Source organism: Nocardiopsis alborubida, assembly GCF_012396365.1.
In the GTDB taxonomy this organism is placed as follows: Bacteria; Actinomycetota; Actinomycetes; order Streptosporangiales; family Streptosporangiaceae; genus Nocardiopsis; species Nocardiopsis alborubida.
The window spans coordinates 1-115,343 of the sequence record NZ_JAAXPG010000023.1 but is presented as its reverse complement, the minus strand read 5'-3'; the positions used below and the strand labels follow the sequence as shown (position 1 = coordinate 115,343).

Here is a 115,343-nt window from a genome sequence, read left to right as displayed (position 1 = left end):
GGCCGAAACCCCGGCCCCGGCCCCGCCAGGCGGATCAGCCGACGATGAAGGTGAAGGGCACGGTGGCGGAGGAAGCCCCGCCGGAGGTGACCCGGAACGAGAGGGTGTAGGTGCCGGGGGCGGTGAACTGCCACTTCACGTGCTCGTGCACCGGTCCGCCGTAGGTGGCGGAGGGGGCCGAGGGGGTGAAGAGGGCGGTACCCGCCTGGGAGGCGCTGAACCCTCCGGCGCCGCTGCCGCTGTAGGAGGCCGACACCAGGGTGTAGGTCACCGAGCCCGGCAGCGTGGAGTCGCTGGCGAATCCGGCGAAGGGCAGCCCGTACGTGGTGGCGTCGCTGTAGGACTCGGGCAGGACGTAGCCGCCCAGGGCGGGGGTGTGGGGGACCCTGATGGCGGTCAGGGCGGGGGAGAGGAGCCCGGAGGGGATCTCCGGGTCCCCCCAGGGCACGGCGTCGTTCCTGACCTCCAGGACGATGGACCCTCCGGAGAGGCGCGCGTGGACGACGTCGACGTGCCCCTCGTCGATCTCGTACACGGCGGCGGCCGCCGGGGCGGCCATGGCGACGGTCAGGCCGATCGCGCCGGCCAGCGCGAGCAGGAGCGCCCGTACCCGGTGCGGCACCGATGCCCGAGGCCGGGGGGAGGCGGCGGCGGAGACGCGTGTACGCGTTGCGGTGGACATGGGGTGTCCCTTCTGGGGTGAACAGGCGGGCGCCGACCCGCTCCCGGGACCGGGCGAGAGGCCAGTGGGGGCTGGGCCGTGCGCCCACCTGTTCGGTTGGGGGTGTGGTGACCGTGCGCCAAGACAGCAGGGTGTGATCTGTCCGTTGTGTCGTGGATTCGCACGGTCATCTGTGATGCTATTTGAAAATGATAATCGTTTTCTAGAGAGGTTTGAGTGACCTGGGTCACTGGGCGAGGGGTCGCGGGATCGCGGGGACGCACGCCGAGGGCGGGGGACGGCCTTTCGGTCCCGGGACCCCGCGCGCGACGTTGTGCCGGGAGGTCCCGCCCGGAGCGGTGCCCAGCCGCGTCCTCGCGCGCGGACGCAGCGGGAGCACCGCGGAACCGCGGATGGATGAAGACGAAGGCGATGACGGCCATGATGACGGTGCCGGTGATGACGGGCAGGGGCGGTCAGACACCGTGGAGGGTGGTGCCCGCGCTGGGGCGGCGACGAAGGTCAGGCGTGTTCGTGGTGCCGGTGCTGGCCGTGCACGTCCCACTCGGGGAAGGGATCGTCGAACGACTCCCAGGGGGAGGAGAGTTCCTCGTCGGTGAGCAGGCAGGAGCGCAGGGCCGCCTCCAGGGGGCCGTGCCGCAGGGAGGTGCCGATGAACACCAGTTCCTGCCTCGGCTCCACCGGTTCGCTGTCCACCAGGTCCTCGGGGGAGTAGCCCAGGGCGGCCCCGTCGGCGGGGTCCCACACACCCGCGGGCTCGAACCGGGCCACCGGCCCGGCCTGGGACCACAGGCCCGTCGTGCGGGCACGGGTCGCCAGCCAGAAGAAGCCCTTGGCGCGCAGGACGGTGCCGTGGCGGTCCCCTCCGAACCCGGAGGAGAGCAGCTCCCACAGGCGACCGGGGTGGAAGGGGCGGTCGGCCCGGAAGACCAGGCTGGAGATCCCGTACTCCTCGGTCTCGGGCACGTGGTCGCCGTTGATCTCCGCAACCCAGCCCGGGGCGCGGGAGGCGCGTTCGGGGTCGAAACGGTTGGCCCCGACGAGTTCGCGCGGGTCCACCCGGCCGTGCGCGACGCGCAGGACGCGGGCGAGCGGGTTGAGGCGCCGCACCGCGGCCTCCACCCGTTCGGCATCCTCCTCCGTGACCAGGTCGGTCTTGGTGATGAGCAGGAGGTCGGCGAACTCCACCTGGTCCACGAGCAGGTCGCTGATGGTGCGCTCGTCGTCCTCGTAGGCGTCCAGCCCGCGCTCGGCGAGGTCGTCGCCCCGGTGGAGCTCGGCGAGGAAGTTCGCGGCGTCGACCATCGACACCATGGTGTCCAGCCGAGCCCCCTCCAGGAGGGGGCGCCCGTCGGGGCCGGGGACGGAGAAGGTGGCGGCCACCGGCATCGGCTCGGAGATGCCGCTGGACTCGATCAGCAGGTGGTCGAACCGGTCCTGCTCGGCGAGCCGGGCCACCTCCTCCAGCAGGTCGTCGCGCAGGGTGCAGCAGATGCAGCCGTTGGTCATCTCCACCAGGCGCTCGTCGGTCCGGGACAGGTGCCCCTCGCCCCGGACCAGGTCGGCGTCGATGTTGATCTCGCTCATATCGTTCACGATGACCGCGACCCGCAGGCCGTCCAGGTTGCCCAGGAGGCGGTTGAGCAGGGTGGTCTTGCCCGCGCCGAGGAAGCCGGACAGCACGGTCACGGGCAGTTCGGTGAGTGCGCTCACGGCCTCATCCCTCCGGGAGGAGCTTGTACAGCCCTGCCTCGGCGGGGCCGTGGGGCAGGACCCGCAGGCCGTGGGGGGAGGTCTCCGCGCGCAGCGCCTCCTCGGTGAGGGTCCACCAGGCGTAGCGGACCTCGTCGCGGGCCAGGACCCGGTCCCCCTCGTGTACCTCGTAGGTCATGTGCCACTCCACCTGCTCGGGGCCGCTGGGCTCGGCGGCGGCCCAGCCGACGTAGGAGCGGCCGCCGACGCGGACCTCGCTCATCCGTGCCCGCTCCACCCGTTCGGGTTCCAGCGGGGCGGCGAGGTTGAGCAGGACGAAGGCCCCCGGAACCAGCCGCGGGGCCAGGTCCTCCCACAGGCGGTCGCGCTCGTGGGGGCTGAAGTGGCCGACGAGGTTGGCCATCACCATGCCGCCGATCCGGTCGGGCAGGTTCGCCGAGAGCAGGTCGTCGCCGTCCACGGTCACCCTCTCGCGCAGGCCGGGGTCGTCGGCGACCCGGGCGAGCAGCACCGTCCGCAGCAGGAGGGAGGGCTCCACGGCCAGGACGCGGGCTCCGGGCAGGGCCGCGGCGATGAGGCGGGTCCCGTGGCCACCGCCCGCGCCGGCGTCCACGACGGGGCCGGAGTCCCCGGGCAGGGAGGCCAGCGCCTCGGACAGGATCGCCCGGTGGTGCTTCCACCATCCGGCGATCATCAGGTCCAGGTACTGCCCGGAACGGGCGTAGGGGTCGTCGTACTCGGTCAAGGGCCTTCCTTCCTGGGGTTCGACGTGTCGAGGAGTCGAGTGAAAACGAAAATCGTTTTCGAACCCTAGCAGGTGCCGCCGCTGCTGCCCTCCCAGAGAGGGGCGAAGAGGTTCTCGCACAGCGGGCCGTCCCGTTCCCAGGCGAGGACCTCGTCGTCGGTGAGCAGGCAGGAGTCCAGCAGGGGGAGCAGGCGCGGCGTGTCCACGCCCAGCCCGGTGAAGGCGACGTGCTGGCAGCGGTCGCCCGTGCGCGGGTGCCAGCCGAACGTGTCGGTCGGTCCGCGCAACTCGGCGGCCAGGCGGCGTGTCCCCGCCGGCAGGGCCGCCAGCCAGGGGCCGCTGGGCTCGAAGGAGAGCGAGAGGCCCACCGCCTCCCAGGACAGCATCGCGTCAGGCATGCTCGCCAACCACAGGCGTCCCCTGCTGCGCAGTCCGGCGCCGGCCGTCTCGTCCAGTGCCTCGAAGAACCGTTCGGGGTGCAGTGGACGGAACCGCTTCCACACCACGGTTTCCGCCAGGTCGCCCTCGGTGCTCGGAGGAAGGGGAGGGAACGCGGGCGACAGGCGGGCGGCGGCGTCAACGCCGTCGAAACACCTGCCGAAGAGCGGCGCCAGTTCGCGTGGGGAGGGCTCGGCCAGCAGCCGGGCCGAGGGATTCAGGTGCGCCAGGAGGGACAGGCACAGCCGTCCCTGGGGGTCGGCGCGCCCGGCCCCGACCAGGGCGAGGTGGTCGGCGTAGTCAACCTGGCGCAGGAGAGTCTCGGCCGTCGTGCGCGGATCGTTCTGGTCAGAGCTCAGGTCGCGCGAGTGCGCGGTCTCGCCGCTCACCAGGTCCGGTACGCACTGCTGGGCGTCCACGACGGTGACCACTCCGGCCAGGGCTGTGCCGCTCCCGCCGCGGCCTGAGGACATGAGCGCTTCGGCGGCGATCGCCGGGTCGGTGCCCCCCGGCACCTCCACGATCCGGAGCGGATCCTCTCCGTGGTGTGTGGCCTGTGCGGGGTCGAACCGTGAAGCCGTGGCGCCGGGGGCGGCCTCCGACAGGGTGTGGACGACGCGGCGCCGGGCCTCGTCGTGTATTCCGGTCACGATCACCGTGCGGGTGGACCGGTCATCGGTCACGACTGTCCTCGCTCTCCAGTGCGCGGCAAGGCGGGGGCGGCGACCCGCGGGCTCTCCGGGGGCGAATCAGGGAGTGCCCGGTGCGCACCGTTTCTTGGGTGCCCCGTCTTGCGAAAATGAAAACGGTTATCATAATCTCTTACGGAGTCATCCGTGTCCACCTCGTGCACTCCTGACCCCCGACCCCCGATCGAGGCCCTCGTCCCCCCACTTCTGCGCGCTCCACCGAAAAGACCGCGCAGCGCTTCTCGTGGCAGGGCCGCACTCCGAGGAGTACAAGTTGAGAACCCGCCTCAGACCCTGGCTCGCCCCGGGGGCGATCGCCGCGGCCCTCGCCCTCGCGGGCCTGGGCGTGGTCCCGGCCGTCGCTGACGGCGGGGAACGGGTCGTCCTGGACCGTGGTCACGTCGACGTGGCCGCGACCGTCACCGACGGGACCTTCTCCATCCGGGTCAAGGACGACACCGTCTCCCCGTCCGAGTTCCGGGAACTCGATGACGTGGTGTTCCACGTCACCTCCCAAGCCGCCGTCGACATCCCCGACACCCCCGCCTACGACTTCACCGGGGCCCCGGGCGAACGCGCCTACGTCCTGCCGCAGCAGCAGGCCGCGAACCTGTTGTGGCCCGGGTGGAGCACCGAGCACCTTCCCGCCGGTTACCTCGCGCCCGACGAGTACATGACCTTCGAGCTGACGGGCGTGGCGGGGCCGGAGGGCTCCGACTTCTCCCTGTTCCAGACCGGCGCCTTCGGGAGTCCCCAGCCGTTGCTGAGCACGGTCACGGGAGCGGGTTCCCTGGAGGTTCGGCCGCAGTACGCCCACGCCCACGGAAGCTGGGTGTTCACCGACCCCGGCTACTACTTCCTCGACGTGCGCTACGCGCTGGAGAGCACGGACGGTCCGGTCGAGGCAGGGGAGACGCTCGTCGTCGCCGTGGACTCCGACCCGACCACGATCCCCGGCGAGGGCCCCGAACCGACCCCGGGTCCGGACCCGACCGGGGAGCCCGAGCCGACCCCCGGACCCACCGGGGAGCCCGAGCCGACCCCCGACCCCACCGGGGGACCGGACCCGACCCCCGATCCGTCCGGGGACCCGGAGCCCACACCCGGTCCCACAGGGGAGCCCGAACCGTCCGAGCCTCCGGTCGACCCCGTGGTGCTGTCCGAAGGGCACGTCGACCTCCGCCCGGTCATCGAGGGCGATCTGACGGTCTACGCCGGATACGACGACCCCTCCGCCGGTGAGAAGGTCTACTACGACGCCGACGAGGTCGTCCTCCACGCCAGACCGGGGTCGAGGGGAAGCGTCCCCGAGGGCGACGCCTTCTCCTTCCTCGGAGAGCCGGGCGACGACCTGTGGATGCTTCCCCAGGTCCAGCGGGCCGACCTGCTGTGGCCGGGATGGAGCACCGAGGACATCGGCGCAGACCAGCTGGACGACACCGCCGGCGTGGACTGGACCCTCACCGGCTATGACGGACCGGGCACCTTCTCCCTCTTCCAGAACGACGCTTTCGGCAGCCCCCAGGTGATCTTCCACACCGGCGACGGGGTCCCCGACACGCTGACCGGGATCCCCGCGGGCGTCCACGCCCACGGCAACTGGGCGTTCACCGCCGAGGGCCACTACTGGCTCGACCTCTCCTTCTCCGCCACCACGTCGGAGGGCCGCGAGCTGGAGGGGGAGACGACCCTGGTCATCGCCGTCGGCGACGTCGACCCGAGTGAGGTCCCCGACCGTGACGGCACCGGCACCCCGGACCCGACCGCGGACCCCACCGACCCCTCCGGACCCGAGCCCCGGCCCACGGACGGGAGCGGAGGCGTTCCCCCGGCGGGCGGCGGGTCCACCAAGCCCGACCTCCTGGCCAAGACCGGTGCGTTCCTGGCACCCCTCGTCATCGGGGGCGTACTGGCCACCCTCGTCGGCGGCAGCCTGCTCATGGTGCGCCGACGTACCGCGACTCCCATCGAGGAGAACTGATCCATGCACCCCCTCGCTCTTGTGCGCGCGGGAGCCACGGCGCTGACCCTGACTCTCGTCGCGGCCTTCCCCGGCACCGTCGCGGCGGACACGGCATCCCCTGAGGCGCCCGCGTCCCTCGCGCCCCCCGACGTGCCAGAACCCCCCGGCCTCCTCCTCGCCCTGGACCAGGACGAACTGGTGCTGGAACTGTCCGGTCACGGGCCCGAGCGCGAACCGGGAACGGCGCTCGTCGCGGTGAGCCCGGAGACCCTGGGCGCCGGCACCGTGTGGCTCTCCGGCCTGTCCCCCCACGAGACCGATCCGGAGCAGGCGGTCTCCGCCGCCTCCGGTGTGGACACCACCGGGGTCCGGGGTTCGCTCGACGACTCCGTCCGCATCACCCTCACCGAGGTCGAAGGCCCCGGCGAGGTGGGGCTGTACACCGAGGGGTTGGCGCCGCTCCTGCTCGGTGACGGTACCGAACCGGTCTCGGCGGCCCTGCCCGAAGGGCGGGTGACGGAGGCCGCATGGGGCTTCGGCGAGCCCGGGGAGTACACCGTCACCTTCGAGGCCGCGGCCACCCTGTCCGACGGCCGCGAGGTCACCACCGAGCGGACCCACCGACTGGTCGCGGGTGCGATGGCGCCCGTCCCCGAAGCCGCGCCGCCCCGGGCCCCGCTCCCGAGGCTCCCGGAGCAGCCCGAGGCCCCCGGTTCCCCCGAGCCCGCACGGGAGGCCGACGAGGCCTCCCCGTCCGACGAGGCGTCGGACGCGCTGGTGCGCCCCATGGCCGCGGACGACGAACCGGCGGTCGGGGGAGAGACCGTCACGCTGAACGACGGCCACGTCGACGTGGCGGGCCGGATCATCGACGGGGACCTGGAACTGTCGGTCAAGGACGGCACCCGGTCGGGCACGACCACGTGGCGAACGCTCGACAGCGCGGTCCTGGAGGTGACCGCGGACGCCCGGCAGGAATGGCCTTCCGGCTCCTCCTACGACTTCCTCACCGAGGCCGGAGCCGACGTGTGGATGATCCCCCAGGTGCAGAGGCAGGGGGTGGTCTGGGCCGGGTGGAACACCGAGGAGATCACGTCCGGGCAGGTCGACGGCCAGGTCACCTGGACCCTGCACGGAGTTCGCGGACCGGGCGGGTTCGCCCTGTTCTCCACCTCCTCGTTCGGCAGCCCCGACGTCCTGTTCGACGACTCGGAGGGGGCCGACTCCTTCGAGGTCCCCCTGGGGACGCACGCGCACGGGAACTGGGCCTTCGCCGCGACCGGAAGCTATGAGCTCGACTTCGAGATGAGCGCGACCCTGACCGGGGGCGAACGCGTCAGCGACACCGGAACCCTGAGGGTGACGGTCGTCTCCGGCGGCGGTTCCGGCGGAGGCGGTGGTCCCGGAGACGACGGCGGTAACGGCGGTAACGGCGGAGACGGCGGTGGCTCCGGTGGCAGCGGTGGCTCCGGTGGTGGATCCGGGTCCGGAGACGGGTCCGGCGCCGGAGGCGGCGGCGGTTCCGGCGGCCCCGAGGGACGGCTCCCCAGGACCGGCGACGACCTGGTTCCGTTCGTCCTCGTGGCCGCGCTCCTCACCCTTCTCGGCGGGACCGCGGTCCTGGCGACCCGGACACGGCGGCGTCCCGACGCCCCGACGGCGTGACAGGGAGCCCGACGACGATGAGAGAGCACATGCGCGCCACCAGGGCGGCCGCGGCAGCCCTGGCACTGACCACAGCACTGGCCGGCTGTTCGGATGCGGCCTCCGGCACCGACGGAGGGCTGACCGTGGTCACCACCACGGAGATCCTCGCCGACCTGGCCTCCCAGATCGGCGGGGACCTGGTCGACGCCTCGTCCCTGGTCCCGCCCGGCGGGGACCCCCACTCCTACGAGCCGACTCCGGCCGACGCGGTACGCGTCACCGAGGCGGACGTGGCCTTCACCAACCACCTGCTCCTGGAGGAGCAGGCCCTGATCAAGGCCATCGACAACAACATCCCCGGGGACGCCCTCAACGTCTCCCTGGCCGAGGTGTCCGAGACCTACGGCGCCAACGTGATCCCCCTGGTGGAGGACCTGGGGCTGGACGTCATCTGGTTGGGACTGCGCGTCCGCGGGGACGGGGAGGACCTGGGCGCGACCCGGACCTCGACCGTGCACCTGAGGGCCACCGGCCTGGACGGGCCCGGAGACCTGCGGCTCTACCTCACCGAGGCCCTGGGCACCCCGGTGGTGTACTTCGACTCCGCCGACGGGTTCGACGAGACCGATTCGGCGCCCCTGCCCCCCGCGGCCCACACCCACCTCAACTGGGCGTTCGACGAACCGGGCGAGTACACGCTGGACCTGGAGGCCTTCCTGGAGGTCGAGGACGGGCAGGCCCTCACCCCGGTCGCGGAGGGCTCCTTCCGGCTCGCGGTGGGGATGGAACCGCGCGACGTCGAGGGGGGTGACGACCTGCGTGTCCTGGACAGGGGGCACACGGACCTCACCGTGGACCTGGACACCGGGCAGATGTACGCCTACGTCGACGAGGAGGTGGGCGCCGACCAGGAGGTCGTCCCCGCGGACGAGGTCGTCGTCGACGTGCCCAACAAGGCGGTGGAGGCCGTCCCCGACGACCCGGCCTTCTCCTTCCTGGGGGCGCCCGGGGAAGAGGTCTACCAACTGCCCCAGGCGGTGCTCGGCCAGCACGTCCACGGGGAGATCGACCCCCACCTGTGGCAGGACGTCTCCAACACCGCCGCCTACGTCCAGCTGATCCGCGACACCCTCGTGGAGGCCGACCCCGACAACGGGGAGACCTACCACGCCAACGCCGACGCCTACCTGGCGGAGCTGGCCGAACTCGACGCCTACGTCACGCGGACCATCGAGGAGATCCCCGAGGACCGGCGCCAGCTCATCACCACGCATGACGCGTTCGGCTACCTGGCCGAGGCCTACGGGATGACGGTCGCCGGTTTCGTCGTCCCCAATCCCGCGCAGGAGCCCAGCCCCCAACAGGTGGCCGCGCTCACCCGGACGATCGGCAACCTCGACGTCCCCGCGGTGTTCATGGAACCCAACCTCGCCCGCCGGGCCTCGGTGCTCACCCAGGTGGCCGAGGACGAGGGGGTGCGGGTGTGCAAGCTCTACGGGGACGCCTTCGACGAGGAGACGCGGAGCTACACCGGCATGATGCGCCACAACGCCGACGAACTGCTCAGGTGCCTGGGTTGAACCCGGTGAGAGACGGAAGAGGAAAGATGCGCACAGGCCCATGGGCTCGATCCGCCACGGCCTTCGCCGGCGTGGCGCTGCTGGTGTCGCCCCCGGCCGCGGCCGCCGCCCAGGACACGGACGGGGGCGGCACGGTCCACTCCGGCGAGTCGCAGGCACAGGGGCGGGCGGTCATCGCTGACGGCCACGTCGATCTCGGCCCGCGCTTCGTGGACGGGGAGTGGACGCTCCAGGTCCGCGACGACACCGTCTCCCCGGCGGTGTGGCGGGACCTGCCCGACGTGGTCCTCCAGGTCACCGACACCGCCACCGTGGACGTCCCCGACGACGAACGCTTCTCCTTCCTGGGCGCCCCGGGCGACCAGGTGTGGATGCTGCCCCAGGTCCAACAGGACGGCGTGCTGTGGCCCGGATGGAACACCCAGGACCCGGAGGTCGCCTCCTCGGTCGACCGCGAGGTCACCTGGACCCTGCACGGTGTGGAGGGGCCGGGGGACTTCACCCTGTTCCTCAACACCGACTTCGGGGATCCGCGGATCGTCTTCGACGGCGGCGGGGAACTGCCGCAGGAGACCGGCGTGGACCTGGGTACCCACGCTCACGGGAACTGGTCCTTCACCGCCCCGGGCACCTACCTGCTGGACGTCGGGATGAGCGCCACCACGCTCGACGGGGAACAGGTGGCGGACCGCGGGTTCCTGGCCGTCCACGCGGGCGAGGAGAACCCCGAGGCCGCGTTCGACCTGCTGGCGCAGCGGGCGCCGGCCCAGGCCCCGGACGGCGTCGCCGAGGGCGGCACCGGCGGCCTGCCCGGGTGGGTGTGGGCCGCGGGCGGCGCGGGAGCGGTCGTGCTCCTCGTGTCGGCCGTCCTGCTGGGACTGCTCCTGGGCCGTCGTGCCCGGAACGGGAGGGAGTCATGACCGCCGGTGTGCTCGACGTGGAGGACGTGGCCGTCGACCTGGCCGGTCGCAGGGTGCTGACCGGGGTGACCATGAGCGTCGCCGCCGGGGAGACCGTCGGCCTGATCGGCCCCAACGGCGCGGGCAAGACGACCCTGCTCCGGGTCGTCCTGGGACTGGTGCCCCCGGCGGGAGGACGGGTACGGATCTCCGGGGCTCCGGCGGCCGGTAGCAGGGGGACCATCGGCTACGTCCCCCAGCGCCACGAGTTCGCCTGGGACTTCCCGGTCTCGGTGGCGGGTGCGGTCATGACCGGGCGGACGCACCGCATCGGGTGGCTGCGCCCTCCCCGGCGCGACGACCGCGCGGCCGTGGCCGAGGCCCTGGAGCGGGTGGACATGACGGACCTGCGCGACCGCCCGGTGGGGGAGCTCTCCGGCGGACAGCGCCAGCGCGTCCTGGTCGCCCGCGCGCTGGCCCTGCGACCGCGGCTGCTGCTCCTGGACGAGCCGTACACGGGCTTGGACGTGCCCACCCAGGAACTCCTCGACGGACTGTTCACCCGGTTGGCCGCGGAAGGGACCGCACTGCTCATGACCACGCACGACCTGTCCGCGGCCGCCCGTTCCTGCGGGCGGCTGGTGCTGCTGAACAGGTCCGTGGTGGCCCAGGGAAGCGCCGAGGAACTGCGCGATCCGGCTGTCTGGCTCAGGGCCTTCGGGGTCACCGGCTCCGACCGGCTCCTGCACGTGCTGGGGGTGGAGAATTGATCGAGTTCCTCACGTCCCCCTGGGAGTACTCCTTCTGGCTGCGGGCCTTCCTGGTGGCCCTGATGTCCGGTGCCGTCTGCGGGGTGATCGGCTCCCACGTGGTGCTGCGCGGTATGTCCTTCATCGGCGACGCCGTGGCCCACGCGGTCTTCCCCGGTGTCGCCGTGTCCTTCGTCCTGGGGGCGAACCTTGTCCTGGGAGGCGCCGTCGCGGGTGTGGTGACCGCGGTCCTGGTGGCGGTGTTCTCCCAGAACCGGAGGCTGAAGGAGGACAGCGTCATCGGGGTGTTCTTCGCCGGCGCCTTCGGCCTCGGCATCGTCATCCTGAGCACCGCCCCCGGCTACGGGGGATCGCTGGAGTCCTTCCTGTTCGGGTCCATACTCGGGATCGCCGACGCCGACGTGCGCAACATCGCGGTCATCGGGGCCGGCCTGCTGCTGGTCGCCCTGCTGGTCCACAAGGAGCTGGTGACGGTCGGCCTGGACCGGGAGAGCGCCAGGGCCATGGGCCTGCCCGTCTTCGCCCTCGATCTGCTCCTCTACGTGATGGTGACCCTGGCGATCGTCGTGTCCCTCCAGGCGGTGGGCAACATCCTGGTGCTGGCGCTGCTGATCACCCCCGCGGCGACGGCGCGGCTGCTCACCGACCGGTTGGGGACGATGATGCTGCTGGCACCGGCCCTGGGCGGTCTCGGCTCCCTCGCCGGTCTGTACGCGTCCTACGCCCTCAACCTGGCCGCGGGCGGCATGATCGTCCTGGTCCTGACCGGGATGTTCCTGCTGACCTGGTTCACGGCGCCCAGGCACGGCCTGGTGAGCCGACTGGTGCGACGCAGAAGGCGGGCCGACGCGCCCGCTCCCGGAACGCACGTCGATTCCGCAGAGCCAGGGGAAGGGGCCAGGGCGCCGTCACAGCCCTGAAGGGCGGGGCGACAGACGCGAACGACACGGGAGAGGGGGCGCCGCCGAGGCCACCGGGCCCGACGCCACCGGACCGGTCGGCGCGTCCGCGGCCCACCCCGCCCTGACCTCAGTCAGCGGCATCGGCAGCAGGAGGCCGAAGCGCGAGGGCAGGAGCGGGATCCGCGTGGGTACGTGGTGGCCGGTGTGCGGGGCGGCCCACCGGACCCCTGCCGCCCGTCACGCCTCTTTCCGCAGGCCTCGGGGCACCTCAGGACGGTGTCCGGGGAACGCCCCGACCCGTGGCCGGAGCGGTGTCCAGGCCACGGGTCGGGGTCGAACGAGACGCTAGAACGCGTCCGGGTAGAGCTTCTGGGCGATCGTCTCCACGGCGTCGATGTTCCCCAGCGAGCCGGGGTAGAGGTCACTCGCGGGAACGGCGATGAGGACGTCGTCCTCCACAGCCGGGACGTCGGGGAACGTGCTGCGGAGGTACTCGCGGGTCTGCTCTTCGTGCTGGGGTCCGCTCACGCCGAACACCATGGCCTCGGGTGCGCGGCTGATGATCTCCTCGGGGTTGATCTGGGCGGCGAAGAAGTCGGCGAACTCGGGTGCCTCGGGGTCGAAGACGTTGTCGCCGCCGGCGGCCTTGATGATGTCCGCCTCGATGCCCGCGCCGATGGCCGACAGCGAGTTGCCCTCGACGTAGACCTGCGCGACGGTGGATCGCGGAGAGTCGCTGATCGCGGCCTCCACGGCGGCCAGCCGCTCCTCGGTGTCCTGTGCGAGCTCCTCGGCCGCGTCGGGGACGCGCAGGATGGCGCCGAGGTCGGCGATGTCCGTCAGCACGTCGGTGACCTCCGCGGTGTTGCGGCGGTCGGCGCAGCCACCGGTCGCGACGTAGGCCTGCGCGCCGTTCTCGTCGAGCTGCTCGATGCTGGCGAAGCCCTGTTCGGCTGTGAACTCGTACTCGGTGGGGGAGACCACGAAGTCGGGGGCGACAGCGAGGAGGTCCTCGCGGGTCGGCGGCGCGTCCGCGCTGACCACCGGGATGTCGGCGGCCTGGTCGGCGATGTCGTCCGGCAGCGCCGAGACCTCTGTCTGGGCCTGGCCGACGAGGGAGTCCCGCACACCGAGGCGGACGAGCAGTTCGGTCTGCGAGGGCATCAATCCGACGACGCTGCCGGGAACGGTGTCGAAGGACAGCTCCCGTCCGCAGTTCGTGATCGTCACGGTCGGTCCGGAGGCCTCGGTGGCCGCCGGGTCGCTGGTGACGCCGGTACCGCAGGCGGTCAGCACCAGTGGTACCACGGCGAGTGCGGCGCACGCGGTCGAGAGGGTGAGGGAACGGCGCCGGAACCCGGCCCGGGTGGTGTTGCCTGTCATGGGGTGGTGATTTCTTCCTGGGTGGGGGCGGATGGATCCGTGTCGCCGTGGTCGTCCGGCTTCAGCGGGCTGCGGGCGTCGAAGAGGAGGTGCCGCCGTCCGGAACGCGGATGGGCGACGGCCGTGGACTCGACGCCGAAGACCGAGCGGACCAGGTCGGTGTGAAGCACCTCGTCCGGGGCGCCGAGGGAGAGCAGGCGCCCCTCGGCCAGGACGCCGATGGCGTCGCAGGAGCGCGCGGCCAGGTTCAGGTCGTGCAGGGCGACCATCACGGTGCGCTCGGTGGCCCTGACCAGATCGAGGAGTTCGAGCTGATGGGCGATGTCGAGGTGGTTCGTGGGCTCGTCGAGGACGAGTACGGGTGTGTCCTGGGCGAGCGCGCGGGCGAAGAGCACGCGTTGGCGCTCGCCACCGGAGAGGGCCGCGAACGAGCGGGCCTCCAGGTGCGCGGCGCCGACGCGGGTGAGGGCCTCCTGCGCGAGGGCGATGTCGTGGTCGGAATCGCGTCCGTACCCGCGTCCGTGCGGGATGCGCCCGAGCAGGACCATGTCGAGGACGGGGATCTCGAACTCCTCACTGTGCTCCTGTGCCATCACCGCCACCTGGCGGGCCAGCTCCTTGCGGTTCAGCGCGGCGATGTCGGCGCCGTCGAAGAGCACGCGTCCGGCCGAGGGGGGAGCGAGCCCCGACACGGCGCGCAGCAGTGTGGACTTGCCGCTCCCGTTGGGTCCGAGCAGCCCGAGCACGGTGCCCGAGGGCACCGAGACGCTCACGTCGGTGACGACGGGCCGCCCGCCGCGGTGGGCGGCGAGGTTCTCGATGTCCACTCTCATCGGCCCATCCCCACGCTTTCGGCGCGGTCGCGCCGCAGCAGCCACAGGAAGAACGGCGCTCCGACCATCGCGGTGAGCACACCCAGGGGGATCTCCGAGGGATCGGCCAGGGTCCGGGCCAGGAAGTCGCAGGTGGCGAGGAACACCGCCCCGCCGAGCAGGGCGACGGGGAGCAGCCTGCGGTGGTCGGAACCGACGATGATGCGCGCGATGTGGGGGATGACCAGTCCGACGAAGCCGATGCCTCCGGAGACCGCGACGACCGATCCGGTCAGCAGGGCCGCGGCGATGAGGGTGGCGCTGCGCAGCCGGTTGACGTTGACGCCCAGGGACGCGGCCGCGTCGTCGCCGACGAGGAGGGCGTTGAGTGCCCGCGCGCGGAACGCGGCGTAGAGCGTCACGATGAGCAGCGCCGCCGCTGGCAGGGCGAGGTGGCCCATCGTGGCGGCGGAGACCGAACCCAGCAGGAAGAACATGATGCCGAAGACGTTCTGGGCGTCGGTGGTGATGGTCAGGTAGCTGGTCACGGCGCTGAAGAGGGAGCCGAGGGCCACGCCCGCGAGGATGAGGCGCTGGGGTGCGATGCGCCCGTTCTTGCGGGCCAGGGTGTAGACGGCCGCGGTGGCCAGGAGCGCGCCGAGGAAGGCCGAGCTCCCGATGCCGAGGGAGCTGGTGCCGACGCCCAGGACGATGAACGACACCGCGCCGACCCCGGCACCGGCGGAGACGCCGAGGATGTAGGGCTCGGCCAGGGAGTTGTGGACCACGGCCTGCATCAGCGCGCCGGCCAGGGCGAGCGCGGCACCGGCGGTCGCGGCCAGGAGCGCGCGGGGCAGCCGGAACTGCCAGACGACGTTGTCCTGCACCGTCGTCAGCGACCCGTCGGACATCCACGGCATCCCGGGCACCAGATGGCCGATGACGATGCGCAGGGCGTCCGCCGGGGGCACGTTGATCGTGCCGACGCTCGTCGACACCAGCATCACCGCCAGCAGCGCGAGAGCCAGGACCGGAACGAGTGTCCGGGCGGCGAGCACGCCGCGTCGCCGGGTGTTCGCCGCGGGGGCGGGCGGGGCCGGAGCGCCGCCGGGGGGCGTCCCTCCGGGGCGCGCGTTGGCCAGAAGGCGTTGGAGGGAAGCCGACACGCGTCTTCCGTTGGTTGCTTGTGGCATCTGTCGCGGGGGCTCTCTCAGGTCGTCGGTGGAGCGGTCTGTGCTGATCCGGCGGCGGTGTCGACCAGCCCCAGCGCGGCGTTCCCGTCCGCGCGTCCGGCGCGTCGGACGCGCGGACGGTGCGCCCGTGCGGAGAGGGAGCCGGGATGTGCCCCTCGGGATCGATCACCGACGAGCCGGTGTCCGCCCGGTGGATCCCGTGGCATCGGCGGTGTACGTGCGGCCCGCACGACAGTCGGCCACGAGGAGGTTCTGGGGGCCCATGGGTCAAAGCTATATATAAACGATAATCGTTTTCAAGTAAAGTGCGCCTCGTTCGTCCCCCGCGAACACGAATCGGCGCACGTGACCGATGCGTCATGACTTGAGAAGGAATGACCTATGGACTGCCGGATCGTCGCCGAGATCGAGGAGTCAGCCGCATGATGATCGTCCCCCTGCTGTGGCGGGAGGCGGCCCGGTTTCCCGCGCTCCTGGCACGGAGCGCGGCCCTTCTGGTCCTCGTCTTCCTCACCTACGCCGGGCAGGCCGCGGCGATCGCCTGGTCGATGTCGGCGGTGTTGCACGGGCAGGCCCGGGAGGTGCTCGTCGCGCTGTCGCTGCTCCTCGGGATCGCGCTGGCGCGCCTGGTGCTCTCCCTGGCCCAGGCGTCGGCCTCCGCACGTCTGGGCGGCCGGGTCAGGCAGGCGGTCCGCCGCCGCGCGATGCGGGCCGTGCTCGTGCCCGAGCGGCTGCACGACACGGCGGCCCGGGACGGTTCGATGCGCGCCAGCCTCGGCGACGGCGTCGACGGTGTCGACTCCTACGTCTCCAAGTACGTGCCCGCCGTCGTGCAACTGTTCCTCACCTGCCCGATCCTCGTGGCCGCCCTGTTCTGGCTCTCACCGTGGGCGGGACTGTGCGTGGCCGCCGGGGTCGTGCTCGCCCTGGCGGGTCCCATGGCGTGGAAACGGATGATGGCCCGGCGCGGACTCGACCACTGGGACAGCTACGAGGCGCTCAGCGCCGACCTGCTCGAGTCCCTGCGCGGCATGGCCACCCTGCGCACGCTCGGCGATGTGTCCGGTACCCGCGAGCGCCTCGACCGCCGCTCCGAGGCGCTGCGCAGGGCCACGGAGCGGGTGATGCGCGGCTCCCTGGGGGAGACGGCCGTCACCGACGCGGCCGTCCAGGGGGGAGCGGTCGCCGCCGCCGCCGTCGCCGTCGTCCACGCGGTCACCGGGCAGACCCCCGCCGTCGAGGTCTACCTGATCCTCCTGCTCTCCTCCGAGGCGTTCCGCCCCGTCCGGGACCTCTCGCGGCACTGGCACGCCGGGTTCCTCGGCCTCACCGCGATCCCCGGCCTCAAGAGGATCGGGGCCTTCACCGAACAGCGCGGCGCCGCCTCCGCCCGCACCGCGTCCCCCGCCCACGCCGTGTCCGACCCCGGGGACGGCCAGACGGTCGAGGACCGACCGGCGGACGCGCTGCGTGTGACCGGCCTGAGCTTTCGCTACCCTGACGCCCCCGTCGACGTCGTCCACGACCTCGACCTGACGGCCAGGAGGGGCTCCCTCACCGCGATCGTCGGAGCCTCCGGGGCGGGGAAGTCCACCCTCTTCGACCTCCTCCTCGGTTTCCTCGTTCCGCGTGCGGGAAGCATCGACCTCGACGGTCGGCCGCTCCGCGCCTCCGACATCGCCGTGGTCTCCCAGCGGCCGGTGCTCTTCGCCGGGACCATCCGCGACAACCTCGCGGTCACCGGCGCCACCGCGGAAGCCGACCTCGTGGCGGCCTGCCGCGACGCCGGAATCCTCGACGAGATCCAGCGCTTCCCGCGCGGACTCGACACCGAGGTCACCGAAGCCGGTACCAGCCTGTCGGGCGGACAGCGTCAACGCCTCGCCCTGGCCCGCGCACTGCTGGCACGGCGCCCGGTCCTCCTGGTGGACGAGCCGACGAGCGCGTTGGACGCCGACCGTTCAGCGGACGTCATCCAGACCCTGCACCGTGTCGCCCGCGACCGCGTCGTCATCATGATCAGCCACCGCTCCGAGACCCTCACCGAGGTCCGCGACGTGCTCAGCCTCGACTCCGGACACCTGTACAGGAGCGCCTCGTGAACACCTCCTCCGCGTTCCGGGCCTTCCGCGAACTGTTGCCCGTCCTGCGGCCCGAACGGCGAGGGATGCTCTGGATCTACCTGCTCGGCACCGCGAGCGCGCTCGGCCTGGCCGGTCTGAGCGTCCTCACGGCGTGGGCGGTCGGCCACGCCGTCGTGGAGCGGACACCGCCCGGACCCGTGTGGTGGACCCTGGTCCTCGGGCTCGTGCTGCTGCGCGTGGTCCTGACCTGGCGGGAGATGGACGTCTCCCACGCCCTGGCCTACCGCGTGCTGGCCCGGCTGAGGATGGCGCTGTTCGACGCCTACGCGCGCAGCGTTCCCGGCCGTCGCCGCGAGCACTCCGGACGCGCGGCGGCCGTCGCGATGGACGACATCGAAAAGCTCGAGTTCTTCTACGCCCACACGGTCGCCCAGCTCGGCGCCTCGCTCACCCTGTTCGCCGCCTCCTTCGCCACCGCGTTCGTCCTGCTGCCCGAAGCCGCACTCGTCATGCTCCTCGGCGCCGCCGTCGTGGCGAGCAGCGCACTGTACTGGGCACGTGCGGCTCGGCGGTTGGGCGAGCGGGAACAGCGTGAGCGCTCGGACCTGTCCGAGCGCATCGTGGACGCGCTGGGCGCCCTGCGCGAAGTACTCGCCTACGGACTCGCCTCCCGGATCGTCGCCGAGACCAGTGCCGCCACCGCGCGCGCCGCCGCGATCGCGCGACGGCGCGAACTGCTCTCGCACCTGGTCACCGCCATCCGGGAACTCATCCTCACCGCCGTGATCATCGGTGTCATCGCCACCAGCGCCACCGCCGCGGGCGTGCTCCCAGAAGGCGCCCCGGTACGGCTGGCCCCCGCGGAGCTGCCCGCGCTGGTCGCCCTGGCCCTGGCCGGGATCGCCGCGGTCGTCGACGCCACCGACACCCTCACCCGGCTCCATCCGCTCGTCTCCGCCGCCGGGCGCGTCGCCGCCGGAATCAACCGCTCCCCGGTCGTCGCCGTCCCCGAAGCGCCACGACAGCTGCCCGCCGGGCCGCTCGGCCTCCGGTTCCGGGGCGTGTCCTTCTCCTACGAGGGCCGGCAGCCGACGCTCACGTCCTGGTCCACCGAACTCGCCCCCGGCGAGCACGTCGGGCTGGTCGGCCCCTCCGGCTCGGGCAAGAGCACCGTCATAGCCCTCGCCGCACGCCTCTGGGACCCTTCGGCGGGCACCGTCGAACTCGTCACGGCGGACGGCACGGGCGTACCCGTCGCCGGTCTCGACGACGCGGCGCTGCGGGAGGCCGTCTCCCTGGTCGACCAGGACGCGATGCTCTTCCACGGCACCGTCCGCGACAACCTGCTGCGCGGTGGCGGGCCGCGGTCCGACGGCGACCTGGCGGCCCTGCTCGAACGCGTCGGAGCCGCCGCCTGGATCGGTCTCGACGACGAACTCGGTGAGGCGGGTGTGCGGCTGTCCGGCGGGCAGAGGGCACGCCTCTGCCTTGCCCGCGCCCTCGCCCGCCGACCGCGTGTCCTCCTCGTGGACGAGGTCACCGCCAGCCTCGACCCGGCGACCGAACGGGTGATCTCCGACGTCATCGCCGGGTTCGACGGCACCGTCTTCATGGCGTCCCACCGGACCGAGACCCTCGCCCGCCTCGAACGCGTCGTCGACGTGGCCGAGGTCTCGCCCACCGTGCGGAGAACGGGTGGCTGAGCCGGTCGGACATCCCCGGGCCGCCCCGGGTCACGGACGACGTGAACGTGGTCCGCCGCCGTCACGCCTGACGGCCCACACCGCCCCGGCGGCGCGATCGGTGTGTCCCGCGTCTCCCGGAGCCGTGTTCCCGGTCTCCGGGGCCGCAGTGGAGTACTGCCTGGTGACAGGGGCGCTGTAGTCTACGGCCGTGACATTGAAAATCATTATCAAAACCGTGGGAGTCGTATCGACTCTCGCCCTGGCCGGGTGCGCGACGGCACCCGGCCCCGAGACCGGCTCCGCGGCGGCAGCGGGCGAGGGCGCGACCTCCTACCCCCTCAGCGTCGAGAACTGCGACGTCGAGGTGACCGTCGAGCAGGCTCCCGAGCGCGCGGTCTCGCTGAACCAGTCGGCCACCGAGATCATGATCCGGCTCGGTCTCGCCGATCGCATGGCCGGTACCTCGTACGAGACCGATCCCGTCCCCGGCGACATCGCCGACGCCTACGAGAGCATCCCCCTGCTCACGGACGGCCTGCTCAAGCACGAGACACTGCTCGAAGCGCAGCCCGACTTCGTCTACTCGTCCTTCGCCTCGTTCCTCACCGCCGAGAACGCCGGCGAGCGCGCCGAGCTGCACGAGCTCGGCGTCCCGACCTACCTGAGCGAGTTCGACTGCACCTACCACGAGGCCGTCGAGGGCGGTGCGACCTTCGAGATGCTCTTCGACGAGATCGAGACGATCGCCGGGGTCTTCGACGTGCCCGACGCCGGCGAGGAGCTCGTCGCCGAACAGCGGGCCGTGGTCGACGAGGGGCTCAGGATCGCCGAGCAGATCGAGGGCACGCCGAGCCTGGTCTGGTTCTACTCGACCGCGTCGTCCTCCTCCACCCCGTCGGTCGCGGGACCCGGCGGGCTCCCGCAGACCGTGACCGAGATGCTCGGCGCCGAGAACGCCTTCAGCGACGCCTCGACCAAGTGGCCGGAGGTCAGCTGGGACGAGGTCGCCGCGCGCGACCCCGACGTGCTCGTGCTCGCCGACCTGAGCCGCGGTTACCCCGGCGACACGGCCGAGGAGAAGATCGAGTTCCTCAAGAACGACCCGTTGACCTCGACCATGGACGCCGTCGTCAACGACCGCTTCATCGTCGTGCCCGGGCAGCACATGGACCCGTCGGTCCACAGCGTGCAGGCCGTCCCGACCGTCGCACAGGGCCTCATCGACATGGAGACGAAGTAATGACGACCACGAACGCCCTCGAACGGCTCATCCGTGACTGGGACGCCCAGCAGGCGGCGTACATCACCCACCGCGAGCAGAGGTTCGAGATCATGCTCGACGTCATCACGCGGATGTGCGCCTCCTCGGACGAGTTCGGGGCCGACGGAACCGGCATGACCGTTCTCGACCTGGCGTGCGGCCCCGGCAGCCTCTCCCAGCGCGTCCTCGACCGGTTCCCGGGCGCCCGGGTGATCGGGGTCGACTACGACCCGGTGCTGCTCGCGATCGCGGGATCCTGGCTCGGCCGACGCCACGGTTCACGCTTCACGGCTGTCGACGTCGACCTGGCAACGCCCGGTTGGAGGGCTCAGCTGCCCGACGGGCCGGTGCACGTCGCCGTCTCCTCGACCGCGCTGCACTGGCTGGAGCCGGCACAGCTCGTCGCCGTCTACGGCGTCCTGGGCGCCCTGCTCCCCGCCGGCGGTGTCTTCATGAACGCCGACCACCTGCGCTACGACCCGCGCTCGCAGCCGTTCCTCACCGAGGCGGCGGCCGCTGACGACGAACGCACCCAGCGTGACGCGCACGCGCAGGGTGTGCGGACCTGGGACGAGTGGTGGGCGGACGCCGTCGCGCACGAGGAGTTCGGACAGCACCACGCCGAGCGCGAGCACCGCTTCGCCGACCGCCCGCCCACACCGCACGCACCGCTTGGGTTGCACCTGCAAGCGCTCGGCACCGCCGGCTTCGCCGAAACCGGTGTCATCTGGCGGTACTACGACGATGTCGTGGTGTTCGCGCGAAGATGACAAGGCTCACTGACTCTCCGCAGGCCGACCCGCGTGACACGGACGCGCTCTCCGGTGCCGATTCCCTGGCGGCGCGGGCGACGCCAGGCGATGCCGAGGCCCCTCCGGCACGCGTACCGGGCAGGCTGCGCTCGTCCCTCATCGTCGGCGCCTTCGTCGTCGCGCTGTGCGCGTCGATCGTCGTCGCGACCTTCGTGGGTACAGCCAACATCGGGGCGCTCGACGTGCTCGGGATCATCCTGCGCAACATCGGGCTGGGCGCCCTCGCCCCCGTTCCGTCGGCGCCGCCGCTCATCGACGCCCTCGTCTGGGAGTCGCGTCTGCCGCGTGTGCTCCTCGCCGCCGTGGTCGGGCTCGGACTCTCGGTCTCGGGTGCGGTGCTGCAGTCGATCACCCGTAACCCGCTCGCCGAGCCGTACCTGCTCGGGGTCTCCTCCGGTGCGTCCACCGGGGCGGTCTCGATCATGATCCTCGGGCTCGGCTCGGGCGCGGTGACCCTCTCCATGGGCGCCTTCGCCGGCGCGCTGGTCGCCTTCGCGATCGTGCTGCTCCTCATCGGGGGCGGACGCGTCTCCAACCCCGCTCGCGTGGTGCTCACCGGTGTGCTCGTGTCGCAGTTCTTCTCAGCGATCACCTCGCTCGTGCTGATGCTCGACGGCGATGCGGACGCCACCCGGGGCTTCACCTACTGGCTGCTCGGCTCGCTCGGAGGCGCACGCTGGGAGCCGCTGCTCGTGGCATCCGCCGTCATCGTGCTCGGAGCCGTCGGCTGCCTGTTCCTCGCGTCGGCTCTGGACGCGTTCACCTTCGGCTGGGACACCGCCTCCTCGCTCGGGGTCAACGTGACCCTGGCACGGGTGACGCTCATGGTCCTCACCGCCTTCATCACGGCGGCGGCCGTCGCGGCGTCCGGAGCGATCGGGTTCATCGGGCTGCTCGTGCCGCACATCGTGCGTCTGCTGGCCGGGTCCACGCACCGCCTGCTGCTTCCCCTCGCCGGGCTCGGGGGCGCGATCTTCCTGGTGTGGGTCGACACCTTCGCCCGCTCGGCGTTCTCGCCACACGAGATTCCGGTGGGCGTGATCACGGCGCTGCTCGGTGCGCCGGTGTTCGCGATCGTTCTGAGCAAGGCGGCTCGACAATGACGGCACTGACGGCGAACGACATCACGTGGTCGGTCGACAGGACACGCATCCTCGACGGGGTCTCGATCGAGGCGCGCTCCAACGAGGTGCTCGCCGTGCTCGGGCCGAACGGGGCGGGCAAGTCCTCACTGCTGCGCATCCTGGCGGGGCTTCGGCGGCCGGATGCCGGGACGGTGCTCCTGGGCGGGGAACCGGTTCGCTCGTTGCCCCGGCGCGCGGTCGCCCGGCGGGTGGCGATCGTCGAACAGTCGCCCGAGGTGCACACCGACATCACCGTCGACGAGGCCGTGGCGCTCGGCAGAACGCCGTACCGCAGCACCTTCGCCGGACTGGACGGCGAGGACCGTGCCGCGATCGAACAGGCGCTCGCCCTCACCGGGATGCGCGCGTACCGGTCGCGGTCGTGGCGGACGCTCTCCGGCGGTGAACAGCAGCGTGCCCAGCTCGCCCGCGCGCTCGCGCAGCGGCCGGAGGTGATCGTGCTGGACGAGCCGACCAACCACCTCGACATCCGCTACCAGCTCGACGTCCTCACCCTGCTGCTCTCGCTCGACATGACGGTGGTGACCGCCCTCCACGACCTCAACCTGGCCGCACGCTACTGCGACCGGGTCGCGGTCCTGCACGCCGGCCGGGTCGAGGCGTCGGGGCCGCCCGCCGCCGTGCTGACACCCGAGCTCATCCGTTCCGTCTACGCGGTCGAAGCCGTCGTCGACACCTCTCCGCACACGGGTGCGCCGGTCGTGACCTACCTGGGCGGTGTACCGGGAGGCTCTTCGCCGACGTCTGCCCCCGGGTCGCCCCGTCAGCACCGGACGGAGTGAACCGTTCCGCGCGGCCTCTCGCGGCCGTGCGGAACGGTTCCTGCGCGGTCGTGTTCGCGGTGGAGCAGGACGGGAAGGGCGCTGACGACGCCGAGGCGCCAGTGGTGATCCGGTGCGTTCGCCGAGGCAGGGCCTGCTCCGGCAGGGGCGGTGTCATGGCTGGTTGCCATGAACCCTCCGGACGCCGGGCGGGCCCCACGGCGGCCGGGGCCCGGTCGGGAGCCGGAACGTCGGTGCGCGCGCGTATCGTCCTTGCGGACGCGCGGGCGGCGACGCCCGCCTCCCCTCCGACCGATCTCCACCCCCTCACCGCTGGGAACCCCGTGACAGAACACACGACCCCTCTCGCCTTCTCCACCGAGCGCCGACGCGTCGGCGCGCAGGAGTGGACCGACACCCCGCAGCTCAACGTCCTCCTCGAACCGGGGGAGCCGGTCAGTCCAGCCCGGATCGGCTGGCGCGACCGCGAGGGCGGCGAAGCCGCGGCTGTGTTCGACCCCGGCATGGACGGGTTCACCGGCACGCGCGTCACCTCCGACGGGGTCCAGTACGAGTGGCGGGGGACCCGCGTGGACGAACCCCCCGAACGTCCCGTCCACCGGTTCCGGATCCAGGGCGGCGACCGGGAGCTGCGTCTACTCGTCGAGGACGGAGGGCCTCCGCTCACGCGGCTCGACTGGGCCGACCGCGAGGGCGGAGGGGGAACGGTTCTGCTGCGCGCCGTCGAACTGGAGTCGTTCGTGGGCCCCAGCGATGAGGGCCTCACCCGCATGGTGCGCTCGGTGCGCGCGGGTGACGAGTACGTCGAGGCGGGCGAGGTGGCCCTCAACCTGCTCGACGCCACCTCCGGGAAGTGGCTGTCACGGTGCCGCACCGACCGGCTGGACTTCACCATGTCCGAGCCCGTCACCGTCCGGCGCTACATGCTCGACTCCGCCAACGACTTCCCCGACCGCGACCCCGCGGACTGGTCCCTGCTGGGGTCCTCGGACGGGCAGGAGTGGACCCTCCTCGACGCCCGGTCCGGCGAGTCCTTCCCCGGCCGTCACCTGGCGCGCGACTTCACCGTCAGCGGCCCAGGCGCGGACACGCCCTGGCGGTGTCTGCGGCTGGAGGTCACCCGCAACGCGGGTGCGGGGGAGATCCAGCTCAACCGGGTGCGGTTCTTCGCCGAGGACCGCGCCTACGAGGCCTTCCACGGGTTGCGCCACACGGCGCGGAGCGGACCGGAACCGTTCCTGGGCCTGGCGGTCGCTCCGGAGGACGAGGACGCGCCCGCGCTCCCGGCGACCGTCGAGGAGTGGCGGACCTACCTCACCGAGTACAGCGCCGACATGCTGCGTGTCGCCGAGGCCGAGGGTGAGGAGGTCGACGAGGAGGAGCGGACCTCGTCCTGGTTCGGCGACGAGGGCGCCCCGGAGGAGCGGATCGCGGCCCTGGAGGAGCGCCTGGGCCGTCGGCTGCCGCCGAGCTACCGCTCCTTCCTCGCCGCGTCCGACGGTTGGGGGAGGATGGGGGCGTTCGTCTACGAGATGAGCTCCACCGCCGAACTCGAATGGGACAGTCTGGCGAACATGCTCGGTCTGGGTGAGGGGAGCATGGAGATGGAGGACGAGGAGCTCGTCGGTCCGCTGCTGCTGGTCTCCTCCGACACCGACGCCCAGTACTGGATCCTGGACGCGGGCGACGTCTCCCCCGACGGGGAGTGGGCGGCCTACATCTGGGCGAGCTGGTACCCCGGTCTGGGCGATCGGCACCGCTCCTTCGCCTCGCTCGTCCACGCCGAGCGCGTCTCCTTCGAGGAGCTCAGCGGTGGCGACGGGCACCCCGTGCGCTCCGACGACGCGGAGGAGCTGCTGGAGCTGGGGCGCCGTGAGGCGCTGGCCGGAAACGTGGACCTCGCGCTCACGGCCTTCGACCGGGCCGAGACCCGGGGGTCGGCCGCGGCCGCCTACCTCAAGGTGGTCCTGTCCGCCTTCCTGGAGCCGCGGTGGGTCCACCACGAGCTGCGCAGAGTCCTGTCGTCCCGGGTGGTGGACGAGATCGGCGTGGAGCAGATCCGGACCGAGGCGGTCCCGCTCGCGCTGTACGGCCTCTCCCTCGACTCCCCAGGGCATGTGAACCCCGCGCTGGTGGCTCTGCGTGAGATGGTGCCGGGACTGCCCGAGGAGGACGAAACGGGGGAGCCTGTCGGGAAAGCGTGGCTGGACGAGCACCGGGTGCCCGAGCCCCCGGAGTTCGAGGAGGCCCTGGAGACCGCGCGGGGGCTGGCGGCGCGGGGCGCCCGGGACGAGGCCTGGGCCGTGATCGAGGAGGCGCTGCCCGGGTGGTACCCCACCACGCCGAACCGCATCGCTCCCGTGGTGCTGCTCACCGACCCCGCCCTGCGCGGCGTGGTCACCCGGGCCCGTGCCAGGGAGGCGGCGTTCACCGCCCGGGGAGTTCGCGCCTCCGCCTGAGGTGGGTGCGCCCCGCGCACAGAGGGACCTGACGTGGCTCCCAGTTCCTGCCCGGTCGTCCTGGCCGCCTTCATGCCGCACCTGAGGCGTTGAACGCCGGCCGCGACGGCCGGGTGTCGGGGAACCAGGCCGTACGGCTCCCCGGCGCGGGAGACCACCGCGCCGGGGACCGGGAGGGTGCTGTACCCGCCAGCGTCCATCAGGTCGTCCGTGTCCTCCACGGCCCCGGCTTCGTCCAGGAGGATCCGCGCCCCAGCACACCGCCCGCGGCCGCCCGCGCGGCCCGCTCGGCTGCCCCCGGGCGGGTGAGGACCCGCTCCGGTGCGAGCGGACTGACCGCTGGCGGTCCCGTGGTGTCTCCCCGGCCCCGGCGCGCGGCGAGGCCTCCAGCGCCCCCGACACACGGCCCCCTCTGGCCTGCGTGAGGCCGGGGCTGGTAGAGTGACAGCTGCTGCGATGTGCCGAGATGTACGAGGAGGTGTCGTGATGTCCCGAACGGTGACCACGATCCCCTCAACACGTCATCGCTCATCCGCCCTCGCGGAGGACGCGTTCTTCCGCGCCCCGCACGCCCACGGCCGCGTAGGCCGTCTGCCCTTCACCGAGCGGCACAAGCTGCCCGTGCGCAATCCCCGCCCCCTGGGCACCAACGGCTACTCCACCTCGTGGGGTACCAACGCCCATGGTGAACTCAGCTCCTGCCCGCCCGGACGCAGCTGACCCTTCCGCCTCGGTCGAGGCGTCTTTCCTTCTCCGCTTGACGGTCGCCCCGTGTCCGCGCGCCGTCGGATTCCGGCCTGCCCAAGGCACCGGTATCTGACATCAGCGCCCGCGGGCCGTCCCGGGTTCCGTCCTGCGTGAGGCACCTTCCGCGTGCCCTTTTCCATCTTCTTTCGCTGAACGCCGACCGTGCCGCGCCCCTGTGCGCCACGGCCGTTCCCGGCGTGTGTCCGCATGCCCGGGAACCGGCGCGCAACCGTGAAAGGACAGCGGCGTGCTGCTGCTCCTCCTTGCCCTGCTCACCGTCACCACCCTGCTCGTCCCGCTGCTGGAACGCCCGCTGGGCCGCGCCGCTGGGTGGCCCATCGCCCTGGTACTGGCCCTGGCGGCCCTGTGGGTCGGGGCCCAGGGGCCCTCCCTGTGGAACCACGACCAGACCCTGGAGGCGTCCCTGCCCTGGATGCCCGCCCTCGGCGTGGGGTTGAACCTGCGCATGGACGGCCTGGCCTGGCTGTTCTGCGTACTCGTGCTCGGCGTGGGCGCGCTGGTCATGGCCTACTCCACCCGCTACTTCCCACCCGGGCGCAGGACCGGCTTCTACGTCCTGATGAGCGCCTTCGCCCTGTCCATGACCGGTCTGGTCCTGGCCGACGACGTGGTCCTGCTCTTCGTCTTCTGGGAACTGACCACGATCTGCTCCTTCTACCTGATCGGCCTGTCCGGACCGGGCGCCTCACGACCAGCGGTGCGCACGTTCCTGCTCACCGCCATGGGCGGACTGGCACTGCTGACCGCGGTGGTGCTGCTGTGGGTGCGCACCGGGACCACCCGCCTCAGCGTGATCCTGGGCGACCTGTCCTGGACCCAGGACACCGCCTTCACCAGCACCGTGGCGGTGCTGGTCGTCATCGCGGTGTTCACCAAGTCGGCCCAGTTCCCCTTCCACTACTGGCTGCCCGACGCCATGGCCGCGAGCACCCCGGTGAGCGCCTACCTGCACGCGGCGGCGATGGTCAAGGCCGGCGTCTACCTGGCGATGCGCTTCTCCCCGGCCTTCACCGACACGCCGCTGTGGGGCACCACCCTGATCGCCGTCGGTCTGACCACCGCCGTGCTCGGCGCCGTGCTGGCCCTGCAACGGCACGACCTGAAGGAACTCACCGCCTACTCCACGGTCAGCCAGCTCGGCTTCCTCATCGCCGTCATCGGTGTGGGAACCCCGCAGGCGCTCGTCGCCGCCGCCGTGCACACCGTGGCCCACGCCCTGTTCAAGTCGGCGCTGTTCATGTCGGTGGGCGTGATCGACCACCAAACGGGAACGCGGGACCTGCGTGAACTGGGTGGTCTGCGCCGGACGATGCCCGTCACCGCGGCGGTGAGCGCGCTCGCCGCGCTGTCCATGGCCGGGGTCCCCCCTCTGCTGGGATTCGTCAGCAAGGAGAACCTCTTCGAGGCGCTGACGCAGGCGCCGGGGCCCGCATGGAGCGGTCCGGTCGCCGGGGCCGTCGCGGTCGTCGCGGCGTCGTTGACCTTCGCCTACGCCTTCCGCTTCGTGTACATGACCTTCGGCGGGAGCAGCAGGCGCCGTCCCGACCGGGAAGCGCCCCGGGAGGCGGGCGCGCTCCTGTTGTCCGCCCCCGTGATCACCGCGGTCGCGGGCCTGGCCCTGGGTCTGGGGGCCACGGCGCTGAACCCGGCCGTCTCCTGGGCGGCCGGCGACGCGGCCCTCGCCCCCGCGGACTCCCACCTGGCGTTGTGGCACGGACTCAACCCCGCCCTGGGGATGTCGGCCGCCGCCCTGCTCCTCGGCGCACTCCTGACCTGGGCCTCCGGCTGCGGGGAGAAGCTCGCCGGGCGCCGGCTCCTCCCCGTCCAGGGCACAGGCGTCTTCGAACGCACACACGCTGCGGTCATCGCCCTGGGCACACGCGTGGGCGACCTGACCCGCACCGACGCGCCCACCCGCCACCTGGCCATGCCGTTCGTCGTGCTCATCGCGCTCGCCGCCGTGGTCTGCGCTCTCGGGCTGGACTACGGGCTGCCGCCCGCACCCGCCTCACGCGCGCTGGACTGGCTCCTGGTGGCGCTGGTGGCGGTCGCGGTGCTCACCTCGGTGGTGACCCGCTCGCGGATGGCCGCCCTGGCCCTGGTCGGGGTCGCCGGGTTCACCACCGCGCTGTGGTTCGTCTTCCTCGGCGCCATCGACGTGGCGCTGACCCAGTTGCTGGTGGAGACCCTGACGGTGGTCGTGGCGGTTCTGGTGCTGCGCCGGCTTCCCCGCGAGTTCCACCGGGTCCGCCGTTCACGCACCGTCCTCACCGCGGCGATCGCCCTGGCCGCGGGTGCCGCGGCGGGCCTGGGCGCCTACCTGCTCACCGGACGCAGGGAACCCTCAGGGGTCAGCGACTACCTGCTCTCCCACGCGCCCGAGGACACCGGCGGCACCAACGTGGTCAACACGATCCTGGTCGACTACCGGGCCCTGGACACACTGGGCGAGCTCACCGTCCTGGGAGTGGCCGGCCTGATCATCATCGCCGTCCTGCGATCGTCCGGTCTCATCGCGAACGGCGAGGTCTCCTCCCACGTGGCCAGGACCAATCCGCTCTGGGACGCCGACGACAACACCGTGATCATGCGCACCGTGGCGCGCTGGCTGATCCCGCTGCTGGTGCTGTGGTCGCTCTACCTCCTGGTGCGGGGCCACAACGCCCCGGGCGGGGGCTTCATCGCCGGACTGGTCGGCGGTTCGGCCTTCGCCCTGGCCTACCTGACCGCGCCCAGCGCCTCGGCGGCCCGCATCCGCCTGGCCTACCCGGCCTTCATCGCCGCGGGCGTCCTCACCGCCGCGGTCACCGGGCTGCTCGGCTACGCCGACGGGTCCTTCCTGCGGCCCCTGCACGCCGAGATCCCCCTGCCCTGGGGCGGTTACTACCACTTCACCAGCGCGCTCGTCTTCGACGTGGGCGTCTACCTGACCGTGGTCGGCGTGCTGCTGACCGCGCTCAACCAGCTGGGGCTGCCCCGGACCGGCCGCAAGAGCCCCCCGGAGCCCGACGCGCACCACACACCCGACCCCGTCCAGCACGGTCCGGCCACCGGAGGTACCCGATGACCCTGGCCATCACGATCGGCGTCCTGGTCGCCGGAGCCGTCTACCTGATCCTGCAACGCGGCATGGTCCGCGTCGTCCTGGGCTTCGTCCTGCTCAGCCACGGGGTCAACCTCCTGCTGATGTCGGCGGGCGGCGCCTTCCGCCGAGGCGAACCCCTGTTGGGGCGCGACACCGGAGCCGCCATGGCCGACCCCCTGCCCCAGGCGTTCGTGCTCACGGCGATCGTCATCGCCTTCTCCATCACCATCTACATGCTCGCCCTCGCCGCGACCGGTGAGAGCGACGACACCGAGGACGCCTCATGATCCCCGTTCTCCTGCCCGTGCTGGTCGCGGTTCCCCTCCTGGGCGCCGCGCTGCTGGTCCTTCCCCTCGCGCGTCCGGCGGCCCGCACCCTGTTCCTGGGGACCAGCGCCTTCGCGCTCGCCGCTGGTGTCGCGCTGCTCTGGTGCACCCGGGCGGGACAGGTGCACGCCCACCAGGTGGGCCTGTGGCCCGCCGGGGTGGCCATCCCCTTGGCCGCCGACACCTTCAGCGCGCTGATGATCACCACCACCGCCCTGTTGGTGCTGGTGTGCTCGGCCTTCGCCGTGGCCACCGGCGAGGCCGACCGGCGCTTCTTCCCGTCCTTGGTGCTGGTGCTGTCCGCCGGGGTGTACGGGGCGCTGCTCACGGGAGACCTGTTCAACCTCTTCGTGTTCGTCGAGGTGATGCTGCTGCCCTCCTACGGGCTGATGGCCATCGCCGGAACCCTGCGGGGCCTGCGGGGCGGACGGACCTACGTCGCGGTCAACCTGCTGACCTCGACCGTGTTCCTGGCCGGTGTCGCCCTGGTCTACGGCGCCGCCGGAACCGTGCAGCTCGGTGAACTCGCGGGCGCCGCACAGGAGTCACCCGTGGTCGCGGTCGCCATGGGCGTGGTGCTGCTGGCGATGTCGGTCAAGGCCGCCGTCGTGCCGGTGCACGGCTGGCTGGCACGCACCTACACCGCGCCCTCCCCGGCGGTCACCGCCCTGTTCTCCGGCCTGCACACCAAGGTCGCCATCTACGCGATCTACCGCCTCTACGCGGTGGTCTTCGGCGGCGAGTCCTCGCTGCTGTGGGTGGGCCTGGTGCTGTTCGGCGCGACCATGCTGATCGGGGTCCTGGGCGCGGTGGGGGAGGACACCACCCGCTCGGTCCTGGTCTTCCACATGGTCAGCCAGATCGGTTACATCCTCCTCGGCGTGGCCCTGTTCACCGAACTGGGACTGATGGCGGGGATCTTCTACCTCGTCCACCACATGGTGGTGAAGGCGTCCCTGTTCCTGTCCACCGGCGCGATCGAGCACGTCCACGGCACCGGCAGACTCGACCGGCTGGGCGGCCTGGCCCGCAGGGAACCGCTGCTGGCGCTGGCCTTCCTGGGCGCGGCCCTGTCGCTGGCCGGACTGCCGCCCTTCTCCGGGTTCGTCGCCAAGCTCACCCTGGTCGCCGCCGCCTTCGACGACGGCCAGTGGGTGGTCGCCGCGATCGCCGTCACCGTCAGCCTCATCACGCTGATGTCGATGCTCAAGATCTGGGGCTCGGTGTTCTGGAGCCCCGAACCGGGATCCGGCAGTGAACCCGAGGTCGGACGGCCCACGGGCGGGGGCGTGACGGCCACCGCGGCCCCGGCCACCACGAGGATCCGCGCGGGCCTGGTGCTGCCCGCGGTGGCGTTGACCGGCGTCACTCTGTGCGTCGGCCTGGGCGCCCAGGTCCTGCTCGACCTGAGCGCCCAGGCCGCAGCCCATCTGCTGGACACCTCCACCTACGTCGAGGCGGTGACGAACCGATGACCTCCTTCCTGAGCAGGACCCTGCGGATCGCGTGGTTCCCGTTCTTCTACGGCTCCCGGGTGGTGACCTCCACGCTCCGGGTCGCCTGGGACATCCTCACCCCGGGCAGCGCGTCCGTGCCCGCCCTGATCGAGGTCCCGTTGCGCTGTCGCACCGACCTGGAGATCACGGCCGTCGCCAACATGGTCTCCCTGACCCCCGGAACGGTGACCGTGGCCACCCGCACCGACCCGCCCGCCCTGTGGGTGCACGGCATGTACACCGCTGACGAGCAGGCCTTCCTCGACGACATCCGCCAGATGGAGGACTACCTGCTGAGCCTGACACGCACGGGGCGGGCGAAGGCCACGCCCCGCGGGGAGGAGACCTGATGAACCCCGTCGACATCGCACTGCTGCTGCTCGGGGCGTCCATGGCCCTGGCTGCCTACCGCATCCTCGCGGGACCCTCCAGGGGGGACAGGGCGGCCGGAGCCGACGTGGTCCTCTTCGGCTTCGTCGGCCTCGTGGTCGTCCTCGGCCTTCGCGTTGACTCCGACCTGGTGGTCGACATCGTCCTCGTGTGCGCCCTCGTGGGCTTCCTCTCCGCCCTGTCCCTGGCCCGACTGATCTCCGGAGGCAAACGATGACCCCGTTGGAGACGCTTGCCGTGGCCTGTGTGATCGCCGGAGCGTCCGTGTTCGCGACGGGAGCCCTCGGCCTCGTGCGTCTGCGCGACTTCTACGCCCGCCTGCACGGGGTGTCGGTCTCGGCCGGGCTGGGGACGGCCCTGCTCCTGCTCGGTCTGCTGCTGTGGTTCCCCTCGGTGGAGAACGCGCTCAAGATCGGCCTGGCGCTGCTCGTGCAACTGGCCACCGCGGCGGTCGGCGGCAACGCCCTGGCCCGGGCGGGATACCTGGCGGGAACACCCCTTTCCCCCGCCACCCGGCACGACGCCCTCGCTGAGGCAGACACGGACCGCTCGGAGGAAGGCTGATCATGCTTCGTGCCGGTGGCCTGGCACCACGGCCACCGGCACGAAGAGGTGGCGACTATGGATGACTTGTTCGTCGGTGGATCGCGGACCGCGTTCCAGCTCCTGGCCCTGCTGGCCACCGTGCTCAGCGCCCTCCTGCTCGCCCGGGTGCTGCGCACGCGCACACGGTTCCGGAGGATACGCAGCGCACGGACACCTCCGTTGCGGGACCTGCCCCGCTCCGGTACCTCGGTCCTGGTCGACGGGAACGCCGTACCGGGGACCTCGGGGCCGCTGGTCGCCCCCTACTCCAGGACCAGGTGCGTGTGGTACCGGACCGAGGTGTGGGACCACCGCCCGGGCGAGGGCGCCCATTACGAACGCCTGCGCGCGACCCTGGTCCACGTGGAGCAGAGCGAGGCGCCCTTCCTGCTTGAGGACAGGACGGGGAGGGCGTGGTGCTACCCCCGTGGAGCCGTCACGGACAAGATCGCCCTCACCCATGACTCCTTCGTGGTCGACCCCCTGGCGGAGGGCGCCTTCGGCAGGGCGGAGGCGAGGCGGGAACTCGAACCCGAGCACGCGCATTCGAGCACCGGCCGCTCCTACCGGGAGTGGGCCGTCACGCCCGGGACCCGTCTGCTGGTCAACGGGACCGTGTACGAGTGGAACGAGGACACCCTCATCGCGAGTTCCTCCGACGGGTACCTGCTGCTCTCGACCCGCACCGCCCCGCAGTTGTACGACGCCCACTGGACGAGGCAGGTCCTCGCCGGCGTCGTCTTCCTCGGATCGCTCGCGGTCACCCTGTGGCTCCTCTGACGGCTCGCGCCAGATCCCCGGAGGTGGCAGTGGTCAGCCCCTGAGCACTCTCCGTTCAGTCGGCGTCGAACGCCTCGCCGACGGTCCGCGTGTCCTCGTACAGGTGCATGCGGACGATCCGTTCGTCCTCGACCCTCAGGTGGACGGCCGCCGGTGTGGTGAACTCCTTCCCGGTGGCCACGACGGTGTGCGTCCAGGACGCCAGCAGTACGACGTCACCACCGTCGACGATGACGCGCTCCAGCACGACCTTGCTCTCGCCGGGCGCGAAGTGCGGCCACATCGCGGTGAAGTACGGCGCGACCTCCTCCCGGCGGGTACGGCGCCCGGTCCAGGGGAACGCGTCACTGCCGGGGACGTACCAGTCGATCTCCTCGGCGAACAGTTCCTGGATACCGTCGGGGTCCTGCCTGCCGAGGCGTTCCACGAACCTCTCGGCCGCGGTTCGCGAGGTCTGGGTGTCTGTTGCCATCGTCCCTGTCCTTGTCTTCTCGTTCGTATGATGTAACCGTTTTGGTTACATCGGTGGGCGCGGGATGCGACCCCCCTCGGGCAGGGGAAGCCGCCGGCCCCGGGTCAGGCGGTTGTCAGGACGTCCCGCAGCACGTCCTCCAGCGTGGTCCCGGCCAGTTCCCTGCGCAGGGCGGCCTCCACGTCGTCGTACACGGCGCTCAGCGCCGGCCCGATACCGCGGCCCACGACGCACCCGGGGTCCGGTGTCGCGCGGTGCAGGGCGAAGACCGGTCCCGGTTCGACCGCCTGGTGGACGTCGAGCAGGGTGATCGCCGCCAGGTCCCGCGAGAGCATCCAGCCCGCCCCCGCCCCCCGCCGTGAAACGACCAGGCCGGCCCTGCGCAGCTCGGCCAGCAGGCGGCGGATCACCACCGGGTTGGTGTTGGCGCTCGTCGCGATCTGCTCGGAGGTGGCGACCTCGTGGCCGCGCCGCTGGTACAGCCCGATCCATGTCAGGGCGTGCGCCGCGATGGTCAGTCTGCTGTTGGCACTCACGTCGGACTCCGCCTCCCTCGCCCCCCGGTTCTGATCGTAACCATATTAGTTACGACTGCATGCGGCAAGTCCTGCGGGGCTGGACGGAGCGACCCCGTCGGCCCGCCTGGCGGCCCACCGGCATCTGGCCCTGGCCCAGGACCTGCACCGGTGGGAGGGCGGGGCGACGGTCACCGTGGCGGGGCCGCGGACGAGCGTGCGGACCCCTTCCGCCGCCGTGTTCGCGTTCGTACAGGTGCACCAGCCCCACCGCGACCACGTGCTTGCAGCAGTTGCCCCCCTGGGCCCAGGGGCAGTCGCAGTGCCAGGAGAAGGCTCCCGCGGCGGTGAGCCGCACCCGGTAACGCTGCTGTCCGCGGACGGTGGCGCGCACGCTCCTTCCGTCCGCGCGCAGCCCCGACACCCGCCCGAGGTAGTCCATGCCGCGGTCGAAGGACTTGCGGCCGGCCAGTTTCAACAGCAGACCGCGGGAGAGCTCGGACATGGGGCCAGTCAAGCAGAGCAGCACGAGAATCGCAGGGGCGAAGCGGAGACTCCGGCCTGATCACGTTCAGCGGGGGTCAGGCGGGCGTTGGCGCGGGTCGTGTGGGGCGTCGAGGGCCTTCTGGCGGTCGGAGCAGATGTCGCAGTCCGCACCGGTACCCGAAGGCCCTCTCCGCATGTGTCAGGCGGGGCGGGTGTTGCCGACCTCCATGGTCAGTGCAACTCGTCCCCGGTGAGGGGACCGGTCCGCAGCTGGTCACGGTGCGGTCCGGCGTCCGGGACCCGGGCCGCTGCTCCTCCCGGCTCCTCCGGACGGAGGGGGTCCTCGGAGCGGGGGCGTCCGGCGCACAGGGCGTCCCGGGGCGGGGCGCCGTCCACCAGGTAGGCGTCCACCGCAGCCGTCACGCAGTCCATCCCCTCGCGCCCGTAGAAGGTGTGGTCCCCCTCGTCGGCGACGGTGACGAGGGCGTTGTCCAGCCTGTCGGCCATGAGCTCGGCCCCCTCGTAGACGGTGTTGGCGTCGTGCTCGGCCCCGATGACCAGACCGCGCGGGTAGCCGTCGCGTTCCAGTTCCACCAGCGGGGCGGGCGTGTGCGAGGCGAAGGTGCAGGGCTGGGGTACGTGCCAGATCGCCCCGACGCCGTACGGGCTGCGCTCACGGACCTCCCGGACACCGGCGTGGTAGTCCGACAGGCGCGTGGGCCATTCGGCCTCGCAGAGCACCGCCATCATCAGGGAGACGTTGTCGTACTCGATCCCGGGGTCGGGCCACTCAGGCCACTCAGGTTCCTCGGGCAGTTCGACAACGGGGTAGGGCAGGTCGTTGACGATGTACCAGAGACTGGTGGTCCGGTTGCTCCACTGGTCCTGGAAGCGCGCCGCGTAGCCGATGTCCTCGTCGAAGTAGTCCGCCGTGTAGATCCACGGCTCCGGCTCGCCCGGCCACTGGTCGTAGCGGGGGTGCTCCACCAGCCGTGCGCGGGTCCGCTCGAAGACGGCCAGCACCTCCTCGGGGGTGGTCCCCAGGCCGTAGACGTCGTCGTGTTCGGCCACCCAGGCGGTGTAGCGCTCAACGTTGGCCCGGTATCCCTCGCTCTGCAGGGTGAAGACCCCGCGCCCCATGCCCTCGGGCGTGACGGCGGAGTCCAGGACGCTGCGGTCCAGGCGTTCGGGGAACAGGCTGCCGTACACGGCGCCGAGGTAGGTGCCGTAGGAGCGGCCGAGGTAGGAGATCTCGTCCTCGCCCAGGGCGGCGCGGATCACGTCCATGTCACGGGCGGTGTTCGCGGTGGTCATGTGCGGGATCAGGTCGCCGTGGGCGCTCTCGCAGGTCCGCTGGGCGGCGATCACCGCACGGGTGTGGGCGGAGAGCGCCTCGTCGGTGGGCCGGGGGACCGCGACCGGGTAGTTCGTGCCGCAGTCCAGGTAGGGGGTGGAGGCACCGCTGCCGCGCGGGTCCATCCCGATCACGTCGTAGACCTCGGCGACGCGTTGGGCTCCCAGGGAGGAGAAGCCGTGGTCGGGGCGGTCGCCGACGGCCATCTGGCGGCCCGTGCCGCCGGGGCCGCCGGGGTTGGTGAGCAGGATGCCGCGGCGCCGCTCGGGGTCCGAGGCGCGGTTGCGGCTGACGGCGATGGAGGCGCGCTCGCCACCGGGGGCGGCGTAGTCCAGGGGGACGTCGATCCAGGCGCACTCCACGTCGCGCAGGAGGTGCTCCTCGCAGGGGGCCCAGACGACCTCCTGCTCGTGGAACGCCCGGAGGGGGTCGTCTGCGGCGGCCGGGGCGGTCACCGCCAGGGATGCCGCCAGGGCGAGCACCAGGGTGCCCGCGGTGGTGAGGGCGGGTGCTGTGCGCACGGGGGGTCGTTCCTTTGCTTCTCCGGCCGGGGCCGCGGGGGCGACGCCGGGGCGTGCATCGGCCCGGCCACCGTACGCACCGCGCCGTGGCCGACGACACGGGCAAAGGTCATGAACCACCCGCGCTGGCCGGAAGCGGTCACCTGCCCGATCCCGCGCGGCGCCCGCGCCCCGCGCCCCTTCCCGAACGGGCGCACCGCCCGCACGCCCGGTACCCTTCCCGTGGCCCGCACGAGGGCTCCGGCCCCGGCCCGGACGCCCCACCGCACTGACCCGGGCGTGCTCCGAACGGACGCCCGCACACCCGAGAGTGAGACCGGTTGTACGCAGGTACCTTCTCCGTCGTCGCCCACGACGTCGCCACCGGAACGTGCGGTGTCGCGGTCAGCAGCCGGTTCCCGGCGATCGGTGCGCTGTCGGTGTTCGCCCACGCGGACGCGGGGGCGGTCGCCACGCAGGCGCTGATCAACCCGCTGCTGGGCGTGGACGCCCTGGAACTGCTGCGGTCCCACTCCGCCGAGGACGCGCTGCGCCGGGTCCTGGACGCGGACCCCGACGCGGACTCGCGGCAGGTCGCGGTGGTCGACCGCGAGGGACGCGCCGCCGCGCACACCGGCCCGCAGGCGCACCCGTGGTGCGGCCACAGAGTGGGGAACGGCTACGCGGTGGCGGGCAACATCCTGACCGGCGCCGACACGCTCGACGCGATGGCCGAGCGGTTCGAGGCCGGTGCCGGGGAGCGGATGGACCAGCGGCTGTTGGGCGCCCTGGAGGCGGGGCAGGCGGCCGGTGGCGACCGGCGGGGCAGGCAGAGCGCCGCGCTGTACGTGCACACCGGCCACCCCTACCCCTACCTGGACCTGAGGGTGGACGAGCACCCCGACCCGGTGGCCGAGCTGCGCCGGGTCCACGGGGTCGCCGAGCGGGAGCTGCTGCCGTTCGTGGAGGCCATGCCCACGCGCGCGCATCCCGCGGGCCGCTTCGAGCGGTTGCTGGACACCGGCGACCACTGAGGCCGCCGCCTGTGGGCCCGGCGGCGGGGCTCCCGGTCGCGGACGCGTGCCGTCGGATGCGCCGCGCGACCCGACCGTGCGGGACACGGCCGTCTCCGGCTCAGCCGTCCGCGGAGCCCCGGGCGAACCGCTGTGCGAGAGCCTGGGCCGCCCCGTAGTCCGGAACGCCCTCGGGGAGGGGAAGGCCCGACGCCACCGCCTCGGCCGCGGCGAGGGCTCCGTGCAGGGCGGCGCGGAAGAGCAGGGAACCGCAGCTCACGCGGCGCACACCCAGCGCGGCGAGGACCCGCAGGGGCGGACCGCCGGGGGAGTGGAGGATGTTGAGCGGGACGTGCAGGGCGGCGGCCAGGGCGGCGATCTCCTCCTCGTCGCGCAGGCCGGGCACGAACACCCCGTCGGCGCCGGCCTCCTCGTAGGCGGCGGTCCGGTCGGCGGTCTGCCCCGTGTGTCCGGGCAGCCAGTGGGTGTCGGTGCGTGCGTTGAGGAACAGCGTCGGAGCCGCCTCCTTGACCGCGCGGATCACCGCCCGCTGGTGTCCGGTACCGGCGAGCCCGCCGTCCGGGAGGCCGTCCTCCAGGTTGATCCCGGCGATCCCCATCCGCTCCAGTTCGGCGGCCAGCGCGGCGACCCGTGCCGGTGACGCGCCGAAGCCGCCCTCGACGTCCACACTGACCGGCACCTCCAGCCGGGACAGGCCGCGGGCGAGCCGTAGCGTCTCCTCGCGCGCGAGCCCCCGGGCGTCGGGGAGCCCGGCCGCCGCGGCGACACCCAGGCTGGTGGTCCCCACGGCGCGGAACCCCGCGGCGGCCAGGGCGGCGGCCGACGCGTGGTCCCAGGCGTTGGGCAGCAGCAGGGGAGCGCCCCGCAGGTGCAGGGCGCGCAGCCGCTCGCCGGGGCTCTCCCGCTCCGTGGGGAACGCGGTGCCGGGGCGGGGAGGGAGGCGGTCGGAGGTGGCGTGTCCAGTGGTGCGTACCGCTCGTGGATCCATACGGCGACGCTACGGCCGCGACGTTTCGGTCACCGCCGAAGCGACGCGGGACGACGTCGCCGTCCGGACCCCGAGGCGGAAGACGGCGCCGTGCCCGCCCGACCTCGCGCACCCGTGGTGCGGTCCGGTCGGCGGGCACGTCCGTCAGGGGTGCGGCTCGGTCGCGGGTCAGCCGTCCGCGGGTGGTCCGCCTGACGGGCCGCCGGACGGGCCCTCCCCGTCGCCGGGCCCGCCGGAGGGGGCCTCACCGGAGGGAGCCCCGCCGCCGGGGCCGCCCGTCCCGGAGGACTCCTGCTGGGTGGCGCTGCCGCCGTAGTCGTTGCCCGGGTCGCGGTAGATGGTGTGGATGTGCCCCCACCCCGCCGTGGTGTACCCGTCCACGTCGGCGCCCGCCGAGCCCCGCTGGTTGGAGAACTCGACGTAGACGTCCGGGCCGGAGACCTGGAAGTGGACGCCCTCTCCCCGGGTCGTGTCGTACTCGGTCGCCCCCGACCAGTTCACGTAGGTCTCGTCCAGGGTCGCCTCGATCTCGGCCAGGGCCTCGGCCGTGGTCTCCTCGTCCGACAGCCCCACCCAGTTGGCCACCACGTCGAGCAGCAGCTGCCTCTGCTCGTCGGTCAGGTCCGCCCCGGAGACCCCGGTCCCCGTCGGGTAGGAGCAGGTGTCGCCGGGGGCGCAGGCGAGGTCCCCGACCTCCGATCCCTGGTACAGCTCGGCTCTCTGCTCTTCGGTCAGGCTGTCGTAGAAGGCGAAGGCCGTCTCGTACACGGCCGCGAGCGGCTGGACCTCGTCGCCCTCCTCGTCGGTGTAGGCGGCGGGTTGGGAGCCCAGGTGCGTGGGCGCGAACGTGATCGAGTCGTCGGCACCGTCCAGCGTGGCGTTCACGCCGAGGTGGTGCCCGCCGAACTGCACCTCCCAGGCTCCGGAGTCGGAGGGGTCGCCGAAGAAGGCGATGTAGTACCGGCCCAGCGAGTCCTCGGTGCTGGAGCTGTTCTCCAGGAGGAACTCGTCGCCGCCCATGATGTCGGTGACGGTCTCGTACCCCTCCTCGCTCAGCAGCGCCTGGAGGACCTCCATGGCCGCGGCCCTCTGCTCCTCGTCCAGGTCCTCCAAGTCGAGCCCGGCCCGGTCGACGAAGGTGACCGGGAAGTTCGACCACGACGTGGTCCTGGCCTCGTCGTCGTAGGCGTATACCAGCTGTTCGCGCTGTTCGTCCGACAGCGTCGCCATGAGGGCCTGCGCCGCGGAGGCGGTGTCCGTGATCGTCTCCCCGGTCGTCGCGGACGACGTGTCCCCGGAGCCGGTCGTCTCCGAAGCGGACGACGTGGCGGCGGCCGATTCCGAGGCGGTGGTGCCCGGTACGGCGCACCCGCCGAGCGCGAGGACGGCCGCCAGCAGCGCCGTCGCGGCCCAGGCTCCCCGTGTGCGTTTCGGTCGGTGCCGCACTCCCGCGGTCTCCTGATCGGTGGTGTTCGTCATGGAGACGAAGGTAGGGAGCGAACCTTGGTGTTTCCTGTGTGGCGGGTGAGAACAAGATGGGAATCGGCCCCTTCCGGTGGCGCCGACCCTGTTCCCGGAGCAGGCGGTCCAGGGAGGAGCACCTGCCCTCACTCCGGGCGGAGGCGTCCGCCCCTGCGGAGCCGCCGTAGCCGGACAGCAGCATCCGGTACCGCTCGGCCGGGGGGCGGGACGAGCAGACGCCACATGTCCTGGTCACAGCCGGATCCGCGGGCCAGCACGACCGTCGGTCCGTCGGCGGCCCCGGTGACCGTGACGTTGTTCCCGCGCAGGATGTCCATGCCGACCGCTCTTTCCCCCTGCCGGCCCGCACGAAGAAGGTGCTCGGTCCCACGAGCTGCTTCTGGTGCCGAAACGGACGTGTCCGTCGTCTCGTCAGGCGGCACGGACCGGGGTGAAGTGGTCACAGTCCAGGGGCACGGCGATCGGATCCGCCGTGGGGAATGCGCTTTCCCGTAGATGCTACGCTGACCGGCCGACCGACCCCGGCGCGGCGCGACACCCCTGCCGGAGAGAAAGCGTGGTGAGCATGGGAGCAGCCGGACGGTACCGGGGACCAGGGGCGGCCGTCGGCCTGGGCCTCGTGCTCAGCGGATGCGCGTCCGGAGCGCCGGTCGGAGCACCGGGGCCCGAACCCTGCTTCGACCCGCCGGGCCGCCTCATCGCCCACGTGAACGACGACGAGTATCCCGACGCCGTCACCGGCACCGGGGGCACCGGCGATGAGCTGCGCATCGCCTTCGGGGAGGAATCCGGGTTCGGGGAACCGCGTACCCCACGCGACCTGGTCGGCTTCATGGACCGGGACGAGGACCACGTCCGCGCGGCGGTGGCCGACTTCGACGGTGACGGGTGGCTCGACCTGGTGATCACAGCGTCCGAAGGGGTCGGAGGCGACGACCCGGTCCCCTCCGCGGTGAACGAACTGCGGACGGGTCCCATCTCGAAATGGGGCGGGGGCCAGGAGACGCACGGGTTCCCCGAGGAGCAGGTGACGGCTCTGCGCGTGGTGGACTACGACGGCAACGACCGTCCCGACCTGGCTTTCTACCAGTACGACGGGGACGGGTACTACGTGGTGCGGGGGCACCAGGGCGGGCGGGGAGAAGGGCTCTCTCCCCAGGTCGAGCACTATGACGTGGGCGTGGCGGACTCGGAGCCGGAGGGCCGCCTCCCACCGCCGCTCGACCTGGACGGCTTCTACCCGGCGTGCGGAGTGTGAGTCCCTCCGCGCCGGGCACCGGGTAAGCGGCAGGGGAGCGCCCCTCGGGTGCGGGGCGCGCAGCCGCTCGCCGGGGCTCTTCGCCCCGGCGGGAAGGCCGGTGCGGGTGCGGTCGGAAGGAAGCCGGCCGGGGACGGCGTGCCCGGTGGCGGGCGCTGCCGGGGAGGCCATGCGGCGACGCTGCGGCCGCGTCGTCTCGGTCACCGCCGAAGCGACGTGTCCTCGGTCGGGTCGCCTCCCGGGCCGCGGGACGGGGCCCAGCGGGTGGGAGGGGGGACGGAACCGACCCCCTGCCTTCGCTCCGCCTGTTGGCGGCGGTCGTGATAGCGGGCCATCTGCTCCCAGTAGACCATGGTCAGGGCCATCATGGTCGCCGTGGCGGCGGCCGTCGGCACGGCCTTTCGCCGGTGGGCGGACACGACGGCCACGCACCCGGCCAGGAAGACCGCGGCCTGCACCGCCATCGCGGCGTCGCGCGGGCGTTCGCTGATCCACCGCTCCTCGCCCAGGATGGCCCGCGTGGCCCAGTTGCCGTCGTCGGCGGGCTCGGGGAAGACCACGGGGTTGAGCGCCATCCACGCGCCGACCGCGACGGCATGTCGCCAGTCGCGCGTCCATACGGGCAGGAAGACCAAGGGTGTGGTGGCCCACCGGGTCCACGCGCTCCACGGGTTGGAGTGGCGGGCGAATACGGCGCGGCGTATCCGCGCGAAGGCGCTGGGGGAGGTGACTGCCACGGGCGGTCTCCGATCCACGGGGGTCATGACGTCGCGGGCGCCGACCGGACTCGTCGGCTTACCGGCCCGAGCCTACGTCCGCCCGTGCGGGCGGACAACGAGTCCGCCGCCTTCGCCCGCCCGGGACCTCCTGTGCGGGCGGGGATGGTGCAGCGCGTGGCGGGGCCGCCCCTCACGGCTCCTGCTGTTCGTCGTGCTCTTGCGGGCCGGGCCCGGTCTTCCGCCCGACTTCGGCTCTGCCGTCCCCGCCGGACGCCGAGGCCGCCGGCGCCGGATCCGGTTTCTCCTCCTGCCCGCCTTCCTTGGCTTTCCCGTCCTCCTCGGCGTCGGAGAGCAGGGGGTGCCCGGCGACCTCGTAGCGCCGGATGTAGGTCCCCAGGAACGCCTGCATGCTCGCGCCCATCGGCAGCGCGAGCAGCGCGCCGGGCGCCCCCAGGATGGCCACGCCCGCGAGGACCGAGCCGAAGGCCACCGCGGGGTGCATGTCCAGGGTCTTGGCGGTGATGCGCGGCTGGAGCAGGTAGTTCTCGAACTGCTGGTAGACGATGATGAACACCAGCACCCACACGGCGGGCCAGATGCCCTCCACCAGTGCCACGAGCACGGGGACGACTCCGCCGATGTAGGTGCCGACCGTGGGGATGAACTGCGAGAGCACGCCCACCCACAGCGCCAGGGCGAACGCGAAGGGGATGTCCAGCGCCGCCAGCACCACGTAGTGCGCGCCCGCGCAGACCAGGGCCAGCAGCGCCCGGGAGTAGAGGAAACCGCCCGTCTTGGTGATCGCGATCTCCCACGCCCGCAGCACCTCGCGCTGGGTGCGCGGCGGCAGGACCGAGCAGATCACACGGCGGAAGCGCGGGCCGTCGGCGCACAGGTAGAAGGTGAAGAGCCCGATCGTCAGCGAGTTGAACAGCAAGGTCAGGACGGTCGTCCCGGCGCCCCAGACGTTGTTGGCGATGCCGGAGGCGTACTGCTCGATCAGCCCGCTGACGCTGGAGATCTCGTTGAGCAGGGTGGTGGGGGAGTAGGAGGTGTCGAACGTGGTGTTGACCCAGTCCAGCGCGGCGCGGACCATCGCGGGCACCTCGGAGACGAAGGCCAGGATCTGGCCGACCAGCATCGACCCGAGCAGGCTGAAGAACACCACGGCCAGCGCCAGCACCAGGAGCATCACCAGCCCGGTGGCGGGCCCGCGCGGCCAGCGGTGCCGGTGGAGCCAGTTCACCGCGGGCTCCAGCGCCAGCGCGAGGAACAGCGAGATCAGCAGCAGCATGAGGAGGCTCTGCAACCGGACGAACAGCCACAGGGCGAGACCGAACGCGGTGACCATCCACAGGGCCAGCAGCATGGCCCGGGGGAGCCAGCGCGGCATGCCGCCGCCGCGGTCGGGACGCGCGGGCCCGGGTGGTCTGGTGCTCGTGTGCAAGCCGGTTCTTCCTCACTGTGTGCGGCCGCGCGACGGGGCTCCCGCGGCGTGCCGGGGCGATTCCAGCCCCAACGGACGATAGCGCCTCCTGGCGGCCCGACCGTCCCACCGCCGCACTGCCCCCGGTGGCGCCCGGTGACGCGACGGTCCGGCGCTGACAGGGGGGAGCGTGCCGCCCGTGCGGACGGCACGCTCCGGGCGCCGGAACCGGACGCGGCCGTTCGCCTCAGGCCTCCGGATCGACCACGCGCACCACCACCTTGCCCCGGATCCCTCCGGCCTCCAGCGCCCGGTGGGCCTCGGCGATCTCGGCCAGGGGCAGGATCCTGTCCACGACGGGGCGGATGGCTCCCGACTCGGTCAGGCGGGTCAGTTCGGCGAAGAGCTCGTGCCCGGGGTTGCCGCTGAACGCGCGGATGCGGCGCGGACCGAAGACGGCCGAGGTGACGATGTGGGAGAGCGACGCGAGCATGCGCTCCGTGTCGAAGGTGATGGTGACCATGCGCCCGTTCCTGGTCAGCCGCCTGCGGTAGGCGGGCATCCCGGTCCCCACCGTGTCCAGGACGACGTCGAAGGGCGGCAGGTCGGCGGCGCCGGTGCTGGCGTAGTCGAAGGCCTCGTCGGCGCCCAGCTCCCGCACGAAGTCGAGGTGCCTGGCCCCGGCCAGCGCGGTGACGTGGGCGCCGTAGGCCCGGCCGAGCTGGACGGCGACGCTGCCCACTCCGCCGCTCGCGCCCCGCACCAGCAACCGCTCGCCCGGGGCGAGGCGGGCCTTGTCCCGCAGCGCGGTGACGGCCGTCGTGCCGACGCCGGGCAGGGCCGCGGCCTCGACCAGGTCGGTCCCCGCCGGGGCGAGGGACAGCTGCCGGGGCGCGACGGCCACGAACTCGGCCGCGCTGCCGAACGTCCGGGGCAGCCCGCCCCACACCCGGTCCCCCGGTGCGAACGCCGAGACGTCGGCCCCCACCTCGACGACCTCGCCCGCGAAGTCGATCCCGGTCCGCTTGGGAAAGCCCCTCTCGACCAGCCCGGTCACCAGGCGCACCCCGCCCGCACGGCCCACCAGCTCGCCGCCGTTCACGCTGGCGGCGTGCACGCGCACCAGCACCTTCCCCGGGCCGGTGCCGGGCTTGGCGATCGTGCCCTCGTAGAGCACCTCCGGGCCGCCGTACCGGTCGTACAGCGCCGCGCGCATCTGACTCACTGTCCTGTTCCCCTCCGTCAGCCGCCGCACGTCGGGTCCGTGCGGGGTCCTCTTCGTGCACGCTACGCCGTAAACGGACGCATCCCTCCACTTATGGCCGATGTGAGAGACAGTGCCGTCGGTTCCTCTCGGATCGCCCCGTTAACTGGCACGGGCCCCGGCGGGCGGACCCGGCCGCGTGAACGCGACCGTGTCCCCGAAACCCTGCGGAAGGGGTCCGAACGGCCGGAACCTCCCGCGCGGCGCGGGCATCGAACCCCGGTGTCCAGCACAGCCCGCCACCGCTGCGGGGTCGGAAGAAGAGGTGTCAGTCCGTGTTCGGAATCCTGCGTCCCTGTCGGCACACGCTGTCCGACGGACTGGCCGAGGAGTGGATGTCGCACATGTGCGGGCTGTGCCTGGCGCTGCGCGACGACCACGGCCAGGCGTCCCGGATCGCCACCAACTACGACGGTCTGGTGGTGTCGGTCCTGGCCGCGGCGCAGTCCGAGGAGTGCGCGGGCACGCGCAGGGCTGGTCGCTGCCCCCTGCGCGGCATGCGCGGGGCCGATGTCGCCGACGGCTCCGGCGCGCGCCTGGCGGCCGCGGTGTCGCTGATGCTCGCCTCGGCCAAGATCGCCGACCACATCGAGGACGGCGACGGCCCCTACGCCCGCCGCGGCGTGCGCGCGCTCGCCGGACGGGTGGCCGAGCGCTGGCGGCGCGACGCGCGTGAGGCGGGCGCCGGGCTCGGCTTCGACGGCGCCGGACTGGTCGCGGTGGTCGACCGCCAGCGGGAGGCCGAGTCCTCTGCGGGACCGGGCACCGACGTCCTGACGGTGACCCGGCCGACCGAGGAGGCCACCGGCGAGGCGTTCGCGCACACCGCCGTCCTGGCGGGACGGCCCGCCAACGCCGAACCCCTGCGCGAGGCGGGACGCCTGTTCGGCCGCGTAGCCCACCTGCTGGACGCGGTCGAGGACCGCGTGGAGGACCGGGAGAAGGGCGCCTGGAACCCGCTCACGGCCACCGGAACCGGGCTCGACCGGGCCCGCGAGCTGTGCGACGACGCCGTCCTGGGCGTGCGGCTGGCGTTGCGGGAGGCCGAGTTCGTCGACGACCGCCTGGTTCGCGCACTCCTGGTGGGGGAGCTGCACCGCGCCGTCGACCGGGTCTTCGCCCACGGCGGGTATCCGCACCAGGGGCAGCGCCAGAGCCACCACCCCCATCACCAGCAGCCGCCCCACCAGCGGGGAGGGAACGGGAGCGGGGCCCACGGAGCCCACCACGGCGGTGGGCACGGGGGCGGCTCCGGCGGGGAGGGGTCCGGTTCCGGTGGGCCCCGGGACAAGGGCGGCTGCTGCGCCTCCTGTTCGTGCGACACCCCCGAACTCCGGCACCCGCCCAAACAGCGGGGCGTTCTGGCGGGTTGCGCGGTGGCGCTGTTCATGTGCGGCACCTGCCAGTTCTGCTGCCGCGACCCCCACCCCGGGCCGTGGTCGGGCAAGCCGCGGAGCTCGTGGTGCGATGCCTGTGAGTGCTGCAACTGCTGTAACTGTTGCGACTGCTGTTGCTGCGACTGACGTTCAGGCCGCACGGGGCGGGAGCTGAGGACGACTCTCCCGGGAGGCGCGTGCACCGGACGCAGGCGGCGGGTCGAGGACGCTCCCTGCGGGTACACGCGTCACCGGACGCGGGGACGGTCTCCCGGCCCCTCATTCCTCCCAGTCGTCCCACTCCTCCTGCCGGGCCCGCTCCCAGCGCTCCAGGGCCTCGCGCTTCCGGGTGAGGCGCTTTTGCACCGTGGCGATCTCGGGGCCGAGGATGGTGTTCCTGAAGCCCCAGTCGATCTCCTCGGCGGTGGGCGGCTCGATGCTGTCCGCCGCCCAGCGGCGGCCGGGGACGGCGCCGGGGTTGCAGCGCAGGGTCCAGCCGGGGTTCCTCCGCCGGAACTCCTGGAGCACGGCGTCGAAGGTGCGGGGTTCGGTGTGATCGGGCATGGCCTCACCTGGGGGCGATCCGGGAACCGTGCTGCGGAAAGCGGGTCGTGCGGCTGGCATCCAGCACACTAGACCCTTCCTGCTTCCCGGTCAGGGGTTTCACGAAATCCGTTGGCCGACCGCCGACCCTGACCGCCGCGTCGGCCCCGGCCCCCACCCCGACCGCGAACTCCTGGGCGCGGACCACGGGCCCGTCCCGACGGGTGGCCTCTGACCCCGGCTACCGACCGAGGGCCCGTCCGGACGGGCGCCCGTGCCAGCGGACCCCGCGAGGCGCGGCACGTCCCGGACCGCGCCGGTCAGCGCAGGTACGAGGCGCCGTTGACGTCCAGGACGGCGCCGGAGGACCACACGGCCTCGGGCGAGGCGAGGTAGCGCACGGCGGCGGCGACCTCCTCGGGGGAGGCCACACGCCCGAAGGGGCTGTCGGCGCGCACCCGGTCGGTGAGGCGCTCGGCCACGCGCTCGGTCTCCACGAACCCCGGAGCGACGGAGGCCACGGTGATGCCGTGCGGGGCCAGGGCGACGGCCAGCGACTGGCCCAGGGAGTGCAGGGCGGCCTTGCTCGCGCCGTAGGCCGGGTGGTCGGGCTCACCCCGGTAGGCGCCGCGCGATCCGACGTTGACGATGCGGCCGCGCACCCCGTGGTCGATCATGTGCCGGGCGGCCAGGTAGCTGGTGTTGGCGGCGCCGAACACGTTCACGTCCATGGTGGTCCGCCAGGCCCGCCGCCACTGCTCGTAGGAGGTCGTGGCCAGGGGGTGGGCCGTGTTGACCGCGGCGTTGTTGACCAGGACGTCGAGCCCGCCCAGATGGGTGGTCGCCCGCCCGACCAGGTCGGCGGCCGCGTCGGGGTCGGCGATGTCGGCCTGGAGGAGGACGTGCCCCTCACCGGGGAGCCCGGCCAGGGTGGCCTCGGCCTCGGCGCGGCGGGTCGCGTAGTGCACGGCGACCCGGTCGCCCAGCTCCGCGAACGCGGTGGCCACGGCCCGGCCGATGCCCCGGGCGGCGCCGGTGACCAGGACGGCGCGGCTCACCGGAGCCCTCCGCGAGCCGTGGCGGTCGGGGCGGGGAGAGAGGTCCGGTGATCAGGCATGGACGGCACTCTAGTCCGTCATCCTGGTTGTTCCACAGCGCGGGCCCCGTCCCGGAATGATCCGCCCGATCGGGGGCCGGACGCGAACACCCCACACAGCCGCGGGGACGGGCGTGGTCCGCGCGATCGGGGGAAGGGCTCCTGGTCCGTCACCGTCCACGGTCCCCCGGCGCGGGCGGGCCCCGTCACCGGGAGCCGCGGGCTCCGGGGAGGCCCACGTTGTTCCACGCGCTCCTCTCCGCCGTCGGCACGATCGCCGGGGAACACACGGGCACCAGGTGTCAGGCTCTGCCCTGTTCCTCCCAGGCCCGGGCGAACATCTCGTGTACGGGCGCCACGGGCCACACCCCGGCGAGGGGCCCCTCGATCCGCTTGTCGATCCTGGCCCGGGCCAGGTGGGAGCCGAGCTTGGCCGTCTCCAGGGGCAGGTGCGGGGCCCTGAGCTCGGTCCAGTCACCGGGGACGAAGAGCGTCCGACCGGCCCGCGAACGCCTGCCCTGCTCGACCGCGCCGGTTTCCAGGAGGCGGGCGGCGGTCCTCTTGTGGTGCGCGGGCGCCCAGCGGTTCCACCGGCGCACGTTGCGGTCGGTGGGCCGGGACAGGGTGAGCAGTTGCAGGTACAGCGCCGCCGCGTCGGCGTCCACGTCCAGCCTGCCCGCGACCTCCTCCACCAGGTCCGGGACGCTCAGGCGCGGGTCGGCCTCGAAACCGCCCGCCGGGACCGGGGTGTCGGCCGCGCGCGCGGCCATGCGGGCCATGCCGCCGTACAACGCCGCCGCCCTGCGGACCTCCCGGACGGTGTCGCGCAGGTCCAGTCCGGCCAGCGCCTCCACCGTGCGCTCGACGGCGGCGGGGTCGAACAGCCCCGCGGTCAGCAGCACGGGCACGACCGGGCGGTCCATCCTGGGCTCGTGGAGGACGAGAACGCCGTCGCTGTGCATCGGCCACGCGGCGGAGCCGGGTTCGAGGGCGCGCTCCGGCCCGACCCGGACGGGGTCGGCCCCGGCCCGCTCCGCCCACGCCCGGACCGCGGGGGCGGGCACGTCACAGGACAGCGGAACGTACGACCCGGGGCGGCGCAGCCCCGCCGAGAGGCGCGCGTGCAGCTGCGCCGCTCCCGCGGCGGCGGGATGGCCCACCGGCAGTTGGAGCGCGGCCCAGGAGAGCACGGTGGCCGGGTCGCGGAAGAGCAGGGCGAGGGCGCCGACACCGTGGATCCTCTCCCTGGTGTCATCGCGACGGACCTCCAGGCTCCCCCAGGAGTTCTGGACCAGGTGGCGGGGCTGGTCGGCGGCGGCGTGGCCCTCCCCGGAGGAGTCGGCGAGCAGGCCGGTCCAGGAGGGGTCCATGGCCAGGTCCGCCGCGAACAGGTCGGGTACCTCGGCCTCGGCCTTCGCGGCGGCCCGTTCGGCCCGGGTCGGCTGCGCCCCCAGGAGTCCGACCCACGCCCGGGCCATGCGCTCGGCCGCGGCGACGGTGCCGCCGGGCTCCCACAGATCGGCCGGGTCCTCGGGCACGGCTGCCAGAAGCATCCCGCGGCGCTGCTCGTTGCTCAGCCTCGCGCCCGTCCTGCGGTACTCCGCGCGGGCGGCGCCCTTCTCCGGCGCTGCCCTGGGACGGCCGAACTCCCCGGACAGGACGAACTCGGCGGTGGCCCCGGCGACCCGTGTGATCGTGCGGAAGGCCGCGACCGCCTCGGGACCGAACACCACCGGGCCCCGCCGGTCGAGGAGTTCCAGGAAGCGGTGCAGCCGGGCGGCCTCGTCGCGTTCGATCCGCACCGGGTCCTGCTCCTCGGCCCCCTCTGGTGCGGGGGCCGACTCCGCGCGCACGTAGACATAGCGCCGCTCCGGCAGATAGCGGCCCGACCAGTGTCGCGCCTCCCTGCCGTGCCTGCGCAGCAGGGGAGAGGGCGGTTCGACGATGACGGCCCGCCCGGCGGCCAGCAGGGGCGCGAGCGAGGCGCCGGTGGCCAGGCCGCACACCCACGCCGTCCCCCGTTCAGCGAAGGGCTGATCGGCCCACACGCGCAGCAGCGCCACCAGCGCCTCGCGCTCGCGGGGGCCCGCGCCGCCGGTGGCCAGGCGCCACAGGACCGCGTCGGTGCGGCCGAGCAGGGGGTCCCAGCGCGCGGGCGCGCCGGGCGGGCTCAGTCTCCGGGTGTGTTCGTCGGTGCGGCCGCGCAGCCGCGCGCCGTCGGCGGTCAGGGCGGTGACCGTGGCCGCCAGGTCGCGGGAGGAGGAGCGGAACGCTGTCTCCGGGGAGTCGAACAGTCCCGCCAGCGCCTTCTCCAGATCCGCGTCGATGGCCTCCGCCAGGGGTCTCAGCAGGGTGCCGGCGCGCACGAGCGCGGTGCGCCGGGACATCTCCTCGCGGCGCAGGCGCAGTTCGGCGGCCCACAGCACCGCCCACACCAGGCCGCCCGTGCCGTCGATCAGTGCCTCGTCGGTGACTTCGGGCAGCAGGCGGGACAGGGCCTCGCGCACGGCGGCCGCGCGGACGGGCGAGGTCCGGGCCGAGGATGCGAGCAGCGCCTCGGGGGAGGAGGGGTCCTCGGCGCCGGGCGCGTGCAGGGCCGCCTCGATGAGTCGGCGCGCGGTGGCCTCGTCCACCCGGCGCAGGGCGCGGGAGGCGGCCGGGTCGCGCGGGGACAGGAAGTGCCAGAAGGCGGGCGGCGGCATCAGGGGGAGCAGGCCGTTGCCCTCGTGGTTCCTCAGCCGGGCCTTGGGGTAGGCCCAGGTCTCCCAGAGCAGGGAGCGGTCGTCGGCGTCCCGGCACTGGATCACCGTGTGGCCCTCCTTCCAGCGGTAGGCCAGCAGCCCTTCCGCGGTCCCGCCGGGCATGCGCAGGACACCCCAGTACGTGAGACCCGGGTGGTCGGGGAGCGGAGCGCGCCGCTTGTCGGTGCCCTCCAGGGCCCGCTGGGCCTGCAGGTCCCCCTCCGCGCCGGGGCCGGTCCAGACGACGCGGAAGCCCGCGAGCCCGTCCGCCGAACCCAGCGGGGAGTCGTCCACCCCCTCCGGCAGGCCGACCAGGTGCAGGCGCGTGTCCAGGTAGTCGACGTAACCCAGCCGGGGGTCCGGGGTGAGGAAGTCGGGGCAGGTGAGGCCTCCGCTGACGCCGGTGGCCGCGTCCACCTCCGGAAAACCGCTGTCGCCCTGGCCGGTGTTCGACCAGACGCGTGTGCCGTCTCCCAGGTGGTCGTGGACCTGTGCGACGCCCCGGCGGTCCCCGGGGCGCAGGACCCCGTCCTGGTCGTAGCGGCCCCCGTCCGGAGAGGCCAGGACGAGGCCGAGGTCGTGGCAGTGGGCGCTGCCGTGGTTGAAGAGGGCCGGGGATGAGGCCGTGTCGAACACGTCCTCGGGCACCGAGCACCACAGCGCCCGCTGCGACCGGTGGCCGTCGGTCTTCCCGCTGGTGGTCCAGGACACCTGGAAGTCCCCGCCCACGAAGTGCACGGTGTGCTCGTCGGCGTCCTCGGGCAGGGTGAAGGAGCAGGACCCGCGCCTCTCCCGGTGGTCCACGGCCACCGCCGCGTCCCTGCCGTAGACGGTCAGCACCGGCCAGGTGGAGGTCATGCCCCGGACGCCGCCGTCGCGGGCGCCGATCTCGGCCACGGCCTCCTCGAAGGCCCGCCAGCCGTACTCGCCGGGCACCCCGAACCGGAGGGTGCGGGCCAAAGGCGCGGCCAGGTCGAGCCCGTCCAGGATCTCCTCGACCTCGTCCAGGTTCCGCATGACCTCGTGGGAGAGGCAGGCGTCGAGTTCGATGAGCCCCCTGCCGGCCGACTCCAGCAGGCCGTCCCGGACCCGTTCGACCTCGGCGTTCATCTGCTCCAGGAACCGCGGGTGCGGCCTCGTCCCGCCCTCGGTGTTCCGGGGGCCGCGGAGGGGGCGCCCGACCCCCGCGGGCAGGTCCACCACGATGCCGTGGAACTCGCAGGCCCTCACGAGTTCGCCGTCCACGCGGCCGTGCCGGTAGCGGCCCTCGTAGAGGCGCACGGGGGCCTTCTCCTCGCGGATCCGCGGGGCGATGCGCCCCAGCAGCGCGTACAGCTCCCCGGGCATCCGCTGCCGGGTCACGCCCTGGCCCACCCACCGGTAGCCGTACATGAAGAAGTAGCGCGACAGCCAGGCGCCGTAGCCGCCCTCCGGGAGCAGGCGCCCTTGAGCCATGTCCTCGGCGACGCCGGTGGTCTCCAGAAGACGCAGCCACGGGGCGCCGTCGGTGACCGAGGCGGGGAAGAGGACGGCCAGGCCGGGGCGGTCCTCCTCGGACGGCGGCGCCTCGGCGAAGACCCGGCCCGCCGCCTCCAGCACGCTCACCGGGATCTCGCGTCCCCCGGAGGCCGCCAGCACCCGGCCCAGGGCACGCGCCTCCTCGGCCCTCCCCAGCCCCGCCGCTCCGGCCGAGGCGCGCAGCCGGGAGGGCAGCCCGGCGGGGACCGGTGCGCAGCCGGCCGTCCAGGAGTCCAGGAAGCGCAGGAACTCCCGGTGCGCCTCCCGGGGCGGCAGGAGCGCGGCGAGCCTGGTGCGGTGGGCGCCCAACTCCTTGGCGGGGAGGGCGCCGTACCGGGCGAAGAGCAGGGCGTTCTCCACGGTGTGATGGGGATCGACGGGGAGCGCGTGCGCGGCCTCCGCCTCGCGCGCCCGGGTGAAGGCCGACCCCGCGCGCTTCCTGTCCGGTTCGACCAGGCGGTGGCCGACCGTGTCCCAGAACCAGGGCAGGTACGCCTCGGGCAGGCCGGAGGAGGCGAAGTGCTCCGCCAGGTCGGACATGAGGCGTCCCCGGGCGCGGTGGCGCAGGGCCAGCCGCGCCCCGACCGCGTCGAGCAGTTCGAGGGCCTGCTGTCGGCGGCCGGGGTCCTGGGCCCGGGCCCGGTCCAGCAGGAGCGTCGAGGAGGAGGGGGCCGAGGGGAGGGAGAGGGGCATGCGCAGCAGTATTCCAGCGGTCGCGGACAGTCGCGGTACCCCGAGGCGGAACCGCTTCCGGCGGGGCACCGGACTCCCCGCCGCCAGCGGCCGCTGGAACCTCCGCCGCCGGTCGGACGCCCGGCCCTGCCGTTACCGGCCGCCGGTCGTGTCCGCCCCCGCTACGCGCCCACGTCGAAGGCGTCGTCGCACGCGTCCCGGACGGCGTCGTCGTGCGTGGCGACCACCACCGCGCAGCCCTCCCGGCTCATCTGGCGCAGCACCTCCACGACCATCGCGCCGTTGTCGTGGTCCAGCGCGCCGGTGGGCTCGTCGGCCAGCACCAGGGAGGGCTGCTTGACCAGCAGGCGGGCCAGGGCCACGCGCTGCTGCTCGCCGCCGGACAACCGGTGCACCTTCTCCCGCTCCCGTCCCGCCAGGCCGACCCGCTCCAGCGCCGCGGCGTGGCGCGACCTGGTGCCGTACCGCTTGACGATGTCGAGGTTGGCCTGGACGGTGGCGCTCTCGACCAGGGCGTAGTTCTGGAACAGGTAGCCGAGCTTGTCACCGCGGAAGCGCCGCTGCCCGCCCGGGCCCAGGCGGGTGACGTCGGTGCCCTCGAAGAGGATCCGGCCCGCGCTGGGCCTCTCCAGCAGCCCCATGCAGTTGAGCAGGGTGGTCTTGCCCGACCCGCTGGCGCCGACCAGGGCCAGCATCCGCCCGGCCTCCACGGTCAGGTCCAGGTCCTGCCACAGCACGCGCGGTCCGAAGGACTTGGTGAGCTTCTCGACGGTGATCATGGTGCTTCCCGGGTGTTCAGGCCTGCGAGGAGCCTTCGCGGACGATACGGCGGTGGAAGAAGGCGAGCGCGCCCAGGGTCAGGACGAGTCCGGTCGCCGCGATGGCCGCGGCGTAGAGGGGTTCGAGGCCGGTGGTCGGCACCAGTTCGGGCGGCAGCATCCTGCCGGGGTCGCGCAGCGCCCGCAACGTGGTGAGCGAGTCCCACGCGGCCCAGCCCGCGAAGCCCAGCGAGATGCCCGCCTCGAAGGCCAGGAACCGCCGGTGCGTGGCGAGGAAGCCCCACCCGCTGATGTGCCGGGCGAAGACGGTCTGGGCCCGGGTGCGCGCGTGGATGACGCACGAGGCGATACCGGTCAGCAGCAGCAGGGCGGTACCGGCGACCAGGTTGAACGCCTCGATCCGCAGCAGGGCCAGGTCGGCGGCGTAGGCCCCGGCCGCCTTGTTCAGGATCGGCTGGACCGCGTTGACGTACTCGGCCATCCGTGGATCGGCCTCCCGCGCCCGCTCCACCACGCTCGGATCGGGGAACAGCACGGCCTCGTGGGTCATGTAGGTGACGTAGGCGCTGTCGGAGAGCACGGCGCCGTTGGGCAGGGCGATGACCACCGGGTCGCGCAGGAAGGGCAGCTCCCGCTGGGCGAAGGGGGCGCTCGACCCGTAGGTGAACACCGTCTGGCCGTCGGCCGCGGGCAGGACCTCGACGCTGGCCCCGGACTCCTCGCCGCCGTTCTGGAGGCGCAGCCAGTCCGGCGCGGCCCGCTCGATGTCCTCGCGGTGGGAGGCGTGCGACCGCGGGAGCAGGACCCGGACCTGATCCTCGGAGGCGGCGGGGCCGTAGCGCTCGCCCGAGGGGGACACGACCTCCTGCTCCGCGAGGTAGGTGTCGTTGACCACGAGCACGTCGAAGCCGGGCCGCCCGGTCCCGACCGGAACGACGGACTCGGGCGCGTGCTGGTCGGCGATGATGATCCGGCCCTCCCGGTCGGCCCGGCGCAGCCAGGGGCCGAGGAGGGAGTTGGCGGTCTCGGGGTCCTCCATGCCGACGCTGCCGTTGAGGGTGATGTGCGAGGTCTGGCCGGTCTGGGCGAAGGTCTCCAGCGAGGCCCGCTGCTCCCGCGTGGTCTGCGCCAGGTGGACGACCGACCCCAGGACGGTGAGCACCAGGAGCAGGACGGGCACGCGCACCAGGTAGGCGCCCGTCTGGGTGGTGCGGACGGGGATGCGGCCCTTGAGCGCGGGCAGGATCGCGGTGGTGTGCACCAGCCCGAGCACCGCGGCGTGCACGGCCAGGGCCACGGCGGCGAGGATCCCCGCGAACACCAGGGCGACGAGGGCGAAGAAGCCGAGCTGGTTCCAGCCGTTGTAGAGGCCGAGGCAGACCAGGGTGACCAGGGCGACGGTGGGCAGGGCCGCGCCCCACAACCGGGCGACCTGGCCCAGGTCGCGCAGCAGGATCCGCCCGTAGGAGCGCCCCAGCAGCCGCTGGACGGCGTAGTCCCGGGAACCGAGCAGCACCCCGGCGCTGATCGCGGTGACGCCCACCAGCAGCGCCAGGGCCAGGACGTTGAACAGCGGGCCGCCGAGGAAGGACTGCCACAGCCGCGCCTGGCTGCCGCCCACGTTTGAGCTCAGCCCGTGCTCGGCGAGCGCCTCGGTGAGCACGCGCGCGTTCTCCGGCGGCCCGAAGACCAGGTAGTAGCCGCGCGGGCTGCGTTCGGCGAGCGCGTCGACGGGGTGGACGCGCAGTTCCGTGGCGGGGTTGAAGGACGGGTAACCCTCGGTGAGCCAGTCGGCGTACCGGGAGTCGGGGTCGCCGACGGCCAGGTACAGGTGCGACAGCGACTCGGGGGTGCGCACGTCGGGGGCGGTGAAGCCGATGGCGATGCCCTGCTCGACGGCGACGCGTTCGACGGTCTGCGCGACCCGTCCGCTGTCGGAGGTGCCGTCGTCCTCCACGATCCACACCACCGCCGAGTGCTGCGCCGTGGGGATCGTCAGCTCCCACGTGGCGAGCAGCAGCGCGGCGATGAGCGCGGCGAGCAGCAGGAACGCGGTGTGGGCGAAGGCGATGGTCCGGTTGGGCATGGTCTCCTGGAGCGGTCGCGGACACGGGGGCGACCCGCCGACGGGGGACGTCAGCGGGTCTGTCGCGGTCGGCTACCCGCAGTGCCTCCAGTAGCTCTCGTTGTTGTACAGGGCGCGGGGAGCCGACGCCCGGGAGGTGTACCCCGGCAGGTACGCCGCGGACGTGACGGTGTACCTGCCCACCGCCGTGGAGCCGTGGCAGCGCGACCCGTGGAAGTAGTCGGAGTACACGACCGAGGAGGTGAGCCCGTGGTACCAGGTCCCGCCGCCGACGTAGCTGACGGCGGCCGCGGCGACGCCCGCGGTCCCGGCGGTGAGCCCGGCGGCTATCGCCAGGGTCGCCGCCGCCCGTTTGAGGGTGTGGGGCATGGTGCCTTCCTCTCCTGGCCTCCGCTGGAGTTCTCGGGGAGGGCCTTCGCGATTCGCTGTGAGGGGTGTCGTCTCGTGGGGGTGGGGGTAGCTGCCGTGCCTGCGCGCCGGGCCGCGGGCGGCGCCCCGGAGGCGGGGGGAGCCCCGTCGGTCCGCGGCTCCTCCCACCACCCGGAGCGCGGGAGGGGGAGATACCCCGCTCCGATCCGGCTGAAAGCCCGCTGACCGGTTGCGGACAGGCCCGACCCCGCCACCTGCTGGTCCTGTGCCCGGGCCGCCCGCATGTCCGAAAGGCGGCGTACACACGACGGACGGCCCTTGTACGGCTTCGGCCGCTCGGGTAGGGCGGGGGTCCCGCGTGTGCTCAGTCCGCGTCGCGCAGGCGGGCCAGTTCGGCGTGCAGCTCCTCGGCCAGCTCCACGGCGCGGTCCAGCCGCGGTCCGCGGGCCGCGTCGACCGGGGCCGCGTCGACCGGGGCCGTGGGCCGGGACGCGGTCAGCGACGGGCCCGGGGCGATGCGCACCTGGTCGGCGGCGCCCTCGGCCTCGATGTCGAAGACCACCCGGTCGGAGCGGTGCCAGCTCTCGAACCACTCCAGGGGCGCGCCCTGCTGGTCGAAGGTGCCGCCCTCCAGCAGCAGCAGCGGGGCGTCGGCGGCCACGCCCAGCTCCCGGGCGATGCGCGGGTCGGCGGGCACGGCGCGGATCTGCCTGCGCCCGCTCGTGGGAACCGCCGCGAAGCGCTCCTCCATCAACCGGTGCAGGGAGGCGTCGCGCAGCATCGCGGCGTCCAGGGCGGCGAAGCGCTCGGCGGGCAGCCAGGTGCGCACGTAGGACAGGGGGTCGCCGTCCAGGGAGCGCATCCGCTCCAGACGCAGCAGCTCGCGCGTGCCCAGGTGGCGCGTCGCGGAGGGCACACCCGAACGGGTGGCCTCCAGGGACAGCACGGCGGTGGACAGGCGCAGGCCGTCGGCGGAGAACTGGTCGAACAGCCCGGTCACGCGCTGCACGAACCGGTGGTGCTCGGTGGGCACGGCGGCGACCGCCGCGCGCCCCCGCGTGCGGCGGACCGCCCCCTCGTCCTCCAGCGTGGCCAGCGCCTGGCGCACGACGCTGCGCGAGACCCCGAACCGTTCGCGCAGGGACGCCTCGCTGGGCAGGGTGTCGCCGGGGGCGATCGAGCGGTCGCGGATCTCCGCGCGCAGCACTCCGGCGATCTGCGCGTGCAGCGGTCGGGGGTCGGTGCGGTCCACGGGCATGCGCAACATTCTAGGGTCGTCCCTGCTCTCGGGGCGGCCGCCCCGAGAGGGGAAGCCCCGTGTGGCGGGCCCGCCTCTGGTGGGCGCCCCGCAGGACGGGCGGGGCGCCCGCGACAGGCGGGCCGGTCGGGGGAGCGGTGGCGCGAGGGGCGCGGCCCTGTTCCCCGTGGTGCGCGGGCGTTCCCGCGCACCACGGGGACCGGGGGTGTGCGCACGGGCGCGCAGCACACCCCGCCCGGCTACCCCTCGGTGCGGGTGGCCTGCCAGACGTGGCCCCAGCCGGGGGCCAGTTCGGCCGCGCGGCGGATCGCCAGCACGAGGCTGGCCTCGCGGGCGATGCCCCGGCCCGCGATGTCGAAGGCCGTGCCGTGGTCGACCGAGACCCGCACCACCGGCAGACCCGCGGTGATGTTGACCCCGTCGTCGCCGTAGACCGCCTTGAAGGGCGCGTGTCCCTGGTCGTGGTAGCAGACCGCGACCAGCTTCCACTTGCCCTTGACCGCCGCCGGGATCAGGGCGTCGGCCGGAAGCGGCCCGTGGGCGTTGATGCCCTCCTCGCGGGCGCGGGCGATCGCGGGCGCCAGCACGTCGGCGTCCTCGTCGCCGAACAGGCGGTTCTCACCCGCGTGCGGGTTCAGCCCCGCCACCCCGATGGGCTCGTCCGGGCTGCCCTGGGCGCGGGCGAAGGCGCTCATCAGGCGCAGTACCTGGAGGGTCCGCTCCTGGGTGACGCCCTCGATGGCCCGGCGCAGCGACACGTGCGTCGTCAGGTGGAAGAAGGACAGCTCGTCCGCCGACAGCACCAGGCTGTAGTCCTTCACCCCGAACTCGTGCGCGAGCAGCTCGGTGTGCCCGGGCCAGGCGTGGCCGCCCAGGTGCATCGCGGCCTTGTTCAGCGGCGGGGTGACGATGCCCTCCACCAGGCCGCGCCTGGCCAGGTCCACGGCGGCGATGACGAACCGCGCCGCCCCGTCGCCCGCCTCCGCGCTCAGCTCGCCCGGGGGGACGTGGCCCAGCGAGGGACCGGTCTGCACGACGTCGATCACGCCGGGCTCGTCGGCGGCCTCGGCCGGGGAGGCGACGGTGTTGACCGCCTCCGGGTCCCCGCCGACGGCGGTGACGGCGTTGCGGAGCGCGTCGGCGTCACCGACCACGACGGGCTTGGCGTACTCGCGGACCTCGGGGTGGTGCAGCAGCGCCTTGGCCGTGATCTCGGGGCCGATCCCCGCCACGTCGCCGAGGGTGACTGCCAGTGTGGGACGGCTCATGCTTTCCTGCCTTTCGGGTGGCGGACCGCCTCGGCGGCCTCCAGTAGCGCGCTGGGGGATCCGAATCCCCCGGCCTTGGTGACGATGGCGCGGCCGTGCCGGGGCCCGCCGGACAGCGTTCCGATCGGGATGCCGGGCGCGACCTCGCCGGTCAGGGCGATGGCGCGGGCCTCCAGCGCCCGGGTCAGGGCGCGGGCCCCGTCGCCGCCGGTGACGACGAACCCGGACAGCTCGTGCCGTCCGGCCAGGGCGGAGGCGAACTCGCCCATGCGGCGGGCCACGGCGGCGGGGTCGAGCTCGCCGTCGCGGTCCTCGGGCGCCACCAGCGCCGTGTGGGCCGTCGAGGGGTCGAAGCGCTCCAGTGCCTCGCGGGTCCAGGAGCGCCAGGCCTCGTCGTCGGCGAGGTCGCCCGGCGCGGGCTGCTCGATGCGGGTGCGCGGGTCGGCCACCAGCTCCTCCACCTGGCCGCGGGCGGTCTGGTGCAGCGAGGTGACGACCACGAGCGCGGGCGCCGGGGCCTCCTGCGCGGCCCAGGAGCGGGCCAGTCGGGAGGCGAGCCCTGCCGAGCCCACGGGCACGGCGTCCGGGCCCAGGGCGGTGACGGCCGCCGCGAGGCGGTCGAGGTCCTCCTCGGTCTCGGCGTCCACGACCACGACCGGGCCGCCGGCGCGCAGCAGCTCGGCGTCGGCGCGGGCGTCCCGGCCGGTGAGCCGGACGTGCTCGGCGTCCAGCAGGGCCGCGATCCGGCTCTCGGTCACCGGGGTCACCGGGTCGCGGCCGACCGCGGTGCGGTGCACCTCGACCCCGTCGACCAGGAGCACCCCGTCGCGGACCGTGCGCCCCGTGGCCGGGAAGGCCGGGCAGACCACGGCGACCGCGTCGGGCGACCAGGCCGAGAGCGTCGCGTCGATCTCCGCGCGGATGGGACCGCGCAGGGTGGAGTCGACCTTCTTGTACAGGCGGGCCGCGCCCGCCCCGCGCAGGCGCCGGACGGCCTCGTCGGCGGCCCGGGCGGCCTGCTCCGCGGGCAGCGCCCGCGAGTCGGTGCTGACCGCCACCACCTCGGCGGTGGAGGGGGCGGGGGAGAGCTGGAGCTCGGTGCTCCACCCCGCGCGCAGGAACTGCACGGCGGTGTCGCCCGCGCCGGTCAGGTCGTCGGCGACCACGGCCACGCGTGGCTCCGCGGGTGTGCTCACGGGTTCTCCTCCTTGGCCTCGACGGACGCGGCCGACGCGGTGGCGCGGTCCTGCTCCTCCCTCTCCGCCTCGGCGGGCGAGGCCCCGGCCCTGCGCAGGACCCACGTGGTCACCAGCGGGGCCAGCAGGGCGGTGACCAGGACGCTCGCGGCGACCTGGGAGGTCGCGGTGCCCACGTAGGCGGCGAACGACGGGTCGGCCGCGGCGACGATGGCCGGGGTGGCCACGGCGTTGCCGGAGGTGGTGCCGGCGGCGAAGCCGACGCCGGACTCCTTGCCGCGCCGCAGCAGGAACCTGTAGCCGAGGTAGACGAACCCGCCGGTGACCAGGGTGATGACCACGCCCATCAGGACGCCGGTCAGCCCGCCCCGGGCCACGTCGGCCAGGTTGATCCCCGTGCCTAGGGCGAAGGCGAAGAACGGGATGACGATGGCGGGCACGGGCCTGAGCACCTCGCGCCACTGCGCGTCCACGTTGCCCACGACCACGCCGAGCACGAACGGGATGATCGCGGCGAGCAGGGTCGTCAGCGGGATCTGGCCCAGCCCCGAGGCCCCGATGAACAGCAGGGCGAAGAAGGGGCCGTCGTTGACCGCTCCGGCGATGTAGGCGCCGCGGTCGCGGGCGCGTCCGTACTGGCCGGTGATGGCCAGCCACAGCCCGCCGTTGGCGTTGGTGGCGGCGGCGATCATCGCCAGGATCGACACGCCCAGGACGCCTTCGGGACCGGTGGCCACGGCGAGCGCGATGATCAGCAGGCCGGGGATGACGCTCTTGCCCAGGAGCACGACACCGGTGGTGGCCAGGACGGGGCCGCTCGTGCGGAGCGTGACCTGGGTGCCGGTGGCGAAGATCAGCAGGGCGATCAGGGGCATCGCGCTGTCCTTGAACAGCGCGGTGGTGAAGCTGCCGATGTCCAGTGCCCCGGGGGCGAAGGTTCCGATGACCGATCCCAGGACCAGGGGGATCAGCATCGCCCCGCCGGGGATCTTGTTCATCCAGTGGTAGAGGGGCACCAGGGACCCGTGGTCGTCGCGCATAAGTATCCGTTCGCAGGGATGGCCCGGCGGGCGGCCCGTGGAGGTCGGAGGCCGGTACACATGTTGTCCGTACAGAGTGTACGTACAAGTTGGGATGATGTCAGATCCCGGCACACGAATTCACATCGGGGCGTCGGCGGGTCGGGGTGCGGGGGCGTCGCGGAGGTGGTGCGGGGGCGGTCGCGGGGGCGTGTGGCCGGGATGGTGTGATCCGCGCCACGTGTGGGCCGGTGGCCTCCCGCGGAGGCGGCTCCGGGGTCGCGGTGCGGGCGTGTGGCATCGGCTGGCCGTAATTCCTCTCGTTCGTGACCGGGAAACGGCGTACCCGGTATTTCCTCGTGAGGAATTCACATCATGAAATGTCCCGAATTCGGGGTTTCTGTTCGTAGTTATGTTCGTTCTCGGGTGCGAGGGTCGCGGAGGATTTTGGGGGCGTGTGCCCTGTTCGTTGGCTTGTGGTGTGATCGTGAAGTGCCTTTCGGTGGGGTGTGTGCACCCGGGGTCGGTGGAGGCGGAACAGATATGGGACAGGAGTTCCCCCGGTGTCGCCGAGAAAAATTCTGATTTCCTTGCGGAGCCCGAATGGCCGCTCCTAGGGTGATCAGCGGTTTACGGAGAAAGCTGGCCCGTGCGTCAACTGCCCTGGTCACGTCACGTATCCGAGTACGCGCAATCCCTTCCCTACCCGCGTCCGTCCCGCGGGGCCACCTCCCCCGGCCCCGCGGGACGGGCACGCGACCAGCATGAGGAGAGACACGGCGGATGTCGATCGACTCGGCTCCTGAGGTACGGAGCAGCAAGCAGCAGAGCCTGGGGACCGCGGCCGCGCGGAACCTGGCGACCACCACCAAGTCCACGCCGCAGATGCAGGGGATCAGCTCCCGGTGGCTGACCCGGATGCTTCCGTGGGTGCACACCGACGGCGGCGCCTACCGGGTCAACCGGCGGCTGACCTACACCGTCGGCGACGGGCGGATCGAGTTCGAGCAGACCGGCGCCCAGGTCCGGGTCATCCCCCACGAACTCGGCGAGCTCGCCCTGCTGCGCGGCTTCGACGACGAGGACGTGCTGGCGGCCCTGGCCAACCGCTTCGTCCAGCGCGACTTCGAGTCCGGCCAGGTCCTGGTGGAGGAGGGCTCGGCGGTCGACAGCCTGTACCTGCTGGCGCACGGACGCGTGCACAAGACCGGCACCGGCCCCTACGGCGAGGTGGTCCGGCTGGGCGTGCTGGCCGACGGCGACCGGTTCGGCGACCAGCACCTGCTCGGCACCGAGCCGGTGTGGGAGTTCACCGTCAAGGCCGCGACGTCGGGCACGCTGCTGGAGCTGCCCCGGCGCGAGTTCATCGCGATCCTGGACGACTCGCCCGCCCTCCAGGCCCACGTCCAGCGGTACCTGTCCCTGCCCGGTGAGCGGCAGAACAAGCACGGCGAGGCCGAGATCGCCCTGTCCTCGGGCCACATCGGCGAGGCCGAGCTGCCCAGCACCTTCGTCGACTACGAGCTCAGGCCGCGCGAGTACGAGCTGAGCGTGGCCCAGACCGTGCTGCGGGTCCACAGCCGGGTCGCCGACCTCTACAACAAGCCGATGAACCAGACCGAGCAGCAGCTGCGGCTGACCATCCAGGCCCTGCGCGAGCGCCAGGAGCACGAGCTGGTCAACAACCGCGAGTTCGGCCTGCTCCACAACGCCGAGTTCAAGCAGCGCATCCAGACCCACTCGGGGCCGCCCACCCCCGACGACCTGGACGACCTGCTGAGCATGCGCCGCAACACCCAGTACATGTTCGCCCACCCCCGCGCCATCGCCGCCTTCGGCAAGGAGTGCAACAGCCGGGGGCTCAACATCGGCACGGTCGAGGTCAACGGCCACCAGCTGCCCGCCTGGCGCGGCGTGCCGCTCCTGCCCTGCGGCAAGATCCCGGTCACCGAGCACCAGACCTCGTCGATCATCGCGGTCCGCACCGGCGAGGACAACGAGGGCGTCATCGGCCTGTACCAGACCGGCCTGCCCGACGAGGTCGAGCCCGGCCTCAACGCGCGCTTCATGGGCATCGACGACAAGGCCGTCATCTCCTACCTCGTCAGCACCTACTACTCCGCCGCGGTGCTCGTCCCCGACGCCATCGGGGTCCTGGAGAACGCCGAGGTCCACCCGCGTGGCTGAGCACCCGACACGGTCAGGGAAGGAGGTCTAGACGGTGCCATCGCTGCCCAGGATGTCCGCCTCCGTCGCCTCTCCGGAGGCGGCGGCCCTGGTGGACGACCTGCTCCGCGACCCGCGGCGCCCCGGGAGACCGGACCTGCTGGTGTCCGCGGCCGCCCCGCGGACGCCTCCCGCGCCCCGGTTGCCCGTGGGGTCCCGCGAGGTCGGCACGTCGGCGCTGCGGCTCCGGCTGCCCGACTCCCACATCGCCGACCAGAGTCCCGGCGCCCTCGCCGTGCGCACCGGGGGACTCCGCGTCCCCGGGCACCCCGGCGGGCCGGGCGCCGTGGGCGTCGCCGCCCCGGTGCGGGAGCGCCCGGGGGCCGGCGCCCCGTCGGAGGGGTCGGCCCCCGTCTCCGAACCCGAGGGGCCCGAGGTCGACGGGGAGCGGATCCCGGCGCTGTACTGCCCGCCCGCCGTCCGCGACGACCCCGCCCTGGGCGACGAGGTCGACGACCGGCTGGTGGCGTGGGCCGAGGAGGTGGGGGTCTACCCCGGCCAGCTCGACCGCGTCCGCGCGGCCGGGTTCGGACGCCTCATCATGCTCGCCCACCCCGAGACCGACGATCCCGACCGCCTCCTGGCGGCGGCCAAGTGCGCCCTGGCGGAGTGGTCCGTGGACGACCACTACGTCGACGGCGAGGCCGAGGAGGCGCACCCGGAGCTGCTCGGCCAGCGCCTGGCGATCGCCCACTCGGTCATCGACCAGGCGCACCTGCCGCTGCGCTACGCGCCCCAGCTGGAGGAGGTCGTGCGCGAGGACCCCGTGATGCGGGCCCTGCGCTCCAGCCTGGGCAACCTCGGCGCCTACGCCACGGCGTCGCAGGTGCGCAGGCTCCGCCACGAGCTGGCGATCATGTTCGTGGCCTACAACCAGGAGGGCGTCTGGCTGGCGACCGGACACCGGCCGCCGGTCTGGGAGTTCCTCATGCACCGGCACGAGAACAGCTTCGTGCCGTGCATGGCGCTCATCGACGCGGTCGCCGGGTACGAGCTGCCGCACCAGGAGTTCTCCGAGCCGAGCGTGCGCCGCGTGTTCACCCTGGCGGGCAGCGCGAGCGTGATCGTCAACGACCTGTACTCCATGGGCAAGGAGGACGTCACCGACCTCAGCCTGCCCCGGCTGATCGCCACCGAGGACGGGTGCTCGCTGGGTGAGGCCGTCCGGCGCACCGTCGACGTCCACGACGAGCTGATGCACGCCTTCGAGGCCGAGGCCGCCGCCCTGGCGCTCAGCGGATCGCCGGAGCTGCGCCGCTTCCTGTGGGGCCTGTGGGCCTGGCTCGGCGGCAGCCGCGAATGGCACGCCCGCAGCCCCCGCTACCACGGGGCGGGCACCGACTGAAGGGGCCGCGCCCGGCGCGGCCCCTCCCCCCTCCGCGGCCCGGCCCCGAACCCGGGCCGGTCCCGAACGCACACACCACGACAAGGAGTTCCTCCGCGATGACCGAGACCATCAGCCGATCGACGAACGTCCTGCGCACCGCCTACCAGGAGTCCGTGGCGGCGTACTGGAACGCCGAGAAGGACCCCGTCAACATCCGCCTCGGCGAGGTCGACGGCCTCTACCACCACCACTACGGCATCGGCGACTACGACCCGTCCGTGCTGGAGGGCCCGGAGCAGACCCGCGACGAGCGCATCATCCAGGAGATGCACCGCCTGGAGACCGCGCAGGCCCACCTGCTGCTGGACCACCTGGGCGCGGTCGGGCCCGACGACCGGATCATGGACACCGGCTCCGGGCGCGGCGGCACCAGCTTCATGGCCAACCAGCGCTTCGGCTGCCACGTGGACGGGATCAGCATCTCCGAGCAGCAGGTCGCCTTCGCCAACGGCCAGGCCGAGGAGCGGGGCGTGGCCGACCGTGTGCGCTTCCACTTCCGCAACATGCTCGACACCGGCTTCGAGACGGGTTCCCTGCGCGCCAGCTGGAACAACGAGTCCACCATGTACGTGGACCTGTTCGAGCTCTTCCGCGAGCACGCCCGCCTGCTGGAGTACGGTGGCCGCTACGTCACCATCACCGGCTGCTACAACGACGTCACCGGCGGCCGCTCCAAGGCGGTCAGCCGCATCGACGAGCACTACACCTGCAACATCCACCCCCGCAGCGAGTACTTCCGGGCGATGGCCGCCAACGGACTCGTCCCGATCGAGGTCGTCGACCTCACCGAGGCCACGATCCCGTACTGGGAGCTGCGCGCTCAGTCCTCCGTGGCCACCGGCATCGAGGACCCCTTCCTCACCGCCTACAAGGAGAACAGCTTCCACTACCTGCTCATCGCGGCCGACCGCGTCTGAACCCCCGGGGCGGCGCGGACCCCGGCCGCGCCGCCCCGGGGAGCATCCGCACCCGTCGAGCACCCGCCCTCCCGCCGTCGAACACGAAGGACACCGATGACCGCCAGAACGGACACCGACCACCGCTCCGCCGCCCCGGACGACCGCACCGCGCAGCAGGTCATGCTCGAACTGGTCGACGAGGACGGGGTGACGATCGGCACCGCGGAGAAGCTCTCCGCCCACCTGCCCCCCGGACGGCTGCACCGGGCCTTCTCGGTCTTCCTGCTGGACGAGCGGGGCCGCCTGCTGCTCCAGCGTCGCGCCCTGGGCAAGTACCACTCTCCCGGCGTGTGGTCCAACACCTGCTGCGGCCACCCCTACCCCGGTGAGCCGCCCTTCGCGGCCGCGGCCAGGCGCACCGGCGAGGAACTGGGCGTGGCGCCCGCGCTGATGCGGGAGGCCGGGACCGTGCGCTACAACCACCCCGACCCGGTCTCCGGGCTGGTGGAACAGGAGTACAACCACCTCTTCGTGGGCCTGGTGCGCGACGGGCTGCGCCCCGACCCCGGGGAGATCGCCGAGACCGCGTTCGTCGACCCGGCCGGGCTCGCGCGGCTGCGCGGGGAGCACCCGCTCTCGGCCTGGTTCGCGACCGTGTTCGACGCCGCGCTGCCCGCGGTGCGCGGGCTGGTCCCCGGCGCGGGCTGGTAGCGCCTCCGGTCGCCCATGGACCGGCCGGAACCGTCGCTGGTGTGACACAAGGGCTCTGACCTGCGTCTTGACGAGGTTGGGCGGTCGAGGCGCGCTATGAGTACAAGAAGCGTCACGGCCGGTGGGGCGGGACGCGGCGGACCTTCGCGGTCAACCGTTAGGGCAGGATGCGGCGCGGTCCCTCGGGCGGGTGCGGACGGGCGCCCCACTCCCGGGGATAGCCCAGCGAGACCTCCACGTGGGGCACGCCGTCGACCACGATCGTGCGCGGGATGTGCAGGTGCCCGTAGACCACCGCGCGCGCCCGGTAGCGCACGTGCCAGTCCGCGGTGGCCTCCGTCCCGCACCACTGGGCGAACTCGGGGTGGCGCAGGATCCTGGTGGGTTCGCGCACGAGCGGGAAGTGGTTGACCAGCACGGTGGGCAGGTCCGCGTCCAGCGCGTCCAGCCGCTCGCGCGTGTACTCCAGGCGGGCACGGCACCAGGCGTCGCGTCCGGGGTGGGGGTCGGGGTGCAGCAGGTACTCGTCGGTGCACACCACGCCCGCCTCGTGGGCGACCGCCAGCGCCTCCTCCTTGGTGCGCGTCCCCTCGGGCCGGAAGGTGTGGTCGTACAGGACGAACAGGGGGGCCACCACGACCGGGCCCCCGGGCCCCGGCCACACCGGATAGGGGTCCTCGGGGGTGTGCACGCCCAGGCCGCGCAGGCCCTCCACCAGGTGCCGGTAGCGCGCCTCCCCGCGTAGCTGGACGGGGTCGGCGGGCGTGGTCCACAGGTCGTGGTTGCCGGGCACCCAGACCACGGTGGCGAACCGGTCGGCAAGCAGTTGCATCGCCCACAGGACGTCGTCGCTGGTCTCGGCGACGTCCCCGGCCACCAGGAGCCAGTCGTCGTCGGACTCCGGTCGCAGCCCCTCGGTGAAGGCGCGGTTGTCACCGTGCCGTACGTGCAGGTCGCTGATGGCGAACAGGCCCATCCCACCGTCTCCCCGTGTCGGCTCCGGTCCGCGGCCACCCTACACAGGCACGTGTGAAGGCCCTCGCGTGCGCCCCGGTGTGCACGCGGGGGCAGGCGAGAGCCGACCCGCGCCCCGCCGCCGGGCGGCTCACGCGGAGGCCCCGGCGCGGGGCGTCCGCGCGGGGGAGTCCGGCACCGCGCGCCGCCGGGCGCGCAGGTGGTGGAGCAGCACGGCGAGCGTCGCGGCCAGGAACACCGCCTGCATGGCGGTGCGCACGGGCAGGCTCTCGGTCATCCCGGCGGCCGCCCCGGTGGTGATCGCGTGGACGTTGGCCGGGAACATGACCACCAGCAGGGCGCTGAGCCCGGCCGCGGCCCAGGGCGAGGTGCGCGCCCACAGGACGCCCGCGGCCCCCGCCAGTTCGAGGACGCCCGTGACGGTGACCAGCAGGGCGGGAGCGGGCAGCGCGGGCGGGACCATCGCGACCAGCTCCTCGCGCATGCCCACGAAGTGCGACACCCCGGTCAGGGTGAACATGGCCGCGATCCCGCCCCGCAGGGCCAGCGGCCAGGAGCGGAGCGGGCGCACTCCCGCGGCGCCGAGGACGAGCAGCAGCGCGGTGACGCCGACGAGGGCGATGAGGGGTTCCATGGTGCTTCCTCCCGGTTCGTGTTCCTGCCCTGCGATCTTTCCGCTGGAAATATTCCTCCCGGCGGCGGAACTTGTCAATGGAAAGATGGAGGGGTCGGGTGTCGGAGGAGGGGCCCTGGACAGGAGCGGGACGTCCGTGCGCTCCGGGTGACACTTCCCATCCCGGAGACGGGCGGCCGGGCGGACCCGCTCGGGTAGGGCCCACGGCCACCGGCGCAGGAGTCCCGTTCCGTCGGTCGCCGCGAAGCCGTCAGTGGAGCCGCGTTCGGTCCTTGACCCAGGTGGGAGCGGTGGCGGACGCGGTCGTCGCGGGGCGCGCGGGGTGGTCGGGACCGTGCGCCGCGTCCGCTCCGGTCGCGCTGCGTCCGTGTTCGACACCACTAGGGCGTGTGTAGGATGCCGCGGGTGATCGTGACGACACGGTCACCCGAGCCGTGGTGCCTCCCCCCTGCCTCCCCGCCACGGCGCCGAGCCGAGGCGTACCGCCCCCGACCCTCTCGTGTCCGGGTGCGTACGCGTCCGCGGAACCGACACACGAGAGGTAGAGGATGAGCCCTGAGACCGTCGGCCTCGCGCTCCTGTTGCTGGGAGTGCTGCTGCTGACAGCGAAGCTGGTACGGGTCAGGTGGAAGCTGACACAGAGGCTCTACCTGCCCGGGTCGATCATCGGCGGCGGTGTCGCGCTGCTCCTGGGACCCGACGTGTTCGGGCGCCTCATGGGATGGTTGGCCGACCGGGGCGTCGGCGGGGGCTTCGCCGAGCGCGCGGCCGAGGGCGGGCTCTTCGGCGCCGACGTGATGGCGGTCTGGTCCGCCCTGCCCGGCCTGCTGATCTCGGTGGTCTTCGCCAGCCTCTTCCTCGGCAAGCCCCTGCCCCGCTTCCGCGAGGCCGCGTCCCTGGCGGGCCCCAACCTCGCCTTCGGCGTCACCATGGCCAGCGGCCAGTACGTGATCGGCCTCGTGCTCGCCCTGCTGGTGCTCGCCCCCCTGTTCGGCGTGCCGGTCATCTCCGGTGCCCTGATCGAGATCGGCTTCCTCGGCGGGCACGGGACCGCGGCGGGCCTGGGCGACACCTTCGACCAGGTGGGCTGGGCCGAGGGGCAGGACCTCGCCCTGGGCATGGCCACCGTCGGACTGCTGTCGGGGATCATCGTCGGCATCGTCCTCATCAACTGGGGCGTACGCCGCGGCAAGTCCAACGTGATCAGCGCCGACACCCGCGGCAGCGACACCGAGCAGGCCGGGCTGGTCGAGCCGGGCAAGCGCTCGGCGGGCTCGACCATGACCGTCCACCCCTCGTCCATGGACCCGCTGACGCTCCACTTCGGGCTGGTCGCCCTCGCCGTGCTGATCGGTCAGCTCATCCTCATGGGGTTGCAGTGGCTGGAGCGGATGCTGTGGGCCGACATCATCGAGATCATGGCCTTCGTGCCGCTGTTCCCGCTGGCCATGATCGGCGGCATCGTCCTCCAGGTGTTCATCGACCGGTTCGACCGCAACGACGTGGTGGACCACGGGACCGTCGAGCGGGTCCAGGGCCTGTCGCTGGACGTGCTCATCATCGCCGCGATGGCCACCCTGTCGCTCCAGGCCATCGCCGACAACATCGCCGCCTTCGCGATCCTCGCCGTGGCGGGCATCCTGTGGTCGCTGTGCGGCTTCCTGTTCCTGGCGCCGCGGATGATGCCCAACCACTGGTTCGAACGGGGCATCGGCGAGTTCGGCCAGTCGCTCGGCGTCACCGCCACGGGTCTGGTGCTGATGCGCGTCGTCGACCCGGAGATGAAGTCACCCGCCTATCCGGCGTTCGGCTACAAGCAGCTGATCTTCGAGCCGTTCTTCGGGGGCGGCCTGGTCACCGCGGCCGCCATCCCGCTGATCATCAGCCCGCAGGTGGGGGCGGTGGGCTTCCTGGCGATCATGGCCGTGGTCCTGGCGGTCAGCCTGCTCACGGGCCTGTTCGTGCTCCGGCGCCGGTCGCGCGGGGGCGCCGTGCCCGAACGGCGGGCCGAGGAGGCCGAGACGGTGTCCTGACCCGGGGGCGCGTCCGCCGGCCCGGTCCCGGCGGGCGGGGCGCGGGGACCAGCGGTCAGGACCGGTCCGGTGCTCCGGTGACGCTGCGCGGCCCCGGCGCGGGACACGGCCTTCGCCGGGGCGCCGAGCGTCCTCCCGGAACCGGACCTGTGGAAAACGGGTGTACCGTCCCTTCGGTCACCTAGCGTTAGTGATGGAGGCGCGACCGGTCCGAGGTCCGCCCCGGCAGCGCACACCAACCGAAGGGGCGGCCCGTGGTCGAACGCAGAGCCCTCGACATGGACTCGCTCGCGGTCAGCGACCGGTTCCGTCTGTTCAACTTCACCCGGCGCGACGAGCACGTCACCTACCTGTGGATCCTGCGGGCCATGGACCGTCTGCGCGAGGTCCACCAGGTCCAGGTGGCCCCCGACGACGTCGCCGAGGCCCTGCGCGAGCTCGCCCGGTCCCACGACGGGGTGCCCGTGCCCGACCGGAGCCTGCGCGACCGCCTGGACGAGCTGCACGCCGACCGCGTCGTGCACCGCTTCGACGACGCCTCGCGCGCCGGCAACCTGGCGCGCTACCGCAACCGCCAGTCGGTCTACCAGTTCAGCGAGCTCGGCTACCGGGCCTACCAGTCGGTCGAGAACCTGCTGGGCGCCCGCATCGAGGACGTCAACCTGTCCCGTCTGGTCTTCTCCGAGGTCCTGGAGGACCTGCGGGCCCTGGCCGAGGCCAACCGCACCGGCCGGGCCGAACAGGTCTACCGCAGGCTCTCGCGCCTGGACGCGGTCATGGAGGACATGGGGCGCCGCTCCGCCCAGTTCCACGTCACCCTCGGTGAGATCCTGCGCTCCACCGACACCTCCCCGGACATCTTCCTGCGCCACAAGAACGCCCTGCTGGTGCACATGAGCGACTTCATGGCCGAACTCGACCGCTACCTGCCCCGCCTGGACCGCGCCGTGCGCGAGGTGGAGGAGACCGGTCTGGCCACGCTGCTCTCCCGCGCCGCGGACTCCGACGAGCGCCTGTTCATGGAGCGCGACGAGCGCCTGGCCGACTGGCGGCGCCGCTGGCGGGCCCTGCGCGCCTGGTTCGCCTCCGACGAGGCCATCCCCGCGCGGGCCGCCGAACTCCACTCGGCCACCCGGTCGGCCGTCTCGGGCGTCATCGCCCTGCTGCGCCAGATCACCGAGGCCCAGCGCGGCGGGGTCAACCGCTCCACCCAGCTGCGCCACCTCGCCGAGTGGGTGTTCCACACCCCCGACGACGGCGCCGCGCACGCCCTGATGGGCGCCGCCTTCAACGTCCGCTCCGCCCGCCACCTGGGCGCGGCCCACGATGACGAGGAACAGATCCCGCCCAACACGACCTGGTGGGACGCCCCCGGCGTGGAGGTGTCGGTCACCCTGTTCCGCAGCGGCACCGCCCCCAACGCGGGCGTGCCCAAGCCGGTACGGCGCAACCCCGGCGTCCAGGCGCGCCTGCGCGGACAGCAGGCCGCCGACCGGGCCGCCGAACGCGAGGCCGCGGCCCGCCTCGTCGACCTGGGCGCCCACGGCCGGGTCCTGGACGAGACCGACACCCGCGTCCTGCTGCGCCTGGTCACCCGTGCCCTGGAGTCGCGCAGCGTCGTCGCCGGACGCCTGTCCTCGGCCAGCGGCGAGGGCAACGGCACCATGGTCCGCCTGGTCCCCGACCCGGCGGGCAGTACCGTCCACACCAGCCAGGGCCGGCTCCACCTGCCGGGTCTGCGCCTGGAGGCCACCGGCCACCGGCCCCGAACGAAGAACACCTGATGCCCCGACTCTTCGCCCGCACGGTCGCCCCCGCCGACCTGGGCTCCTACCAGCAGGCCATGCGCCGCGTCCTCACCTGCGACCTCATCACCGCCGCGCGCCCGCGCCCCGGTGTCCTGGACCAGGTGCTGCGCTGGGCCGACGAACTCGCCTCCGACCTGGAGCGGCTCTTCGGCTACACCCTGGTCGCCACCACCGACCACGTGCGCCTGATCCGCGAACTCGACGCCCTGGACCCCACCCAGCGCCAGACCTTCTCGCGCCGGGGCAAGCCCTTCGACCGGCGCAGGCTCGCCTACCTGTGCCTGGTGCTGGCCGCCTTCCAGCGCTCCCAGATCGAGATCAGCCTCGCCGACCTGGTCGGCCGGTTCACCCCCGCGGCCAACGCCGTCGGCGGTCTGGGCTACGACCCCACCGACGGCACCCACAAGGCCGCGCTGGTCGACGTCGCCCACTGGCTGGTGGACCACGGGGCGCTCCACCTGTCCGACGGGTCCCTGGAGGCGTGGGCGGCGGGCGGTGAGCAGGGCGACGCCCTGTTCGACATCGACCACGAGGTGTGCGAGCTGCTGTTCCGTCCGGCGCGCCCGGTCCAGCACCTGGGCAGCGTCGCCGGGCTGCTCGCCGACCCGCTCACCGAGGCCTCGCCGCGCGAGCAGGCGGCCCGGCGGGCGCGGCGGCTCCTGGTGGAGCGGCCGGTCGTGTACTACGCCGACGTCGAACCCGCGGTGGCCGCGGTCCTGCGCGGCCGTGGCCTGGCCGAGGACCTGGCCCGCGCCACCGGGCTCAGCGTCGAGCGCCGCGCCGAGGGCGTCCTGCTGGCCGACCCGGCGGGCACCTTCACCGACCGGCCCTTCCCCGGCCGGGGCGGGGCGGTCAACCGCACCGCCGGACTGCTGCTGGCCAAGGTGGCCGACCTGCTGGAGACCTCCCTGGCCGCGCTGGTCCGGCTGCCCGCGCCGTCTCAGGCCGCGGACCAAGCGGATCTCGTCCGGCTCGTGGACGCCGGTCTGCCCCGCGACGGTGTCGTGGCCGACCTGGCCTGGACCGTGGAGCCCGTGGGGGAGCGGGAGGAGGCCGCGGCGCCGTTGGAGGTCCCCCTGGTCGAACGCGGCCGCTGGGAGACCATGATCCACGAGCTCTACGCGGAGTTCGGCGCCTCCTCCTTCGGCGGAGCCTGGCAGCAGGACCCCTACGGCCTGCTGGACGCCGCCCTGACCCTGCTCGCCGAGCTCTCCCTCATCCGGCCGGTTCCCGGCGGCGCCCTGGTGCTCCCCGCCGCCTCCCGCTACCGCAACATCCAGGGCGCGCTGCCCGAGCGCGCCGATGAGGGACAGCTGCCCCTGGGGCTGTCCGACCCCCCGCCGGGGGAGCGGGCCCCGACCGGCGGGGAGCCCGCCGCGTCCGCGGCACCCGACGTCGGCGACCCCGACACTGAGGGAGCCGGGGCCGAGGGCGCCGCGGACGCCTCCTCCTCCGACGCCTCTCCCGACACGACCCCCGCAGCCGCCTCCATCCCCGCGGAAGGAAACTGATGTCCCCCAGGAGCGACCGATTCCGGCCCAGCCGCGCCGGTGTGATCAACGTCTGGGACTACGTCGACGAGGAGTTCGTGTTCGCCGACGGGCGCCTCGTCCTGCGCGGGCACAACGGCTCGGGCAAGACCAAGGCGCTGGAGGTGCTCTTCCCGTTCATCCTGGACGGGTACACCGACGCCCGCCGCCTGGACCCCTTCAGCGGCCAGAACCGCACCATGAAGTCCAACCTGCTCTACCGCGGCCAGGACTCCGAGTACGGGTACGTGTGGATGGAGTTCGCCCGCACCGGACCGCAGGAGCGGGAGGGGACCGAGACGGTCACCCTGGTCATCGGTCTGCGCGCGCACCGCCACCGCGACGGAGTGACCCCCTCCTTCTTCGTCACCGACCAGCGCCTGGGCGTGGACTTCGGCCTGCTCGCCTCCGACGGCCGTCCGCTCACCGAGAGGCAGCTCAAGGGGGTGCTCGGCGAGGACGCCTTCCGCTCCACCGCCGCCGACTACCGCCGCGCCGTGGACGCCCGCCTGTTCGGCCTGGGCGAGCGCTACGTCCAGCTGCTCGACCTGCTGCTGGCGCTGCGCCGCCCGCTGCTGGCCAAGGACCTGGACCCCGAGAAGGTCTCCGAGACCCTCACCAGCGGCCTGAGCCCCCTGGACGAGGAACTCGTCGACCAGGCGGCCCGCGACTTCACCAACCTCGCCGCCGTCCAGCGCCGCTTCGACCAGGCCACCACGGCGCACACCGCGACCACGGCCTTCGTCGGGGAGTACGCCGCCTACCTCACCGCCCACTCCCGCCACCGGCTCGCCCGCGTGCACACCGCCATCGGGCAGACCGTCGAGCAGGCCCGCGCCATCGCCGAGGCCCGTGACACCCGCGAGCGGGCCACGCTCACGCACGCGGCCGCCACCGGCCGGGCCGAGGAGCACGACGCCCGGATCCGCCAGCTCGCCGCACGCAGGGGCGGGCTGGAGGCGCACGAGGCCTTCCGCAGCCACGCCGCCCTGGAGATCGAGCGCGCGCACAGCGCCGAGAACGCCCGCGCCCTGGCTGAGCAGCAGACCCGGCTGGACGACCAGGCCGGGGAGGTCGCCGCCCTCCAGCGGGAGGCCGACCGGGTCGCCGCCGACCTCGAACACGGGCGGGCGCGCACCGGCGAACTCGCCGCTGAGCTGGCCGAGAGCGCCGGACAGGCCGGGCTCGACCACGACGGGGAGGGGCCCGCCGACACCGGCGAGGACCTGACCGCCACCGCCCAGGCGCGCGCGACCGCCCGCCGCGCCGACGTGGCCGCGGTCCGCGAGCGCCTCGCCGAACTCGCCCGGGCCGAGACCGCGCGCGGCTCCGCCGAACGGGCCAGCACCCAGGCCGAGGACCGGCTCGGGCGCAGCGAGGCGGAGTGCGCCCGCGCGGCCGAGGACCTGGCCGCGGCCCGCGCCACCGCCGCCGACGCCCTCACCGCCTGGGCCGGGCACTGGGCCGAGGGTCCCGCCCCGGTCACCGACGCGGCCTGCGTCGCGGCCCTGGCAGAGGCGCTGGAGGGCGTCGGCCGACCCGGCACCCCCACGGTGGCGGAGGTCTACGGCGAGCACACCGACCAGCAGCGCCTGGACGCCGCCGCCCACACGCGCACCCTGGAGACCGACCGGGACCGGCTCACCGCCGAGATCGACCGCCTCACCCGCGAGCGAGAGGACATCGCCGCCGAACGCGACGACGCCCCGCCCGCCGACGCGCTGCGCACAGCCTCCCGCGAGGGGCGCCCCGGCGCCCCGCTGTGGCAGCTGGTCCGCTTCGCCGACGCGGTCGGCGACGACGAGGCCGCCGCGATCGAGGGCGCCCTGCACGGTGCGGGCCTGCTCACCGCCTGGGTGCTGCCCCCCGACGCCGACGCCGCCCGCGCCGCGCTCACCGCGGGCGAGGCCGACGCCTACCTGCTGCCCACCGCCGACACCGCCGTTCGCGAGGGCCCCACCCTGGCCGACGTGCTGGTGCCCGAACAGCAGGACCGGGTCCCCGAGCACGTCATCGCCCGTGTCCTGGCATCGGTGCGCCTGAGCGACGACAGCGGGGAAGGTCCGGCCGATCTCACGGACGCCGTCCAGTCCCTCGGGCCGGTCGGTTCCGGAGGAGCGGCGGCGCACACCGTCAGCACCGGCGCACGGTTCGCCCAGGGGATGCTGGCGGGCGCCAGCCCCAAGGCCGCCCCCGAGTTCATCGGCGCCACCAACCGCGCACACCGCCGCCGGGAGCGCCTGGCCGAGTGCGACGCGCGCATCGCCGAACTCGACGAGCGACGCGCGGGGGTCGCCGAGCAGCTCGACCGGGCGGGGGAACTGCTCAAGGCCTTCACCCGGGCCCGCACCGCCCTGCCCGAGACCACCACGATCGACCGGGCCGTGCGCCGGGTCGACCAGCAGTCCACCCTCCTGGCCTCGGCGCGGGCCGAGAGCGAGGAGCGCCGCCGCGACCTGGACGCCGCGGTCGCCGAGGTCGACGCGCACCGCCACCAGGTGCGCGCGGTGGCCACCGAACGCGCCATGCCCGCCCAGCCCGAGGCGGTGGACGCCGTCGCCCGCGCCGTGGACGACTTCCTGGAGACCGCGCGCCGGCTGCACACCGCCCGCGCCGAGGTCGACCGGCACACCGCCGACCTGGACGGCCGCGAGGAGACCCTCGCCCGCCTGCGCGGACGGCTGGAGGAGGACCGCGAGCGCCACGAGGAGCGCACCCGCGAGCACGAGCGCGCCGTGGCCGAGCTCACCGCCAAGCAGGAGGGTATCGACGCCCCGGTCCGCGAGCTCATGGCCGAGCTCGAACAGGTCAAGGAGGGGCTGCGCCGGGCCCGCGAGGAGCACCAGAGCGCCCAGAAGGAGGCCGCGGCCGCCCACGAGGCCATGATCCGGTCCGACGAGAAGCTGGAGGGCGGGCAGCGGGCCCTCACCGACTCCCTCACCGCCCTGTTCGAGCAGGCCGACGCCTTCGCCGCCCTCACCCACCCCGACCTGCGCGCCACCCTGGGCGTGGACACCGCGCACGCCTGGCCGGACCGGCGCTCCTGGCCCGCCCCCGACGAGGCCGCCGAGGTGGTCCTGTCCTCGGTCCCGGGCGACCCGGAGGCCGCCGTGCGCGCCGTCCTGCCCGGTCACGCGGCGGAGATGCTCGACGCGTTCACCGCCGCGGTCGGCTCCGGGGCCGCGGTCACCGACGGCGACCTCAAGTCCGTCTCCACGCGGATCTCCAACGCCCTGCGCGTCTTCCAGGACACCCTGGGCGGCGACGCCGAGGGCTACCGGGTCGACCACGACCTCGGCGCCAGCGGCGTCATCACGGTGTTCGTCAACGACGAGACCGGCCGCAACCCCGTCTCCGCCTTCGCCCGCGTCATCGCCGAACGCGTCGAGGAGCAGGGCGCGCTGCTGCGCGAGGAGGAGCGCGGGGTGCTGGAGGACGAACTGCTCACCGGGATCGCCCAGCAGATCCACGAGCGGGTGCGGGTGGCCCGCGACCTGGTCGTCAGCATGGACGGCGACACCCGTTCGCGGCCCATGTCCTCGGGCACCCGGATCGGCATCCGCTGGAGCCGCTCGGACCGGGTCACCGAGCACCAGGCCGCCGCCGCCCGTCTGGTCCGGCGCGACGCCACCGGGCTGGGCGCCTCGGGACTGACCCAGTTGCGCGAGGTCCTGCGGGAGATGATCCGCGAACACCACGCCGCCCACCCGCGCGCCACCTACAAGCAGGTCCTGTCGGCGGTGCTGGACTACCGCACCTGGTACCGGTTCGAGCTGCGCCTGGCCGTGCCGGGCCAGGAGGAGGTCAAGCTCACCAGGAACAAGCACGAGCAGATGTCGGGAGGCGAGAAGTCCGCCGCGATCCACCTGCCGCTGTTCGCCGCCGCCAACGCCCTGTACACCTCCGCCGCGCCCACCTGCCCCCGGATGGTGGCCCTGGACGAGGCCTTCGCCGGCATCGACGACCGCTACAAGCCCGAACTCATGGGGCTGACGGTCACCTTCGACCTGGACATGTTCATGACCGGGCACGACCTGTGGGTGCACTACGACACCGTGCCCATGGCCGCCCACTACGACATGCACCACGACAAGGGCGCGCACACCGTCTCGGCGATGCTCATGCTCTGGGACGGCGCCCAGACGATCGACGCCGACGCCGGGTTCTCCGGCAACGAGGAGCTGGCCGCCCGGCTGCTGGGCGTCACCCCCAGCCGGTTCGCCCCGCTGTCCTCGGCCGGAACCCTGCTGGAGGACGCCGACGCCTGAGCGGGTCGCCCCGGCACCGGTGGGGTGGACAGCCGCTCCCCCAGAGCCACGGACAGGAACCGACGACCACATCCGGCCCTCCCGGGCCGCCCGACAGCTTACGGAGACCGATGAGTGAGGACGCCCTGGACAGGTTCCGCGACCCGAGGTACGAGCGTCTGCTCCGCTCGGCCCGTCGGTCCCTCCAGACCAATGACGGCAGCCTCGACGGCTATGTCGGCGTTTCGAACCCTACGGATGCCGAGCGAGAGGCGGTGATCGGTATCACCGGCCGTTTCCCCCGCCATGGAACCAAAAGTGCCCGTGTCCACCTGCGCGAACTGGACGCGGTCGTCCGTGACAACACCGGGCTCGGGATCACCGGACTCCTGGAGACCCTCGGACCGAAACTACGCTACGGGCCCCGGATCGAGGCCCAGAAGCGGAAGGCCCGGCAGGAGGCGCTGACGGCGGCCGAGGGCAGCCCCCTGCACGGGAGTGCCGCGTGGTACCGGACGTGGCTGGCCGACCTCACCCGGGACGGCACCCTGGGCACCATGGTCGGTCAGGGAACGGCGCTGTGGACCCTGACCCGTGCGGCCCGGGTCCTTGAAGCGGTCGAGGGGCGCCCGGACGGTGCACCGCCGCTGCTGCTGCCGGCACTGGCCGTGGACGTGACCGGGGACACCAAGGCGCTCAACCACGGCACTACGCTGTCCCGACTGGTGCTGCGGGCCCTGGCTCTGCGCACCGGAACCGAACGCCCCGACGGATCGGAGGAACGGCGGTCTCTGTGGGAGTCCTGCGACGTGGTCCTGGACGACCTGGCCAGTCGAGTCCTGGTCCTGAACCTGTCCGCGCACGGCGAGGGGCTGGGGGAGTGGTTGACCGGTGCCGCGCGCCACGGCACCCCCTTCCACGTCACCCTGCACCAGCTCGTGCACCTGCCGATCACCGTCGAGGCTCCGGTCGTGTACGTGTGCGAGAACCCGGCGGTGCTGCGCCGGGCCGCTGGTGAGCTCGGCGCCGACTCCGCGCCACTGCTGTGCACGGAGGGCTACCCGTCCGCCGCCTTCCACCGGCTGGCCTCGGCGATCGTGGACGGCGGAGGAGAGCTGCGCTACCACGGTGACTTCGACTGGCCCGGCACGGTCATCGCACACCAGGTCGTGGAGCGCCACGCAGCGCGGCCCTGGCGCATGTCGGCACGGGACTACCGCGCCCACGTGCGGGAGGAGAGCCACCCCCTGAAGGGGGACGCCCGGCCGACTCCGTGGGATCCGGGGCTGGCCGAGGCGATGCGGGAGCACGGCAGGGCCGTGTACGAGGAGACCGTCGCCGACATACTTCTCGCCGATCTGCTGCCCGACACCGCGGGTTAGGGGCGGGGCGGGACGCCGCGCGGCGCCCCGCCCCGCGCCGGATCAGTCCGCTGCCGGGCCGCCCGGCCCCGAGCGCAGCCCGAAGGGCACGCCGAAACCGGTCAGCCAGCCGTCATCGGCCAGCAGGCGGAACGCCTCGTGGGTGACGTCGTGGTCGGGCGCCTGACGCGGCGGCCACCCGAAGGCCTCGGCCACCGCCGACCAGCTGGGCCCGTGCCCGTGCTCGTCCCGGTAGGCGTCCACCCAGCGGGCCACCCGCTCCCCGCGGCCCGAGACCAGCTCCCGGGCGCGGTCGGTGACGGGCACGTCCAGCGGTGTGGTCGCCGGTGCGGTGCCGGGCGGCGTCGGTTCCGGGAGGGGCACGTAGGCCAGCGGCAGGGTGACCTCGGTGAGGGAGGCCACCACGGCGCCGCCGTCGACGCCCAGGTCCTCGACCCAGGAGATCTCCGTCAGCCACGCGAGCAGTTCCGCCAGCTCGTCGGTGCCGGACAGGGCGCAGGCCGTCACGACGTCCGCGGCCGGGACGCGGATCCGGCCGTCGGGCTCGGCCCACAGGGCGAGGTAGGCCGCCACGAGGCGGAGCCGGTTGGGCTTCTTGCGCATCTTCTTGTGGGCGAGGGTGCGCGAGAACCAGCCCGAGGCCCGGGACCGCACGCCGTTGCCGAGCTTCCAGGTGTTGCCGTCCAGACTCGGCAGGCCGCACCGGGCCGGGTTCGCGGCGTCGGACTCGATCACCGTCTCCGGTGTCGTGCCCAGCCACCCCGAGGAGGTCAGGTCGCTCAGGGCGGCGTGGGCGTCCTCCAGGCGCAGGATGCGCAGGTCCTGAGCGGTGAAGTTCGCCCAGCCCTTCAGCGCGCCCCGCAGGGTGAAGGTGAGGGCGAGCAGCCGGCTGTCGGGGGTCGAGCCCGCGTTTTCCGAGGCCACGCGCTCCCACAGCTCGCGGAAGAACTCCGCGTGGTGGGGGCCCATCCGCGGCACGCGCCTGCGGTCGGCCGGGATCTTCTCCTGGGGCCTGCTCCTGGCCTCCTCCAGGGCGCGCTTCCTCGCCTTCTTGGCCTTCTTGGCCTCGGAGTTGGACAGCCGCGCGGGAGCGCCGCCCGGCGGCACGCTGATGCCCTGCTCCCTGCAGCGCGCGCACTCCATGGCCGCGGCCAGGTCCTCGTTGGGCCGGTGGAAACGGGGCTGCGGGATCTCCTCGGGCAGGGAATCCCGCACGTCACTGGTGGCGGTGTGCTGCGTCATGGTCAGGAGCGTAGCGACGAAAGCTCCCCCGTGTCCGGCGTCCGCCGGATTCGCGCCCCGGCTCACCAGGAACGCAGTTCGAAGGCGGCCGACCCCGGCCCGGCGCAGCCGTGCGGGCGCCAGGTCCGGGTCCGCGGCCAGGGAGGTCAGCGGCCCGGAGAACAGCGCGGGTCCGTAGTCCTCGGCGGGGAACAGCGCGGCCCGCTCCAGGGGCGCGGCGTAGGCGAGAAGCCCCTCGGCGGCCGCGGAGCCCCCCGGATCGACGCTCAGGGCCCGCTGCCCGCCGCGTAGCGCACGGTGAAGCGGGACGCGCCCCCGGGACACACCTGGTGGGCGTCGTACACCAGGTAGCCGCCCGAGACGGCGGGCACCGCGCCCACGGCGGCGCTGACGGCGGCGACCGCCCTGGAGGGCTTGCTCATCCGCGCATCGTGCTGGAAACGGGCGGGGCTGTCAAAGGTGGTCACCCGCCGCGTTCCCCGTGCTCTGCCTGGTCGGGAGGCCGCACCGGTCTCGGCCGCGGCCGGGGTGGAGGAGTTTGGCTCCCCCTCCCGGGGCAGGAACAGGGCCATGGGCGACTTGGTGCTGATCAGGCACGGACAGACCGAGTGGAGCCGCACGCGGCGCCACACCGGACTCACCGACATCCCCCTGACCGAGGAGGGGGAACGGCAGGCGAGGGCGCTGCGTCCGCTGCTGGCCGCGCGCGACGTCGGGCGGGTGGTGACCAGCCCGCTGCGACGGGCCGCGCGCACCGCCGAACTGGCCGGGCTGCGCGTGAGCGAGACCGACCCCGACCTGACGGAGTGGGACTACGGCGGCTACGAGGGGATCACCACCGCCGACATCCAGGTCGGGCGTCCCGGCTGGTACCTGTGGCGCGACGGGATCGTGCCGGGCGGTCCCGGGCATCCCGGGGAGAGCGTGGAGGAGGTCGGGGAGCGCGTCGACCGGGTCCTGGAGAGGCTGGCGCCCCTGCTCGACGACGGGGGAGGGGACGACGTGGTGCTGGTGGCGCACAGCCACGTCCTGCGGGTGCTCACCGCGCGCCGGCTGGGCCTGCCGCCCGCCGCGGGTGCGCTGTTCCGGCTGGAGACGGCCACGGTGAGCACGCTGGGCCGCGAGCACGACCGTCCCGTGCTCACCTCGTGGAACGTGCCGACCTGACGGGCGGCATCCACCGGACACGCCCCGACCGTCGTGGCACCGGGAGCGGGATTCGTGCGACCAGAGGACTTGACAGAAGGCCTAAAGGCCTATTGGCTAGGCCACTAGCCTTATGGCCCAGATCACAGCCCCAACTGTCCCTCTGATCGGTATGTCATGACCCCTCAGCTTCTCACCATCCTCGTCCTCTTGGCGATGTTCGTCATCGCCACCGTCCTGCCGATCAACATCGGCGCGCTGGCCTTCGTCGCGGCCTTCATGGTCGGACTCCTGGTCCTCGGGATGGACGCCGACGCGGTCCTCGGCGGGTTCCCCGCCGACCTGTTCCTCACCCTGGTGGGCGTCACCTACCTCTTCGCCATCGCGAAGAACAACGGGACGATCGACCTGCTCGTGCGCGGCGCCACCCGCATGGTCGGCGGCCGGGTGGCCGCGATCCCCTGGATCATGTTCGGCATCTCCGCCGTGCTGACGGGTGTGGGCGCGCTCGGTCCGGCGGCCGTGGCGATCGTCGCGCCGATCGCGCTGAGCTTCGCCGCCCGGTACCGGATCAATCCGCTGCTGATGGGCATGATGGTGGTCCACGGCGCCCAGGGCGGCGGGTTCTCGCCGGTCAGCGTCTACGGCGTGACGGTGAACGGGATCGTCGCCGACAGCGGGCTCTCGGTGTCCCCCCTCACGCTGTTCCTCGGCAGCCTGGTCTTCAACCTGTGCATCGCGTTGGTCCTGTTCGTCTCGCTCGGAGGCAACCGGCTCTTCGGCGTGCGCGCGCACGAGGCCGAGGCCGTCACCGAGGCCGCCCGCACCACCGGAGGGTCGGGGACCGGATCGGTCGCGCTGGCCACGGGCGGTCCCGCCGACGCCTCCGCCGCGAACGGGACAGCCGCGAACGGGACGGCTGGGAGCGGGACGGGCGCAAGCGGCGGGGCGGCCTCCGAGCGCACGCCGGTCCGGTTCGAGCAGATCGCCACCCTCGTGGGCATCGTCGCGCTGGGCGTCCTGGCCCTGGGCGTGGGCCTCGACGTCGGCTTCGTCGCCCTGACCGTCAGCGTGGCGCTGGCGCTGATCGCGCCGCAGTCGCAGAAGGACGTGCTCTCCCAGATCAGCTGGTCCACGGTCCTGCTGATCACCGGGATGCTCACCTTCGTCGGTGTCATGGAGAGCGCGGGAACCATCGAGTACGTCGGCGACGGGGCGGCCAGCCTGGGCGCCCCGCTCCTGGTGGCGCTGCTGCTGTGCTACATCGGCGCCGTCGTCTCGGCCTTCGCCTCCTCGACCGCGATCCTGGGCGCGACCATCCCGCTGGCCATCCCGTTCCTGCTCATGGGCGACATCAGCGCGACCGGCGTGATCGTGGCCCTCGCGATCTCCTCCACCATCGTCGACGTCAGCCCGTTCTCCACCAACGGCGCCCTGGTGCTGGCCAACGCGACCGGGGTGGACCCGACCCGCTTCTACCGCCAGATGCTCGTCTACAGCGGCATCGTGGTGGTCGTGGGACCGCTGGTCGCCTGGGGTGTGCTGGTGGTGCCGGGGCTGCTGTGACGGCAGTGCCTTTGTGACGACAGTGCCTTTCGGGGGACGGTCGGGGGCCGCTGGGGGCCACCCGGGAACCCGCGGGCGTGAGGGGCCCGGCCTTCCGGGCCCCTCCGCGCGTACCGGTGCCGCCCCCGTCGCCCTGCCCTGGCCCAAGGGCCAGGGCAGGACACTTGGCTGGTTCGAAGGCCTGGCCTGTGACCCACTGATCCAGGTCAGGGGGTGACCGGGGCGTCCCCGTTGACGGCGGAGACCAGCACGAGGTGGTCGCGCATCGCGTCGGCCGCCGCCTTGGGGTCGCCCGAGCGGATGGCGGAGGCGATGCGTTCGTGCCCGTCGAGCGAGGCCCGGGGGCGGTCCGGCTGCGACAGCGACTCCAGGCGGGTCTCCCTGATCATCGGGGCTATCTCGTTCATCATCCGCGCCAGCAGGCGCGAGCGCGCGGCGGTGGTGATCGCCGCGTGGAAGCGCTCGTCGCCGGTGACCCCGCGGTCGCCGTTGGCCACCTCCTGGCGCATCAGGTCCAGGGCGGCGTCGATCGCGGCCAGGTCCTCGGGTGTGCGGCGCGCGGCGGCCAGCTCCGTCAGCTTGACCTCCAGTGCCTGCCGGGCCTCGATGATCTCCGCGCGCCGGTTGGCCCGGTCGCGCAGAAGGGCGAGGACTCCCTGCTCGGAGACGGTCTGGCGGATGATCGCGCCGTCGCCGTGCCGCACCTCGATGACCCCCTGGACCTCCAGCGCCACCAGCGCCTGGCTCACCGAGGCCCGGCTCACCTCCAACGCGACGGCCAGCTCGCGCTCGGGCGGGAGCCGGTCTCCCACGCCCAGGCCGGCGTCCCGCATGTGTTCCACGAGGCGCTCCACGAGCTGCTCGTACAGGCGCGGGCGCGCCGGGGGCCGGGGTCGGGGCTTGGTAGGCACGCTCGCTGGCTCCTGATCCTCGGATCTGACTGCGGTGAGGGACTTCCAGGCTAGAGCATCCGGCCGACGGGCTCTCGGGACCGGCTCGGCGGAGGCCTCCGCGATCGGGCGCGACGGGGACTTCACAAAACGTGTGGTTTCGTGCCACCCTGACGTGAGGCCTAGTGGCCTAGCCACTGAACCATTTGGAGGTTGCTGTGGAGACCCGCGACACCGCCCGGGAGCTTCTGGACCGCACACTCGACGCGGGATCCCAGCTCTCCTGGGACGAGGCGCCCCTGGACGTGGACCCCGACCCCGCCTACGCCGACGCGCTCGCCCGGGCGCGGGCCGCCACCGGCTGCGACGAGGCGGTCCTGACGGGGGAGGGGCGGCTGCACGGCCACCGCGTCGCCGTCGTGGTCAGCGAGTTCGGCTTCCTCGCCGGGTCCGTGGGGCTCGCCGCCGCCGGGCGCATCGTCGCCGCCGTCGAACGCGCCACCGCCGAGCGGCTCCCCCTGCTCGCCGCTCCGGCCTCGGGCGGCACCCGCATGCAGGAGGGCACCCCCGCCTTCGTGGCCATGGCGGCGATCACCGCCGCCGTCACCGCGCACAAGGCCGCCGGACTGCCCTACCTCGTCTACCTGCGCCACCCCACCACCGGGGGCGTCCTGGCCTCGTGGGGATCGCTCGGCCACCTCACCGCCGCCGAACCCGGAGCGCTCGTCGGCTTCCTGGGCCCCCGCGTCTACGAGGCGCTGCACGGCACACCGTTCCCCGAGGGCGTCCAGCGCGCGGAGAACCTCCAGCGGCACGGCCTCGTCGACGCCGTCCTGACCCCCGCGCAGGTCAGGGACGCCGCAGGGCTCACCCTCGACGTCCTGCTCGACCGCCCGGCCGCCGCCACGCCCCCGCCGCCGTCCGCCGAACCCGACTCTCCCGCCCCCGTCTGGGACTCGGTCACCCGCTCCCGCCGCAAGGAGCGCCCGGGCGTGCGCGAACTGCTCCGGCACGCGGCCAGCCACGTGGTGCGCCTCCGCGGCAGCGGCGAGGGCGAGGCCTCTCCCGCCCTGGTCACCGCGCTGGCCCGGTTCGGCGGCAGGCCCTGCGTCCTGGTCGGCCAGGACCGCTCCCGCCAGAGCGCCGAACAGCCCATGGGACCGGACGCGCTGCGCGAGGCCCGCCGGGGCATGCGCCTGGCCGCCGAACTGCGTCTGCCCCTGGTCACCGTCATCGACACCCCCGGCGCCGCGCTCTCCGCGCAGGCCGAGGAGCGGGGGACGGCCGGTCAGATCGCCCGCTGCCTGGCCGAGATGACCTCGCTGGCCGCCCCCACGGTCTCGGTCCTGCTGGGGGAGGGCACCGGCGGAGGCGCGATCGCCCTCCTGCCCGCCGACCGCGTCCTGTGCGCCCAGCACGCCTGGCTCGCCCCGCTGCCGCCCGAGGGGGCCAGCGCGATCGTCCACCGCACCCCCGACCGCGCCGGGGAACTGGCCGAGGTCCAGGGCATCGGCTCCGCCGACCTGCGCGCCCGCGGACTCGTGGACCGTGTGGTCCCCGAGTCCGGCGACGCGGCCGACGAGGACGGCGCCTTCTGCGCGCGCATGGGCGAGGCGATCGCCCGCGAACTCGCCGCGGTGCAGCCGCACGGAGCCGCCGAACCGCCCGCCGGACGCGCCGCGCGCTACCGCCGCCTGTGCGCCGCGCCCTGAGCGCACCACCCAGAACACGAACACCGGATGAGTACCAAGCACCAGGAGGTAGGGAACGTGGACCGCTCGCAAGGGCCGCTCAAGGGGATCGTGGTCATCGATCTGTCACGGGCGCTGGCCGGACCGCACGCGGCCATGCTGCTGGGAGACCTCGGCGCGCGGGTGATCAAGGTCGAGCAGCCCGGCAGGGGAGACGAGACGCGCGGGTGGGGTCCGCCGTTCGTCGGACCGGAGGAGGAGCGCATCAGCACCTACTTCCTGTCCTGCAACCGCAACAAGGAGTCCATCGAACTGGACCTGAAGTCCGACGACGGCGCGGAGCAGCTGACCCGGCTCGTGCGCGCCGCCGACGTCCTGGTGGAGAACTTCCGCCCCGGAGTCCTGGACCGGCTCGGGTTCCCCGCCAGCCGCCTGGAGGAGCTCAACCCCCGCCTGGTGGTCTGCTCCATCAGCGGGTTCGGCCACGACGGCCCCGAGGGCGGACGGGCGGGCTACGACCAGATCGCCCAGGGCGAGGCCGGTCTGATGAGCCTGACCGGCCCCTCGCCCAAGGAACCGACCAAGACGGGCGTGGCCATCGGCGACCTGTTGGCGGGGATGAACGGCGCCCAGGGCGTGCTCGCCGCGCTCCTGGAGCGGGAGCGCACCGGGCGCGGACGGGTGGTGCGCACCTCGCTGCTGTCCTCGATCGTGGGCGTGCACGCCTTCCAGGGGACCCGGTGGACGGTCGGGCGCGAGGTGCCCACCGCCCTGGGCAACCAGCACCCCTCCATCGCCCCCTACGGCGCCTTCGCCTGCATGGACGGCATGCTCCAGGTGGCGGTGGGCGGCGAGGCGCAGTGGGAGCGCTTCGCCGGGCTGCTCGGCCTGGACCCCCGCGACCCCAGGTTCGGCGACAACGCCTCCCGGGTGGAGCACCGCGAGGAGCTGATCGCCGAGGTGGAGACGGTGCTGGGCCAGGGCACGCGCGACGAGTGGCTGCGCCGGATCGGCGAGGTGGGGGTGCCCTGCGGGGCGGTGCGCACCATCGACCAGGTCTACGAGTGGGAGCAGACGCGCTCCCAGGGGCTGCTGTTGGAGGTGGAGCACCCGGTGCTCGGCCCGATCGAGCTGCCGGGGTCCGCGCTGCGCTTCGACCCCGTGGCAGACGAGGCGCCGCGGCCCCCGGGGGCGGGCCACCTGCCGCCGCCCGCCCTGGGCGAGCACAACGATGCGGTGCGGGCCTGGCTCGACGAGGTCGAGGCGCGACCGGCCGGGTAGCCCGCGCACCGACCACCACGACAGCCATGCGGACGGCCGCGCCGGAGCCCCCGGGCCCCGGCGCGGCCGTCCGGCGTTGTGTCCGCGGCCGGACGCATCCGCCGATGCCGTGCTGGCCGGCAACGCCATGCACCTTCCGAAGACCGGCGGGGCAGCCCGGTTCGGCTCACCGGAGCAGGCCGGTCTCCCGCACGGCCAGCGCCGCACCGCCGACTCCCTGGTCGCGACCCTCGCGACGCGCGCGGGGATGCTGGTCATGCCGGAACGGGAACGAGCGGCCGCGCCGGACCGTATCCGCGCGTTCCTCGCGAGCAGGCCGGAGACCGCCCACGGCGGGTTCACCCTCCCGCTGCTGACCAGCGTGCTGCGCGTCCGACGACTGTGAATCCCCTCGCCCACTCGGTGACGGGCACTCGTCGCGTCGATCGGAGCCGTGAGCCGATGCGCCTGTAGACCGGGACCGTGACCAACGCGCCTGGAGGCATCGGTGTCGTCACAGCCAGGCCGACCAAGGCCGAGCGGTCGTGACACCTCTACGCCGTGAAGAAGTCGGTGAGCGCGCGGCCGATCTGGTCGGGAGCATTCTCCGTGGGGATGTGATCCGCGTTCGGGATGCGGATGAGCGTGGTGCGGGGCATCTCCGAGGCGAACCGTTCGGCGTATTCCACCGTCTCGTGGAGGTCGTCTTCGCCCCAGATCAGCAGCTTGGGCGTCGTGGACCGCTGCAGCGCGGGAACGAGGTCGAGGGTGTAGCGGTTGTCGGCCGCGCCCGCCAGGGCCATCCAGGAGCGGCGCACCCCCTCACCGGTCCACGGATCCACGTAGTCCGCGATCAACGACTCGGTGGCGACACCGGCCAACACCCTCATAAGCGCCTGCCGACGGGCGGCGAGTACGCCCTCGCCCGTGTCCCCGTCCCGGAACCGTGCCACGTGGGGCGCGGGCCAGGAGTCGTAAAGCACCGAGTTGACCAAGGCCAGCCGGGACACGTCGAGCCGGTTGCGGGCAAGGATGTGCTGGGCGACGGCGCCGCCGATGTCGTGACCTGCCAGGGCGATGGGGCCGGAGAGGTTCAGCGCGGAGGCGAACCGCGTCACCCAGTCGGCGAGGGCCGGAACCGTGGCCGTTTCCGGGGTGAGTCGGCCCCCCGAGCGCCCCAGGCCGGGGAGGTCGACCGCGAGGGGCCGCAGCCCCGCGTCGGCGAGGTGGCCGAGCACGGGGAGCCAGACACGGCTCCAGTACGTGCCGTGCAGCATCAGCACGGGCGGGGCGTCATGCCGTCCCGCGGCCAAGTAGCTCGCCGGTTCGCCGTCGACCTGAACGGCGGTTCTCCGCACTGTCGTTTTGGTGGTTTCGCTCATGAGCCCATCGTGTCCCGTGCGGGTCGTTCGGCTGAGAGTCCAGAAAGACACCTGAGGGTACAATCTTGCCATGCGTCCTCATCGGGTGGTGGCCCTGCTCCATCCGCCTCAATCGCCCTTCGAACTCTCCTGCGCCACCGAGGTCTTCGGCACTGCCCCGCACGGCGAACCGCCCCGATACAGCTTCCGGATCTGCGCCGAGCACCCCGGCCCCCTACAGACCACCGCCGGTTACCCGATGGTCGTCGAGGCCGGCCTTGAGGCCCTGAAGCAGGCGGACACCGTGATCGTCCCCGGCTGGCAGCCTCCCGGCACTGCCACGCCACCAGCCGTCACCGCGGCGTTGCGGACCGCCCACCGGCGCGGGGCGAGGATCGTCGCCATCTGCACGGGAGCGTTCGTCCTCGCCCAGGCCGGACTGCTCGACGGACGCCGCGCCACCACCCACTGGCGCGACACCGCCCGACTCGCTGCCGCCTTCCCCGAGGTGCGGCTGGATCAGGACGTGCTCTTCGTGGACCACGGCGACGTGGCCACGAGCGCCGGAACCGGCGCGGGCATCGACCTGTGCCTGCACTTGGTACGTTCCGACCACGGCGCGGCATACGCCGCGCAGATCGCCAGGAACATGGTCCTGCCGCCGCACCGGGAAGGCAGCCAGCTCCAGTACGCCACACAGTCCGCACGGCCCGTACCGCCTAGGTCGGACGAGTCATTGGCGCCCCTGCTGGAATGGGCCGCCTCCCGGCTCGACGCCCGACTGACCCTCGACCGGCTCTCCGAACGCGCCGGGCTCTCCAGCCGGACCCTCGCCCGGCGGTTCGCCGACCAACTCGGGACCAGCCCGGGACAGTGGCTGCTCGGCCAACGCATCAACGCGGCACGGGCACTGCTGGAACAGACCGACCTGCCGGTTGAAGCTATCGCTACCCGCGTCGGACTCACCTCGGCAGTCAACCTGCGCCGCCGCTTCCGGGCGCATCTCGGCACCACACCCGGCGCCTACCGGCGCGCCTTTGGCCAAACCTGACGGTCGCGGAGCCCTGGGCTGGGATCTCCTCGGGCGGCCCGACCGACCGGCATCGTGCCGAACGTGCCTGGAGGTCTCGGCGTCGTCTGACCCGGACGGATGCTCAGCAGCTGTAGACAGCCCTGGACGCGCGCCGAGCACGCCTGCTTCTCCTTCCACATCGTCGTGCTCGTCCGGGGCCGGGTGGTGGAGCGGGGCGGCCACGCCGAACTGCTGGCCGCCGACGGGCCGTACCGGGAGCCGCGGGACCTCCAGGCGAGCGCCTACCGCTTCGCCGAGGAGGGCGAACCGGCGGCCTGGTCTGAGGGAGGGTCGCGCACGGGTCCGGGGCCGGTGCCGCCGTGCCGGTCCAGGGACCGTACGTCCGGGTCGTGGAGGACGCAGAGGGCGTCGGTCGCCGGGCACCAGCGCCGGTAGGGGCAGTCCCGGCAGACCTCGCCCGGTGTCGGCGGGTGGGAGGCGTCGTCGTACCAGGGTGCGGCGAGTTCGTGCACCACCCGCCTGGCCGCGGTCCGAACCCGTGCCGAACCGGGATCCAGCGACCGTACGGACGCGCCCCGGGGGCTGAGGACCTCCAGTTCCACCGCCGAGTCCGGGCCCGCGGGCAGGGCGCCGCAGGCGAAGAGCCCCACCGCCAGGGCCAGCCGGGGCTCCGCGGCGAGCAGGGCCTCCTCGTCTCCGGAGAGCGCGTCTTTGCCCGGGTCGGGCCAGTCCCCTTCCGGCAAGGGCGCGCCCCCGCCTGAAGCGGGCGCAGCACCCCCGCCCGGATCGGGCGTGCCGTCGTCCCGGGGCGGCGGTTCCCCGCCTGGGGAGGGCGGACCCTCCGCGGGAGGGGGTCCGCCCCCTGCCGGGGCTGGCGCGCCGTCGGTCGTGGTGACGGCGCGGTAGACCCAGGACCGGCCCCGGTGGTGGAGCACCTCGGCCCTGGCCAGGACCAGGACGTCGGCCCGTGTGTCGTCGGCGGCCAGCGTGTGGCCCACCCGCACGTGGCTGCCCGAGGCCAGCCCGCGCAGCGGGCAGACCCCGACGTGCGCGGCGATCATGTCGGCTCCCCGACGGGCCTGCTCACCCTCCAGCCGCCGTCCCCCGGCGGACCAGGCCGAGCGGTCCCCGGGCAGGTCCCCGGCCGTACAGGGCCGTCGGGGCAGGCGCCGGTGCAGCCGCTCCAGCCAGGCGCGCACGGCGCGGTCGCGCCGCAGCGGCGCCGGTTCGGCACCGGGATCCGCGGGCAGTCCCAGGGCGTGGAAGTGCGACCGGGCGGGACAGTCCCGGTGGCGCAGCCCCAGGGAGACCGACCAGGACCGCCGGGGCCACGGTCCGCCGTGCGGGCCGAGCAGCCCCGGCGCGCGTGGCAGCCGGCCGCAGCCGCAGCGCCCCGCACAGGCCAGGCAGTCCCCGCCGGGGGAGCGGGCCCCGCCCACCAGGGCCGAGCGCAGCCCCTCGCGTCCCGCCGAGGCGAAGGCCTCCCCGGCCTCGGCGGCCGAACCGTCGTAGAGGACGGCGGTGGAGGAGTCCAGGCAGGAGGCCTCCACCACGCGTACCCGGTCCGGCGGCCGGACCTCGGCGGCGCCGCGGTGCCCGCGCATCGGATAGGGGGCGCCGCCCCGGTACCGCCCGGGCCGCGCCGCACAGGCGTCGCGGTCCACCGGCGTCCCGGTGGCGAGCACGTACGCGGCCACCGCCACCTCCGCCCGGGAGCGGGCCCCCTCCCCGGCCGCGCCCGTGACGGGGATGCGCAGCTCCCGCACCCGGTCCGATCCCCGCACGTAGGAGTACCTTCGGCCCCGGGCGCACACCTCGTAGGGTCGGGAGTTGGGGGATCCGGGCACGGGCAGGTACTGGCGGACCCAGAAGTCGAACACCGGCGCGCGGCGGAGGCCGCCGCGCCCGCCGTCCCCGGCCAGGGACTCCAGATAGCACCGCGCGGCGTGCCGGACCCAGGCCAGCAGCCCCGCGTGCGGCGGTGTGAGCCGCCGACCGGGAGGGACGCGGCCCGGCCCTCCCGGAGCGGCCAGGTGCGCGCAGGCCTCCTCCAACGCCATGCCCGCGTGCTCGACCAGGTCCAGGACGGCGTCCAGAACCGCCCCGGGTGTGTCGCGCGGCGGCGGATCCGCACCGAGGGACAGGTCGGCGCTGATCCGGCGGTGCGCCGGACATCCTCCCGCGGCCAGCGTCGCGGAGCCGCTGAAGACGCGGACGGTCGGTATCGGAACGGGCCCTCCGGTGGTGTGGTCGGGCATGAGCGCCTCCCCTCACCAGAAGGGTGGCACGATCGCGGCCGCGCCGCCGGAGGCCTGTGGACAACTCCGTTCGGGAGGCGGGAGGCGGGAGGCGCCGCGCCGGGGTGTCCGACGGGAGTGGTACACATTCTCGAACCGAACGAGGTTCGCACATCCCCCGCAGAGAACAGGGAATCCCCCGTGTCACCCCGTACCCACACCGCCTCCTGGGCGGCACTCCTCCTCGCGCTCGCCCTCAGCGGATGCGCCCCGCTCCAGGAGGGCCTGCACCGGCTCGCCGACGACGCCGCCCTGAATCCGATCCAGGGCTACGACCGGGTCGACCCGGACGCCCCCTTCGCGGGCAGCCCAGCCGAGGACTACGGAGAGGGTTTCGACACCCCCGAGGCCGAGCCGGTCGGATCCTTCAGCGAGGAGCAGGTGGCGCACGCCTACGCCACCACCCGGGACTTCCTGGAAGCCGTCTACCTCGACGAGGACGCCGTCTTCGACGAGGACAACAGCGAGTTCAACGCCCTGCTCTCGGGGCGGGCGCTGGAGTGGTACCTGGACGACCTCGGCCACGAGGACCCCGAGCGCGACACACGCCGCCTCCCCTTCAACCTCACGCCCGGAACGGCCGAACCCGTCGGCGACGCGGTGAGGGTGGACGGCTGGATGCGGGCCGAGGAGGCCCGTGACGGGTGGGGCGCGTACTACCTGGCGGTGCGCACCGAGTACACGGTCGTGCACCCCGTCGCGCGGCCCGGGGACGCGGTGTCGGTGCGCCTGGTCACCTCCCACCGCGGGGAGGTCGGCTTCCACGACACGGGTGACGGCGCACTGGAGGCGTGGCCGCGGTGGTGGCGCTTCGTGGCCCCGGCGCACTGCCTGGAGCAGCACACCTTCACCCCGGCCTTCCCCGACGAGTTCACCGGGGGCGAGCGGCCCGGGGGCGCGCCCCTGGACCCCTACGACCTGGAGGAGACCGGCGGCGCGCGGGAGTGCGGAGCCGTCCAGGACACCTGAGGCCTCCGACACGCCGACGCCCCCGCTCCGCTCCCTTCCGGAGCGGGGGATAAACCTCCGTAAAGAGTCACTCACGGTGACGTTTTCGACGCTCCGGGTGGTGCGGCGATCAGCGGTGGGGAGCCCTCCCATCATGTTGAATGACGTCCATGATCGTGCGTCGAGTACTTCCCGATGAGATGAACGCCGTCAGTGAGCTGCGCGTGACGGCCTACACGGCCGATGGCCTCCTGGACGTGAACCCGGCCTACGTCGAGACGCTCCGGCTCCTGGGGACGGACGGCCGCGGCGAGATCCTGGTCGCCGCCGACGAGGACCGGCTCCTGGGGACGGCCATGTTCGAGCCCTGGTCGCCGGAGAGCGAGATCGCCCGCAACGCCGACGAGGCCGAGATCCGTGCCTTCGCCGTCGCTCCCGAGGCGCGGGGGCGCGGGGTGGGGCGCGACCTGGTCAACGCGCTCGTCGACCGAGCCCGCGAGGAGGGGGTGTCCCGGCTGCTGCTGTCCACGCTGCCCGAGATGGTCGCGGCCCAGTACGTCTACCGCGCCCGAGGTTTCGAGCGGGTGCCCGAGCGGGACTGGGTTCCGGTGCCCGGCGTCGAGATGCTCGCCTACCAGCTGGTCGTCAAGGCCTGAGTCCGCGCACGCCCGTCCTCCCGCCCCGGGCCGGGGCGGGAGAGGGGAGGGGAGCACCGCTCAGGGGATGACCGGGACGGGGCGCACCCGCCGCGCGGCCTCGGCCAGGGGCGCGCCCAGCGCACCCTCCGCCAGCAGGTCCAGCACGGTGTCCGAGGCCGGGTGGCCCGTCAGCCACACGGCACGGACGAACCCCTCCGCGCACCCGGCGTACCTGTCACGATCCCGGAGGGGGAGGGGCCCGCCGCCCTCCAGCAGGATCGCGTAGTCGTCCAGCACCGCCCAGACCTCCTGGTGCGACGTGGGCGTCCCGGCGGCCCCGCCGCGCAGCCGCCGGGCCCACCCGCCCAGGACGGGGTGGTGCACGTACAGCCCCAGAACCGGGCCCAGGTCCTCGTCCAGCCCGGCGAGCACCCGGGCCACCCGCTCCCGCAGGCGCCAGGAACCGGGGGCGTCACAGGCCTCCAACAGGCCGCACACCGCGCTCTCGGTGTCGCGTGCGGCCACCCACCGCTCCAGCAGGCCCTCGGCGTCCACCGGGCGGCCCCGTTCCGCCAGGGCGAGCACCCGCTCGGCGTCCATCCCGGACACGGGCGGGGCCACCGCGACGTCGGCCCCCGACTGGCGCAGCTGGCGCACCATGAAGTGGTCGCCGAGACCGGTGACGCGGAACCGGCCCCCGCCGGCCCCGCGGACCGCGCCGAGGCCGTTCAGGGCCTCCAGCGCCTGGCGCACGTGTTCCACGGGGTCCTCCCCGGGGAGGGCGATCCCGGGCCCGTACACGGCCGCCAGCTGCGCGGGCGTGCGCGCGTCCCCGTGCACGAACAGGTCGGTGAGCAGCAGGAACGCCGTGACCCCGCGCAGGTCGGTCATGGTCAGCAGGGCGTCGGCCCAGGCGTCGGCGGCCGTCCCCGGCACACCGTCCCACCAGTTCCGAGCCGCCCGGCCCGGCAGTACCCGGGTGTAGGTGGTGCGCAGCAGCCCCGCGTCCCTGGCCACGGCGAACAGCGCGGGTACCCTCCCGGACGCGATCCCCATGTCGGCGGCCGCCCCGGCGGTGTCGTCCGGGGTGAGGGCGTCGCCCCCCTCGGCGCGCAGGGACCTGCCCCCGCCCACCCACGCTGTCAGCCGCGCGGCCTCGGACAGGGGTCGGCACCGGCGCGCCGCCGCGTCCAGGACGGACGGATCCGCCGGGACGACCGTCGGCAGAGCCTCGGGCCCGCCGTCCGCGCCGACGCCGAGCCGGTCCAGGAGCGGCAGGACGGCCCCCTCGGACCGGTCCTCGGGCGGCGGCGGACCGCCGGGGGCGAGGTCGACCGTGGCGATGGCGGCGCGCAGGCGGCGCGGGCTCTCCGCGGACAGCAGCCGACCCTGGTCGACCAGGAAGTCGCACCAGGTCAGCCAGGTGTCCCTGAGGTTGTCGGGCACACGGTCCCAGTCGCGGACGGTACGGGCGATGTCGTGGACGTCGGCGGTGGACCAGTCCCCGGGGTCGGGTGCGCCCGCGTCCAGGTGGGCGGTCAGCAGGAACAGCAGGCTGTCGGTGTCCAGGACGGGACGTGGTTCGACCGTCCCCGCCCAGTCCAGGCACGCATGCACGGCGGAGTAGACGCGCTCAGTCATTGCCATACCACCCAAAGTGCCGCGAGTCGCTGAAACGGCATCAGGCTAGCCGCGGCGTACGGACCCGCGAGGGAAAACGCCGAAATCGCTCCCGTCCCAGGCGGAGACCGCCCGAAGCGGGGGAGGAGACCGCCTCCGCGTGCCGAAGCACGGGCCCGCGGTCTCTCGGACCCGTGGGGCCCCGACATCCGGTCCGGCGGAGGCGGGGCCGGGCGCTCAGGCGCTGGTCCACCGGACGAGCCGGTGCGCCTCGGTCGGGTCCGGGCACTCCCAGCGCCGCACCAGGCGCTCCACGGCGGCGGCCGGGACCGGCGCCCGCCTGCGGTCCAGACGGTCCCGCAGCACCCGGGGCGGGGCCTCGACGGAGACGATCTCCACACGCGCCCGGTAGGCGGCCGCCAGATCCACGCACTGGTCGCGCAGCGACCGCGAGACGTTGGTGGCGTTCCACACGAACGACCTCCCCGCGCGCAGGTGCTCGCGTGCGCGCGCGTACGCGGCCGCCGCCACCGGGCGCTGGTCGGCGGTCGGGCGCACGCCCAGTTCGGCGCGCAGCGCGTCCAGGCTCACCACCGGCACGCCCGGCCGCTCGCGCGCGATCCAGGTGTCCTTGCCCGAACCCGGCAGCCCCGACATGACGGTCACCGTCATCCGGGTGTCGTCGTGGGCGGCGTAGTCCGGGTCGCGGTCGGGCTTGCGGAAGAACCAGAACCGGGCGTGGTCGGAGGGGAACTCCCTCGGCCGGTCCAGGCACCGCTGCTCCCGGCAGTACTCGCCGTACAGCCCGACGTTCTCCAGGACCTCCGCGGTGTCGCCGCAGCGGCGGCCCAGGATGTCGGCGGTGGCCAGGAGCACCAGGTCGTCGTTGCGCGCCACCAGGCTCACCCGGAACGCGATGCGGCGCAGGTCCGGGCGCTCCAGCGCCCAGAACGGCACCTGGTGGTGGCGGACCAGGGCCGCCACGTGCTCGCGCCACCGCACCGCCTCCAGCGGCGGGGCGGCGGCCCCGGGCCCGGCCGCGGCCTCCCACAGCAGCCGCCGCGCCAGGAGGTCCCCGCGCCGCGAGTGGCCGTGCGCGGTGACCCGGCCGTCCTCCTCCCGGCGGGTGCACAGCGGTTTGGCCACGTCGTGCAGCAGTACGGCGGCGAACAGCCGTGCCCGGTCCTCGGCGGGTCGGGCCCGCCACGCGGGCAGCCCGGCCAGTGCCTCGCACGCCATCCGGGTGTGCGTCTCCACGTCCCCCTCGGCGTGGTGCACCGGGTCCTGCTCCACCCCGGCCAGGTCGCGCACCCACGGGAGGGCCTCCCGCACCCGTGCCCAGTCCAGCTCCCAGCGCGGCGGAGCCGGGCACAGCTCAGCGAACACCCGCATAGAGCACCTCCGGATCGGCCAGCCCGTTCGCGATCAGCGGCCGGTCCAGCCAGTGCGTGCCCGAGTCCAGGACGGCGGAGGTGAACCCCGGGCGCACCCACTTGTACCGGTCCACCGTGCGGCCGTCCTCCTCGACCTTGACGTAGAGCCCCTCCATGAGGTCGGAGCCGTCGCTCTCGGCCAGGGCGCGGCCGGGGTCGGCGCCCGCGGCCCCCGCCGCCTCGGCCAGGGCCCCGCGCCAGCCGGGGGTGCGGCAGGTGGAGGGGCCCACCAGGCGGGTCAGGTCCGCCAGCCGCTCCAGAGGTCCGGTGTGGAGCACGGGCACCGACACCACGGGGGCGCCCTCCAGCAGCTCCCGGCGGCGAGGCGTGGACAGGAACGCGTCCTCGCGGGTGTCCAGGACGTCGAACTCGCAGAACAGGTGCGGCAGCGCGTCGTAGAACACGGTGTGCTTGGCGTACAGCCACTCCCCGTACAGCACGTACCGCTCGCCCAGGCGCGGCCGCAGCAGCGGCGCCACGGTCGCGGCCCAGGCCTTGAACGGGGCGAAGTGCCGCTCGCGGGGCCCGCCGGTGAGGTAGTGGCCCCGGCTCTGGAGGCGCAGCTCACCGCCGGGGCCGAAGCTGATCCCGGCGTTGGCGCCGTCCAGCTTCTCCTCCACCACCAGGTGCCGCCCGGCCAGCGCGGAGAAGGGCACGGCCGTCAGGTCGTGGTCGCCCGTCTGGAGGCGGGAGCCCCGGATGTGCCGGGTCCGCGGGTACTTGCGCATGGCCACGGTTGTACCGGTTCGCCCGCTCGCGCGGCCACCGGTTTTCGCCGTCCCGGCCGTCGGGCCGCACCATGCGCCCTGCCGCGCTGACCGTCCGGTCGCGTCAGCCGCCCGAAAGGGTCAGCCCTCCGTCCGCGTCGGCCGCCCCGCCGCCGGGTCCGCCCCGCCGGGACCGGCCTTCCGGCGGTGTCCCGTTGGGCTCAGCGGTCCGTGACGCGGCGGTGCGCGCCCAGCGACGCGGCGTCGGCCGCCGCCAGGCCCTCGTACCAGCCGTCCTCACTGGCGGGTCCGCGCACCCGCGAGTAGGTCAGCTCGCCGAAGGCCTCGGCCACGGCCGCCTCCACCTCGCGCTCGCGCGCGGCGAACACCGGAACCAGGTCCGTCCCCGTCTCGGCCGCGGCGGCCTCCTCGGCGGCGCGCGCCGACTCCACCAGCCGCTCGCCCACCCGCACCGCGAACGCGGACATGAACGAGGCGCGGAAGGCCCTGCCCGCCGCCCTGCCGGACCGGTCGCGCACCGAACCGCTGGTCCGCATCGCCGTCTCGGCCTGCACCAGCAGCGACGTGAACATCAGGTCCACCGCCTCCACGTCCCCGGGGAAGCCCATCACCGTGCACAGTCCCAGCTCCCGGTCCCACACGGCCCGGCAGTGGTTGGCCTCGGCGACCTCGTGCAGCAGCACCGCCTTGTGCTCGTCGTAGGGGGCGTCCACCGGCAGCCGCCGCCCCGAGGCCGCCTCCGACGCCTGCCCGGGCTCCTCGGACAGCAGGGCGCGGTCGATGCTGTGCCGGGCCATCAGCTCCTGCGCGCGGGCGCTCAGCGCCTCCGCCTCGCTGGGGAACTCCGTGGACTCGGCCTTGGCCAGCAGCGCGCGCACGCGGGCGAGCTTGCCCTGGTCCACCGCCTCCGCGGTCCGCGCGGCCCCCTCCGGCCGCGGACGGAACGTCCCCGGCGGCGGGCACAGCCGGTGCACCGGCGGCAGCACGCGCAGCGCGGCCAGCAGCCGCAGCGCCGTCTCCACCGCCTCGAAGCGCAGCAGTCCGTGCTCGGCGCCCACGTGTGCCAGGTAGGCCCCGGCCCCGCCCCAGGACGGGGAAGCCCCCAGTTCGCGCACCTGCGCGGTCCAGCGCGGGTCCACCGCGGCGGGGGAGTGGCGGGCCAGGTCGGCCGCCACCGCGTCGGCGCACACCGCCGCCGCCACCGGGTCCAGTGCGCGTCCCGCCTGGCGGACCGTCTCGGCGGGCTGCCACCCGCGCGCCCACGCCGAGGCCACCCCCGCCAGCAGGGCGTCGCGGACGGCGCGGTCCGCCGCCCCGGCCCACGCCGGGTCCTCGGAGTCGGCCAGCCGAGCGGCGGCCAGGTCGACGCCGCCGCCCTCCCGGCCGAGCACCAGCGCGTCGACCGCCTCCGAGACCACCCGTTCGGGGGAGTCCCCGGGCGCGGGACCGGCCCAGGGCTCGGCGCCCCGCCCGGCCGCCTGGCGACCGCCGCCGCGCTGTCGGCCGCGACCCTTCTTCCCCACGTGGTCCTCCGTTCGGTGGTGCTGCGAGACCAGCAGGCCATCCTACCGACCGGCGGGTCCGCGGCGGGCGGGAGTGAGCCCCGGAGGGGCGGTGGCGGGGGACACCCCCGGCCGGAGGGAGGAAGGAGCACGAACGTCACCGGTGCGGCGACACCGGCTCCTCTGGGCGCCGTGACGGATGATTCCGTCCTGGCCCTCCGCGGCACCGGGTGCCCCGTTCGGAAAGGCGGAGCTTTCCTGACCGAAGCACGGCGGAAACACGGGGCGCGTACCGTCGCCTCGCACCCGCAGCCACTGAGGAGTCTCCATGCGCCAGGGAACCGGGGCCGACGGCCGCGACGAACCCCCGTCGAGCGGGGCCGGCGGCGCCCGCTGCCCGGTCTCCCTCCCCCCGCACGAGAGCACGGGCGCCGACACGCCCTGGGAGGCGCTGCGCGACCGCCACGGCGGCCTGGTCCCGGTCGAGGTGGGCCCGGGCGTGCCCGGGTGGCTCCTGCTCGGCTACCGGGAGAACCTCCAGGCGCTGCGCGACCAGACCCTCTTCTCCGCCGACCCGCGCCCGTGGGGCGCCGAGGGCGCCGGGCCCGCCCGCAGCGCGGCCCTGGCCCGCGACGGCGAGGAGCACCGGCGGCTGCGCGCGGCCGTCGTCGACACCCTGGCCAGGGTGGACACACCCCGGCTGGTCCCGGTCGTCGAACGCGCCGCCGTGCACCTGCTCGGCCGGGTCGCGGCCGACGGCGCCGCCGACCTCATCGGCGGGTTCGCCGCCCCGCTGCCCGCCCTGGTCCTCAACGAGCTCTTCGGCCTGCCCGACGCCTACGGCGGCCTGCTGGCCGACCTGGCCCCGCGGCTGTGGAGCGGTGATCCCGGCCGGGCCGGCCCCGCCGCCACCGCGGTCCGCTCCTACTTCGCGGGCCTGGTCGCGCGCAAGCGCGCCGACCCGGGGCAGGACATGGCCAGCTGGCTGCTCGCCCACCCCTCCGGGCTCACCGACGACGAGGCGGTCGGGGCGCTCACGCTGCTGTGGGAGTCCGGGCACGAACCCACCACCCACCTCGTCGGCAACGCCCTGCTCCGGCTGCTGGAGGACCCGGGCGTGTGGACCGCCTATCTGGGCGGCACCCTCACCCCCGAGGACTTCGTGGACTACGTGATGTGGACCGACTCCCCGATCCGGATGCTCGCCGGGCGCTACCCGGTCGCCGACCTGCGCTTCTCCGGGGTCCGTGTCCGCAGGGGCGAGCCGCTGCTGCTGGGGCTGGCCTCCGCGCACACCGACCCGTCGGTGTCCCGCGGCGACGACGCGATGGCCCTGGCGGGCGACCGATCCCACCTGGCGTGGGGCGCGGGGGCGCACCGCTGCCCCGCCACCGGCCTCACCCGCGAGCTGGCGCGCACCGCCATCGACACCGCCGTGGACCGGCTGCGCGGGATGGTCCTGGCGGTCGGGCCCGAGGAGCTGCGCTGGCGCGCGTCCCCGGCCGTGCACGGCCTGGAGGAGCTGCCGGTGCGGTTCGCCGCCACCGGGGAGCGCGTCGGGCCCGAGGAGCCGGTGCGCGAGCGCGCCCCGGTCCCGGTGCTCCGGCGCCTGCGCGGGAGGCGCGGTCCCGCCCCGCGCGGAGCGCGCTACCAGGCGCCCCTGGCGGGGGAGGACGGCGAGCGGGCACGGGAGGAGCGGTCCGTGACCGCTCCCGCCCCGCGGCCACGCCGGGTTCCGCGCGGCGCGGGGGCCCGCTACCAGGCGCCGTTCGCACGGGAGCGCGCCGAGCCCGACGCCCTGGAGCGGTTGCTGGCAGCCTGGCGGCCGCGGGACTGACCGGCGGCGGTGGCACCGGAGGCAGGGCCCGCGGCGGCTACCCCTCGTCGGGGTCGACCACGACCAGTTCGGGGTGGAAGGCCTCGGGGTCCTCCAGCAGGGGCTGTTCCCCGCCGCGCAGGTGGTGGTCGAAGAACGCCAGGCTGTAGGTGCGCACCAGTTCCAGGCCGCGCTCGACCCCGATGTCGCCGAACACCGCTTCCCACTGCGCGGGGGTGAGGGCACCGGTCAGGCCGAGCTGCTCCATCAGCACGCCCCGGTCGATGCTGTTGGAGTGCCCCGAACCGTCGAGCCGGATCCACTGCCGCCAACCCTCCAGGCGCGGCCACATCTGCTCGACGCCGTCCCAGGTGTTGCCCTGGTCGTTCTCGATCAGCGCAAGCGGCTTGTCCAGCCCCTCCTCCACCACGGGCGGGTAGTAGGGGCCGTCCAGGTTGATCCCGGCGTCCACCCGATCCTCGGTCCGGAGCGTCTCGGCGGTGGCCGTGCCGCCCCAGGAGTGCCCGGCCATCCCGATCCGGGAGGCGTCGATGACCCGCGACCACCGCCACGCGGGATCGGGGCCGGTGAGCCGGTCCAGGAGGAAGGAGACGTCCTCGGCCCTGTTGGTCGCGCCCAGGGCCCACTGGCCGCTCTCGCACCCGGTGCACTCGGTGACCAGCCCGTCGGGGAACTCCACGGGCGCGGCCTCGTGGGCGTGGTCCACCCCGGCCACCACGAAGCCGTGGCTGGCCAGCTCCTCGGCCAGCGAGGACAGCTCGATCCGGTTGTGCCCCGCGCCGGGGGAGAGAACCACCAGCGGGAACCCGTCGCTGGTGCGCGCGGGCGGCACGTCCAGGCGGGAGGAGGTGCGCACCCCGCTGTGCAGGAGGTCGGCGGGCAGCTCCAGGTCCAACTCCGCGACCATGGCCGCGGACTCGGCCTCGGTCATGTACGGCGCGGGTCGGCCCGTGTCCACCCGCGCCGGGTACCACAGGGTGGCCATCAGCTGGCGGGGGCCGCCCACCCACACGTCCTCGCGCTCCCCGTCCACCAGGTGCAGGGTCGTCCTGCCCACCGGGTGCTCCCCGGTGGGACCGGGCAGGGCGGCCCGGAGGGTGTCGGCGGAGGCGTCGGAGGGGCCGGTGTCGGCCGCGGCCGTTCCGGTGGCGGCCAGGGAGACCGGCAGCGCCAGCGCGGCGGCCGCGGCGAGGGCGGTACCGGCCCGGAGCGCGCGAAGGGAGGGGGCGGAGGATGGGTGCGGTGAAGGGGGCATGGTGTCCCGTCGTTCGGTGCCGTCGTGGTCACCATCCACGCTAGGAAGGGCGGCCCGTGCGGCGCCATCGGGGCGTCCACCCCCCTTCCCCGGGGGTGTCCCGGAGGAAGGGGGTGGGGACAGCCCTACCCCGAAGGCCTCCACCAGCGGGTTCGGGGGCCGCTTCCGCCGGACCACGCCTCCGTCCACGGGGCGGCCACCGTCAACGGGTTCAGAGCGCCGGGTCCACCAGCAGCACCTCCAGGGTGCGCGGGCCGTGCACCCCCTCCACCCGGTTCAGTTCGATGTCGCTGGTCGCCGAAGGACCGCTGATCCAGGTGAGCGGGCGCGACGGGTCCAGGAGCCGGACCGCCTGAGGCACCCCGTCCACCACCTGGTCGGCGCGCACCACGCACAGGTGGTAGTCCGGCACCAGCGTGACGGCCCTGCGCCCCTGGCCCGGTCCGCCGTCCAGGACGATCGTGCCGGTCTCGGCGACGGCCACCGAGCAGCCGGTGACCACGCCGTCCACACCGGTGAGGTCGGCGACCGCCAGCGGCTCCTCACGGGAGTCGGGCAGCCGCTCGGCGGAGGCGTGCGCGAACCACTCCGGCGGGGCGTCCGCGGGGACGACCACCCGCCGCGCCCCGCGGCGCTCCAGCGCGGCGGCCACCTCGGCGGCCACGCGGTCGGCGCCGATCCGGCGCACCAGCGCGCGGTAGTCCAGCAGCCGGTCCTCCAGCACCTCCAGCGCGGGTCCCACACCGTGGCTGTCGGCGTAGCCGCGCCCGACCTCCCGCACAGGCGACTCGTCGGCGGGCACGTCGGCCAGTGCCCTCCTGACCCTGGCCAGGATCCGCTCGCGGCTGCTCATCGGCCCTCCCCTCCGCGCCTGTCCCACCACTGGCGGAAGGACTCTGCCGGGACGTCGGGCACGTCCCGGGTGTCGGTCCAGGCCCCCGCCAGGCCCGGCAGGTGGCGCGGGACCGCACGGCGCCCCAACCCCGCCGCGCGCTGGACCGCGCCCAGCGTCCGCGGGGAGGACAGCACGGCCTCGGCGCCCGCCATGAGGGCCCTCTCCCCCGCGTGCCCGGGGCGCTCCGCGACCTCCTCGCGCAGGTGCACCAGCACCTCGGGGATGTCGATGGCCACCGGGCACACCTCGTAGCAGGCCCCGCACAGCGACGACGCGTAGGGCAGCGCCTCGTCCACCGGCGAGGACATCCCGCGCAGCTGCGGTGTGAGGATCGCGCCGATCGGGCCCGGGTAGACCGAACCGTAGGAGTGCCCGCCGGTGCGCTCGTAGACCGGGCAGGTGTTCAGGCACGCCGAGCAGCGGATACAGCGCAGCGCCTGGCGGCCCACGGTGTCGGCCAGCACGTCGGTGCGGCCGTTGTCCAGCAGCACCAGGTGGAACTCCTGGGGGCCGTCGCCCGGCGTCACCCCGGTCCAGGTGGAGGTGTAGGGGTTCATCCGCTCGCCGGTGGAGGAGCGCGGCAGCAGCTGGAGGAACACCTCCAGGTCCGACCAGGTCGGCACGATCTTCTCGATGCCGACCACGGAGATCAGCGTCTGGGGCAGGGTCAGGCACATGCGCCCGTTGCCCTCCGACTCCAGCACCACGAGCGTGCCGCTGTCGGCCACCGCGAAGTTGGCCCCCGAGATCGCCGTGCGGGTGCGCAGGAAGCGTTCGCGCAGGTGCACGCGGGCCGCCTCGGCCAGCGCCCGGGGGTCGTCGGTCAGGCCCCGGGGCGCGGGCACGCCCCACTCGGCCATCTGCTCCAGGAAGATCTCGCGGATCTGGGCGCGGCCCAGGTGGATGGCGGGCACCAGGATGTGCGAGGGCAGGTCCTCGCCCAGCTGCACGATCAGTTCGGCCAGGTCGGTCTCGTAGGCGGTGATCCCGGCGGCGGCGAGGGCGTCGTTGAGCTCGATCTCCTGGGTGGCCATCGACTTGACCTTGACCACGTCGGTCTCGCCGGTGTCCCGGACCAGCCGGGTGACGATCTCGTTGGCCTCGGCCGCGTCCGAGGCCCAGTGCACCCGTCCGCCCGCCCGCTGGACGGACTCCTCCAGCTGTTCCAGGTAGTGGTCCAGGTGGCGCAGGGTGTGCTCCTTGACCGCCGCGCCCTCCGCGCGAAGGCGCTGCCAGTCCTCGTGCAGCTCGTCGACGACGGCGGCGCGCTTGTCGCGGATGGTGTGCGTGGCCCTGCGCAGGTTGTGCCGCAGCCGGGCGTCGTTGACCGCGCCCGCGGCGGCCTCGGGAAAGGGCGGGATGCCCAGGAACGTCGCGCTCATCAGTATGCGCCCTCCTTGTCTCTTTGGGCCTCCGCTTCGCTTCGGCCCGTGTTCGGGCGCCCGGGGAACGGGGACCTTCGGTGCCTTCGGCGGGTTCGCTCGTTCCTCACGAATCCGCCTTCGGCTCCTCCAGAACCCCGTGGGCGCCCTCCTTCTCGGTACTGGCCAGGATCTCGGCCAGGTGCGCCACCCTCATCCCCGACCGCTGCCGGGACAGGGTGCCGCCGATGTGCATCAGGCAGGAGTTGTCGACCGCGCACAGCACCTCGGCGCCGGTCTCCACGGCGTGGCGGGCCTTGTCCGCGCCCATGGCCGAGGACACGTCGCCGTTCTTGACCGCGAACGTGCCGCCGAAACCGCAGCACTCGGTGGCTCCGGGCAGCTCCACCAGCTCCAGGCCGCGCACGGCGCGCAGCAGCCGGTAGGGGCGGTCGCCCAGGCCGAGCATGCGCAGCCCGTGGCAGGTGGGGTGGTAGGCCACCTTGTGCGGGTAGTAGGCGCCCACGTCCGTCACGCCGAGCACGTCCACCAGGAACTCGGTGAGGTCGTACACGCGCGGGGCGAGGTCGGCCACCTTGCGTGACAGGCGGCTTCCGCCGGCGCCCAGACGCGGGTAGTTGTCGCGGACCATGGCCGCGCAGGAGGCGGAGGGGACCACGACGGCGTCGGCGCCCTCGAAGGTGCGCACGAAGCGCACGGCCAGACGGCTCGCCGAGCGCCGGTAGCCGGTGTTGTAGTGCATCTGCCCGCAGCAGGTCTGGCCCTCGGGGAAGACCACCTCGTGCCCCAGCCGCTCCAGGAGGCGCACGACCGCCCGCCCGGTGTCGGGGAAGAGTGTGTCGTTGACGCAGGTGATGAACAGCGCGATCCGCATGTGCCTCCTTCGTGCCCGGCCGACCGGCGCGCGTGCGGGCCCGCCGGGGCGGCTTACGCGGTGCGCTGCCGTGGCGGGACTGCTCGCCACGAGCCTGGGGTGGTCGGACCACTTTCGCACGGCAGGAAGTATCTGGGCAAGAAGGGGGGCAAAAAGGGTGATGTGGGGAGAGGCGGTGGTGAATTGGTATGATCTCTTGGTGGAATGGTGGTGGCGTGAGTCACGCGAGCGCCTCGCCCCCGATCCGTCGGGCCGGCGGACGAGCCGGACAATCGGACCACCGCACAGACTGGAGGAACCCCGTGAGCGACCCCGACCTCGGGCGCACCACCGTCACCCGGCGCGCCGCCGACCGGATCAAGGCGATGATCGCCGACGGGCAGGTCGGCCCGGGGGAGCGCCTGCCCACCGAGCGCGACCTGTCCGCGCAGCTCGGGGTGTCCCGCAGCTCCATGCGCGAGGCCATCCGCTCCCTGACCACGCTCGGCGTCCTGGAGTCCCGCCACGGCGCGGGCGTCTACGTCACCGCGCTGCGCCCCGCCGACCTGCTGGAGACCTTCTCCGTCCTGGCCGAGGTCTCCCAGGGGCGCACCCTCCTGGAGGTCCTCCAGGTGCGGCGCATGCTCGAACCCGCCGCCACCGCCCTGGCCGCCGCGCGCGCCAGCGCCGAGGACCTCGACCGCATCGGCACCCTGCTGGAGCGGATCGAGGGCGGGGACGACACCTTCTGCGCCGACACCGTCACCGCCGACCTGGGCTTCCACCAGGCCATCGTGGCCAGCACCGGCAACGCCACCCTGGCCGCGGTCAACGACGGCCTGTCCTCGCGCACCTTCCACGCCCGCGTGTGGGCGGGGCACCGGGAGGCCGGGCTCACCGCCAAGCTGCGCGAGGACCACCTGCGCATCCACGAGGCCCTCGTGGCGCGCGACCCCGACGCCGCCCGGGCCGCCGCGACCGTGCACGTCCTGCGCGTGGAGCGCTGGCTCAGCGCGGACCTGGCCGACTGAGCGTCACGGTGTCACCGCCTCGCCGGGTCACCGGCCGCGGTCGCGGACCCTGTCGGCGAACTCCTCGGCCCGCAGCAGCCGCGCCAGCTCCTCGCGCCGGGTGGTCGGCGGGCGCTCCCCGCCGGTCTCGGGCGCCTGCTCGGTGAGCTCCTGGCCCAGTTCCGCGTCGATGCCCAGGACGTCGTGGTCCTCGATCTCCTCGATCCGGTGGCCCTCCGGGAAGTACCGCAGGAAGTAGGCCACCGCGGAGTCCTGGTCCGCGGCCCCCACGTCCATGTCCGCGTCCACGTCGTCGTCGTATCCGGGATCCCAGGACCCCGTGGCGAACTCGTCGAAGCCCTCGGTTGACTCTGTCACCGGCGTCCCCCTCACGCTCGGTCCCTCACTCCGATCATGCCCGCTCCGGCCGGAGGACGCCAGGGGCTGATGCGAGGGGAGAGGCGGGTGCGAAACCGGGCGGGGTGACGCACGGTAGGCTTCTGCCGCGCTGTCCGATATGTGAACGGAGCCCCCTCTGTCGTGCGCGAGCGCGTTCGAGCCATCGTCGACGCCCCCTGGTTCCAGGCCTGCGTCATCACCCTCATCCTCGTCAACGCCGTCATCCTCGGCGCGGAGACCTCACCCCGGGTGACGGACTCCTACGGCGGCGTCCTCCGCGCCGTCGACCTGACCATCCTCGCCCTGTTCGTCCTGGAACTGGGGATGCGGGTGTACGCCCACCGGCGTGCGTTCTTCCGCGACCCCTGGAGCTGGTTCGACATGGTGATCGTCGGGATCGCGCTGCTTCCGGCCTCCGGCCCCTTCTCGGTGCTGCGGGTCCTGCGCGTGCTGCGGGTCCTGCGCCTGCTGTCGGTGATACCGACCCTGCGCCACGTCGTCACGGGCCTGTTCCGGGCTCTGCCCGGCATGATGTCCATCCTGTTCCTGGTGGTGCTGCTGCTGTACGTGTCGGGGGTCATGGCCACCGAGCTCTTCGCCGACGTCTCGCCGCAGTACTTCGGCGACCTGCCCTTGTCGCTGTTCACCCTGTTCCAGATCGCCACCGCGGACGGCTGGGGCACCATCGCCAAGGACGTGATGGAGCACAAGCCGATGGCGTGGGTGTTCTTCGTGGTCTTCGTGCTGGTGTCCACACTGGTGGCGCTCAACCTGTTCATCGCCGTGGCAGTGGAGGCCCTGGAGAAGGACGACGAGCAGAGCGGCGGCGGTGGCGGAGGCGGCTTCGCGGGTCGGACGGGCGGCGACCCCGGCGACGGCGGTCCCGACGGGGGACAGGCCGTGATCCTGGCCGAGCTGCGGGCACTGCGCGCGGAGGTGGCCGTGCTGCGGCGGGAGCGTGAGCAGGAGGGCAGCGGCCTGCGCTGAGCGGCGTGCCGGAACCGGTGCCGCGCCGCGCGCGAAAGTCCGCGCCCGGGCCTGTGGACAACCGCCGCGGGCCCGGTTTTCGTGGCAGGCTTGTGGCTGGAAGCACAGCCGCACACCGCGGGCGGCGCGCGGACCGAGCACCCGCGCCGTGCCGCCGGAGCACCGACCGACGAGGAGCCGCCGGATGTCTGCCAGTACACCTCTCCCGCGCGCTGAGGACACCGGAGAACGCGCCCGCCCGGGCGTTCCCCTGGACCAGCGGGACGAGTGGACCGCGCTGCGCGAGCACCACGGGCGGTGGGGCTCCACCGACCTTCGCGAGCTGTTCGCCGACGACCCCGGCCGGGCCGAACGGTACACGCTCGACGTCGGCGACCTGCACGTCGACTACTCCAGGAACCTCGTCACCGACGAGACCCTGCGCCTGCTCGCCGACCTGGCCGGGGCCACCCGGGTCGCCGACCTGCGCGACGCCATGCTGGGCGGCGAGCACGTCAACCTCACCGAGGACCGGGCCGTCCTGCACACCGCCCTGCGCGCGCCGCGCGGGCAGGTGGTCAGCGCCGACGGCCGCGACGTCGTCCCCGAGGTCCAGGAGGTCCTGGACCGGATGGCGGAGTTCGCCGACCGGGTCCGCGCCCGGGAGTGGCTCGGCCACACCGGCCGGCCGGTGCGCCGGATCGTCAACATCGGCATCGGCGGCTCCGACCTGGGACCCGCCATGGCCTACGAGGCGCTGCGCCCCTACACCGACCGCGGGCTGGAGTTCCGGTTCGTCTCCAACGTGGACGGCACCGACCTGCACGAGGCGCTCGTGGACGCCGATCCGGCCACGACGCTGTTCGTGGTCGCCTCCAAGACCTTCACCACGATCGAGACCATCACCAACGCCACCGAGGCCCGCACCTGGCTGCTGGACGGACTGGGCCTCAGGAGTGACAGCGACGACGGAGCCATCGCCAGGCACTTCGCCGCCGTCTCCACCAACGGCGAGGAGGTGGCGAAGTTCGGCATCGACACCCGCAACATGTTCGGGTTCTGGGACTGGGTGGGCGGCCGCTACTCCTACGACTCCGCCATCGGCCTGTCCCTGATGGTGGCGGTGGGCCCCGAGCGGTTCCGGGAGATGCTCGCCGGGTTCCACCTGATGGACACCCACTTCGCGACCGCCCCCGTCGAGCGCAACCTGCCCTTCCTGCTGGGCCTGCTCGGTGTCTGGTACGGCAACTTCCACGACGCCCAGACCCACGCGGTGCTGCCCTACAGCCACCACATGTCCAAGTTCCCCGCCTACCTCCAGCAGCTCGACATGGAGTCCAACGGCAAGTCGGTGCAGCGCGACGGGCGCCCCGTCCACTGGCAGACCGGGCCGGTGGTGTGGGGCACGCCGGGCACCAACGGCCAGCACGCCTACTTCCAGCTGCTGCACCAGGGCACCCGGTTCGTGCCCGCCGACCTCGTCGGCTTCGCCAACCCGGCCCCCGACCTGCCCGAGCACCTGGTGCCCCAGCACGACCTGCTCATGGCCAACCTGTTCGCCCAGGGGCAGGCACTGGCCTTCGGCCGCAGCGCGGAGGAGGTCGCCGCCGAGGGCGTGTCCGCCGACCTGGTCCCGCACCGGACCTTCGAGGGCAACCGGCCCACGACGACCATCCTCGCCGACCGGCTCAGCCCCTCGGTACTCGGGCAGCTGGTCGCCCTCTACGAGCACAAGGTGTTCGTCCAGGGCGCGGTGTGGAACATCAACTCCTTCGACCAGTGGGGCGTGCAGCTGGGCAAGGTGCTGGCCAAGCGGGTCGAGCCCGCCCTCACCGAGGGCGCCGAGGTGCCCGGCCTGGACGCCTCCACCACCTCCCTGGTGCGGCGCTACCGCTCCATGCGCGGCAGGGACTGACCACGGCCGCGGCGGTGTGACCGGCGGACCGCGCCGGTCACACCGCCCCCGGGTCCGCCCCTCCGTCCCCGAGGCCCTCGGAGCCGGGCCGGGCCGGTCCGCGCGCACGTGGCCGGACACCCGCGTAATTCCGTTGCCCCCGCCGCCCCGGCGGGTTAGCCTGGGCACAACATGCGTATGTGACATCGAGACCGACAACCGCCGAGCGCGCGGGGCTCGCCCACCGTGGCTGGAGCCGGATCCCCGCTCGGCGCGTAGCGCCACTGTCCCCGGTGCGGTCTCGATGTCGACGACCTCTGCGTCGTCCCCGGACCGCGCCGCGCAGGCGAGCCGGTCCCACGCATCGAGGCCCACCCCGAAACGAAGGGTGGTCCACCCATGACCCTTGGCAACACGACCGGCGCCGCCTCCGCGTCCGCACCGCACACGGCCTCGACCGGTCCGCCCCTGCTGCGCGCCCGCGACCTCGCCAGGTCCTACGGCGCCCACGTGGTGTTCGACGGCGTGGACGTCGACGTCGCCCCCGGCCAGCGGCTCGGCCTGGTGGGGGAGAACGGCTCGGGCAAGTCCACCCTCCTGCGGCTGCTGGCCGGGGAGGAGGAACCCGACGCCGGGCGGGTGGAGCGCCCCGCGGACACCGGGTTCCTGTACCAGGAGCTGCCCCACTCCCCGGACACGACCCTGGCACGGGTGGTCGCCGAGGCCCTCGAGCCGGCCCGGCGGGTGGAGCGGAGGCTGACCGCGAGCGCGGCCGCGCTGGACGGCTCCCCAGAGGACGGGGAGACCCTGCGGGAGTACTCCGAGGCACTGGCCGAGGCCGAACTGCTGGAGGTGTGGGACGCCGAACGCCGGGCCGAACTGGTGGTGGCGGGACTGGGCCTGGACGGCATCGGACCGGACCGGCCGGTGGGGCGGATGTCGGGCGGCCAGCGCGGGCGCCTGGGGCTGGCGGCCCTGCTCATCCGCCGCCCGCGCGCCCTGCTGCTGGACGAGCCCACCAACCACCTCGACGACCAGGCGCTGGAGTTCCTGGAAGGGTACCTGCGCGGCCTGCCGGGACTGGTGGTGCTGGCCAGCCACGACCGGGTCTTCCTGGACGCGGTGTGCACCGGCCTGCTCGACCTGGACCCGGCCGTGGACGGTCCCGCCTACTACGGCGGCGCCTACTCCTTCTACCTGAGGGAGAAGCAGCTGGAGCGCGAACGCTGGGAGCAGCGCTACCGCGACGAGCAGGACACCCTCAAGGGCCTGCGTGAGGCGGTGCGCACCACCTCCCGGCAGGTCTCGCACAACCGCGCCCCGAGGGACAACGACAAGATGGGCTACGACTTCCTGGGCGGGCGCGTGGACAAGCAGGTCTCGCGCCGGGTGCGCAACGCCCGGGGCAGGCTGGAGGAGCTGGAGCGCGACCAGGTGCGCAAACCGCCCAGGCCGCTGGAGTTCAGCGCCTCGCTGACCCGCGACCCGGGCACGGCCGACGGCCAGGCGATCACCCTGCGCGACCTGGTCGTGCCGGGCCGGTTGCGCCTGGACCGCCTGGACGTGCCCTCGGACGGGCGCCTGCTGGTCACCGGGCCCAACGGCGCGGGCAAGTCCACGCTGCTGTACGCCCTGGGGCGCCGGCTGCGCCCCGCGTCGGGCCAGGTGCTGTGGCGGCGCGGGGCCGCGGTCGCCCTGCTGGAACAGGACGTGGTCTTCCCCGACCCCGAGCGGACCCCGCGTTCGCTCTACGAGGGCCTCAACGGCGTCCTACCCGGGGCACCCCGCCTGATCGACCTGGGCCTGGTCGCCCCGCGCGACCTGGACCGGCCGGTGGGCAGGCTCAGCGTGGGCCAGCGGCGGCGCCTGGCGCTGGCGATGCTGGTGGGGCACGCACCGGACGTGCTGCTGCTGGACGAGCCCACCAACCACCTGTCCCTGGCGCTGGCCGAGGAACTGGAGAAGGCACTGGGCACCGCGCCCGGCGCGGTGGTGGTGGCCTCGCACGACCGCTGGCTGCGCCGCAACTGGGCCTGGTCGGAGCTGCGGCTGGCCGACGGAGCCGTGGCCGGGCAGGGCACGGCAGGACCCGGGTAGCCCTTCCGGCCGTTCCCGGGCCGCCCGCCTCGCGCGCGGCCCGGGAACTGCGGACCGCTCCGGCCACGGCCGCGCCCGACGCCGTTCGGTGACACCGGCGCGGACGCTGGAAACCCCCGTGCGGCTCGTGCAAACTCTTCGTATCTGAATAGACACGAAGAGTCATGTCAACTGGCAGGGGTGCACATGTCCGTGCCGATGGACGCGCCCGAGTCCTCCCAGCACGCCGACCCCGAGGCGGCGGCCTCCGGGGGACGCGGGGCGGCGAACAGGTCCCTGCGCCAGATCGCCTGGCAGCGCTTCCGCAGGGACCGCCTCGGCATGGCCGGGGGAGTCGTCGTCCTCCTGCTCATCCTGGTCGCGGTCTTCGCGCCCCTGCTCACCTCCTGGTTCGGCTACCCGCCCAACCAGTTCAACCAGGAGTTGATCGATCCGCTCACCGGCGGTGTCCTGCGCGATCCGGCCGACCCCTCCCTGGGGCTCGACCCCTGGGGCGGGATCGGCCTCGACCACCTGCTGGGTGTGGAACCCGTCAACGGGCGCGACCTGTTCAGCCGCATCGTCCACGGCGCCCGCACCTCCCTGCTGGTCGCCACGGTCGCCACCCTGGTGTGCGTGGTCATCGGCACCGTCCTCGGCATGGTCGCCGGGTACTTCGGCGGCTGGGTCGACACGGTCATCAGCCGGGCCATGGACATCTTCCTGGCCTTCCCGCTGCTGCTCTTCGCCATCGCCCTGGTCGGCGTCGTCCCCGACGGCTCCTTCGGCCTGAGCGGGAACGGCCTGCGCATCGGGGTGCTGGTCTTCATCATCGGGTTCTTCAACTGGCCCTACATCGGCCGCATCGTGCGCGGGCAGACCCTGACCCTCAGGGAGCGCGAGTTCGTGGAGGCCTCACGCAGCCTCGGCGCGGGCAGCGCCCACATCGTCTTCCGCGAGATCCTGCCCAACCTCGTCACGCCGATCCTGGTCTACTCCACGCTGCTCATCCCCACCAACATCCTCTTCGAGGCGGCCCTGAGCTTCCTGGGCGTGGGCATCAACCCGCCCATGGCCACCTGGGGCGGCATGTTGGACAACGCCCTGCGCTTCTACACCGTCGCGCCGCACTTCGTGCTGATCCCGGGGCTGGCCATCTTCGTCACCGTCCTGGCCTTCAACCTCTTCGGCGACGGGCTGCGCGACGCCTTCGACCCCCGCTCATCCGACTGACGGGCCGGGCCCGTCGCGTGTCCCGGGCCGGGCCCCGGCCCCCGGCAGCCAATCCGACCAGGAGGCAAGGTTGACCACCGACCACCACACAGACGCGGCGCCCTCCCAGCGCCGCGGGCGCCGCCGGACGACCGCGTCCCTGGCCGCGGGCACGGCCGCGGCCGTGCTGCTGGCAGCGTGCGGAGGCGCCGGAGGCGGCGGGGGCGGAGGCGGCCCGGTCGACGCCGAGTTCAACCAGGGCGAGACCGAGGTGGTCAACCCCTCCGACCAGACCGGCGGCACCCTGCGCTACGCCATCTCCTCGGACTTCGACTCGCCCGACCCGGGTAACACCTACTACGCGTTCAGCTGGAACTTCAGCCGCTACTACGCGCGCACCCTGCTCACCTACGTCGGAGCGCCAGGCGAGGAGGGCACCGAGCTCCAGCCCGACCTGGCCGCGGCGATGCCCGAGCCCAACGAGGACCTCACCGAGTGGACGGTGCCCATCAAGCAGGGGCTGCGCTACGAGGACGGCTCCGAGATCACCGCGCCCGACATCGAGTACGCCATCGCGCGCGGCAACTTCGGAGCCCAGGCCCTGCCCAACGGCCCCAAGTACTTCCAGGACCTGCTGGCCGACAGCGAGGACTACGAGGGCCCCTACGCCAACGAGGACGACCCGCTGGCCGGGTTCGGCGGGATCGAGACCCCCGACGACCACACCCTGGTCTTCCACCTCAAGGACCCCTTCGCCGAGTTCCCGTACCTGCTCATCCAGCCGCAGACCGCGCCGGTCCCGCCCGAGGACGACCGCGGTGAGCAGTACCAGAGCCGCGTCGTCTCCTCCGGCCCCTACAAGTTCGACGGCGAGTACCGTCCCGGCGTCTCCCTGAACCTGGTGCGCAACGACCAGTGGGACCCCGCCACCGACCCGACCCGCGAGGCGCTGCCGGACCGGATCGAGGTGCAGCTGGGGGTGGACCAGAACGAGATCGACCAGCGCCTGACCACCGGGGAGCTGGACGTCGACCTGGCCGGGGCCGGGGTGGGGCCCGCCATGCGGGGCACCCTGATCACCGACGAGGCACGCAGGAACAGCGTCGACAACCCGCAGAGCAACACCCTGCGCTACGTCAACATCAGCACCGTCCTGGAACCGCTGGACGACCTGGCCTGCCGCCAGGCGGTCATGTACGCCGCCGACCGCGACGCCCTCCAGCGGGCCTGGGGTGGCGACACCGGCGGCGACGTCGCCACCCAGATCATGCCCGCGTCGCTGCCGGGCGCCGATCCCGGCATCGACCTGTACCCCTCCCAGGGCAACCAGGGCGACCTGGACACGGCCCGGCAGAAACTGGAGGAGTGCGGCCAGCCCGACGGGTTCTCCACCTCCATCGGCGTCCGGGCCGACCGGCCCTCCGACGTGAGCACCGCCGAGGCGCTCCAGCAGGCCCTGGCCCGGGTGGGCATCGAGACGCGGATCAAGCAGTACCCCTCGGACACCTACACCAACACCCAGGCCGGGTCGCCGTCCTTCGTGGAGGACAACGACCTGGGCCTGACCGTGTACGGGTGGGCCCCGGACTGGGCGAGCGGCTACGGGTTCATGAGCAAGATCCTGGACGGCGACGCCGTCCAGGAGGCGGGCAACGCCAACATCTCGGAGCTGGACGACGACCAGATCAACGCCTGGTTCGACGAGGTCGTCACCGTGGAGGACCCCGAGGAGCGCGCCTCGGTCTACACCCAGATCGACCGGCGGGCGATGGAGCAGGCGGCGATCCTGCCCGCGGTGTTCGAGCGCACGGTGCTGTACCGCCCGCCGAACCTGACCAACGTGTACTACCACTCGGGCTACTCCATGTACGACTACATGGCCTTGGGAACGACGCGGGAGTGAGAAACGGCAGGTAGGAACCGGTCCACCGTGGAGCGGTGGGCGTTCGCGCCCTCTGGGGGCGAGAACGGGCGCCCACCGCTCCGCCCGACGACAGAGAGCACGCGCGTTGCTGACCTACATCCTGCGCCGCCTGGGCGCCGGACTCCTGCTCCTGGCCGTGGTCACCATGGTCACCTTCGCCATCTTCTACGTGGTGCCCCGGTGGGCGGGGCGCACCGTCGAGCAGTTGGCGACGATGTACGTGGGCCGCGCCCCCACACCCGAGGCCATCCAGGCCACCATCGACCGACTGGGCCTGGACCGGCCGGTCGTCGTGCAGTTCGGGGAGTTCGTCCGCGGCCTCTTCCTGGGCGCGGAGTACCGGTTCGGCGGCGACACGATCGAGTGCGCGGCGCCGTGTCTGGGCTACTCCTTCCAGACCTACCAGGAGGTCTTCCCCGAGATCGTGTCCCGGCTGCCGGTGACGGCCTCACTGGCCTTCGGCGCCGGGGTGATCTGGCTGGTGGGCGGCATCCTGGTCGGCGTGGTCTCCGCGGTGTGGAAGGGCAGCCTGTTCGACCGGCTGGCGATGGCGGTCGCCCTGACGGGGGTGTCGCTGCCGATCTTCTTCACCGGGCTGCTGTCCCTGGCCTTCCTCGTGCACGCCTGGGGGCTGTTCGGCGCGCCGGGCTACGTCCCCCTGACCGAGGACCCGTCCAGGTGGGCGCAGGGACTGCTGCTGCCGTGGCTGACGCTGGCCTTCCTCCACGCGGCCATGTACGCCCGCCAGACGCGCGCGGGCATGTTGGAGACGCTGGGCGAGGACTACATCCGCACCGCCCGCGCCAAGGGGCTGAGCGAACGCAGGGTGGTGCTCAAGCACGCGCTGCGCCCGACGCTGACGCCGATCGTGACCATCTTCGGCCTGGACCTGGGCCTGGTGCTGGGCGGCGCGGTCCTGACCGAGCAGGTCTTCTCGCTGAACGGGATCGGCCGGTACGCGGTCACCGCGATCATGCAGAGCGACCTGCCGGTGATCCTGGGCGTGACGCTGTTCGGCGCGTTCTTCATCGTGCTCTGCAATCTGGTGGTGGACCTGCTGTACCCGCTGATCGATCCGCGCGTGCGCGTCCACGGATAGCCGATCGGGGCGCACGCGCGCAAGGAGCACGGCCCGGGCCGCCGGGCCCGGGGACGAAGAGGGAGGGGTCGTGTGAGCGAGTCCGCGGTGTCGGGGCCGGTCGTGCGGGTGGAGGACCTGCGGGTGGTGTTCCCGACCATGGACGGTGACGTCCGGGCGGTGGACGGTCTGTCCTTCGCCGTGCCCGTCGGGGGAGCCCTGGGCATCGTGGGCGAGTCGGGCTCGGGCAAGAGCGTGACCTCGCTGGCGCTCATGGGCCTGCACCGGGGGAGCCGGGCGCGGATCAGCGGAGAGGTCGAGGTGGCGGGCACCGACGTCGTCGGCGTCTCGGACAAGAGGCTGCGGCGGATGCGCGGCAACGACATCGCCATGGTCTTCCAGGACCCCATGCAGTCGCTGCATCCGCAGTTCACCGTCGGCAACCAGCTGATGGAGGCGCTGCGCGTGCACCGGTCCGGGGTGTCGCGCTCCCGGGCCCGCGAACGCGCGGTGGAGTCGTTGGAGCGGGTGGGCATCCCCGAGCCCGGCAAGCGGGTCAACTCTTACCCTCACGAGTTCTCCGGCGGTATGCGCCAGCGCGTGCTGATCGCGATGGGGCTGATGTGCGAGCCCAAGGTGCTGCTGGCCGACGAGCCGACGACGGCGCTGGACGTGACGGTGCAGGCGCAGATCCTGGACCTGCTGGACGAGCTGCGCCGTGACCTGGGCATGGCGCTGATCCTGGTCTCGCACGACCTGGCGGTGGTGGCGGGTTCGGTGGACGAGGTCGTGGTCATGCGCCACGGCGTCGCGGTCGAGCGCGGCGACGTGCGCGAGGTGCTGTCCTCACCCCGGCACCCCT

General features: G+C 73.4%; 93 protein-coding genes. 50 read left to right on the top strand and 43 right to left on the bottom strand.

The genetic code is table 11. From position 1 onward, the window contains the following. Positions 1-34: 34 nt before the first annotated feature. The 4 genes from HGB44_RS32530 to HGB44_RS22565 all read right to left on the bottom strand — a co-directional run bounded on the left by HGB44_RS32530 (position 35) and on the right by HGB44_RS22565 (position 4,261). A complete protein-coding gene (locus tag HGB44_RS32530) occupies positions 35-682 on the bottom strand; it encodes a TIGR03769 domain-containing protein (protein WP_061080522.1) in 648 nt (215 codons plus the stop codon). 501 nt (positions 683-1,183) lie between these two features. Continuing rightward, complete coding sequence (locus HGB44_RS22575) at positions 1,184-2,395, bottom strand: GTP-binding protein (protein ID WP_061080521.1); 1,212 nt, start codon at positions 2,393-2,395, stop codon at positions 1,184-1,186. Between the two features lie 4 nt (positions 2,396-2,399). After that, complete coding sequence (locus HGB44_RS22570; protein WP_061080520.1) at positions 2,400-3,140, bottom strand: class I SAM-dependent methyltransferase; 741 nt, start codon at positions 3,138-3,140, stop codon at positions 2,400-2,402. A gap of 65 nt (positions 3,141-3,205) precedes the next feature. Beyond that, a complete protein-coding gene (locus HGB44_RS22565; RefSeq protein WP_061080519.1) occupies positions 3,206-4,261 on the bottom strand; it encodes a GTP-binding protein in 1,056 nt (351 codons plus the stop codon). Between the two features lie 280 nt (positions 4,262-4,541). On the opposite strand from HGB44_RS22565, the gene HGB44_RS22560 reads away from it, so the two are divergent. Genes HGB44_RS22560 through HGB44_RS22535 form a run of 6 tightly spaced genes read left to right on the top strand, consistent with a single transcriptional unit; the run spans position 4,542 to position 12,046 of the window. Further along, positions 4,542-6,248 (top strand): choice-of-anchor M domain-containing protein, encoded by a 1,707-nt coding sequence (locus tag HGB44_RS22560; protein WP_061080518.1) that lies wholly within the window; start codon positions 4,542-4,544, stop codon positions 6,246-6,248. A 3-nt stretch (positions 6,249-6,251) separates the two neighbouring features. After that, entirely contained in the window at positions 6,252-7,895 is a 1,644-nt protein-coding gene (locus HGB44_RS22555) for a choice-of-anchor M domain-containing protein (protein WP_168444110.1), read from the top strand. A 17-nt stretch (positions 7,896-7,912) separates the two neighbouring features. Beyond that, positions 7,913-9,457 (top strand): anchored repeat ABC transporter, substrate-binding protein, encoded by a 1,545-nt coding sequence (locus HGB44_RS22550; protein ID WP_061080516.1) that lies wholly within the window; start codon positions 7,913-7,915, stop codon positions 9,455-9,457. 26 nt (positions 9,458-9,483) lie between these two features. Next, positions 9,484-10,377 (top strand): TIGR03773 family transporter-associated surface protein, encoded by an 894-nt coding sequence (locus HGB44_RS22545; RefSeq protein WP_061080515.1) that lies wholly within the window; start codon positions 9,484-9,486, stop codon positions 10,375-10,377. Continuing rightward, positions 10,374-11,126 carry an anchored repeat-type ABC transporter ATP-binding subunit gene (locus tag HGB44_RS22540; RefSeq protein ID WP_061080514.1) on the top strand — a complete coding sequence of 251 codons (753 nt, stop codon included), beginning with the start codon at positions 10,374-10,376 and terminating at the stop codon, positions 11,124-11,126. The genes HGB44_RS22545 and HGB44_RS22540 overlap by 4 nt, the downstream gene beginning before the upstream one ends. Next, positions 11,123-12,046, top strand: a complete 924-nt coding sequence (locus HGB44_RS22535) for an anchored repeat-type ABC transporter permease subunit (protein ID WP_061080513.1) — start codon at positions 11,123-11,125, stop codon at positions 12,044-12,046. The genes HGB44_RS22540 and HGB44_RS22535 overlap by 4 nt, the downstream gene beginning before the upstream one ends. 327 nt (positions 12,047-12,373) lie before the next feature. On the opposite strand, the gene HGB44_RS22530 is transcribed toward HGB44_RS22535, so the two are convergent. From HGB44_RS22530 to HGB44_RS22520, 3 genes are read right to left on the bottom strand one after another with little or no spacing between them, the layout of a single operon-like run. Next, positions 12,374-13,411, bottom strand: a complete 1,038-nt coding sequence (locus HGB44_RS22530) for an ABC transporter substrate-binding protein (RefSeq protein ID WP_061080512.1) — start codon at positions 13,409-13,411, stop codon at positions 12,374-12,376. Continuing rightward, entirely contained in the window at positions 13,408-14,244 is an 837-nt protein-coding gene (locus HGB44_RS22525) for an ABC transporter ATP-binding protein (protein ID WP_061080511.1), read from the bottom strand. The genes HGB44_RS22530 and HGB44_RS22525 overlap by 4 nt, the downstream gene beginning before the upstream one ends. Beyond that, positions 14,241-15,389: a FecCD family ABC transporter permease gene (locus HGB44_RS22520; RefSeq protein ID WP_231972421.1), complete on the bottom strand. Its 1,149-nt coding sequence runs from the start codon at positions 15,387-15,389 to the stop codon at positions 14,241-14,243. The genes HGB44_RS22525 and HGB44_RS22520 overlap by 4 nt, the downstream gene beginning before the upstream one ends. 449 nt (positions 15,390-15,838) lie before the next feature. Between HGB44_RS22520 and HGB44_RS22515 the strand changes: the two genes are divergently transcribed. The 15 genes from HGB44_RS22515 (at position 15,839) to HGB44_RS22445 (ending at position 33,074) form a co-directional block, all read left to right on the top strand. Next, positions 15,839-17,518, top strand: a complete 1,680-nt coding sequence (locus HGB44_RS22515; protein WP_061080510.1) for an ABC transporter ATP-binding protein/permease — start codon at positions 15,839-15,841, stop codon at positions 17,516-17,518. Further along, positions 17,515-19,203 (top strand): ABC transporter ATP-binding protein, encoded by a 1,689-nt coding sequence (locus HGB44_RS22510; protein ID WP_061080509.1) that lies wholly within the window; start codon positions 17,515-17,517, stop codon positions 19,201-19,203. The genes HGB44_RS22515 and HGB44_RS22510 overlap by 4 nt, the downstream gene beginning before the upstream one ends. A 217-nt stretch (positions 19,204-19,420) precedes the next feature. Further along, positions 19,421-20,425, top strand: coding sequence for an ABC transporter substrate-binding protein (locus HGB44_RS22505; RefSeq protein WP_231972420.1), 1,005 nt, complete (start codon positions 19,421-19,423; stop codon positions 20,423-20,425). Further along, complete coding sequence (locus HGB44_RS22500) at positions 20,425-21,216, top strand: class I SAM-dependent methyltransferase (protein ID WP_061080507.1); 792 nt, start codon at positions 20,425-20,427, stop codon at positions 21,214-21,216. Before HGB44_RS22505 ends, HGB44_RS22500 begins: the two co-directional genes overlap by 1 nt. Next, entirely contained in the window at positions 21,213-22,361 is a 1,149-nt protein-coding gene (locus tag HGB44_RS22495) for a FecCD family ABC transporter permease (protein WP_061080506.1), read from the top strand. The genes HGB44_RS22500 and HGB44_RS22495 overlap by 4 nt, the downstream gene beginning before the upstream one ends. After that, positions 22,358-23,185, top strand: a complete 828-nt coding sequence (locus HGB44_RS22490) for an ABC transporter ATP-binding protein (protein WP_061080505.1) — start codon at positions 22,358-22,360, stop codon at positions 23,183-23,185. Before HGB44_RS22495 ends, HGB44_RS22490 begins: the two co-directional genes overlap by 4 nt. 323 nt (positions 23,186-23,508) lie before the next feature. Then, positions 23,509-25,644, top strand: coding sequence for an SMI1/KNR4 family protein (locus HGB44_RS22485; RefSeq protein ID WP_061080504.1), 2,136 nt, complete (start codon positions 23,509-23,511; stop codon positions 25,642-25,644). Positions 25,645-26,130: 486 nt separating this feature from the next. Beyond that, a complete protein-coding gene (locus tag HGB44_RS22480) occupies positions 26,131-26,364 on the top strand; it encodes a hypothetical protein (protein ID WP_082768355.1) in 234 nt (77 codons plus the stop codon). 274 nt (positions 26,365-26,638) lie between these two features. After that, the gene (locus HGB44_RS22475) at positions 26,639-29,479 is read left to right on the top strand and encodes a DUF4040 family protein (RefSeq protein ID WP_061080503.1); all 2,841 of its coding nucleotides are present in this window, start codon (positions 26,639-26,641) and stop codon (positions 29,477-29,479) included. Continuing rightward, on the top strand, positions 29,476-29,784 hold the full coding sequence (locus HGB44_RS22470) for a sodium:proton antiporter (RefSeq protein WP_061080502.1): 309 nt from the start codon (positions 29,476-29,478) through the stop codon (positions 29,782-29,784). Before HGB44_RS22475 ends, HGB44_RS22470 begins: the two co-directional genes overlap by 4 nt. Next, entirely contained in the window at positions 29,781-31,298 is a 1,518-nt protein-coding gene (locus HGB44_RS22465) for a monovalent cation/H+ antiporter subunit D family protein (protein WP_061080501.1), read from the top strand. Before HGB44_RS22470 ends, HGB44_RS22465 begins: the two co-directional genes overlap by 4 nt. Continuing rightward, positions 31,295-31,669: a Na+/H+ antiporter subunit E gene (locus tag HGB44_RS22460; RefSeq protein ID WP_061080500.1), complete on the top strand. Its 375-nt coding sequence runs from the start codon at positions 31,295-31,297 to the stop codon at positions 31,667-31,669. The genes HGB44_RS22465 and HGB44_RS22460 overlap by 4 nt, the downstream gene beginning before the upstream one ends. After that, complete coding sequence (locus HGB44_RS22455; protein ID WP_061080499.1) at positions 31,669-31,926, top strand: monovalent cation/H+ antiporter complex subunit F; 258 nt, start codon at positions 31,669-31,671, stop codon at positions 31,924-31,926. Before HGB44_RS22460 ends, HGB44_RS22455 begins: the two co-directional genes overlap by 1 nt. Then, complete coding sequence (gene mnhG, locus HGB44_RS22450) at positions 31,923-32,273, top strand: monovalent cation/H(+) antiporter subunit G (RefSeq protein WP_061080498.1); 351 nt, start codon at positions 31,923-31,925, stop codon at positions 32,271-32,273. Before HGB44_RS22455 ends, mnhG begins: the two co-directional genes overlap by 4 nt. 57 nt (positions 32,274-32,330) lie before the next feature. Next, positions 32,331-33,074 carry a GIDE domain-containing protein gene (locus HGB44_RS22445; RefSeq protein WP_061080497.1) on the top strand — a complete coding sequence of 248 codons (744 nt, stop codon included), beginning with the start codon at positions 32,331-32,333 and terminating at the stop codon, positions 33,072-33,074. Between the two features lie 55 nt (positions 33,075-33,129). Here the strand turns inward: HGB44_RS22445 and HGB44_RS22440 are convergent, their stop codons facing one another. From HGB44_RS22440 to HGB44_RS22425, 4 genes are all read right to left on the bottom strand, one after another. After that, on the bottom strand, positions 33,130-33,546 hold the full coding sequence (locus HGB44_RS22440; protein WP_061080496.1) for a nuclear transport factor 2 family protein: 417 nt from the start codon (positions 33,544-33,546) through the stop codon (positions 33,130-33,132). 104 nt (positions 33,547-33,650) lie between these two features. After that, positions 33,651-34,082: an Rrf2 family transcriptional regulator gene (locus tag HGB44_RS22435; RefSeq protein ID WP_061080495.1), complete on the bottom strand. Its 432-nt coding sequence runs from the start codon at positions 34,080-34,082 to the stop codon at positions 33,651-33,653. A gap of 49 nt (positions 34,083-34,131) precedes the next feature. Beyond that, complete coding sequence (locus HGB44_RS32075) at positions 34,132-34,566, bottom strand: SWIM zinc finger family protein (protein WP_231972419.1); 435 nt, start codon at positions 34,564-34,566, stop codon at positions 34,132-34,134. 212 nt (positions 34,567-34,778) lie between these two features. Beyond that, positions 34,779-36,422 carry an alpha/beta fold hydrolase gene (locus HGB44_RS22425; RefSeq protein WP_061080494.1) on the bottom strand — a complete coding sequence of 548 codons (1,644 nt, stop codon included), beginning with the start codon at positions 36,420-36,422 and terminating at the stop codon, positions 34,779-34,781. Between the two features lie 320 nt (positions 36,423-36,742). Here HGB44_RS22425 and HGB44_RS22420 point away from each other — a divergent pair, with 320 nt between their 5' ends. Next, the gene (locus HGB44_RS22420) at positions 36,743-37,435 is read left to right on the top strand and encodes a DUF1028 domain-containing protein (protein ID WP_061080493.1); all 693 of its coding nucleotides are present in this window, start codon (positions 36,743-36,745) and stop codon (positions 37,433-37,435) included. 100 nt (positions 37,436-37,535) lie between these two features. Here HGB44_RS22420 and HGB44_RS22415 read toward each other — a convergent pair whose 3' ends face one another. The 3 genes from HGB44_RS22415 to HGB44_RS22405 all read right to left on the bottom strand — a co-directional run bounded on the left by HGB44_RS22415 (position 37,536) and on the right by HGB44_RS22405 (position 40,222). Continuing rightward, positions 37,536-38,423: an isocitrate lyase/PEP mutase family protein gene (locus tag HGB44_RS22415; RefSeq protein ID WP_082768354.1), complete on the bottom strand. Its 888-nt coding sequence runs from the start codon at positions 38,421-38,423 to the stop codon at positions 37,536-37,538. A 168-nt stretch (positions 38,424-38,591) separates the two neighbouring features. Then, complete coding sequence (locus HGB44_RS22410) at positions 38,592-39,902, bottom strand: DUF3500 domain-containing protein (RefSeq protein ID WP_082768353.1); 1,311 nt, start codon at positions 39,900-39,902, stop codon at positions 38,592-38,594. A gap of 128 nt (positions 39,903-40,030) precedes the next feature. Further along, positions 40,031-40,222, bottom strand: a complete 192-nt coding sequence (locus tag HGB44_RS22405; RefSeq protein ID WP_210752019.1) for a hypothetical protein — start codon at positions 40,220-40,222, stop codon at positions 40,031-40,033. Positions 40,223-40,470: 248 nt separating this feature from the next. Here HGB44_RS22405 and HGB44_RS22400 point away from each other — a divergent pair, with 248 nt between their 5' ends. After that, the gene (locus HGB44_RS22400) at positions 40,471-41,163 is read left to right on the top strand and encodes an FG-GAP repeat domain-containing protein (RefSeq protein WP_168444108.1); all 693 of its coding nucleotides are present in this window, start codon (positions 40,471-40,473) and stop codon (positions 41,161-41,163) included. A gap of 200 nt (positions 41,164-41,363) precedes the next feature. On the opposite strand, the gene HGB44_RS22395 is transcribed toward HGB44_RS22400, so the two are convergent. The 3 genes from HGB44_RS22395 to HGB44_RS22385 all read right to left on the bottom strand — a co-directional run bounded on the left by HGB44_RS22395 (position 41,364) and on the right by HGB44_RS22385 (position 44,524). Then, the gene (locus tag HGB44_RS22395) at positions 41,364-41,900 is read right to left on the bottom strand and encodes a DUF6653 family protein (protein WP_210752018.1); all 537 of its coding nucleotides are present in this window, start codon (positions 41,898-41,900) and stop codon (positions 41,364-41,366) included. 172 nt (positions 41,901-42,072) lie between these two features. Then, a complete protein-coding gene (locus HGB44_RS22390) occupies positions 42,073-43,329 on the bottom strand; it encodes an AI-2E family transporter (RefSeq protein WP_061080491.1) in 1,257 nt (418 codons plus the stop codon). A 226-nt stretch (positions 43,330-43,555) separates the two neighbouring features. Continuing rightward, on the bottom strand, positions 43,556-44,524 hold the full coding sequence (locus HGB44_RS22385) for an NAD(P)-dependent alcohol dehydrogenase (protein ID WP_061080490.1): 969 nt from the start codon (positions 44,522-44,524) through the stop codon (positions 43,556-43,558). A gap of 323 nt (positions 44,525-44,847) precedes the next feature. Between HGB44_RS22385 and HGB44_RS22380 the strand changes: the two genes are divergently transcribed. Next, complete coding sequence (locus HGB44_RS22380) at positions 44,848-46,095, top strand: DUF5685 family protein (RefSeq protein WP_061080489.1); 1,248 nt, start codon at positions 44,848-44,850, stop codon at positions 46,093-46,095. 132 nt (positions 46,096-46,227) lie between these two features. Here HGB44_RS22380 and HGB44_RS22375 read toward each other — a convergent pair whose 3' ends face one another. The 10 genes from HGB44_RS22375 to HGB44_RS22330 all read right to left on the bottom strand — a co-directional run bounded on the left by HGB44_RS22375 (position 46,228) and on the right by HGB44_RS22330 (position 60,535). Continuing rightward, on the bottom strand, positions 46,228-46,512 hold the full coding sequence (locus tag HGB44_RS22375) for a hypothetical protein (protein WP_061080488.1): 285 nt from the start codon (positions 46,510-46,512) through the stop codon (positions 46,228-46,230). A gap of 299 nt (positions 46,513-46,811) precedes the next feature. Then, on the bottom strand, positions 46,812-47,549 hold the full coding sequence (locus HGB44_RS22370) for an SDR family NAD(P)-dependent oxidoreductase (RefSeq protein WP_061080486.1): 738 nt from the start codon (positions 47,547-47,549) through the stop codon (positions 46,812-46,814). Between the two features lie 340 nt (positions 47,550-47,889). After that, a complete protein-coding gene (locus tag HGB44_RS22365) occupies positions 47,890-52,539 on the bottom strand; it encodes a hypothetical protein (protein ID WP_231972418.1) in 4,650 nt (1,549 codons plus the stop codon). A 161-nt stretch (positions 52,540-52,700) separates the two neighbouring features. Next, positions 52,701-53,318, bottom strand: a complete 618-nt coding sequence (locus HGB44_RS22360) for an ABC transporter ATP-binding protein (RefSeq protein WP_061080485.1) — start codon at positions 53,316-53,318, stop codon at positions 52,701-52,703. Between the two features lie 16 nt (positions 53,319-53,334). Beyond that, the gene (locus HGB44_RS22355) at positions 53,335-55,404 is read right to left on the bottom strand and encodes a hypothetical protein (RefSeq protein WP_061080484.1); all 2,070 of its coding nucleotides are present in this window, start codon (positions 55,402-55,404) and stop codon (positions 53,335-53,337) included. 72 nt (positions 55,405-55,476) lie between these two features. Next, positions 55,477-55,773 (bottom strand): lactococcin 972 family bacteriocin, encoded by a 297-nt coding sequence (locus HGB44_RS22350; protein ID WP_017564627.1) that lies wholly within the window; start codon positions 55,771-55,773, stop codon positions 55,477-55,479. 364 nt (positions 55,774-56,137) lie between these two features. After that, the gene (locus HGB44_RS22345) at positions 56,138-57,040 is read right to left on the bottom strand and encodes a GntR family transcriptional regulator (RefSeq protein WP_061080483.1); all 903 of its coding nucleotides are present in this window, start codon (positions 57,038-57,040) and stop codon (positions 56,138-56,140) included. A 230-nt stretch (positions 57,041-57,270) separates the two neighbouring features. After that, a complete protein-coding gene (gene pdxA, locus HGB44_RS22340) occupies positions 57,271-58,299 on the bottom strand; it encodes a 4-hydroxythreonine-4-phosphate dehydrogenase PdxA (RefSeq protein ID WP_061081621.1) in 1,029 nt (342 codons plus the stop codon). Next, entirely contained in the window at positions 58,296-59,495 is a 1,200-nt protein-coding gene (locus HGB44_RS22335; protein WP_061081622.1) for a four-carbon acid sugar kinase family protein, read from the bottom strand. Before HGB44_RS22335 ends, pdxA begins: the two co-directional genes overlap by 4 nt. Beyond that, complete coding sequence (locus tag HGB44_RS22330) at positions 59,492-60,535, bottom strand: 2-keto-3-deoxygluconate permease (RefSeq protein WP_061081623.1); 1,044 nt, start codon at positions 60,533-60,535, stop codon at positions 59,492-59,494. Before HGB44_RS22330 ends, HGB44_RS22335 begins: the two co-directional genes overlap by 4 nt. A gap of 762 nt (positions 60,536-61,297) precedes the next feature. Between HGB44_RS22330 and HGB44_RS22325 the strand changes: the two genes are divergently transcribed. The 4 genes from HGB44_RS22325 to idi all read left to right on the top strand — a co-directional run bounded on the left by HGB44_RS22325 (position 61,298) and on the right by idi (position 65,737). Beyond that, a complete protein-coding gene (locus tag HGB44_RS22325; protein WP_061081624.1) occupies positions 61,298-62,701 on the top strand; it encodes a family 2B encapsulin nanocompartment shell protein in 1,404 nt (467 codons plus the stop codon). 52 nt (positions 62,702-62,753) lie between these two features. Next, positions 62,754-64,085, top strand: coding sequence for a family 2 encapsulin nanocompartment cargo protein terpene cyclase (locus tag HGB44_RS22320; RefSeq protein ID WP_061081625.1), 1,332 nt, complete (start codon positions 62,754-62,756; stop codon positions 64,083-64,085). 98 nt (positions 64,086-64,183) lie between these two features. After that, positions 64,184-65,044: a geranyl diphosphate 2-C-methyltransferase gene (locus HGB44_RS22315; protein ID WP_061081626.1), complete on the top strand. Its 861-nt coding sequence runs from the start codon at positions 64,184-64,186 to the stop codon at positions 65,042-65,044. A 96-nt stretch (positions 65,045-65,140) separates the two neighbouring features. Beyond that, positions 65,141-65,737: an isopentenyl-diphosphate Delta-isomerase gene (idi, locus tag HGB44_RS22310; protein ID WP_061081627.1), complete on the top strand. Its 597-nt coding sequence runs from the start codon at positions 65,141-65,143 to the stop codon at positions 65,735-65,737. Positions 65,738-65,894: 157 nt separating this feature from the next. On the opposite strand, the gene HGB44_RS22305 is transcribed toward idi, so the two are convergent. Beyond that, positions 65,895-66,713: a metallophosphoesterase family protein gene (locus HGB44_RS22305; RefSeq protein ID WP_061081628.1), complete on the bottom strand. Its 819-nt coding sequence runs from the start codon at positions 66,711-66,713 to the stop codon at positions 65,895-65,897. Between the two features lie 129 nt (positions 66,714-66,842). Next, positions 66,843-67,346, bottom strand: a complete 504-nt coding sequence (locus HGB44_RS22300; protein WP_061081629.1) for a DoxX family protein — start codon at positions 67,344-67,346, stop codon at positions 66,843-66,845. 548 nt (positions 67,347-67,894) lie between these two features. On the opposite strand from HGB44_RS22300, the gene HGB44_RS22295 reads away from it, so the two are divergent. The 5 genes from HGB44_RS22295 to HGB44_RS22275 all read left to right on the top strand — a co-directional run bounded on the left by HGB44_RS22295 (position 67,895) and on the right by HGB44_RS22275 (position 78,345). After that, complete coding sequence (locus tag HGB44_RS22295; RefSeq protein ID WP_061081630.1) at positions 67,895-69,379, top strand: sodium/glutamate symporter; 1,485 nt, start codon at positions 67,895-67,897, stop codon at positions 69,377-69,379. Between the two features lie 254 nt (positions 69,380-69,633). Continuing rightward, positions 69,634-71,163, top strand: coding sequence for a TIGR02677 family protein (locus HGB44_RS22290; protein WP_061081631.1), 1,530 nt, complete (start codon positions 69,634-69,636; stop codon positions 71,161-71,163). Then, positions 71,163-72,698: a DUF2398 family protein gene (locus tag HGB44_RS22285; RefSeq protein WP_061081632.1), complete on the top strand. Its 1,536-nt coding sequence runs from the start codon at positions 71,163-71,165 to the stop codon at positions 72,696-72,698. The genes HGB44_RS22290 and HGB44_RS22285 overlap by 1 nt, the downstream gene beginning before the upstream one ends. Then, positions 72,698-76,984, top strand: a complete 4,287-nt coding sequence (locus tag HGB44_RS22280) for a TIGR02680 family protein (RefSeq protein WP_061081633.1) — start codon at positions 72,698-72,700, stop codon at positions 76,982-76,984. The genes HGB44_RS22285 and HGB44_RS22280 overlap by 1 nt, the downstream gene beginning before the upstream one ends. A gap of 110 nt (positions 76,985-77,094) precedes the next feature. Then, the gene (locus tag HGB44_RS22275) at positions 77,095-78,345 is read left to right on the top strand and encodes a TIGR02679 family protein (RefSeq protein ID WP_061081634.1); all 1,251 of its coding nucleotides are present in this window, start codon (positions 77,095-77,097) and stop codon (positions 78,343-78,345) included. Between the two features lie 42 nt (positions 78,346-78,387). Here the strand turns inward: HGB44_RS22275 and HGB44_RS22270 are convergent, their stop codons facing one another. Both HGB44_RS22270 and HGB44_RS22265 read right to left on the bottom strand, forming a co-directional pair. Beyond that, the gene (locus tag HGB44_RS22270; RefSeq protein ID WP_231972510.1) at positions 78,388-79,911 is read right to left on the bottom strand and encodes a hypothetical protein; all 1,524 of its coding nucleotides are present in this window, start codon (positions 79,909-79,911) and stop codon (positions 78,388-78,390) included. Next, positions 79,854-80,009, bottom strand: coding sequence for a hypothetical protein (locus HGB44_RS22265; RefSeq protein ID WP_168444107.1), 156 nt, complete (start codon positions 80,007-80,009; stop codon positions 79,854-79,856). The genes HGB44_RS22270 and HGB44_RS22265 overlap by 58 nt, the downstream gene beginning before the upstream one ends. Positions 80,010-80,157: 148 nt before the next feature. On the opposite strand from HGB44_RS22265, the gene HGB44_RS22260 reads away from it, so the two are divergent. Further along, positions 80,158-80,754, top strand: a complete 597-nt coding sequence (locus HGB44_RS22260) for a histidine phosphatase family protein (protein WP_061081636.1) — start codon at positions 80,158-80,160, stop codon at positions 80,752-80,754. A 156-nt stretch (positions 80,755-80,910) separates the two neighbouring features. Next, entirely contained in the window at positions 80,911-82,299 is a 1,389-nt protein-coding gene (locus HGB44_RS22255) for an SLC13 family permease (protein ID WP_061081637.1), read from the top strand. Positions 82,300-82,505: 206 nt separating this feature from the next. Here HGB44_RS22255 and HGB44_RS22250 read toward each other — a convergent pair whose 3' ends face one another. Continuing rightward, positions 82,506-83,210 (bottom strand): FadR/GntR family transcriptional regulator, encoded by a 705-nt coding sequence (locus tag HGB44_RS22250; protein WP_061081638.1) that lies wholly within the window; start codon positions 83,208-83,210, stop codon positions 82,506-82,508. Between the two features lie 197 nt (positions 83,211-83,407). Between HGB44_RS22250 and HGB44_RS22245 the strand changes: the two genes are divergently transcribed. The 3 genes from HGB44_RS22245 (at position 83,408) to HGB44_RS22235 (ending at position 86,546) form a co-directional block, all read left to right on the top strand. Continuing rightward, the gene (locus HGB44_RS22245) at positions 83,408-84,901 is read left to right on the top strand and encodes a carboxyl transferase domain-containing protein (RefSeq protein ID WP_061081639.1); all 1,494 of its coding nucleotides are present in this window, start codon (positions 83,408-83,410) and stop codon (positions 84,899-84,901) included. 27 nt (positions 84,902-84,928) lie between these two features. Continuing rightward, positions 84,929-86,161, top strand: a complete 1,233-nt coding sequence (locus HGB44_RS22240) for a CaiB/BaiF CoA transferase family protein (protein ID WP_210752016.1) — start codon at positions 84,929-84,931, stop codon at positions 86,159-86,161. 127 nt (positions 86,162-86,288) lie between these two features. Further along, complete coding sequence (locus HGB44_RS22235; RefSeq protein WP_210752015.1) at positions 86,289-86,546, top strand: hypothetical protein; 258 nt, start codon at positions 86,289-86,291, stop codon at positions 86,544-86,546. Between the two features lie 148 nt (positions 86,547-86,694). On the opposite strand, the gene HGB44_RS22230 is transcribed toward HGB44_RS22235, so the two are convergent. Then, positions 86,695-87,522, bottom strand: coding sequence for an alpha/beta fold hydrolase (locus HGB44_RS22230; protein ID WP_061081640.1), 828 nt, complete (start codon positions 87,520-87,522; stop codon positions 86,695-86,697). Between the two features lie 70 nt (positions 87,523-87,592). Between HGB44_RS22230 and HGB44_RS22225 the strand changes: the two genes are divergently transcribed. Further along, a complete protein-coding gene (locus tag HGB44_RS22225) occupies positions 87,593-88,552 on the top strand; it encodes a GlxA family transcriptional regulator (RefSeq protein WP_061081641.1) in 960 nt (319 codons plus the stop codon). 263 nt (positions 88,553-88,815) lie between these two features. Here the strand turns inward: HGB44_RS22225 and HGB44_RS22220 are convergent, their stop codons facing one another. Then, entirely contained in the window at positions 88,816-90,792 is a 1,977-nt protein-coding gene (locus tag HGB44_RS22220; RefSeq protein WP_061081642.1) for a hypothetical protein, read from the bottom strand. Positions 90,793-90,972: 180 nt separating this feature from the next. On the opposite strand from HGB44_RS22220, the gene HGB44_RS22215 reads away from it, so the two are divergent. Further along, complete coding sequence (locus HGB44_RS22215) at positions 90,973-91,800, top strand: hypothetical protein (RefSeq protein ID WP_061081643.1); 828 nt, start codon at positions 90,973-90,975, stop codon at positions 91,798-91,800. A 149-nt stretch (positions 91,801-91,949) separates the two neighbouring features. After that, a complete protein-coding gene (locus tag HGB44_RS22210; protein ID WP_082768463.1) occupies positions 91,950-92,435 on the top strand; it encodes a GNAT family N-acetyltransferase in 486 nt (161 codons plus the stop codon). Between the two features lie 60 nt (positions 92,436-92,495). Here HGB44_RS22210 and HGB44_RS22205 read toward each other — a convergent pair whose 3' ends face one another. The 4 genes from HGB44_RS22205 to HGB44_RS22190 form a co-directional block, all read right to left on the bottom strand. Then, complete coding sequence (locus tag HGB44_RS22205; protein ID WP_210752013.1) at positions 92,496-94,064, bottom strand: hypothetical protein; 1,569 nt, start codon at positions 94,062-94,064, stop codon at positions 92,496-92,498. 210 nt (positions 94,065-94,274) lie between these two features. Continuing rightward, a complete protein-coding gene (locus tag HGB44_RS22200; protein ID WP_061081646.1) occupies positions 94,275-95,429 on the bottom strand; it encodes an AAA family ATPase in 1,155 nt (384 codons plus the stop codon). Beyond that, positions 95,413-96,198, bottom strand: coding sequence for an RNA ligase family protein (locus tag HGB44_RS22195; RefSeq protein WP_061081662.1), 786 nt, complete (start codon positions 96,196-96,198; stop codon positions 95,413-95,415). Before HGB44_RS22195 ends, HGB44_RS22200 begins: the two co-directional genes overlap by 17 nt. 200 nt (positions 96,199-96,398) lie before the next feature. Next, positions 96,399-97,721: a DUF2786 domain-containing protein gene (locus HGB44_RS22190; RefSeq protein ID WP_061081647.1), complete on the bottom strand. Its 1,323-nt coding sequence runs from the start codon at positions 97,719-97,721 to the stop codon at positions 96,399-96,401. A gap of 307 nt (positions 97,722-98,028) precedes the next feature. Here HGB44_RS22190 and HGB44_RS22185 point away from each other — a divergent pair, with 307 nt between their 5' ends. After that, positions 98,029-99,537 carry a cytochrome P450 family protein gene (locus HGB44_RS22185; RefSeq protein ID WP_061081648.1) on the top strand — a complete coding sequence of 503 codons (1,509 nt, stop codon included), beginning with the start codon at positions 98,029-98,031 and terminating at the stop codon, positions 99,535-99,537. Positions 99,538-99,574: 37 nt separating this feature from the next. On the opposite strand, the gene HGB44_RS22180 is transcribed toward HGB44_RS22185, so the two are convergent. From HGB44_RS22180 to HGB44_RS22165, 4 genes are all read right to left on the bottom strand, one after another. Beyond that, complete coding sequence (locus HGB44_RS22180; RefSeq protein WP_061081649.1) at positions 99,575-100,792, bottom strand: alpha/beta hydrolase family protein; 1,218 nt, start codon at positions 100,790-100,792, stop codon at positions 99,575-99,577. A gap of 211 nt (positions 100,793-101,003) precedes the next feature. Then, positions 101,004-101,645 carry a LutC/YkgG family protein gene (locus tag HGB44_RS22175; protein ID WP_061081650.1) on the bottom strand — a complete coding sequence of 214 codons (642 nt, stop codon included), beginning with the start codon at positions 101,643-101,645 and terminating at the stop codon, positions 101,004-101,006. Continuing rightward, positions 101,642-103,069, bottom strand: a complete 1,428-nt coding sequence (locus tag HGB44_RS22170) for a lactate utilization protein B (protein WP_061081651.1) — start codon at positions 103,067-103,069, stop codon at positions 101,642-101,644. Before HGB44_RS22170 ends, HGB44_RS22175 begins: the two co-directional genes overlap by 4 nt. Positions 103,070-103,175: 106 nt before the next feature. Beyond that, positions 103,176-103,943 (bottom strand): (Fe-S)-binding protein, encoded by a 768-nt coding sequence (locus tag HGB44_RS22165; RefSeq protein ID WP_061081652.1) that lies wholly within the window; start codon positions 103,941-103,943, stop codon positions 103,176-103,178. 302 nt (positions 103,944-104,245) lie between these two features. On the opposite strand from HGB44_RS22165, the gene HGB44_RS22160 reads away from it, so the two are divergent. Continuing rightward, positions 104,246-104,953 (top strand): FadR/GntR family transcriptional regulator, encoded by a 708-nt coding sequence (locus tag HGB44_RS22160; RefSeq protein ID WP_061081653.1) that lies wholly within the window; start codon positions 104,246-104,248, stop codon positions 104,951-104,953. Between the two features lie 27 nt (positions 104,954-104,980). On the opposite strand, the gene HGB44_RS22155 is transcribed toward HGB44_RS22160, so the two are convergent. Then, a complete protein-coding gene (locus HGB44_RS22155) occupies positions 104,981-105,310 on the bottom strand; it encodes a hypothetical protein (protein WP_082768465.1) in 330 nt (109 codons plus the stop codon). A 162-nt stretch (positions 105,311-105,472) separates the two neighbouring features. Here HGB44_RS22155 and HGB44_RS22150 point away from each other — a divergent pair, with 162 nt between their 5' ends. The 7 genes from HGB44_RS22150 to HGB44_RS22120 all read left to right on the top strand — a co-directional run. Next, positions 105,473-106,318 carry an ion transporter gene (locus tag HGB44_RS22150; protein WP_061081654.1) on the top strand — a complete coding sequence of 282 codons (846 nt, stop codon included), beginning with the start codon at positions 105,473-105,475 and terminating at the stop codon, positions 106,316-106,318. Between the two features lie 184 nt (positions 106,319-106,502). Further along, positions 106,503-108,212 (top strand): glucose-6-phosphate isomerase, encoded by a 1,710-nt coding sequence (gene pgi / locus HGB44_RS22145; protein WP_061081655.1) that lies wholly within the window; start codon positions 106,503-106,505, stop codon positions 108,210-108,212. Between the two features lie 378 nt (positions 108,213-108,590). Continuing rightward, on the top strand, positions 108,591-110,288 hold the full coding sequence (locus HGB44_RS22140; protein ID WP_061081656.1) for an ABC-F family ATP-binding cassette domain-containing protein: 1,698 nt from the start codon (positions 108,591-108,593) through the stop codon (positions 110,286-110,288). A gap of 186 nt (positions 110,289-110,474) precedes the next feature. Next, on the top strand, positions 110,475-111,500 hold the full coding sequence (locus HGB44_RS22135; protein ID WP_061081657.1) for an ABC transporter permease: 1,026 nt from the start codon (positions 110,475-110,477) through the stop codon (positions 111,498-111,500). Between the two features lie 70 nt (positions 111,501-111,570). After that, on the top strand, positions 111,571-113,382 hold the full coding sequence (locus tag HGB44_RS22130; protein ID WP_061081658.1) for an ABC transporter substrate-binding protein: 1,812 nt from the start codon (positions 111,571-111,573) through the stop codon (positions 113,380-113,382). Positions 113,383-113,488: 106 nt separating this feature from the next. Next, positions 113,489-114,502, top strand: coding sequence for an ABC transporter permease (locus HGB44_RS22125; protein WP_061081659.1), 1,014 nt, complete (start codon positions 113,489-113,491; stop codon positions 114,500-114,502). A 72-nt stretch (positions 114,503-114,574) separates the two neighbouring features. Beyond that, the coding region (locus tag HGB44_RS22120; protein WP_168444106.1) for an ABC transporter ATP-binding protein at positions 114,575-115,343 on the top strand (769 nt) is incomplete at its 3' end.

Coding starts and splice junctions, on each gene's coding strand:
- HGB44_RS32530 (WP_061080522.1), bottom strand. CDS start 682: ATGTCCACCGCAACGCGTACACGCGTCTCCGCCGCCGCCTCCCCCCGG.
- HGB44_RS22555 (WP_168444110.1), top strand. CDS start 6,252: ATGCACCCCCTCGCTCTTGTGCGCGCGGGAGCCACGGCGCTGACCCTG.
- HGB44_RS22550 (WP_061080516.1), top strand. CDS start 7,913: ATGAGAGAGCACATGCGCGCCACCAGGGCGGCCGCGGCAGCCCTGGCA.
- HGB44_RS22545 (WP_061080515.1), top strand. CDS start 9,484: ATGCGCACAGGCCCATGGGCTCGATCCGCCACGGCCTTCGCCGGCGTG.
- HGB44_RS22540 (WP_061080514.1), top strand. CDS start 10,374: ATGACCGCCGGTGTGCTCGACGTGGAGGACGTGGCCGTCGACCTGGCC.
- HGB44_RS22530 (WP_061080512.1), bottom strand. CDS start 13,411: ATGACAGGCAACACCACCCGGGCCGGGTTCCGGCGCCGTTCCCTCACC.
- HGB44_RS22525 (WP_061080511.1), bottom strand. CDS start 14,244: ATGAGAGTGGACATCGAGAACCTCGCCGCCCACCGCGGCGGGCGGCCC.
- HGB44_RS22515 (WP_061080510.1), top strand. CDS start 15,839: ATGATGATCGTCCCCCTGCTGTGGCGGGAGGCGGCCCGGTTTCCCGCG.
- HGB44_RS22500 (WP_061080507.1), top strand. CDS start 20,425: ATGACGACCACGAACGCCCTCGAACGGCTCATCCGTGACTGGGACGCC.
- HGB44_RS22495 (WP_061080506.1), top strand. CDS start 21,213: ATGACAAGGCTCACTGACTCTCCGCAGGCCGACCCGCGTGACACGGAC.
- HGB44_RS22490 (WP_061080505.1), top strand. CDS start 22,358: ATGACGGCACTGACGGCGAACGACATCACGTGGTCGGTCGACAGGACA.
- HGB44_RS22480 (WP_082768355.1), top strand. CDS start 26,131: ATGTCCCGAACGGTGACCACGATCCCCTCAACACGTCATCGCTCATCC.
- HGB44_RS22470 (WP_061080502.1), top strand. CDS start 29,476: ATGACCCTGGCCATCACGATCGGCGTCCTGGTCGCCGGAGCCGTCTAC.
- HGB44_RS22465 (WP_061080501.1), top strand. CDS start 29,781: ATGATCCCCGTTCTCCTGCCCGTGCTGGTCGCGGTTCCCCTCCTGGGC.
- HGB44_RS22460 (WP_061080500.1), top strand. CDS start 31,295: ATGACCTCCTTCCTGAGCAGGACCCTGCGGATCGCGTGGTTCCCGTTC.
- HGB44_RS22455 (WP_061080499.1), top strand. CDS start 31,669: ATGAACCCCGTCGACATCGCACTGCTGCTGCTCGGGGCGTCCATGGCC.
- mnhG (WP_061080498.1), top strand. CDS start 31,923: ATGACCCCGTTGGAGACGCTTGCCGTGGCCTGTGTGATCGCCGGAGCG.
- HGB44_RS22445 (WP_061080497.1), top strand. CDS start 32,331: ATGGATGACTTGTTCGTCGGTGGATCGCGGACCGCGTTCCAGCTCCTG.
- HGB44_RS22440 (WP_061080496.1), bottom strand. CDS start 33,546: ATGGCAACAGACACCCAGACCTCGCGAACCGCGGCCGAGAGGTTCGTG.
- HGB44_RS32075 (WP_231972419.1), bottom strand. CDS start 34,566: ATGTCCGAGCTCTCCCGCGGTCTGCTGTTGAAACTGGCCGGCCGCAAG.
- HGB44_RS22415 (WP_082768354.1), bottom strand. CDS start 38,423: ATGGATCCACGAGCGGTACGCACCACTGGACACGCCACCTCCGACCGC.
- HGB44_RS22410 (WP_082768353.1), bottom strand. CDS start 39,902: ATGACGAACACCACCGATCAGGAGACCGCGGGAGTGCGGCACCGACCG.
- HGB44_RS22405 (WP_210752019.1), bottom strand. CDS start 40,222: ATGGACATCCTGCGCGGGAACAACGTCACGGTCACCGGGGCCGCCGAC.
- HGB44_RS22400 (WP_168444108.1), top strand. CDS start 40,471: ATGGGAGCAGCCGGACGGTACCGGGGACCAGGGGCGGCCGTCGGCCTG.
- HGB44_RS22385 (WP_061080490.1), bottom strand. CDS start 44,524: ATGCGCGCGGCGCTGTACGACCGGTACGGCGGCCCGGAGGTGCTCTAC.
- HGB44_RS22375 (WP_061080488.1), bottom strand. CDS start 46,512: ATGCCCGATCACACCGAACCCCGCACCTTCGACGCCGTGCTCCAGGAG.
- HGB44_RS22365 (WP_231972418.1), bottom strand. CDS start 52,539: ATGCCCCTCTCCCTCCCCTCGGCCCCCTCCTCCTCGACGCTCCTGCTG.
- HGB44_RS22360 (WP_061080485.1), bottom strand. CDS start 53,318: ATGATCACCGTCGAGAAGCTCACCAAGTCCTTCGGACCGCGCGTGCTG.
- HGB44_RS22355 (WP_061080484.1), bottom strand. CDS start 55,404: ATGCCCAACCGGACCATCGCCTTCGCCCACACCGCGTTCCTGCTGCTC.
- HGB44_RS22350 (WP_017564627.1), bottom strand. CDS start 55,773: ATGCCCCACACCCTCAAACGGGCGGCGGCGACCCTGGCGATAGCCGCC.
- HGB44_RS22345 (WP_061080483.1), bottom strand. CDS start 57,040: ATGTTGCGCATGCCCGTGGACCGCACCGACCCCCGACCGCTGCACGCG.
- pdxA (WP_061081621.1), bottom strand. CDS start 58,299: ATGAGCCGTCCCACACTGGCAGTCACCCTCGGCGACGTGGCGGGGATC.
- HGB44_RS22330 (WP_061081623.1), bottom strand. CDS start 60,535: ATGCGCGACGACCACGGGTCCCTGGTGCCCCTCTACCACTGGATGAAC.
- HGB44_RS22325 (WP_061081624.1), top strand. CDS start 61,298: ATGTCGATCGACTCGGCTCCTGAGGTACGGAGCAGCAAGCAGCAGAGC.
- HGB44_RS22320 (WP_061081625.1), top strand. CDS start 62,754: ATGTCCGCCTCCGTCGCCTCTCCGGAGGCGGCGGCCCTGGTGGACGAC.
- HGB44_RS22315 (WP_061081626.1), top strand. CDS start 64,184: ATGACCGAGACCATCAGCCGATCGACGAACGTCCTGCGCACCGCCTAC.
- idi (WP_061081627.1), top strand. CDS start 65,141: ATGACCGCCAGAACGGACACCGACCACCGCTCCGCCGCCCCGGACGAC.
- HGB44_RS22305 (WP_061081628.1), bottom strand. CDS start 66,713: ATGGGCCTGTTCGCCATCAGCGACCTGCACGTACGGCACGGTGACAAC.
- HGB44_RS22300 (WP_061081629.1), bottom strand. CDS start 67,346: ATGGAACCCCTCATCGCCCTCGTCGGCGTCACCGCGCTGCTGCTCGTC.
- HGB44_RS22295 (WP_061081630.1), top strand. CDS start 67,895: ATGAGCCCTGAGACCGTCGGCCTCGCGCTCCTGTTGCTGGGAGTGCTG.
- HGB44_RS22285 (WP_061081632.1), top strand. CDS start 71,163: ATGCCCCGACTCTTCGCCCGCACGGTCGCCCCCGCCGACCTGGGCTCC.
- HGB44_RS22280 (WP_061081633.1), top strand. CDS start 72,698: ATGTCCCCCAGGAGCGACCGATTCCGGCCCAGCCGCGCCGGTGTGATC.
- HGB44_RS22275 (WP_061081634.1), top strand. CDS start 77,095: ATGAGTGAGGACGCCCTGGACAGGTTCCGCGACCCGAGGTACGAGCGT.
- HGB44_RS22265 (WP_168444107.1), bottom strand. CDS start 80,009: ATGAGCAAGCCCTCCAGGGCGGTCGCCGCCGTCAGCGCCGCCGTGGGC.
- HGB44_RS22260 (WP_061081636.1), top strand. CDS start 80,158: ATGGGCGACTTGGTGCTGATCAGGCACGGACAGACCGAGTGGAGCCGC.
- HGB44_RS22255 (WP_061081637.1), top strand. CDS start 80,911: ATGACCCCTCAGCTTCTCACCATCCTCGTCCTCTTGGCGATGTTCGTC.
- HGB44_RS22240 (WP_210752016.1), top strand. CDS start 84,929: ATGAGTACCAAGCACCAGGAGGTAGGGAACGTGGACCGCTCGCAAGGG.
- HGB44_RS22235 (WP_210752015.1), top strand. CDS start 86,289: ATGCACCTTCCGAAGACCGGCGGGGCAGCCCGGTTCGGCTCACCGGAG.
- HGB44_RS22230 (WP_061081640.1), bottom strand. CDS start 87,522: ATGAGCGAAACCACCAAAACGACAGTGCGGAGAACCGCCGTTCAGGTC.
- HGB44_RS22225 (WP_061081641.1), top strand. CDS start 87,593: ATGCGTCCTCATCGGGTGGTGGCCCTGCTCCATCCGCCTCAATCGCCC.
- HGB44_RS22220 (WP_061081642.1), bottom strand. CDS start 90,792: ATGCCCGACCACACCACCGGAGGGCCCGTTCCGATACCGACCGTCCGC.
- HGB44_RS22210 (WP_082768463.1), top strand. CDS start 91,950: ATGATCGTGCGTCGAGTACTTCCCGATGAGATGAACGCCGTCAGTGAG.
- HGB44_RS22205 (WP_210752013.1), bottom strand. CDS start 94,064: ATGGCAATGACTGAGCGCGTCTACTCCGCCGTGCATGCGTGCCTGGAC.
- HGB44_RS22200 (WP_061081646.1), bottom strand. CDS start 95,429: ATGCGGGTGTTCGCTGAGCTGTGCCCGGCTCCGCCGCGCTGGGAGCTG.
- HGB44_RS22195 (WP_061081662.1), bottom strand. CDS start 96,198: ATGCGCAAGTACCCGCGGACCCGGCACATCCGGGGCTCCCGCCTCCAG.
- HGB44_RS22185 (WP_061081648.1), top strand. CDS start 98,029: ATGCGCCAGGGAACCGGGGCCGACGGCCGCGACGAACCCCCGTCGAGC.
- HGB44_RS22180 (WP_061081649.1), bottom strand. CDS start 100,792: ATGCCCCCTTCACCGCACCCATCCTCCGCCCCCTCCCTTCGCGCGCTC.
- HGB44_RS22175 (WP_061081650.1), bottom strand. CDS start 101,645: ATGAGCAGCCGCGAGCGGATCCTGGCCAGGGTCAGGAGGGCACTGGCC.
- HGB44_RS22170 (WP_061081651.1), bottom strand. CDS start 103,069: ATGAGCGCGACGTTCCTGGGCATCCCGCCCTTTCCCGAGGCCGCCGCG.
- HGB44_RS22165 (WP_061081652.1), bottom strand. CDS start 103,943: ATGCGGATCGCGCTGTTCATCACCTGCGTCAACGACACACTCTTCCCC.
- pgi (WP_061081655.1), top strand. CDS start 106,503: ATGTCTGCCAGTACACCTCTCCCGCGCGCTGAGGACACCGGAGAACGC.
- HGB44_RS22140 (WP_061081656.1), top strand. CDS start 108,591: ATGACCCTTGGCAACACGACCGGCGCCGCCTCCGCGTCCGCACCGCAC.
- HGB44_RS22135 (WP_061081657.1), top strand. CDS start 110,475: ATGTCCGTGCCGATGGACGCGCCCGAGTCCTCCCAGCACGCCGACCCC.